At 48.0% G+C, this 94,792-nt stretch carries 83 protein-coding genes and 1 rRNA gene; 51 read left to right on the top strand and 33 right to left on the bottom strand.

The annotated features are described in order from the left end of the window. Positions 1–63 precede the first annotated feature (63 nt). The 3 genes from rrf to RJ32_RS13530 all read left to right on the top strand — a co-directional run bounded on the left by rrf (position 64) and on the right by RJ32_RS13530 (position 1,624). Positions 64–179, top strand: a 5S ribosomal RNA gene (gene rrf / locus RJ32_RS13540). A 312-nt stretch (positions 180–491) separates the two neighbouring features. Beyond that, positions 492–1,043: a cytochrome b gene (locus RJ32_RS13535; protein ID WP_034822931.1), complete on the top strand. Its 552-nt coding sequence runs from the start codon at positions 492–494 to the stop codon at positions 1,041–1,043. Next, complete coding sequence (locus RJ32_RS13530; RefSeq protein WP_034822929.1) at positions 1,043–1,624, top strand: YceI family protein; 582 nt, start codon at positions 1,043–1,045, stop codon at positions 1,622–1,624. Before RJ32_RS13535 ends, RJ32_RS13530 begins: the two co-directional genes overlap by 1 nt. A gap of 24 nt (positions 1,625–1,648) precedes the next feature. On the opposite strand, the gene RJ32_RS13525 is transcribed toward RJ32_RS13530, so the two are convergent. Genes RJ32_RS13525 through hemC form a run of 4 tightly spaced genes read right to left on the bottom strand, consistent with a single transcriptional unit; the run spans position 1,649 to position 5,606 of the window. Beyond that, entirely contained in the window at positions 1,649–2,812 is a 1,164-nt protein-coding gene (locus RJ32_RS13525) for a heme biosynthesis HemY N-terminal domain-containing protein (RefSeq protein ID WP_011235785.1), read from the bottom strand. After that, positions 2,809–3,936, bottom strand: coding sequence for a uroporphyrinogen-III C-methyltransferase (locus tag RJ32_RS13520; RefSeq protein WP_034822926.1), 1,128 nt, complete (start codon positions 3,934–3,936; stop codon positions 2,809–2,811). The genes RJ32_RS13525 and RJ32_RS13520 overlap by 4 nt, the downstream gene beginning before the upstream one ends. Next, complete coding sequence (locus RJ32_RS13515; RefSeq protein WP_034822924.1) at positions 3,929–4,690, bottom strand: uroporphyrinogen-III synthase; 762 nt, start codon at positions 4,688–4,690, stop codon at positions 3,929–3,931. Before RJ32_RS13515 ends, RJ32_RS13520 begins: the two co-directional genes overlap by 8 nt. After that, positions 4,665–5,606: a hydroxymethylbilane synthase gene (gene hemC, locus RJ32_RS13510; protein ID WP_034822923.1), complete on the bottom strand. Its 942-nt coding sequence runs from the start codon at positions 5,604–5,606 to the stop codon at positions 4,665–4,667. The genes RJ32_RS13515 and hemC overlap by 26 nt, the downstream gene beginning before the upstream one ends. 92 nt (positions 5,607–5,698) lie before the next feature. On the opposite strand from hemC, the gene RJ32_RS15540 reads away from it, so the two are divergent. The 8 genes from RJ32_RS15540 to RJ32_RS13475 all read left to right on the top strand — a co-directional run bounded on the left by RJ32_RS15540 (position 5,699) and on the right by RJ32_RS13475 (position 13,018). Then, positions 5,699–5,845 (top strand): lipoprotein, encoded by a 147-nt coding sequence (locus RJ32_RS15540; protein WP_011235781.1) that lies wholly within the window; start codon positions 5,699–5,701, stop codon positions 5,843–5,845. Then, positions 5,842–7,104, top strand: a complete 1,263-nt coding sequence (gene lysA / locus RJ32_RS13505) for a diaminopimelate decarboxylase (RefSeq protein WP_034822921.1) — start codon at positions 5,842–5,844, stop codon at positions 7,102–7,104. Before RJ32_RS15540 ends, lysA begins: the two co-directional genes overlap by 4 nt. A 2-nt stretch (positions 7,105–7,106) precedes the next feature. Further along, positions 7,107–7,934, top strand: coding sequence for a diaminopimelate epimerase (gene dapF / locus RJ32_RS13500; protein WP_034822918.1), 828 nt, complete (start codon positions 7,107–7,109; stop codon positions 7,932–7,934). After that, the gene (locus RJ32_RS13495) at positions 7,931–8,626 is read left to right on the top strand and encodes a DUF484 family protein (RefSeq protein WP_011235778.1); all 696 of its coding nucleotides are present in this window, start codon (positions 7,931–7,933) and stop codon (positions 8,624–8,626) included. The genes dapF and RJ32_RS13495 overlap by 4 nt, the downstream gene beginning before the upstream one ends. After that, a complete protein-coding gene (locus tag RJ32_RS13490; protein WP_011235777.1) occupies positions 8,613–9,515 on the top strand; it encodes a tyrosine recombinase XerC in 903 nt (300 codons plus the stop codon). Before RJ32_RS13495 ends, RJ32_RS13490 begins: the two co-directional genes overlap by 14 nt. A 25-nt stretch (positions 9,516–9,540) precedes the next feature. Beyond that, positions 9,541–10,251, top strand: coding sequence for an HAD-IA family hydrolase (locus RJ32_RS13485; RefSeq protein ID WP_034822916.1), 711 nt, complete (start codon positions 9,541–9,543; stop codon positions 10,249–10,251). Positions 10,252–10,348: 97 nt separating this feature from the next. Continuing rightward, complete coding sequence (gene uvrD / locus RJ32_RS13480) at positions 10,349–12,520, top strand: DNA helicase II (protein WP_034822914.1); 2,172 nt, start codon at positions 10,349–10,351, stop codon at positions 12,518–12,520. A gap of 75 nt (positions 12,521–12,595) precedes the next feature. Then, a complete protein-coding gene (locus RJ32_RS13475) occupies positions 12,596–13,018 on the top strand; it encodes an OsmC family protein (RefSeq protein ID WP_011235774.1) in 423 nt (140 codons plus the stop codon). Here RJ32_RS13475 and rarD read toward each other — a convergent pair. Beyond that, positions 12,995–13,930, bottom strand: coding sequence for an EamA family transporter RarD (gene rarD, locus RJ32_RS13470; RefSeq protein ID WP_034822912.1), 936 nt, complete (start codon positions 13,928–13,930; stop codon positions 12,995–12,997). The genes RJ32_RS13475 and rarD overlap by 24 nt on opposite strands. A 26-nt stretch (positions 13,931–13,956) precedes the next feature. Further along, the gene (locus RJ32_RS13465; protein ID WP_011235772.1) at positions 13,957–14,421 is read right to left on the bottom strand and encodes a thioesterase family protein; all 465 of its coding nucleotides are present in this window, start codon (positions 14,419–14,421) and stop codon (positions 13,957–13,959) included. A 60-nt stretch (positions 14,422–14,481) separates the two neighbouring features. On the opposite strand from RJ32_RS13465, the gene recQ reads away from it, so the two are divergent. The 3 genes from recQ to RJ32_RS13450 are packed head-to-tail and all read left to right on the top strand — an operon-like array spanning position 14,482 to position 19,381. Then, positions 14,482–16,326 (top strand): DNA helicase RecQ, encoded by a 1,845-nt coding sequence (gene recQ / locus RJ32_RS13460; protein WP_034822911.1) that lies wholly within the window; start codon positions 14,482–14,484, stop codon positions 16,324–16,326. Between the two features lie 9 nt (positions 16,327–16,335). After that, positions 16,336–16,596: a DUF3630 family protein gene (locus tag RJ32_RS13455; RefSeq protein WP_034822910.1), complete on the top strand. Its 261-nt coding sequence runs from the start codon at positions 16,336–16,338 to the stop codon at positions 16,594–16,596. Beyond that, positions 16,589–19,381 (top strand): EAL domain-containing protein, encoded by a 2,793-nt coding sequence (locus RJ32_RS13450; RefSeq protein WP_034822909.1) that lies wholly within the window; start codon positions 16,589–16,591, stop codon positions 19,379–19,381. Before RJ32_RS13455 ends, RJ32_RS13450 begins: the two co-directional genes overlap by 8 nt. A gap of 27 nt (positions 19,382–19,408) precedes the next feature. On the opposite strand, the gene RJ32_RS13445 is transcribed toward RJ32_RS13450, so the two are convergent. Beyond that, positions 19,409–19,882, bottom strand: a complete 474-nt coding sequence (locus RJ32_RS13445; protein ID WP_011235768.1) for an Hsp20 family protein — start codon at positions 19,880–19,882, stop codon at positions 19,409–19,411. Positions 19,883–20,106: 224 nt separating this feature from the next. On the opposite strand from RJ32_RS13445, the gene RJ32_RS13440 reads away from it, so the two are divergent. Next, positions 20,107–21,111 (top strand): hypothetical protein, encoded by a 1,005-nt coding sequence (locus tag RJ32_RS13440; protein ID WP_034822908.1) that lies wholly within the window; start codon positions 20,107–20,109, stop codon positions 21,109–21,111. 11 nt (positions 21,112–21,122) lie between these two features. Next, positions 21,123–21,947, top strand: coding sequence for a mechanosensitive ion channel family protein (locus RJ32_RS13435; RefSeq protein WP_034822907.1), 825 nt, complete (start codon positions 21,123–21,125; stop codon positions 21,945–21,947). On the opposite strand, the gene RJ32_RS13430 is transcribed toward RJ32_RS13435, so the two are convergent. Continuing rightward, the gene (locus RJ32_RS13430) at positions 21,944–23,776 is read right to left on the bottom strand and encodes an ABC transporter ATP-binding protein (RefSeq protein WP_034822906.1); all 1,833 of its coding nucleotides are present in this window, start codon (positions 23,774–23,776) and stop codon (positions 21,944–21,946) included. The two genes, RJ32_RS13435 and RJ32_RS13430, sit on opposite strands and share 4 nt — an antisense overlap. Before the next feature lie 115 nt (positions 23,777–23,891). On the opposite strand from RJ32_RS13430, the gene RJ32_RS13425 reads away from it, so the two are divergent. Then, a complete protein-coding gene (locus RJ32_RS13425) occupies positions 23,892–24,311 on the top strand; it encodes a DUF6746 family protein (protein WP_034822904.1) in 420 nt (139 codons plus the stop codon). Between the two features lie 4 nt (positions 24,312–24,315). On the opposite strand, the gene RJ32_RS13420 is transcribed toward RJ32_RS13425, so the two are convergent. After that, entirely contained in the window at positions 24,316–25,422 is a 1,107-nt protein-coding gene (locus tag RJ32_RS13420) for a low specificity L-threonine aldolase (protein WP_034822902.1), read from the bottom strand. A 7-nt stretch (positions 25,423–25,429) separates the two neighbouring features. Further along, entirely contained in the window at positions 25,430–25,681 is a 252-nt protein-coding gene (locus tag RJ32_RS13415; RefSeq protein ID WP_011235762.1) for a hypothetical protein, read from the bottom strand. Between the two features lie 94 nt (positions 25,682–25,775). Here RJ32_RS13415 and RJ32_RS13410 point away from each other — a divergent pair, with 94 nt between their 5' ends. Continuing rightward, complete coding sequence (locus tag RJ32_RS13410; RefSeq protein WP_034822900.1) at positions 25,776–27,647, top strand: DUF885 family protein; 1,872 nt, start codon at positions 25,776–25,778, stop codon at positions 27,645–27,647. A gap of 15 nt (positions 27,648–27,662) precedes the next feature. After that, positions 27,663–28,529 (top strand): lipopolysaccharide assembly protein LapB, encoded by an 867-nt coding sequence (locus tag RJ32_RS13405; protein ID WP_034822898.1) that lies wholly within the window; start codon positions 27,663–27,665, stop codon positions 28,527–28,529. Here the strand turns inward: RJ32_RS13405 and RJ32_RS13400 are convergent. Together RJ32_RS13400 and RJ32_RS13395 are read right to left on the bottom strand one after the other, a co-directional pair. Then, positions 28,526–29,635 (bottom strand): sensor domain-containing diguanylate cyclase, encoded by a 1,110-nt coding sequence (locus RJ32_RS13400; protein ID WP_034822895.1) that lies wholly within the window; start codon positions 29,633–29,635, stop codon positions 28,526–28,528. The two genes, RJ32_RS13405 and RJ32_RS13400, sit on opposite strands and share 4 nt — an antisense overlap. An 86-nt stretch (positions 29,636–29,721) precedes the next feature. Next, complete coding sequence (locus tag RJ32_RS13395; RefSeq protein ID WP_011235758.1) at positions 29,722–30,336, bottom strand: LysE family translocator; 615 nt, start codon at positions 30,334–30,336, stop codon at positions 29,722–29,724. 98 nt (positions 30,337–30,434) lie between these two features. On the opposite strand from RJ32_RS13395, the gene recC reads away from it, so the two are divergent. From recC to yafN, 6 genes are all read left to right on the top strand, one after another. Further along, entirely contained in the window at positions 30,435–33,902 is a 3,468-nt protein-coding gene (gene recC, locus RJ32_RS13390) for an exodeoxyribonuclease V subunit gamma (RefSeq protein WP_034822893.1), read from the top strand. Further along, entirely contained in the window at positions 33,899–37,612 is a 3,714-nt protein-coding gene (recB, locus tag RJ32_RS13385; protein ID WP_034822891.1) for an exodeoxyribonuclease V subunit beta, read from the top strand. The genes recC and recB overlap by 4 nt, the downstream gene beginning before the upstream one ends. Next, on the top strand, positions 37,609–39,528 hold the full coding sequence (gene recD, locus RJ32_RS13380) for an exodeoxyribonuclease V subunit alpha (RefSeq protein ID WP_034822889.1): 1,920 nt from the start codon (positions 37,609–37,611) through the stop codon (positions 39,526–39,528). The genes recB and recD overlap by 4 nt, the downstream gene beginning before the upstream one ends. Next, on the top strand, positions 39,521–42,679 hold the full coding sequence (locus tag RJ32_RS13375; RefSeq protein ID WP_034822888.1) for a DUF3427 domain-containing protein: 3,159 nt from the start codon (positions 39,521–39,523) through the stop codon (positions 42,677–42,679). Before recD ends, RJ32_RS13375 begins: the two co-directional genes overlap by 8 nt. A gap of 192 nt (positions 42,680–42,871) precedes the next feature. Beyond that, entirely contained in the window at positions 42,872–43,933 is a 1,062-nt protein-coding gene (locus tag RJ32_RS13370) for an alpha/beta hydrolase (protein ID WP_235598962.1), read from the top strand. Positions 43,934–44,026: 93 nt separating this feature from the next. After that, positions 44,027–44,320, top strand: a complete 294-nt coding sequence (gene yafN / locus RJ32_RS13365; protein WP_034822886.1) for a type I toxin-antitoxin system antitoxin YafN — start codon at positions 44,027–44,029, stop codon at positions 44,318–44,320. Here the strand turns inward: yafN and RJ32_RS13360 are convergent. Continuing rightward, a complete protein-coding gene (locus tag RJ32_RS13360; protein WP_034822884.1) occupies positions 44,309–44,968 on the bottom strand; it encodes a hypothetical protein in 660 nt (219 codons plus the stop codon). The two genes, yafN and RJ32_RS13360, sit on opposite strands and share 12 nt — an antisense overlap. Positions 44,969–45,148: 180 nt before the next feature. Here RJ32_RS13360 and RJ32_RS13355 point away from each other — a divergent pair, with 180 nt between their 5' ends. From RJ32_RS13355 to RJ32_RS13345, 3 genes are read left to right on the top strand one after another with little or no spacing between them, the layout of a single operon-like run. Continuing rightward, on the top strand, positions 45,149–46,429 hold the full coding sequence (locus RJ32_RS13355) for an anti-phage deoxyguanosine triphosphatase (RefSeq protein WP_034822882.1): 1,281 nt from the start codon (positions 45,149–45,151) through the stop codon (positions 46,427–46,429). Positions 46,430–46,431: 2 nt separating this feature from the next. After that, on the top strand, positions 46,432–47,139 hold the full coding sequence (locus RJ32_RS13350) for a ZIP family metal transporter (RefSeq protein ID WP_034822880.1): 708 nt from the start codon (positions 46,432–46,434) through the stop codon (positions 47,137–47,139). A gap of 54 nt (positions 47,140–47,193) precedes the next feature. Beyond that, complete coding sequence (locus RJ32_RS13345; protein ID WP_034822878.1) at positions 47,194–47,466, top strand: type II toxin-antitoxin system Phd/YefM family antitoxin; 273 nt, start codon at positions 47,194–47,196, stop codon at positions 47,464–47,466. Between the two features lie 99 nt (positions 47,467–47,565). On the opposite strand, the gene RJ32_RS13340 is transcribed toward RJ32_RS13345, so the two are convergent. Together RJ32_RS13340 and vapB are read right to left on the bottom strand one after the other, a co-directional pair. Next, positions 47,566–48,015, bottom strand: coding sequence for a type II toxin-antitoxin system VapC family toxin (locus RJ32_RS13340; RefSeq protein WP_034822876.1), 450 nt, complete (start codon positions 48,013–48,015; stop codon positions 47,566–47,568). Then, positions 48,012–48,242 (bottom strand): type II toxin-antitoxin system VapB family antitoxin, encoded by a 231-nt coding sequence (vapB, locus tag RJ32_RS13335; protein ID WP_034822874.1) that lies wholly within the window; start codon positions 48,240–48,242, stop codon positions 48,012–48,014. The genes RJ32_RS13340 and vapB overlap by 4 nt, the downstream gene beginning before the upstream one ends. A 126-nt stretch (positions 48,243–48,368) precedes the next feature. Between vapB and RJ32_RS13330 the strand changes: the two genes are divergently transcribed. Continuing rightward, on the top strand, positions 48,369–49,025 hold the full coding sequence (locus RJ32_RS13330) for an epoxyqueuosine reductase QueH (RefSeq protein ID WP_034822872.1): 657 nt from the start codon (positions 48,369–48,371) through the stop codon (positions 49,023–49,025). 77 nt (positions 49,026–49,102) lie between these two features. Here RJ32_RS13330 and RJ32_RS13325 read toward each other — a convergent pair whose 3' ends face one another. The 3 genes from RJ32_RS13325 to RJ32_RS13315 form a co-directional block, all read right to left on the bottom strand. Beyond that, positions 49,103–51,256 carry a TonB-dependent siderophore receptor gene (locus RJ32_RS13325; RefSeq protein WP_034822870.1) on the bottom strand — a complete coding sequence of 718 codons (2,154 nt, stop codon included), beginning with the start codon at positions 51,254–51,256 and terminating at the stop codon, positions 49,103–49,105. A gap of 72 nt (positions 51,257–51,328) precedes the next feature. Further along, the gene (locus RJ32_RS13320) at positions 51,329–51,799 is read right to left on the bottom strand and encodes a hypothetical protein (RefSeq protein WP_011235737.1); all 471 of its coding nucleotides are present in this window, start codon (positions 51,797–51,799) and stop codon (positions 51,329–51,331) included. Next, positions 51,799–52,944 carry a PepSY domain-containing protein gene (locus RJ32_RS13315; RefSeq protein ID WP_034822868.1) on the bottom strand — a complete coding sequence of 382 codons (1,146 nt, stop codon included), beginning with the start codon at positions 52,942–52,944 and terminating at the stop codon, positions 51,799–51,801. Before RJ32_RS13315 ends, RJ32_RS13320 begins: the two co-directional genes overlap by 1 nt. Before the next feature lie 110 nt (positions 52,945–53,054). Between RJ32_RS13315 and RJ32_RS13310 the strand changes: the two genes are divergently transcribed. From RJ32_RS13310 to RJ32_RS13295, 4 genes are all read left to right on the top strand, one after another. Then, positions 53,055–55,202, top strand: a complete 2,148-nt coding sequence (locus RJ32_RS13310; RefSeq protein ID WP_034822866.1) for a TonB-dependent siderophore receptor — start codon at positions 53,055–53,057, stop codon at positions 55,200–55,202. A 180-nt stretch (positions 55,203–55,382) separates the two neighbouring features. Continuing rightward, a complete protein-coding gene (locus tag RJ32_RS13305) occupies positions 55,383–57,548 on the top strand; it encodes a S46 family peptidase (protein WP_034822864.1) in 2,166 nt (721 codons plus the stop codon). Positions 57,549–57,682: 134 nt separating this feature from the next. Further along, the gene (locus RJ32_RS13300) at positions 57,683–58,519 is read left to right on the top strand and encodes a putative RNA methyltransferase (RefSeq protein ID WP_034822862.1); all 837 of its coding nucleotides are present in this window, start codon (positions 57,683–57,685) and stop codon (positions 58,517–58,519) included. A 3-nt stretch (positions 58,520–58,522) separates the two neighbouring features. Continuing rightward, a complete protein-coding gene (locus tag RJ32_RS13295; protein WP_034822860.1) occupies positions 58,523–59,656 on the top strand; it encodes a GNAT family N-acetyltransferase in 1,134 nt (377 codons plus the stop codon). On the opposite strand, the gene RJ32_RS13290 is transcribed toward RJ32_RS13295, so the two are convergent. Beyond that, the gene (locus tag RJ32_RS13290; protein ID WP_034822858.1) at positions 59,653–61,428 is read right to left on the bottom strand and encodes an SLC13 family permease; all 1,776 of its coding nucleotides are present in this window, start codon (positions 61,426–61,428) and stop codon (positions 59,653–59,655) included. The two genes, RJ32_RS13295 and RJ32_RS13290, sit on opposite strands and share 4 nt — an antisense overlap. A gap of 187 nt (positions 61,429–61,615) precedes the next feature. On the opposite strand from RJ32_RS13290, the gene RJ32_RS13285 reads away from it, so the two are divergent. Next, positions 61,616–62,617, top strand: a complete 1,002-nt coding sequence (locus RJ32_RS13285) for a lyase (protein ID WP_034822937.1) — start codon at positions 61,616–61,618, stop codon at positions 62,615–62,617. A gap of 5 nt (positions 62,618–62,622) precedes the next feature. Here RJ32_RS13285 and RJ32_RS13280 read toward each other — a convergent pair whose 3' ends face one another. After that, on the bottom strand, positions 62,623–63,453 hold the full coding sequence (locus RJ32_RS13280; RefSeq protein WP_034822856.1) for a DUF4198 domain-containing protein: 831 nt from the start codon (positions 63,451–63,453) through the stop codon (positions 62,623–62,625). Between the two features lie 2 nt (positions 63,454–63,455). Next, on the bottom strand, positions 63,456–64,523 hold the full coding sequence (locus RJ32_RS13275; protein WP_034822854.1) for a PepSY-associated TM helix domain-containing protein: 1,068 nt from the start codon (positions 64,521–64,523) through the stop codon (positions 63,456–63,458). Positions 64,524–64,666: 143 nt separating this feature from the next. Between RJ32_RS13275 and RJ32_RS13270 the strand changes: the two genes are divergently transcribed. From RJ32_RS13270 to RJ32_RS13250, 5 genes are all read left to right on the top strand, one after another. Continuing rightward, on the top strand, positions 64,667–65,449 hold the full coding sequence (locus tag RJ32_RS13270; protein ID WP_011235725.1) for a ferredoxin--NADP reductase: 783 nt from the start codon (positions 64,667–64,669) through the stop codon (positions 65,447–65,449). A 59-nt stretch (positions 65,450–65,508) separates the two neighbouring features. Then, positions 65,509–66,348: a patatin family protein gene (locus tag RJ32_RS13265; protein ID WP_034822852.1), complete on the top strand. Its 840-nt coding sequence runs from the start codon at positions 65,509–65,511 to the stop codon at positions 66,346–66,348. Then, on the top strand, positions 66,305–66,895 hold the full coding sequence (locus RJ32_RS13260) for a uracil-DNA glycosylase family protein (protein ID WP_034822851.1): 591 nt from the start codon (positions 66,305–66,307) through the stop codon (positions 66,893–66,895). Before RJ32_RS13265 ends, RJ32_RS13260 begins: the two co-directional genes overlap by 44 nt. 65 nt (positions 66,896–66,960) lie before the next feature. Then, positions 66,961–67,677 carry a PepSY domain-containing protein gene (locus tag RJ32_RS13255; protein WP_034822850.1) on the top strand — a complete coding sequence of 239 codons (717 nt, stop codon included), beginning with the start codon at positions 66,961–66,963 and terminating at the stop codon, positions 67,675–67,677. Further along, the gene (locus RJ32_RS13250; RefSeq protein ID WP_034822849.1) at positions 67,674–68,351 is read left to right on the top strand and encodes a PepSY domain-containing protein; all 678 of its coding nucleotides are present in this window, start codon (positions 67,674–67,676) and stop codon (positions 68,349–68,351) included. The genes RJ32_RS13255 and RJ32_RS13250 overlap by 4 nt, the downstream gene beginning before the upstream one ends. A gap of 9 nt (positions 68,352–68,360) precedes the next feature. Here the strand turns inward: RJ32_RS13250 and RJ32_RS13245 are convergent, their stop codons facing one another. Further along, positions 68,361–68,822 (bottom strand): isoprenylcysteine carboxylmethyltransferase family protein, encoded by a 462-nt coding sequence (locus RJ32_RS13245; RefSeq protein WP_034822848.1) that lies wholly within the window; start codon positions 68,820–68,822, stop codon positions 68,361–68,363. A 36-nt stretch (positions 68,823–68,858) separates the two neighbouring features. Between RJ32_RS13245 and RJ32_RS13240 the strand changes: the two genes are divergently transcribed. The 4 genes from RJ32_RS13240 (at position 68,859) to RJ32_RS13225 (ending at position 72,092) form a co-directional block, all read left to right on the top strand. Beyond that, a complete protein-coding gene (locus RJ32_RS13240) occupies positions 68,859–69,398 on the top strand; it encodes a DUF1415 domain-containing protein (protein ID WP_034822847.1) in 540 nt (179 codons plus the stop codon). Between the two features lie 90 nt (positions 69,399–69,488). Further along, on the top strand, positions 69,489–70,877 hold the full coding sequence (locus tag RJ32_RS13235) for a diguanylate cyclase (protein WP_034822846.1): 1,389 nt from the start codon (positions 69,489–69,491) through the stop codon (positions 70,875–70,877). Between the two features lie 215 nt (positions 70,878–71,092). Beyond that, a complete protein-coding gene (locus RJ32_RS13230) occupies positions 71,093–71,302 on the top strand; it encodes a cold-shock protein (RefSeq protein ID WP_011235717.1) in 210 nt (69 codons plus the stop codon). A 130-nt stretch (positions 71,303–71,432) separates the two neighbouring features. After that, positions 71,433–72,092: an SDR family oxidoreductase gene (locus tag RJ32_RS13225; protein WP_227016385.1), complete on the top strand. Its 660-nt coding sequence runs from the start codon at positions 71,433–71,435 to the stop codon at positions 72,090–72,092. On the opposite strand, the gene RJ32_RS13220 is transcribed toward RJ32_RS13225, so the two are convergent. Continuing rightward, positions 72,066–72,923, bottom strand: coding sequence for a LysR family transcriptional regulator (locus tag RJ32_RS13220; RefSeq protein WP_034822844.1), 858 nt, complete (start codon positions 72,921–72,923; stop codon positions 72,066–72,068). The two genes, RJ32_RS13225 and RJ32_RS13220, sit on opposite strands and share 27 nt — an antisense overlap. 113 nt (positions 72,924–73,036) lie before the next feature. On the opposite strand from RJ32_RS13220, the gene RJ32_RS13215 reads away from it, so the two are divergent. Then, positions 73,037–75,046, top strand: a complete 2,010-nt coding sequence (locus tag RJ32_RS13215; protein ID WP_034822843.1) for a ligand-gated channel protein — start codon at positions 73,037–73,039, stop codon at positions 75,044–75,046. A 4-nt stretch (positions 75,047–75,050) separates the two neighbouring features. Here RJ32_RS13215 and RJ32_RS13210 read toward each other — a convergent pair whose 3' ends face one another. Both RJ32_RS13210 and RJ32_RS13205 read right to left on the bottom strand, forming a co-directional pair. Continuing rightward, positions 75,051–76,082, bottom strand: a complete 1,032-nt coding sequence (locus RJ32_RS13210; RefSeq protein WP_011235713.1) for a phospholipase A — start codon at positions 76,080–76,082, stop codon at positions 75,051–75,053. A 117-nt stretch (positions 76,083–76,199) separates the two neighbouring features. Further along, the gene (locus RJ32_RS13205) at positions 76,200–78,812 is read right to left on the bottom strand and encodes a TonB-dependent siderophore receptor (RefSeq protein ID WP_034822842.1); all 2,613 of its coding nucleotides are present in this window, start codon (positions 78,810–78,812) and stop codon (positions 76,200–76,202) included. Between the two features lie 195 nt (positions 78,813–79,007). On the opposite strand from RJ32_RS13205, the gene RJ32_RS13200 reads away from it, so the two are divergent. Next, on the top strand, positions 79,008–80,369 hold the full coding sequence (locus tag RJ32_RS13200; protein ID WP_011235711.1) for a diguanylate cyclase: 1,362 nt from the start codon (positions 79,008–79,010) through the stop codon (positions 80,367–80,369). 20 nt (positions 80,370–80,389) lie between these two features. Here the strand turns inward: RJ32_RS13200 and RJ32_RS15365 are convergent, their stop codons facing one another. From RJ32_RS15365 to RJ32_RS13190, 3 genes are read right to left on the bottom strand one after another with little or no spacing between them, the layout of a single operon-like run. After that, a complete protein-coding gene (locus RJ32_RS15365) occupies positions 80,390–80,575 on the bottom strand; it encodes a YrhK family protein (RefSeq protein WP_081423233.1) in 186 nt (61 codons plus the stop codon). An 11-nt stretch (positions 80,576–80,586) separates the two neighbouring features. Next, complete coding sequence (locus RJ32_RS13195; protein WP_016341409.1) at positions 80,587–81,039, bottom strand: carboxymuconolactone decarboxylase family protein; 453 nt, start codon at positions 81,037–81,039, stop codon at positions 80,587–80,589. A 47-nt stretch (positions 81,040–81,086) separates the two neighbouring features. Then, complete coding sequence (locus RJ32_RS13190) at positions 81,087–81,899, bottom strand: AraC family transcriptional regulator (RefSeq protein ID WP_034822841.1); 813 nt, start codon at positions 81,897–81,899, stop codon at positions 81,087–81,089. 224 nt (positions 81,900–82,123) lie between these two features. Here RJ32_RS13190 and RJ32_RS13185 point away from each other — a divergent pair, with 224 nt between their 5' ends. Both RJ32_RS13185 and RJ32_RS13180 read left to right on the top strand, forming a co-directional pair. Next, entirely contained in the window at positions 82,124–83,155 is a 1,032-nt protein-coding gene (locus tag RJ32_RS13185) for an AraC family transcriptional regulator (RefSeq protein ID WP_034822840.1), read from the top strand. Between the two features lie 84 nt (positions 83,156–83,239). After that, on the top strand, positions 83,240–84,748 hold the full coding sequence (locus RJ32_RS13180) for an amidohydrolase family protein (RefSeq protein WP_034822839.1): 1,509 nt from the start codon (positions 83,240–83,242) through the stop codon (positions 84,746–84,748). Between the two features lie 168 nt (positions 84,749–84,916). Here RJ32_RS13180 and RJ32_RS13175 read toward each other — a convergent pair whose 3' ends face one another. Further along, complete coding sequence (locus RJ32_RS13175) at positions 84,917–85,696, bottom strand: LytTR family DNA-binding domain-containing protein (protein WP_133566280.1); 780 nt, start codon at positions 85,694–85,696, stop codon at positions 84,917–84,919. Between the two features lie 232 nt (positions 85,697–85,928). On the opposite strand from RJ32_RS13175, the gene RJ32_RS13170 reads away from it, so the two are divergent. From RJ32_RS13170 to RJ32_RS13155, 4 genes are all read left to right on the top strand, one after another. Then, positions 85,929–87,152, top strand: coding sequence for an acyltransferase (locus tag RJ32_RS13170; protein ID WP_034822838.1), 1,224 nt, complete (start codon positions 85,929–85,931; stop codon positions 87,150–87,152). 183 nt (positions 87,153–87,335) lie between these two features. Continuing rightward, positions 87,336–89,720 carry a carboxypeptidase regulatory-like domain-containing protein gene (locus RJ32_RS13165; RefSeq protein ID WP_034822836.1) on the top strand — a complete coding sequence of 795 codons (2,385 nt, stop codon included), beginning with the start codon at positions 87,336–87,338 and terminating at the stop codon, positions 89,718–89,720. A 64-nt stretch (positions 89,721–89,784) separates the two neighbouring features. Continuing rightward, on the top strand, positions 89,785–90,462 hold the full coding sequence (locus RJ32_RS13160) for a response regulator transcription factor (RefSeq protein ID WP_034822933.1): 678 nt from the start codon (positions 89,785–89,787) through the stop codon (positions 90,460–90,462). Beyond that, positions 90,462–91,691 carry a HAMP domain-containing sensor histidine kinase gene (locus RJ32_RS13155; protein WP_034822834.1) on the top strand — a complete coding sequence of 410 codons (1,230 nt, stop codon included), beginning with the start codon at positions 90,462–90,464 and terminating at the stop codon, positions 91,689–91,691. The genes RJ32_RS13160 and RJ32_RS13155 overlap by 1 nt, the downstream gene beginning before the upstream one ends. Positions 91,692–91,755: 64 nt before the next feature. Here the strand turns inward: RJ32_RS13155 and RJ32_RS13150 are convergent, their stop codons facing one another. The 4 genes from RJ32_RS13150 to RJ32_RS13135 form a co-directional block, all read right to left on the bottom strand. Further along, a complete protein-coding gene (locus RJ32_RS13150; protein ID WP_034822832.1) occupies positions 91,756–92,271 on the bottom strand; it encodes a hypothetical protein in 516 nt (171 codons plus the stop codon). A 104-nt stretch (positions 92,272–92,375) separates the two neighbouring features. Continuing rightward, positions 92,376–92,819 (bottom strand): hypothetical protein, encoded by a 444-nt coding sequence (locus tag RJ32_RS13145; RefSeq protein WP_034822831.1) that lies wholly within the window; start codon positions 92,817–92,819, stop codon positions 92,376–92,378. 78 nt (positions 92,820–92,897) lie between these two features. After that, positions 92,898–93,467 (bottom strand): hypothetical protein, encoded by a 570-nt coding sequence (locus RJ32_RS13140; protein WP_034822829.1) that lies wholly within the window; start codon positions 93,465–93,467, stop codon positions 92,898–92,900. A gap of 539 nt (positions 93,468–94,006) precedes the next feature. After that, the coding region (locus RJ32_RS13135) for an NAD(P) transhydrogenase subunit alpha (RefSeq protein ID WP_034822827.1) at positions 94,007–94,792 on the bottom strand (786 nt) is incomplete at its 5' end.

Here is a 94,792-nt window from a genome sequence, read left to right as displayed (position 1 = left end):
AAAACAAATAGAGTGGCGTACTTTAAAGACGCAGTCAGTTTTACCATGTTGTGACAGTTTATGTCTGGCGGCCATAGCGGTGTGGCACCACCTGAATCCATTCCGAACTCAGAAGTGAAACACACCAGCGCCGATGGTAGTGTGGGGTCTCCCCATGCGAGAGTAGGTCACCGCCAGACTATTAATAAAACAGCCCTTCGCTTATGCGAGGGGCTTTTTTTATGCCTGTTCGGTAGCCTGACGTTCACGTCAGGTGAGATACCTAGCGTCTCCTTACCTGAGTCTTCCTGCTCAGTTTATAGCGGCAGTGACGGGTGTCGGCCAGGACCCGCTCTCATAATATCCCCCGGGCTTAATCCCCAACAACCTCACCTGATGCAAGAGCATCAGGCTACTACATTCTATTAATTAGATGTTAATCTACTAATAATACGTATTTTCATTCTATAAATATGAACTAATATAAAACTTAGACAAATCAGGAAAACTTTATGTGGAAAAACACATCAGATAAATACGGTTTGACAGCAGTATTAATTCACTGGCTGTCGGCCTTAATAATATTTGGTTTATTTGCTTTAGGCTGGTGGATGCTAACTCTGACCTACTACGACGAGTGGTATCGCCTGGGTCCCTGGTGGCATAAATCGTTTGGCATTACCTTACTTATCGTAACGGTTTTACGAGTGCTCTGGACTTTAATCAATACTAAGCCTAAACCTTTAGGTAGCAAGTTTGAACGGTTAGGAGCGAAAGCGGGTCATTTTTTACTTTATTTGCTGCTATTCACAGTAATGATCAGCGGCTTTTTGATTTCAACAGCAGACGGCAGTTCTATCAGCGTATTTGATTGGTTTTCGGTACCAGCAGTAATAACCGACTTACCAAAGCAGGAAGATATTGCTGGTGACGTACATTGGTACTCAGCGTTGTCTTTAGTGATCCTGGCTGGTGGTCATGGGCTGGCGGCGCTAAAGCATCACTTTATTAATAAAGACAGTACACTTATTCGAATGTTTGGAAAAACTAAGAGGAAATCATAATGAAAAAGACATTAATTGCAGCCGCGATAGCGGGCAGTACTTTATTTACATCGGCAGCAATGGCCGAAGACTATAAAATTGATACTGAAGGCCAGCACGCCTTTATTCAATTTAAAATTAGTCACTTAGGCTACAGCTGGTTATATGGCCGTTTCAACGATTTTGAGGGCTCTTTCAGCTATGACGATGACGCTCCTGAAAATTCCTCCGTTAACGTGACAATTGATACCTCCAGCGTTGATACTAACCACGCTGAGCGTGATAAACACTTACGTGGCGACGACTTCTTAAGTGTATCTGATCACCCTACTGCGACGTTTGAAAGCACGAAATACGTGCCGGATGACGACGATGAAGGCGAAGGTAGACTGCATGGCAACTTTACTCTTAATGGCGTGACGAAAGAAATCGCTATCGAAGTTGAGCATATTGGCGCTGGCGAAGATCCATGGGGCGGATTCCGTCGTGGCTTTGAAGGTGAAGTAGACTTAACCTTAGCCGACTACGGAATCGACTATAATCTGGGGCCAGCGGCTAAAGAAGTTCAGTTGACACTGTCTATTGAAGGCGTACGTCAATAACCGACAGCATCAACTGCAGTAGAGTTAGTGAGCTAACGCTTCTTTGTAAGCGTTAGCCGCTAGCTGACTATCACCAAGAGCGTGGTAGGCGTTGCCCAATAAACGATAAACGTGACTGCTCGGTTCAATTTCTGCTAACTTTTTCAAAGCACGTTGGGCTAACGAAAAGTCCTGATTATCCATAGCAATTTGTGCAAGAGCATAAAGGTAATCTCTATTTTCCGGATCTTGCTTCAATTGAGCTTGAACAAATTCCAGCAACTTCTCCGATTTTGCATTAAATAAATGCAAAGAGTTAACGGCAGCTGGTTGCAACTCCCCTCTTTTTAATCCTTTTAAAACCACTCTGGCAGAGACTTCGTAATCACCTAAATGTTTTAACGCGGCGGCATAACTCAACCTGATGGTTGCGTCGCTGCGTTGTTTACTGGGAAGGCTGCGCCATTCGTTGTACAGCATCTCGTTACTTTTGCGACCCTCAGCAACAAAGCGTTCAAAATAGACTTGATATTCAAGACGGTCAAATTCGGCTGGAGCAAGGTCGGTTACACGGCGCAACTCAGGTAATAGCTCTTTCAGTTGCTGCCAGTTTCCCGACGCTTTAAAGACCCGATAAGCTAACTTAAGTACATTGGCAGAGTGTGGCTTAGCTTCTAATAAGCTTCGCATCTCTTTATCCGCTTCTGTCGGGTCTTTTTTTACTGACTGTTCAATAGAAACAAGCTGAAGCAGTGTATCTGCATTATCATAAAATGCCCCTGCTTCATCGTGCCAGTAAGTTGCCTTTCCGGCGTCTTTATTGAGGCAGGCGGCAATTGCAGTTAACGCGGCAATGTTGTTATCAGGAGATTTTTTGTAAGCCTTAGACAGGCTCTCAGTTGCTTTTTCGGGATTGTCATCGAGCAGCTCGCGTATGCCCTGCTGAAAAATGTTCTGAGCTTTACGTTCGCTTCGATTTGCCAACCACTTCCGACCCTGGCGGGTTTTGCTAAGCAGCCGGCGCAGTAACGACACCACAACACTGAGTACGGCAATTGCCACAATAGTAACGACAAACAGGCCGACTACGGTTGTCTCAATCGCTACTCCGGCAAACTGAACTAAAACATAGCCCGCGTTACCCGACGCGAGTGGTCCAATAATGGCCCCCAATATAATGATGACAACCAGAGCTATGATCCATTTCATGAGGCATCTCCCTGCTCAATAGCCTGAGCGATGAAGTCCAGCGATTCAAGCTGCTCTATACTCTGCTGTTCAAAGTCTTCCTGGCCTAGTGACTGAATACGCGAAATAATATCCTGTGAAGCTGCACCATCGCCTTTTACCTGCGCAATTAGCTTAGATAATTGGTCCAGGTAGCTCTGCCACAATTCATCATTATTCTTTACAGCCGCCTGTTGAGCCAGAGTAAAGAGTAGTTGAATGCGTTCGTTTATTGCTGTGCGCTGGGTCGCACTCAGCAGAGGTTTAGGATCGCTGTCTACGGGTTGAATGCGGATAAAGTTATCAAGGAAGGACTGCCAGTTAGCACTCAGGTTCGTTTGCCAGTCATTAACATCACCACTGACATTCTGGGTGTCAGAACTTAAGCGCTGTTGATTACTGTTTACTTCGTCGGGCAGGTCTGACACGCGTTGTTGCAGACCCACGAGTTGCATTGCCAGGTCAGTATTGTCTGCTTTAACTGCGGCATTCACTCGCTCAATATCGCCCGCTAGCTTCTCGCGGGTACGAATTGCGTTACGACTGTCGATACCCGCCAACTGTTGGTCGGCTAATTTCAAAAGTTGCAGCGCCGCTTTGTAGTCGTCCTGGCTCCACATCATTCGTGCAGCCGCCGATAAGGTTTGTTTTATTTCCAGTAGACGCCAGTAAGCCGCTTTTTCGGCAGGCGTTTTGCGCATGTCGTCACGAAGATCTTCGAGGCTCTGACGCAAACTCGTCAGTTCCCGCTGCAGTTGTTGGTCGGTGTTACTCAACCTATCCAGTTCGCGGGACTGCACGGTGTTCTGTAGTTGTTGTTCCAGATTTCCAACGGAACGTTCCAGTTGTTTAAAGCGCGTTTCAATCGGATCTTCCTGCGGTTGCTCACTAACCTGTTCAGAGTCTGTCTTAAATAAACCAGGGAAACGCGTATAGCCCCAGTATGCGGCGGCGACAATAGCGATTAAAACAATAAGCCAGACTAAGCGTTTGAAGAAACGCCCGCTACTTTTCTCGGCGGTTATGGTTTCTTCTTCTGTGCTCTTCTCGCTACTTTGTTCATTATTCTGAACTTCTTCGTTCTCAATTTTATTCTCTTCAGTCATGAGTTTTTCCATCCGCTATTAGCGCATTCATTAATATGGCGTCCGCTGCACTGCCTGTCACTTTGATATTGTCTGATTGTCCGAAAGGAATCAAACCTTTCAGGCGATGACTTGGAACTATCCACTGACAGCTATCCAGCCAGCTTTGGGCAGAGTTTGGCATAGACGACAAAAAGTATCCCAGTTGTTCAGCGCTGGTAACAACAATAGTACCAACTGAGCTTATCCACTGCTGAATCAGTTCAGGGTCGTTCAATGTGAGTTGTTTTCGGCGATACACTTCCCAGTAATCGACAGAAGCTCCGCGAGCTCGTATGGCATCCGCCAATAATTCACGACCGCCTTCTCCGCGAATGATCAACCAGTTCTGTTGCTGCAGTTTTTGTAATTCAGACAACTCCAGCAACCCTTCCGACTGATGTATGAAGGCCGGACAGCTCACGGCAGTGTTTAAATGTTTGCACGCAAAAGAAGCGGTTCCCGGACCGACTGCATAATATTTAGAAGGAACCCCGCTAAAACCAGCCCGGGAGGCATAATGAGCTGCATTTTTACTGACAATAACAATGCCGTCCCAATGCTTTTGTTTAAGCTGGGTCAGCTGATTTTTATTCACAGGTAAAGGCTCTATCTCAATAAAACTGTGAACAAAACATTCTCTGCCAGTTTCGCGCAGCTGTTGGGTAAAGTCGTCCGGACTATTACCCGGACGCAGCAGTAAAACCGCTTTATGAGAGACTGGATTCACTGTCATAGACTGCGCTCAGAATTTCAGCTGCACCTTGTTTAAGTAACCGCTCAGCAAGCTCTGAACCTAACTCTTCAGCTTTAGACGCCGGGCCGCGCACTTCATCACGAAGCACTTTTCCGCCATCAGGCTCACCAACCAGGCCGCGTAAATAGACCTCATCACCTTCCAGCTCAGCATAAGCACCAATAGGCACCTGACAGCCGCCATCCAGCCCGCGGTTCATAGCTCGCTCAGCTAACACCCGGGTTCGGGTTTCCTGACATTGCAGCGGTGCAAGTAAGGCTTTCATTTCGTCGTCATCGCTGCGGCATTCAATACCCAGTGCGCCTTGTCCATTAGCCGGTAATGACTGCTCCACCGGAATAAAGGAGGTAATGCGGTCTCCCAGCTCCAGTCGAATGAGACCCGATGCCGCCAGGATAATGGCATCAAATTCACCTTCATCCAGTTTGCGTAAACGTGTTTGAACGTTGCCGCGTAAATCTTTTATGACTAAATGTGGAAACTGCTCTTTTACCTGGCAGCGGCGACGTAAACTACAGGTTCCGACTACTGCGCCTTCCGGCAGCTCATTAAGGTTTTTGTAGTTGTTGGATACAAAAGCATCGCGCGGATCTTCGCGTTCGCAAATGGTATGAAGCTCCAGCCCCGGCGGGAACTCAACCGGTAAGTCTTTCATGCTGTGTACGGCAATATCAGCACGACCTTCCAGCATCGCCACTTCCAGTTCTTTCACGAACAAGCCTTTACCGCCAATTTTTGCCAGCGGAGTATCCAGAATGACATCGCCCTTGGTAGACATAGGAACCAGCTCTACCGACAGGCCCGGATGCAGCTCTTCAAGGCGTTGTTGAATGTGTTCAGCCTGCCATAAAGCCAGCTTGCTTTTGCGTGTTGCAATTCTAACGCGTTGGGTCATTCGTTTTCCTTTACGACGATTAATGACTTTTTAGGTATCTGGTGCGATGATAGGCATCATAGAAACCCAAACGGAATACCTATAGTTTAGCGATGTTTAGTCGAATTGTAATCAAGACGCTGGTGCTATCAGCCATTTTAATGACTTTAGTCGGTTGTGGTCAGAAAGGACCACTAACGCCTGAGCCTATGCCAGAGCAAAATACACCTGCAGAGCCGCCGGCGGAAGACACCAAATGAGCGAATTAATTGACTATAAAAATGGCCAGTTTCATATTGAAAACTGCGACGTCGAGAGTCTTATTGAACGTTTTAGTTCGCCTTTGTATGTTTATTCCAAAGGTCAGATTCTAAAAAACTGGCGTGAGTTTCAGCAATACTGGCCTGCGCCTCATAAGCTGTGTTATGCAGTAAAAGCCAATAGCAACTTAGCTATTCTGCAGTTACTGGCTGAGCATGGCGCTGGCTTCGATATTGTCTCCGGTGGCGAGCTTCAGCGTGTATTAATGGCCGGCGGCAAGGCCGAAGATGTGGTCTTTTCCGGTGTGGCTAAATCCAAAGACGAAATTATTATGGCGCTGGAAGCGGACATCGGCTGCTTTAATGTAGAGTCTGAGGCGGAGCTTGAGCGCATTCAGGACATTGCTGCCACCATGGACAAACAGGCGTCGGTTTCCATACGGGTAAATCCTGACGTCGATGCCAAAACGCATCCGTACATTGCCACAGGCATGAAAGCCAACAAGTTTGGCATTAGCATGTCACTGGCCAAGCCGGTTTTTCTGAAGGCGCATAGCCTACCTAATATTAATTTAATTGGTGCGGACTGCCATATCGGCTCACAAATAATGACAGCTGAGCCTTTCCTCGATGCCGCGCAGCGCATGTTTAACCTGGTTTCGGAACTGGAAAAAGACGGTATCCAGCTGACACACCTGGATTTAGGTGGCGGTTTTGGTGTGGCGTATCAGCCGGAAGAGCCATTGGATAAGTCCTTTTATTTAAAGGAACTGGTTAAGTTAGCCGAGAATTACCCGCAAATTACTTTGGTACTGGAACCCGGTCGTGCTATTACCGCAGACGCGGGTGTTTTGCTGACCACAGTGGAATACATTAAACCCTCAGAAGATAAGAACTTTGTGTTGGTTGACGCCGGCATGAACGATTTAATACGTCCGTCTTTGTACCAGGCCTGGCACGACATTTTACCCGCGCACGAAAATAAGCGCGGCGGCGACCAGTTGAATGATATTGTCGGCCCGGTGTGTGAAACCGGCGACTTTTTCGGACACGCACGGCATTTAAATGTGCAACAGGGCGACGTACTGGCCATTAAACATGCCGGTGCCTATGGTTTTACTATGGCGTCTAACTATAACAGTCGTGGCCGCCCGCCCGAGGTTTTGGTCTCAGGTGATAATGCTACACTGATCCGCGAACGTGAAAGCTTTAACGATCTCGTCCGGGGCGAGCACTTGTTACACCAGGAAGGCCAATAAAAATGTTATTACATTTTTCAAAAATGCACGGGCTCGGCAACGACTTTATGGTGGTGGATAACGTCACTCAGAATTTATATGTGAACCCAGACCAAATACGTCGCTGGGCAGACCGGCACACGGGCATTGGCTTTGATCAGATGCTGTTAGTTGAGCCGCCCTATGACCCTGATTTGGATTTTCACTACCGCATTTTTAATGCCGATGGCAGCGAAGTTGCTCAATGTGGTAATGGTGCCCGCTGCTTTGCGAAGTTTGTAAAAGCTAAAAACTTAAGCAATAAGAATCGCCTTAAAGTCAGTACCAAGGCCGGAAAAATGGTTCTGCACTTAGAGAAAGACGGTCAGGTGACGGTGGATATGGGCGAACCCTTATTCGAACCGGCGGCGGTGCCTTTTAAAGCGCAAAAAGCAGAACAGACCTATGTTTTAAGAGTAAAAGAAGAAACGGTTCTTTGTGGTGTTCTGGGGTTAGGCAATCCACATTGTGTTATTGCCGTGGATAACGTCGACACGGCGCCCGTGGAAACTCTGGGAGCGGCTCTGGCAGCGCATGAGCGTTTTCCGGAAAGCGTGAATGTAGGTTTTATGCAGAAAGTATCGGCTGACGAAATTAAACTGCGCGTGTTTGAGCGTGGCGTAGGTGAAACCATGGCCTGTGGTAGTGGTGCCTGTGCGGCAGCTGTAGCCGGCATTCAGCAAGGCTTATTAAATGAGCGAGTAAAAGTCAGCTTGCCCGGCGGGGACTTAATTATCCGTTGGCAGCAGGGGCAGCCTGTAAAAATGACCGGCCCCGCAGAATTAGTTTACGATGGACAAATGGTGTTATGAGTAGCGAATCGAAAATGATTGCAAATGAACGTTTAGACGACAGCCTTATAAGAGAATACTTACAAGAGAACCCTGATTTTTTCACGAGAAACGATGACTTACTGGCTCAGTTACAGTTTCAACACAGTGAAAAAGGCGCCGTCTCGTTAATTGAACGGCAGCAGCAAAAGCTGCGTTTGCGCGTACAGCAGCTGGAAGAAGAAATTACCGAGCTGATGATAAACGCGCGCCGCAATGAAGCTATTTTCTCGGCTTACAGCAACTTATACGTCAGTCTGTTGCGCTGTCAGAGCCTGAGTCAGGTTCTGGATGAACTGCAAAACACCTTTGAGAATGAGCTGGAAATGCCGGCCTTGTCCTTGAAGTTTTTCGACAGCCCGGTGGATTTAGGCGAGCAATACAGCTTTGCTTCCGACACTCACAAAAAGCTACTAAGCAAACGTTTCAATGAAAGTTCTATTTATCTTGGTCGCTTAACGGAGCAAGAGCATAAGCTGTTGTTTCAGGACGAAGAGATTGCTTCAGTGGCGTTACTACTTCTGGGTGACAATGGCGAACTGGGGATGCTGGCAGTTGGTAATACTAACGCCAGTCACTTCGAGCCGGCCATGGACAAGTTACTGATCAATCAGCTACAGGCCTTGCTCAGCGCATTGTTACCGGGGCTACTGCAAAACCATGAAGCTGCATGACTGGCAGCAAAAATGGATGCAACAACTGCAGGGAGAGCGGGGCTTAGCGGAGCTAACGCTAAAGAATTACCAGCGCCTTATCGCCGCTGATCTGACTGCTCTTGAACTGCAAAAAATAACGGAACCTAAAGCGCTGCGTGTCCCTGTTATTGAACGGCTTTTAGTCGGTTGGCGGCGCAATGGGCTGGGTGAACGCAGTATCGCTTTAAAACTATCGGCATGGCGCACTTTCTGTCAGTTCATGGTGGAATCTAACGCTATGGATGACAACCCGGCCATGTCAGTATCGGCACCTAAAATTCCCAAACGCTTACCCAAAAACCTCGATGTGGATAGTATTTCTCATTTACTGGATTTACCCACAGATGATGATTTAGCCATTCGCGATGCCGCCATGATGGAGCTGCTCTATGCCAGTGGTATTCGTCTGGCGGAGCTGGTGAGTCTTGATCTAGACCACATTGACCACCGTATGATGCAATTACGGGTGACCGGTAAAGGCAGCAAAACACGCATTGTGCCCTTTGGCCGTTGTGCTGAAAAAGCCTTAAAAAAATGGTTGTCAGTGCGTCAGGCCTGGTTAAATCAAAAGCCTGAGCTGGCGCTCTTTGTGAGCAAACGGCTACAGCGTATTAGCCCCCGTACTGTGCAGCAGCGGCTGAATTACTGGGGCAAACAACAAGGTGTGGTGGGTGACTTGCACCCGCATAAGTTACGGCATTCGTTTGCCTCTCATATGCTGGAATCCAGTGGTGATTTGCGCGCTGTGCAGGAAATGCTTGGACACGCTAACTTATCCACAACTCAGGTGTATACTCATCTGGACTTTAAACGTTTAGCCAGTGTTTATGACAGCGCCCACCCGCGCGCCCGGAAAAAATCGACTTAACTTTATCAAATAAGAGTAACGCGTTATGCAGTTCCACCGCCGCTGGCATTTACCCAAAGTTATCAGTTTTGATTTAGACGACACGCTTTATGACAACGTGCCGGTTATGCAGCGTACGGAAGAAGTCGCTCACAGCTATATTGCGGAACAATACCCGCAAACTGCTGAGTGGGACATGCACCACTGGCGCCGCTTCCGTGATGAAGTCAGCCGTACCGACGAAACTCTTGCCAGCGATATGACCAAACTGCGCCTGAAGACCCTGGAGCTGGGGTTAGAGAAGTTCGGTGTTGATGATTCGGCAAGGGCCGCGAATACCATTATGGATGTGTTTCTGTCCGAGCGCAGTAACTTTGAAGTGCCACAAGACAGTATAAAATTATTGGAGGCTCTGTCGCAGCGTTACAAATTAATTGCGCTGAGTAATGGCAATGTTAATGCGGATAAAATTGGTCTGGCTAAGTACTTCGAGCTGGTGATTCAGCCCGGAGACGGCATTCGCGGCAAACCCCTGCCCGATATGTTCGCCGCCGCTGAACGAAAGTTACCTGAGTTGCAACCGCATGAGTTCTTACATGTGGGAGATCATCCATATTCCGATATTCTTGGCGCGCAGCGTCATGGTTGGCAGTCGGCCTGGCTAACCTCGGGGCTGGGAACCACTGCGCACTTATCGGTGTTGCCAACCGTTACTTTGCATAACCTGAATCAGCTACAACGGCTTTTATTGGATTAAAGCCGGCGAACAACTACTGGTTGCTTATACAGTGATGCACTATTACACTGACGGCATAACGTAATACAGTTCTCAATAATGATTTAGGTGACCGCTAATGAGTACACACCCGCTTCTGGCAGATTTAAACGAACGACAGCAGCAGGCCGTATCTGCAACCGACGGTCACATGCTGGTTCTGGCCGGAGCCGGTAGTGGTAAAACCCGTGTTCTGGTGCACCGCATTGCCTGGCTTATTCAGGAGCGGCAGTATTCGCCCTTTAGTATTCTGGCTGTTACCTTTACCAATAAAGCGGCAGCCGAAATGCGCGGACGGGTTGAGCAACTGGTAGGCAGCTCGGTACGTGGTATGTGGATTGGTACCTTCCATGGTCTGGCGCATCGCTTATTGCGTGCGCATTATATGGACGTTGGTCTGCCGCAAAACTTTCAGATAATTGACAGCGACGATCAGCAACGGCTCATTAAGCGTTTAATTAAAAGCTTAAACCTGGATGACAAACGCTGGCCGGCAAAGCAGGCGCAGTGGTACATCAATGGTAAAAAAGACGAAGGTCTGCGCCCGCAGCACATTGAAACCTACGACCCTACGGAGCAAACCTTAAAAGAAATCTACACTTTGTATCAGGAAAGCTGTGACCGAGCCGGCCTGGTGGATTTTGCCGAATTGCTGCTGCGCGCGCACGAGTTACTGCGGAATAACCGCATTGTCCGCGAGCATTATCAAAACCGCTTCCGCCATATTCTGGTCGACGAGTTTCAGGACACCAACTCCATTCAGTACGCCTGGATCCGTTTATTAGCGGGCAGTCAGAACAGCGTGACCATTGTTGGTGACGATGACCAGTCCATTTATGGCTGGCGCGGTGCTAAAGTCGAGAATATTCACCAGTTTTTATCGGATTTTGAAGGTTCTGAAACCATTCGGCTGGAGCAAAACTATCGCTCTACAAGCACCATTTTGCGCGCCGCAAACTCGGTTATCTCGAATAACTCGGGGCGTCTGGGTAAAGATTTGTGGACCGACGGTAACGACGGCGAGCCAATCAGCCTGTATGCGGGCTTCAATGAAATGGACGAAGCCCGTTATATTGTGGCGCGAATTGAAGAATGGCGCGATCAAGGCGGTTCACTGCAAGATTCTGCTATTTTGTACCGAAGTAACGCACAATCACGCATTTTAGAGGAAGCTTTATTGCATGCACGCGTGCCGTATCGTATTTATGGCGGCTTGCGTTTCTTCGACCGCCAGGAAATAAAAGACGCACTAGCGTACTTGCGAATTCTCGGCAACCGCGACGATGACGCCGCTATCGAGCGGGTGATCAATACGCCGACGCGGGGCATTGGTAACCGTACTATGGATATGATCCGCCAGGCTGCCCGAGAACGTGAAGAGTCTTTATGGCAGGCGGCAAAATATATGGTCAATGAAAAGCAGTTGGCCGGGCGTGCGCGTAACGCGGTGGGTTCGTTTCTGGATTTTATCGAGAACTTAGACGACGAAACCGAAGAGTTTTCATTAGGCCGCCTGAGTGACGAAGTCATTAAGAAAAGCGGTCTGATGGCCATGTACGAGGCCGAAAAAGGCGAAAAAGCGGAAACCCGGGTCGAAAACTTAAAAGAGCTGGTGACTGCCTGTGAAAACTTCACTCTGGATGATGCCGAAGAAGACATGACACCGCTGAATGCGTTTCTGGCACACGCCTCGCTTGAAGCTGGCGAAGAGCAGGCCGATGAATATCAGGATGCCGTACAGCTCATGACACTGCACAGTGCTAAAGGTCTGGAATTTCCTTTAGTGTTTATGACCGGTGTGGAAGAAGGCCTGTTCCCGTCTCAGCAGTCCATGGATGAGCCCGGAAGGCTGGAAGAAGAGCGCCGCCTTTGCTACGTCGGTATGACTCGCGCAATGGAAAAGTTAGTGCTTACTTATGCAGAGCAGCGCCGTATTTACGGTCAGGAGTTGTTTCATAAAGTTAGTCGCTTTATCAGTGAAATACCGGCGGATACTTTGCATGAAGTGCGGCTGCAAACCCGGGTAGAAAAGCCCGCCAGTTATGGCCGATTCAATAACGCAGCCAGCCACGAAAGCTTTGAGCAAACGGGGTATTCATTAGGCCAGCGGGTACGTCACCCTAAGTTTGGCGAGGGTACGGTGCTGAATTATGAAGGTACCGGTCCGCAATCCAGAATTCAGATTAACTTCGACAATGTCGGCAGCAAGTGGCTGGTTGTTGCTTATGCACGACTGGATCCGGTTTTCTAAAGTGTAAAGAGGTGATCAAAAACCGCATTCTTCGACTACCTTTAAGGTACATACATACAATGTCGGAGGCATTTTATGAAACGCTCTGCAAATGCACAGTGGAAAGGTAGTATAAAAGAAGGTTCAGGCGTTGTTTCAACGCAAAGCGGTGTTTTAGACAGTACCCAATACTCATTTAAGAGCCGCTTTGAAGAAGGCAAAGGCACCAACCCGGAAGAACTTCTGGGTGCGGCGCACGCAGGCTGTTATGCCATGGCGTTTTCGTTAATGCTGGGTGAATCTGGCTATGAGCCGGACAGTATTGATGCTAAAGCCGAAGTGTCGTTAGAAGAAGATGGTGACGGCTTCAGTATCGCTAAAATTCATCTGAAGGTGAAAGCCAGTATTCCGGATATTGACGAAGACAAATTCCAGAAACTGGCTGAAAAAGCGAAAGAAGGCTGTCCTGTCAGCAAAGTGCTGAAGGCTGAAATCTCAATGGATGCCAGCCTCAGCTGAAGCTAACTTCTTCTTCGCTTTACGATCACGCTGGCGCTGTATAATAGAATCGAAACTGTACAGTGCCAGCGCACTCCAGATAATAATGAAAGTGACCAGCTTACTTTCTTCTAAAGGCTCACCGTAAACCACTACCGCCAAAGCAAACATTAATGTTGGAGCTATATACTGGAAAAAACCCAGTGTCGCATAACGCAGGCGCTGTGCTGCTGAGGTAAAACACAGTAGTGGAATGGTTGTGACCAGCCCGGCGGCAACGAGCAACAGGTTTAACGTCCACGGGTTAGCGGTTAAATCACTACTGGCTGATTCGGCAAACACAAACAGATAAATAAGCATTACCGGGAATAGAATCGCAGTTTCAAGCCAAAGTCCGCTAATAGAATCGACCGGCAGACGTTTGCGAATGGCGCCGTAAATGGCAAAACTAGAGGCTAAAGCCAGAGCCACCCAGGGTACCGAGCCAAAGGTAACAATTTGGATGGTAACGCCCACCACGGCCATACCAATGGCAACTAACTGCAAGCGGCGCATACGTTCGGCAAAAAACACCATTCCGATAGCCACATTCAATAATGGGTTAATGTAGTAGCCGAGGCTGGCATCTAACATGTGGTTACTGTTGACGGCCCAAATAAATAAAAACCAGTTACCACCCAGCAGGCAGGTTGCCAGGGTTAAGCGTAGTACTAATTTGCGGCTTTTCAGAATAGGGCGAATGCGGTCCAGTCGCTTCATGGCAACTATTAGTACAAACACCATCAAAAATGCCCAGATAATTCTATGGGAGAGTATTTCTAGCGCAGGTACTTGTTTCACCAGCTTGAAGTAAACCGGTGCTATGCCCCAAAAAGTATAGGCTGCAAGTGCGAAAAAAACGCCTTGCCGCGCCCGAACAGCGTCATCGGACATGTCGATAGAATCCTTTTTTATCAGCGTTAGCCGACCAGATAAGTCCCGGTTCCGAACGCTATGTGCGTGCCTTCTTCGTTGTGCAACTCCATCCGTGCCACCGCTACTTTATTACCTGAGCGGATAATGGTTGCGCTGGCTATGAACTCGGTACCGCGTCCCGGACGAAGATAATCAACCCGAAGGTCAATAGTACCACAACGGCTCAGACGCTCCATTAAATAAGCTTCAGTAGGAGACTCCAGTCTGTCGACCATGCCGGCAATAGCGACCAGTCCTCCGGCGGTGTCCAGGGCTGTTGCGGTAACCCCGCCGTGCAGCATACGCTGTGGCACATTACCCATAAGTTGTTCCTGCCATTTAAATCGAATTTCACCACGCGCAGGGTTAAACTCCGTAATTTCCAGGCCAAGCAGTGCCTGGAACGGAACCTGAGTGTTCATAAACTCGGAAACTTTTGTCAGTATTGTTTGTGTATTCATTTTCGGCATGGTGATTAGCGGACAGGACGCTTACAATAAGAGCATGTTACTCGGGAAGTCAATATAACCATGCACAGCAGTACCGCCGAAAAAGCACAATTTGATCCGCTTAAACAGCAGCTTGAATCTATCTTTGGCTATCATCAGTTTCGTGATGGCCAGCAGGATATTATGCAGGCCGCTATGCAGGGGCGTGACTCTCTGGTGCTGATGCCAACCGGCGGCGGTAAGTCGCTGTGCTACCAGTTGCCGGCTATTTGTGGTGACGGCCTTACCCTGGTTATTTCGCCGTTACTGTCGTTAATGCAGGATCAGGTCGAGGCACTTAAAGCTCTGGATATTTCAGCGGCGACGCTGCATTCCGGGGTGTCATCGCAAGAATCTATGGCAACCATGCAAGGGCTTCAGAGCGGTGACATTAAGCTGCTTTATGTAAGTCCAGAGCGGGTTTTACAACCAACCTTTATTGAACGCCTGCAAACCTTAAAGCTGAATTTTATTGCGGTGGATGAAGCCCACTGTATCAGCCAATGGGGACATGACTTCCGGCCTGAATACGGCAAACTTGGAGTACTGCGTAATTACCTGCCCAATGTGCCTTTTATGGCATTAACGGCAACCGCAGACTCTGCCACCCAGCACGATATTATTGAACGGCTGTGTCTGCGCGAACCCTTGGTGCACCGCAGCTCGTTCGACCGGCCCAATATTCGTTACGTAGTGCAGGAAAAGTACAAGCCACTGAAGCAGGTTCGTGACTACGTTAAAAAGCAAAAAGGCGCCGCCGGTATTATTTATTGCGGCAGTCGCAAAAAAACTGAAGAGCTGTCGGAAAGTCTGCAGCAAGCCGGGGTGCGTGCTGCACCCTACCACGCCGGTATTGAGCACCAGATAAAGGAAAGTACCCTGCGCCAGTTTCTGCGTGACGACATAGACGTTGTTGTTGCGACGGTGGCCTTTGGTATGGGTATTAATAAGCCCAACATTCGTTTTGTTATTCATTTTGATATTCCCCGTAGTGTTGAGTCTTACTATCAGGAAACCGGGCGTGCCGGGCGCGATGGCCTTCCAGCAGAGGCCGTCATGCTTTATGACCCACGTGACGCGCAGTGGATACGACGCATGATAGAAGATCAGGAGAATGAGCAGCGGCGCTTGGTCGAGGCGCAAAAGTTTTCAGCTATGCAGGCTATGGCAGAAGCGCAGACCTGCCGGCGGCTGGTGGTGTTGAATTATTTTAATGAATACTCGGATAAAGAGTGTGGAAACTGCGATTTGTGTCTGGACCCGCCCCAGCGCTACGATGGTCTGGAAGATGCCCAAAAGGCACTGAGCTGTGTGTACCGAGTCGGTCAGCAGTTTGGTATTAACCATGTAGTTGAGGTTTTGCGTGGTTCAAAAGCCCAGCGTGTTCTCGAGCTGGGACACGACCAGTTGAGCACGTACGGCTTAGGCAAATCGGAAACCCAGGAGCACTGGTTTTCGGTATTACGACAGCTCATTCACCGGGGGCTTATTCTGCAGGACATTCGGCGTTTTGCGGCGTTGCAACTGACTGACGCCGCACGTCCTGTTTTAAAAGGCGAAGTGCCGCTGGAACTGGCTAAGCCGCGAATAGAATTAACCGCAACCAAAACCCGAATTACTGATCGGGGTGACTATAATAAAATTTTGTTCCGGCGTTTACGCAAGTTACGTAAAGACATTGCTGACCGTGATCAGGTGCCGCCTTTTGTGGTGTTCAGTGATGCGGCACTGGTGGAAATGTGCGTACACTACCCCACAACAGCCAAAGATATGTTAGACATCAATGGTGTTGGAGAAGTTAAACTGGCACGTTATGGCAATGAGTTTATGCAGGCTGTGGAAGCGTTCTTGTCCGGTGCCAGCGAGCGAGAATTATTTAATGGGTAAAGAATAATAATGGAAGACAACATCATTACGCTAAAAAGTACACCGCCGGAAGCTGACCATGAGCTTTGGGTAAACGAACTTTGTGAGCGCATTGGTGCTACGGTCCGTGAAAAAGAATGGGCAGCAGACCAGTTTTGCTGGCGTTTGAGTATTAACCAGCGGCACTGGCTGCTGTTCTACTCGGAAATTTGTGATGCCGTCTGGTTACAGGCTCTGGAAGAACCTGAAGCGACAGTAAAAGCACGCCTGGTGGAGCATGGTTATGTTTAACTACTTGTTTGCTGCACTACTGTTAGCGTTAACTCTGATACCACCGGCTTTTGCTCAGGATCCTCTAACCGTTTCCCCGCAAAGCTCGCGCTTAATGTTGAATGAACACTTCAATTACCGGGTGGTCAATGCCAACCTGCAAGTTGAGAGCATTGCTATTAATGAACCGCAGCGCTGGTTAAGCCCTGAGGAGTTACAGGATCATAACTACGCAGGTGAACGACCCAATGTCTGGGGCGTGGTTCCTTTGTTTAATCGAAGTAACGCGCCGCTTACTCTTCACCTGCATTTCGCCGACCCTTACCTGGAACAAGTTGGGGTTTATTTACTGGATAAAAATGGGCAAATAGAAAGCAGTAACATCAGTCGGTTTTCCACCCCGCTATTACAGCGAAATTATTTATCTCATGAGCAAATTCTGCCGGTAACCTTACCCGCTAACAAAATTGTCTGGTTGGCTGTGTCGGTGCAGCAATGGCCGGAACAAATGCCGTCTATAGGTCTGTGGCAGCCAGGCGACCTACAACTGCGCCTGCAGCAGCAACAAACAGCTTTGGGGGTTAACGCCGGTATTCTAATTCTGTTGGCTTTAGCTGCGGCAGTTTCAGCGCGGTTGTTCGGTAGCCGCCTGTTAATTTCCTTTGGCGGTCTGACATTAACCTTTACCCTCGCACTTTTATCACACAGTGGTATCTGGATTACTTACTTCACACCATACTCGCCGGACATTGCTGCGGAGCTGAAGGTGTATATCAGCCAGCTCCTGATCCTGGCTCTTAGTTGGTTTATATGGGAATGGTCGCGTTTTCGCTTCAAGTTCTCCCGTTTCAACCGTATTGGTTATGCAGTAATGATGGTGGCAATTGCGTTGACCATTTTGTTGCCGTGGCTGTCGGAGCCCTGGCGGTTGGCTTCTGTATCCTGGCAAATTAATGCGTTATTGCTCTGGGGCGGAGTGGTTATTGGCCGTAGCCTGCAGAAGCAACCTGTGGCGGGTCATAAATGGCAAACGGTATTGATGGTTCTGACCATTATATCCGCCTGGCTGCTGGTTTCACCGCGCTATAACCCAATATGGGAAGGGCTTTCCGGGTTATTGTTGTACAGCGGCCTGACGTTAGTCACAACTATGTTTTTGCTGGCGCTTGAGCGTTACCGATTTAGTCGCCTGGTACAGCGTATTAGTAATTTAAAACGTAACCGCAAAATTTTAAGGCGGCGTTTATGGCGTATTTTAAAACGAACCGGAGAAGGTTGGTTCAGAGTTAACCCCGACGGCAGTATTAAACAGGTTAACCGGCAAATGATAAAAATTCTGGCCGCTCATTCCCTGAAACAAATTCAGATGCACTGGCCAAAAGGTTTTAGCATTGAAGGGCAGCGCCAACTGGTTTCTATTGAGCGGCTTGATGGTCGTAAAGTGTGGCTCGATATTGAATTGTTTCCTGACAATACGGGGCGTATGGCCGATGTCACTAAACGTATGGAAGCAGAAGTTCATCTTAACTTTTTGGCACATCACGACGCCGTAACGGGCTTATTAAATGTGCGCGAGTTTCGGCGCCTGCTGCAATCCCGTCTGGATAGAAAAAAGACAACCAGCGTTACCATTATTCGTCTTAATGGTTTGCAGGTTATTGCGGATCAAGCCGGCGCTGATGGTCGTGATCAGGCCATACTACAGCTGACATTATCCTTACAGCAAAAAGCACCTGAAAGCGCGCGTGTCGCACGCATAAGTGAAACAGAAATTGCGTTGCTGACGAACGAGGATGAACAAGCGGCTTTTGCTCAGGCACATCGTTTACTGCAAGTCTGCAGAGAGTTTCGTTTTAGTAGTGAAAAACGTATTTTTCAGCTGACAGGTCACGCCGGTATTGCCTACAGTCTTGGCGAAAGCCTGGCCGCCAGCACCGTCATGCGCCAGGCTCGTGAAGCCGTGCAACTGGCAATGCAGCAGGGTGACTACAGAGTACACACGCATAGCGAAGCCGATCAGATACGTTTAATTGGGCAAGCTGAGGAAGAGTGGGAAGCGCGTCTGAAGAAAGCACTGCGGGAAGAAAACTGGCAGTTGTTTGCGCAGCCACTGGTCAGTGCCGCAAAAAGCGAAGATAAGCATTGCTTCGAGTTGTTATTGCGACTGCCGGGTAACGAGAGTGACGAGGCTATTGCTCCGCAGCAGTTTTTACGAGCCGCTCTTAATGCAGGCGTTATGGGTAAAGCTGACCGCTGGCTGGTCAGGGAAGTTATTGAGCATTTTAATGAACAACCCTTTGAAGCTAATCGCACCTGGCGCTGTCATATTAATTTGTCCGCGCAAAGCCTCGAAGATGTCGACTTTATTCGCTTTATAGAGCAAATCCTGAAGCATTCTATATTACAGCCGGAGCAGTTGGTCTTTGAGGTGGCAGAACCTGATGCCAATGAGTATTTTGATGAAACTTACCGTCTGTTCAGAGAGCTTAAGGACTTAGGTATTGGTACTGCTTTAGATCAGTTTGGTACCGGCTTTAATTCGTTCCGGCTTATGCGGCAATTACCGTTAACGCAAATTAAGGTTAACAGGTTTTGGGTGCAGGACATGCTGGTAGATGCGGTTGATGCGGAGCTGGTCGCCAGCTGTGTGCGCATTGCTAAGGTTCTCGATATTGAGGTATGTGCAGTAGGTGTGGAAAGTGATGAAGCACGTATTAAGCTCACTCAGCTGGGCGTAGACTATATCCAGGGGTTCGTCTGTGGGCACCCAGTAGAGTGGCAACGTCAGGAAAAACAGGGCGGCTAATTGCCGCCCCTCATCCAGTGCTTAAGTTTAAGCAGCACTTTCCTTACTTTTGGAACGATCTTGCAGCAGGTCTTTAGTTGAACTGCTAATGTCGATACGTTTCGGTTTCTTGGCTTCAGGAATATTCTTCACCAGGCCGACCGTTAACAGACCGTTCTTTAAGGCTGCGCCGGTGACTTCAATGTGCTCAGCCAGGCTGAACTTACGTTCGAAGGCACGGTTTGCAATGCCGCGGTGCAGATATTCGCGTTTTTCGTTTTCTTCGGCTTTTTTGCCGGTCACACGAAGTACGCCGTTCTCTACTTCAATTTCCAGATCATCCTCTTCAAAACCTGCAACCGCCAGTGTAACGGCGTACTGGTTTTCTGCTACCAGTTCAATGTTGTAGGGAGGATATCCGGTTGCACCAGTATCTGAGCGTAGTGCCGAATCCAGCAAAGATGCCATGCGGTCAAAACCTACACTGCTACGATATAGAGGGCTTAAGTCGATAGTTGCCATAGTCATTCTCCTTTGAAGCAATAACTTTAAAATGTTTAATTAAGTGACACACCATGTGTCGGTTAAGGCGGCTCTCTCAGAGACACCTGCCTTAACTTCTATATGTGTACTGCTCAATTTGGTTTCAAGAGTCGGGTTGCAAAATTTTCATTGGACTCTGCTTCAAGGCACTCTATTATCGGGGCTAAGCAATACTTTATTTATTTGTGAAAAGGATTCTCAGGATGGCCGAAGAGCCAGAAAAAACATGGCAATGGGTTACTGTTGATGAATATAAAAAGCCAGCCGTTCCTACCGTCATTAAGGTAAAAAAATGGTGGCAAAAAATAATTCGCTGGGTAACACCTGACCCGGAACAAGAAGTTGAAGAGGATCAGCCTGAGGCGCTTGAGCTCAGTTTTGATGACGCAGCAGATGCTTTGGAGCAGTGTTTTTCTGAGTGGTTGGAAGACGACGAAGATAACAGCTTACGCTGGATTATAGCGCCGCCTCATTCAGGTGTTACTGAAGCAGTTCAAAAATGGGTGAAAAAACACGAAATAACTGAGTTGTGTTTACCCGACAGAATGTCGCTTTGCGATCCTGATGAGGATTCTTTGCCGGAATTTCCGACCGAAACTGATAAAACCGGACCCTGGGTGATGCCGCAATTGGCTCATGGTTTTCTCCGCCAAACCAATGGTTTGCGCTGGGTGCGGGAATTCTTCTCTCAGGTACTGTCCGGTGAAGCGGGTAAAGGCGTTATTGTCTGTGACAGCTGGGCCTGGGCTTTTCTGGAAAAAGTCTGGCCGGTGCCGGTAAATCAGTTATGGACATTGCAGGGGCTGGATCAAAACGCCCTTGAGCAACTGGGGCTGGCTCGCGGAGATGGCCGTTTACGGGCTTTAGCCGCTCTCAGCCGCGGAAATGCCGGTATAGCAGCGGCATACTCCGATCGTTACCAGCGCAGCAGCGAGGACGCTTTTGAAACCCCGGTTTTACCCTCCGATATTATCGATGCAACGGCCTTTGTTTGCTATGCACTGCTGCTTCATCGGGGATTAAGCAAAACGGATTTGGTTAAAGTTTTGCCTATTATTTCCAAAAGCCAGATTGAAATTCAGTTACAAATTTTGCGTCAACGCAGCTTAATTGAGCTGGAACAAGACTGTTGGTATGTTACCGCTCGCGGTTACCCCGTAGTCCGGGATTTGCTGACTGCCCGTGGTTTCTGGCTAGATAGGTTTTAAGGGAGAGAGTTATGGAAACAGGTTCATTAAACGACGTGGTCGGACTCTTCAAGTCGCTGGATGGCTTTGCCCTTTTCGAAATCGCGGTCATTATTACCGTTGCGTTGGCGGTGGTTTGGGTTATCCAGAGGATACTACCTTGGATTGCTTCAAATCTGCATGGCAAAAGGCGGTTGTACGTTTTGGCATTAGTGCCAATGATCCGCATACTGGTTCTGGTTATTGCCCTGGTGATGATCATTCCGCGTATTATTGAGCCAACAATGCAAAACATGGTGGCGACCCTGGGCGCCGCCGGTTTGGCGATAGGCTTTGCGTTAAAAGATTATGTAAGTAGCTTAATTGCCGGGGTGGTTGCCGTTCATGAGATGCCTTACCGTCCCGGCGACTGGATAGAGGTAGACGGAACCTATGGTGAAGTGACACACATTGGTATGCGAACCGTTGAATTAGTGACCAGCGACGACACGGTCATCTGGGTACCGCACTTAAAGCTTTGGGATAACCTCATCCATAATGCCAATAACGGTGGTCCCAGCTTAATGTGCATTGCTGAGTTTTATACTCAGCCGGAAGCCGACGCCTATCAAATTCGCGACGCGCTGGAAGAAGTAGCGTTGACCAGCCCTTATCTGCAACTGGGTAAGCCAATAGCGGTTACTGCAGCAGAACAACCCTGGGGCACAAAGTATCGCTTAAAAGCCTACCCGATAGACCCCCGACAGCAGTTTCAGTTTATTACTGACATGACAGCCCGGGGCAAAAAACGGCTAATGGAACTGGGCGTACGCTTCGCCAAGGTTGAGTCGGACGAAGCGTACGAGCTCACTCATTAAGCTTCTTCTGCTAAAAAGCCACCGGACTGGTGGCGCCACAATTTGGCGTAGAGTCCATCCTGAGCAAGCAGCTGTTCGTGGCTGCCCTGCTCAATAATTTCCCCCTGATCCATTACTACCAGCTTGTCCATAGCTGCAATAGTGGATAAGCGGTGGGCAATAGCAATAACCGTTTTACCCTGCATGAGTTTATACAGGTTTTCCTGAATGGCGTTTTCTACTTCCGAATCCAGCGCTGAGGTTGCTTCGTCCAGAATCAGAATGGGCGCATCTTTTAACATGACACGGGCAATAGCAATTCGCTGGCGCTGACCACCTGAGAGTTTCACGCCGCGCTCGCCGACATGGGCATCCAGACCCGTACGACCTTTGCTGTCGCTTAAGTCCGCAATAAACTCCTCGCAATGCGCCTGTCGTATTGCCTTCATTAAGTCCTCTTCACTGGCATCGGGGCGCCCGTACAAAATATTGTCGCGTACTGAGCGATGCAGCAAAGAGGTGTCCTGAGTCACCATGCCAATGTTCGCGCGCAAACTGTCCTGCTGCACTTTATGAATGGGCTTATCATCAATACGAACTTCACCGCCCTCAACGTCGTAGAAACGTAACAACAAATTCACCAGCGTGGACTTACCTGCACCTGAGCGTCCGACAATACCGACTTTTTCGCCCGGTTTAATGTGCAGATTAAAGTCATCCATAACGCCATGACCTTTGCCATAATGGAAGCGAACATGGTCAAAATTAATGTCGCCGGAAGTCACATTCAAAGCGGGCGCATTGGGTTCATCGACAATGCGCTGTGGTACCGCAATTGAGCCAATACCGTCCTGAACGGTACCAATGCTTTCAAACAGAGTCGACATTTGCCACATGACCATTTGCGACATACCAAACAAGCGCAGAACCAGACCAATAACGACAGCAACAGCGCCTAAAGTCACAGCATTATCCATCCACAGCACAATGGCGGTGGCGGCAGAGCCGAACAACAGTGCGCAGTTTATAAAGTAGAGAAAGCCGTAAAGCTGGGTAACCAGGCGCATTTGCTTATGCACTGTCCCCAAAAAGGTGTCCATACCCTCGTGCGCAAACTCAGCCTCGCGCAGCGAGTGTGAAAACAACTTAACGGTTTGAATGTTGGTATAGGAGTCGACAATGCGTCCGGTCATATTAGAGCGGGCGTCGGCCTGTTCAGCTGATATTTTACCCAGTTTAGGCACAAAGAAGCGTAACAACAGAGCGTACAGAATAAGCCAGCAAGCCAGCGGCAGCATCATTCGCCAGTCGGCACTACCAATAATGACAAACATCCCCAGGAAGTAGACCGCGACGTAGTTCACAACCTCAATAAAGGTCATGATGCACTGCCGCAGCGCGAGCGAGGTTTGCATTAATTTGGTGGCAACCCGGCCAGCAAACTCGTCCTGATAGTAACTCATGGACTGTTTCATCAGGTAGCGGTGCCCCAGCCAGCGAATGCGCATGGGGAAGTTACCCAGCAACGTCTGGTGGGTTAGCATAGAATGAAACCAGACCAGTAAGGGAAGACCGATTAAAACCATCGCGCTCATTCCAAGCAATGGCCAGAACTGATCGTTTAATAAGGTTTCTTTGTCCTGTGCTGACAGCCAGTCAACAATTTGCCCTAAAAAGCCAAATAACCAGACTTCGGCAATGGCAATAGCGGCCATAAGCAGCGCGGTTACCGCAATAAAAGGGGTCGCCCCTTTGGTGAAATGCCAGCAGAATGCAAAAAATCCGGTAGGAGCCTGAGTGGGTTCCTCCGTAGGAAAAGGGTTTAATCGGCGCTCAAACCAGGAAAACATTGCTTCACTCCTTGAGATACATCAAGCTAAAGGATATCAGGTTCACCGCCGTTCATCTTGTAAAAAACGGACACACGAACAATAATGATAACTATTAACAAAAAATGAGGTTTTTATGAAACTTTTGTCCATGATGGCCGCAGGCGCGGCACTGCTTTTTAACGTAGCGGCCATGGCCGACGACGATGAGCAGCGATACGAACATTTTAAACCAGAGCCAGCCGAGAATCTGGAACAGGCTATTATGAACCTGAACGAGTATAACGCGAAACTACAGGAAATTGTGAAGGGTGATTTAACCTCTCAGGACATGGCTAAAGTTCATGAACTGACGTACACACTGGAAGTGGCGCTGGCGCGTTTAAGCAAAGAGCTGGACATTGCAGCGAACTCACTGGAAGAAGTTCATCTGGGCTCTGAGCAAATGAATAAACAGCGTGTTAAAGGCTTTGGTAAAAGCTACTTAGACACGCTGAACCATGTGTTGGGCGAGCACCGCAAACACCATAAGGGCGACCGAAAAAAGCAGCATTAATAACTTAGAGTGTTTCCAAAAACGCCTTAAAGTGTCGTAGCCAAAAGCTTTGTGGCTGCGACATGGCGTTTCTGCCAATTGAAACTTCGCAAATAGCTTCGTCGTTTATTTCAGCTCTTGGCAGTGGTAATAATACGACCCCGGTATTGCTGGCATAATCCGTTATTTTTTCACTGAGTTCATTGGCTTTTAAAGCAAAATGAAGATGAAACATGGCTACTTGCGGTGTTTCTGGATTAACTCGTACGCCATCTAGCGTGCTCAGCGCCTCTCCTAGTGCGCGGGCGTAATTTACGGCTTCCGGCATAATTGGCAGGTTTTCCTTCAGGCCGTGGCGGGCAGACAGTACTTGCGGATATTGCGTAATAATATTACCCCCAGCGCGGCGAGCCCAGATTTTCGCTTGCTCAATAAAGCCCTCTGAGCCCGCAAGTATCGCTCCTGAAATACCGCCTAAGTCTTTATAAAAACTGACATAAACCGAGTCAAATAACTCACAGACTTCAGGCAGTGAGCAACCATACGCTGCTGGCACTTGCCATAAGCGCGCACCGTCCAGATGCATAGCAATATTGTGTTGTCGCGCCCACTCTGACTGCATGACTAAGTCATCCCAATTCGGCAGTTGCCCGCCAATTTCGCGCATGGGCAGTTCCAGTAGTACGCTCGCTAAATCATCCGTTTGCACCGACTTAAGGTCGTTAAGTGTTATGGGGTTATCGGCAAAACCTGTGGTAGTGCCGTTGAGCTTCCATAAAGCTTCAAACCCCATGTGTTCGTGCAGCATTAAATGCGAGGTTGGGTGCAATGCCACGCCGTTGCGCTGGCGCTCATCGGCATGCACGCGCAAAGCCAAAGGCTGTGCCAGAGTACCGGTTGGCAGAAACAGCGCTGCGGGTTTGCCTAATAACTCTGCCACTTCTTCTTCAAAGTCATTAATAAGCGCGCCGCTGCCATAAACGTCTCTTTTCTCATTCGGTTGCAGTTGTTCCGCAAGCAGCCTCAGTTCATCGGCCATTGAGTTCTGCGGTTGCCGAAAAAGCGACGCGCTGGCTTGTTCAGCGGCGTGTTGGTAAGCCTGTTTGGTTTTTTCACTAATTGAGACTGACATGCTGCACCTATTTTGAATGGACTTTACCGCCAATAATTTTGTAAGCAGGGGTGCCGCGTATCATGGTTTCGCGCGCAAACTCCTGCCCACATCCCGGGCAGTGACATGGTGTGGTCGTGTGGTCTTCAACAATCCGCTCAATAAAGCATTTTACCAAAGCGCCTTTGCCACCTTTTCTGTATTTGAATATGGGCGTTTTGCACTGCAGACAAGAAATCTGCACGGTGCGTACCGGCCCTTTCTTGTTCGGTTTCGCCATAAACTCTTCGGTTATAATTTAAGCATTTCCATTAGTGTAACAAGCACGCTATAGTTTTTCTTCCTGTATCAAAAGAAGAATAAAGGACACTGCTATGCGTTATTCCATTGTCGCCCTGGCTGTTTTGGGCTTATTAACGGCTTGTGGGCAACCGCAAGAGAACAATTCTGGCCAAAATTCTCAAACGGCAGCTGAGCAACCTAAACAGACTGAGCAAAGCTCGCAATCTGAAACCGAACGTCTGAATCAGTGGTTTGAGGAAAAGTACGAAGAACAACTTCAGCAAAGCCCTATTCAAATGACTTTCCTGGGTCGCAAAGATCGCTACGGCGACATTGACGATATGACCGTAGCCGCAGAGAAAAAGCAGTTAGAGTGGTTAGAAGGAACCGTTGAAGAGCTGAAAGCTAACTTTGACTACGACAAGCTAAACCTGGAAGCTCAGACGTCTTACGACGTTTGGGTTTACCAATATGAACAAGCCAAGCGTAATGCCGAATTCCGCGGCATGGACTACGTATTTGACCAAATGCGTGGCGCGCACACCTTCCTGCCGCAGTTTTTAATCAACTTCCACCGGGTTGATACTGCCGAAGACATGGAAGCTTATATTTCCCGTCTGGAAGGCGGTGCAACCGCTATTGAACAATTATTGCAGCGCGCCGAACAGCAAGTAGAGAATGGAGTTCGCGCGCCGCGTTTTGCGTATGAGCAAATCATTAAAGAAGCCAAAGGGCTAACCTCCGGTGCGCCGTTTGACGAGGAAGGCGACTCAAGCTTGCTTGAAGATGCTAAGAACAAGCTTAGCTCGCTTCAGGAAAGTGATGCGATCTCCGCTGAACAGACCGATAAATACGAAAAAGAAGTGCGAAAAGTGCTACTAGAGCGTTTCCAGCCAAGTTACGAAGCGCTTATTAGCTTCCTTGAAAGTGATATTGAAAACACCGACGAAGTTGCAACCGGTGTGCGTCGCTTGGAAAACGGCGAAGCTTATTATAATGCTCTGCTGAAGAACTACACGACCACTGACTTAACAGCCGATGAAATTCATCAAATAGGCCTTGATGAAGTCGAGCGTCTGACCAATGACATGATAGCCATTAAAGAGAAAGTCGACTTTGACGGTGATTTGCAGGACTTCTTTGATTATATCCGTACTGATGAGCGCTTCTTCTATCCGAATAACGGCGAAGGCGCAGAGATGTATCTGGAAGATTCGCGTGAATATCTGGCTTACATTAATGAGAAGCTGCCGGAATATTTCGGTATTTTGCCGCAAGCCGATTTGGTAGTAAAACGCGTTGAACCCTTCCGCGAACAAGACGGCGCCGCCCAGCACTATTACCCCGGTTCGCCTGATGGTGATCGTCCGGGTATTTACTATGCGCATTTGTCCGATATGAGCTCGATGCCGAAAAATGAGATGGAAGCTATTGCTTATCATGAAGGTAATCCGGGTCACCACATGCAAATTTCCATTGCGCAGGAACTGGAGTCCGTACCGGAGTTTCGTACTCAGGCTGGCTTTACGGTTTATAGCGAAGGCTGGGGTTTATATTCAGAGCAGTTAGCCAAGGAAATGGGTGCCTATGAAGACCCTTACTCTGACTTTGGCCGCTTAACCACGGAAATTTGGCGTGCGGTACGTCTGGTTGTGGATACTGGCATGCATGCCAAAGGTTGGACTGAAGAGGAAGCGGTTAAGTACTTCCAGGAGCATACCCCTATTGCCGAAGGCGCGGTGCGCTCAGAGGTTCGTCGTTACCTGGTTATGCCGGGTCAGGCAACAGCTTATAAAATTGGCATGATCCGCATTTTGGAACTGCGTGAAGAAGCCAGAGATGCTCTGGGTGACAAGTTCGATATTCGCGGCTTCCATGACACCGTTCTGGGTGGTGGTGCACTACCGCTGCATATTCTGGAGCGCCGTGTTGATCAATGGGTTAAAGAGCAGAAAAAAGCCTAACTAAGGAGAGTTATTGTGAAATGGCTAGTATTGGTGCTGACTGCTGCTTTATTTCTCCCCGGCGCTTATGCCGGGGAGTCAACTAAGCAAATTATTCAAAATCATTTGTCCGAACAGCGGCTGGATGACGCCGAAGATACCGTGGAAGACTGGGTCAAAAATGAACCTGAAAATGCTGAAGCCTGGCATATACGGGGCATTGTTATGGCCCAGCAGGCACAGGACTCTTTTTTCAGTGCGCTCAGTTATGCTGGCAAGTCTGTCGACTCTTTTGAAAAAGCCGTAGAGCTTGAGCCTGGTTCGCTGGAATATCGCACTGCGTTACTGCAGTTTTATATGATGGCACCTTCAATAGCCGGTGGTGATGACGAAAAAGCATTGGCGCAAATTGAGGCCATTAAGGAAATAGATGCGGTGGAAGGCGCATTTGCCCGAGTTAAATACCTGCAACATCATGAAAAAGAAGAGCAGGCGCGGACATTAGTGAATGAAATTTTAGCTGAGCATCCGAATAATGCCGACGTTCTGGTTTATCTTGGCTTTCAGGAACAAAAAGACGGGAATTATGAAAAGGCGTTCTCGCTTTTTGAACAGGCAGCTGAGGGTGAATCGAGAAAAGGCGAAGCTCCGGTAATGGCTTTATACCAATTTGGTAAAACCTCTGTTTTGGCGGAAGAACACCTGGATAAAGGCATTGTAGCACTGCAACAGTATTTGGATGCTGAGTTACCGGACAGCGCGCCAAAAGCTCATTGGGCAAACTTTCGTTTAGCTCAATTGCTTGCCCTGAAAGGCAATGACGAGGAGTCTCAGCAGTTAATTGCCAGCCTGAAAAAGGTTGATGATAAAGAGCTTCAGAAGCAACTGTCCAGCTGGAACTAAGTGTCTAAGTAAGCCCGGTTGCGACCATCAGACTTAGCGCGATACAGCGCTGAGTCTGCTTTAGATATCATGCGGGTAATTAATTTTTCTGTATCCTCGTCAGCTCTTGGGCTATGGATATAGCCCCCAATGCTTACCGTCAGGTAAGGGGCGACGTCTGAACGCTCGTGCTCAAGATCTAAGCTCCTAACTGCCTCGAGTAATTGATTCATACTTTCTTTTGTTTTTTCTTTATTGGTCGCTGAAATAACCGCAATGAATTCTTCGCCACCATAGCGTGCGATAAAATCCGTACTGCGTTGTAACTGATCAAACATAGCATCAGCAACAGATTTCAGAGCCTGATCACCCTGTAAATGTCCGTAATAGTCGTTGTAGGGTTTAAAGTGGTCGATATCGATAATAAGCAGAGCTAGCGGAGTCTTGTGCCGTGATGCTCGCTGAATCTCATTATTTATGCGCTCGTCGAAAGCGCGGCGGTTAGCTATACCGGTTAAACCGTCCTGAGCAACTTGCGCCTGCAGCATACGGTTAGCTTTTTCCAGTGCTCGCTGAGTATGGATTAGCTCAGAGTAAGTTCGTTGGCGCTCGAGGGTATTCGCAATCATATCGGCAACAAGGCGTAAACGACGAATTTCTTCCGGCGTCCATTGCCGTTCTTGTCGCACCATGTCGCAACCGACAAAACCCAGCAGGTGCTGGTTTGCGACCAGCCCAACGCAAATAACTGATTTAATTTGCTCGCGCTCAAACTCGGCTCTTTCGGCTGTAGCCTCTGGAGGTAATAAATCAATATTATCTACAATGCATTTATGATGGGTTTTTATCTGCTCAAAAAACCAGGGAAGTTCTTCTAACGCAACCGATTGAAGATCGGTGATATGTGCTTGATAACCGTCTCTCACCCACTCATGGGTATTGGTCATATTTTGGATATTGTCGTCGAACTCAAATACGTAACAACGATCAGTGTCAGTGTAATTGCCGATAGCAGCAATTACCTCCTCTATACATTCGTAAGTTTCAGCCGGCTCGCTGTTAATAAGGCGGGTCGACAGTTCAGAGATAAGCTGATCAAAAGATATTTGCGCAGTTTTTGGATCCATAGCTCACCCCTGTGCTGTTTTAACCTTTAGGTAACCATTAACGAGTTTAGTCTAGTTTGTTATTTTTATGTTAACTCAATAAAGGTTTAAGCAAAATAAAATTGTAATATATCCTCTACGACAGGAAGCACAGAAAAGACCAGTAGTAAGGCCATGGAAATATTAAAAATTCTTTGCGCGGTGTGGTTAGTCAGCAATTGACGCAGTCCGGCGCCTGCAATGAGCCAAATTCCCACACAAGGAAAAGCTACAGCCAAAAAGGCGGCTGTTATCTCTATTACCTCGGACCAAAGTGTGCCAGCTACGGTGGTAAATGCTGCAACCGCGCCGGTCGCCATAACCCAAGCTTTACCGTTAACCCATTGAAACAGCACCGCCTGCCAGAAAGTCAGGGGATTGCGGTCGCCTTTCTCAATGGTTTTCGGCGTTTGTGAGCCAATAACCCAGGCCAGCCAGAGCAAATAAAGCGTGCCGGCAATCTTTATCAGTTGGTGCAGCAGTGGAAACTGTTCCAATATGGAACCGAAACCCATACCAACCACCAGTACCATAGCCGGAAAGCCAAAGCAGATGCCCAGGAAGTGCGGCAGGCTGGCTTTAACTCCGTAGTTTACCCCAGACGACATGATCATAATGTTATTAGGACCCGGTGTTATGGTGGTTGAGAAAGCGAAGAAAAATACGGCGATAAAGATTTCCATGAACTTGCCTTATTGCAACAGAATTGTTTAATGCTGGTTTCGTTTAAAAGATACGATACCATGGCTTTGTATGAAACCACATTTAGGGAGAGCAGCGAGTGAGTGAATTGACCCCCGGCTTTATTGTCGCGCATGGACATCGGCTGGAAGACCTAACCGATGTGGCGGTTACATTCACCCAAAACTACCCGCTGGCGCCGCTGGAGCAGGAAACTGTGCTGGTGCAAAGCAACGGTATTGCCCAGTGGCTTAAAATTAATTTAGCCCAGGCCAGCGGCATTGCTGCCATGATAGACGTCACCCTGCCGGCGCGGTTTCAGTGGCAGGCATACAGAGCCGTGCTCGGTGACAATATTCCCAAAACTTCTCCCTTTGATAAAGACCGCCTAACCTGGCGATTAATGCGTCTTTTGCCTGAGCTTATCGAGCACAACCCACACTTTGCACCGCTTAAACACTATACCTCCGACGACAACGACGGTCGCAAGCTGTATCAGTTAAGCGGGCGATTGGCTGACTTGTTTGATCAGTACGCGGTGTACCGTGCCGACTGGCTGGAGAACTGGGTGCGTGGTCAGGATGTGCTGGAGCAGGAACAACCAGTTGAAGCCGAACAGTTGTGGCAGCCGGAATTGTGGCGCGCAGTTAGTAACGACATTGGCATAGATGACTACTGGAATAACCGGGCCGAACTGCATCAGCGTTTTATTGATACGGCGCAGGCGCTGACTGAGCGTCCGGCGGGTTTGCCGCCCCGGGTGGTGGTGTTTGGTATTTCCTCGCTGCCGCAGCAAATGCTGCAGGTGCTGGATGCCATAAAAGGCTACACGCAAATTCTGTTGTGTGTGCATAACCCGTCGCAATACCACTGGGCCGACATTGTCGATGGCAAAGAAGCCTTGCGGCAGGCAGTCAAAGCCTCTTCGCGCTTAAAACACAAACCGGAACTGCCCGACGACCCCAATGACGACGAACTGCACCAGCTGGCGCATCCGTTGCTGGCGTCGTGGGGTAAGCAGGGCCGAGACTACATTCGCCTGCTGGACTTATACGACGAAACCCTGGCCAAACAGGAAGCGTTTAACACCATTAAACTGGAGTTGTTTGAGCCGCATAACACGGACCATTTATTAGCCCAGTTGCAGGACGACATTCTAAACCTGCGCCCAGTTCAGGAAACCCGCGAGCTTTGGCCTGCGCCGAGTGCCTCCGATAAATCACTTCAGTTTCATGTTTGCCACAGCCCGCAGCGGGAACTGGAAGTGTTGCATGACCAATTACTGGATGCCTTTGCGAAAGACCCCGAGTTAAAACCGCGCGATGTTATGGTGATGCTGCCTGATGTGAACACCTACGCGCCTTATATTGACGCCGTATTTGGCAGATACCACAACCGTTTTGGTGAACGCGACTCGCGTGCCATTCCTTACACCATTGCTGACCAAGGCGAGCGTCATCAGCGGCCGTTAATGATAGCGCTGGAGCTATTGTTGCAAGTTGACCAGCTGCGTTTTACTCAGACTGACTTATTCAATTTGCTGTCGGTTCCGGCGGTGCAACAACGTTTTGGCATGAGTGACGACGACCTGCCGCAGTTAAAGCGCTGGGTAAAAGAAGCCGGCGCACGTTGGGGGCTGAATGCTGAGCAGCGCAGACAGTTTTATATGCCTGAAGCAGAAGAAACCAACAGTTGGTGGTTTGGCTTAAAACGCATGATAGCCGGTTACGCCATGGGTGATTTGGCAGAAGCCGGTTTAGGAAATGATTCGCCCTGGGCCAATGTAGAGCCTTATACCGAAGTGGCCGGGCTAAGCGCCGCGCTGGTGGGCTGTTTGGCGGACGTGGTTCGCACCCTGGAACAATGGTGGCAGCACGCGCAGGGTGAACACACCTTACCGGAGTGGGTCACTCAGGGCGAGTGGTTGCTGGAACAGTTTTTCGAGGCCGAAGAAGACAGTGATCGCTTACTGTTAGCTAAGCTGGGTGATGAGCTGTATCAGCTGCGGGATATTTGCATAGAAGCGGATAACGAATCACAACTGCGCCTGCCCATATTCAAAGACGCCTGGTTAGAGCGCGTGGACCAGCAGAACCTAAACCAACGCTTTTTGGCGGGCGCGGTAAATTTTGCCACCTTAATGCCTATGCGGGCCATTCCGTTTAAGTACGTGTGTGTGCTGGGTATGAATGAAAGTGATTACCCACGTTCGGTGCCTCGCGTGGATTTTGATTTAATGACCGACCGGTATCGGCCGGGCGATCGCTCGCGGCGTGACGATGACCGCTATTTATTCCTGGAGGCTATGCTCTCAGCCCGCGACTGTTTTTACTTGAGCTGGGTAGGCTACAGCGCCAAAGACAACAGCGAGCGCACACCGTCGGTGCTGGTGGCGCAATTGCGTGATCACCTGCAACAGGGTTGGGAAGTGGACATTAACAGCCTGACCGTTGAGCACAAATTACAGCCGTTTAACCCCCATTACTTTAGCCAGGAAGACCCGGAATACTTTACCTATGCCAGTGAATGGGCGCAGGCGCATCAGGGCACGGTGGCTTCTACCAGCCGCGCGGCTTCGGAAACCGCCGCAGACGACGAGCTGGAACGCACCCTGAGCATCAACGACATTAAACGCTTTATTGAAGAACCGGCGCGGCTGTACTTTAACTGGCGGCTGGATACTTACTTTAGCCGCAACAGTGAAGACCTGGACGACAGCGAAGCCTTTGTGATGGATAGCCTGCAAAGCTGGTCACTGACTACGCGTTTGGTGGATGCGGGAAAAAAAGCATTGCTGAATGGCGCAGGCATTGAAGCCTCGCTACTAAAAGAGCTAAACCGGATTAAACGCGAAGGGGCTTTAGGTATTGGCGCAATAGCTGAGCAAAATGGGTTTCAGTTGCTGGAGCAGTCGCAGGAGATACTGGAAACCTATCAGCAGAGCATTGCCGGTTATTCGGGTGTGAATGAATTTCCTGTCGAGGTGTTTTTTGAGCACAGTGGGCTGACTATTGATGACACAGTAACCGGGCTGCACAGTAATGAAAACGGCGAGCGTTTGTGGGTGGTTACCTCGGCCAGCAACATTGCCGCTAAAAACGGTAAAGGCATAAATAGCGGCGGCTGGAAGCATGCCAGTGCCTATTACCTTGGTGTGTTGCTGTTGAATTTACAAAAACCGACACGGCTTTTAATTGTATCCAAAGGTGGCTGCCAGCTGCAGGCGGCACCGGTGCCCGCTGAGCTTGCGGTGCAACAACTGGAGCAAATACTGGAACTGGTAGCACTGTCAGCGCAGCAGCCGCAGCCTATGCATCTGGACGTAGCCATGACCTGGCTAAGCGCAATGGGCAAGAACGGCCAGGACGAAACGCTGGCGCACGAAGCCGCCCGACAAAAATACGAAGAAGAAGGCTTTCAAGACCCGGCGCTGGTCACCAAAAGCGATTATTGCGGGCGCGTTGCCGAGAGTTACGAAGCCATTCAGGCATCACCACACTTCCGCCGTTTTATGGACGAACTTTATGATCCCATGCGCTTAACCCTGGTGCCGGAGGATAAATCATGAGTCACTTGCCGTCACATACCTCAGGGCATACGCTAGAGAACCCGCTCGATTTTCCGCTGAACAGCAGCCGCTTAATTGAGGCCAGCGCCGGTACCGGTAAAACGTACACCATTGCCGCGCTTTATGTGCGTTTGGTTATTGGTCATGGCTCAAATAATGGTACGAAAGAAACTGCGTTTGAACGCGAACTGGTGCCGAAAAACATTCTGGTCATGACCTTTACCAAAGCTGCCACCGAAGAGTTGAGTGACCGTATTCGCGCACGCTTAGCCGAAGCCGCATCTTACTTCCGTGACCCGGAAACCGTAGAAGGTGACCCTTTCTTAGCCAGTTTGCGGGAAGACTGCGCGGCGCAAGGGCAAAACCTGATGCACTTGGCGCGTTTGCTGGATTTAGCCTCACAGTCCATGGATGAAGCCGCGGTGAAAACCATTCACGGCTGGTGTCAGTCCATGCTGAAAGAGCACGCCTTTGCCAGCGGTAGCCTGTTCAGTCAGGACGTTGAAACTGACAACGAAGAGCTGCGCCTGCAGGCCGCCGAAGACTACTTTCGCCGTTTTATTTACCCGGCTGACGCTGAACTCAGCGCCCGGCTGTTGGAGGACTTTAAGTCACCGGAAACCTTGTTGGGGCTCACTTACAGCTTAAGCAAAAGCGGGCAGGCACCGGTCAATGGTGACTTGCACAGCCTGCTGAAAGAGGCGGAAAGCGCGCATCAGCAACGAATGGCTGCTATAAAGCAGGAAGTTGCGCCTATTGTGCAGGAACTGGTTGATAAAACCTCGCAAGCCAAGGGCGCGGCAACCAAACTCAAACAATTTCAGAAATTTGCGGACTGGTGTGGCGACCCTGACCTAGTTGAGCCCGAAGCCACCGCGGCTAACTGGAAGAATATAAGCACTGACGAGCTACAGAAGTTTGCCGATGCCAAACTCGGTGGCATGCCCAATAGCTGGGCGGTTTTAGGTGAACTGCAGGAGCGTATCAAACGCAGCAAAGTACAGCAGCAGGAAGAATTGGCCAAAGTAAAACAACACGCGGCCTTCTGGGTCAGTAGTCGCTTTGCCGAGTTGCAAAACCAGCGCGCCGAAATGGGCCACGACGACATGCTGACGCGTTTACGTGACGCGTTGAAAGGCCCCAGTGGTGAAGCCTTAGCTGCCGCTATTCGTAAGCAGTATCCGGTGGCTATGGTGGACGAGTTTCAGGACACCGACCCGGTTCAATACGAGATTTTTAACCGTATTTATAATTTGGCGGAGCCGCACCCAGGCACCGGCATTTTTCTTATTGGTGACCCGAAGCAGGCCATTTACAGCTTCCGTAACGCCGATATTTACACCTATTTAAAAGCCCGGCGCGATACCGAAGGCCGGCATTATAATCTGGCCCGAAACTTCCGTTCGTCGCAGGCCATGGTAGACGGCGTTAATGCCCTGTTTGAGCGCGCCGAAGAGCTGCCGAGCGGCGCGTTCCTGTTTAAAACCGAAGCAGAAAACCAGCTGCCCTTTAACCCAGTGGGTGCAAATGGGCTGAAGCGCACTTTCAAGCATTGCCTGTTATCCAGCAATTTAAGAACTGCACCGGCGCTCTTGTGGTCAGTATCCGGCGAAGAAAAACGCAATAAAAATGACTTTTTCCGAGCTGCCGCGAACCATCACGCTAACTTGATTGCCTCCCTGCTTAATGACCCGCAGGCAGGATATTACAACGGTGATGATAAGCTGGAGCAGCGCGTAAAAACCAGTGACATTGCGGTGCTGGTAAACAACTTTAACGAAGCCAATGCTATTAAAAAGGCGTTGAGCGATCGCGGGCTGAAAAGCGTTTATTTGTCGGACCGGGAATCGGTATTTGCGCAGCGCGTAACCAAAGACCTGCTGGCGCTGGTGAGTGCCTGCGCCGAACCGCGCGACCCGTCGCTGATACGCAGCGCCCTGGCGACACAGTTGCTTGCCCTGCCGCTGAGTGAGCTGGAACATATTCATAGCCACGAGCGCGAGTGGGAACAGCGAGTAGAACAGTTTTTAAGTTATCACGACCAGTGGCAGCGACAGGGCGTATTAGCCATGTTGCACAGCCTGCTGCAAGACCACCAGGTGCCCGCAAAGCTACTGGAAGACCGTATTCACGGCGAACGCCAACTGTCCGACGTGCTGCACATTGCCGAGCTGCTGCAACAGCAAAGCCTGGTGCTGGACGGTATTCCCGCGCTGGTGAACCATTTTGCCGAGCAGGTAAACGAACGTCATGGCTTTGGCAGCAACAGCCGCACTCAGAGTGACGAGCAGCAGCTGCGCTTAGAAAGCGACGACGAACTGATAAAAATCATCACCATTCATAAGTCAAAAGGCCTGCAGTACCCGCTGGTGTTTATGCCCTTTGTGGCGTACACCCAGGCGGAAGCCTATCGGATAAAGCCACCGGCGGTGTATCACGATGAAAACGGTGAGCTACAGGTATTGTGGTCAAAAGACGACGACAACAAACAGCGTTTGAGTAATGAGATCCTCGCCGAAGACTTACGTAAAATGTACGTGGCCGTTACCCGCGCGCAATACGCCACTTTTATTGCGCTGGAAGCGGTGAAAGAGCATCGCAACAACCCGCTCTTTTACTTGCTGAACGGCGGCGAGTCATTAACCAATGAGCTGTACAACGAAGTTAGCGAGCGCTGGCAACGGGTGCCGCATACGCAGTTAACGCGACTGGAAGACGATGAGCCTTTAGTCCGTGCGCTGGAACAAGAGCAAACAACGCCTAAACTCACACCGCGCAGCATGCCCGCAGACCGTAAGCTGGAGCGCTGGTGGGTAGCCAGTTACAGCGCGCTTAAGTACGAAGGTGCCGTGACAAAAAGTGTGCAGGCACCGCAGTCGCCCGATGAAATGAACCTGTTGGACGAGCGCGATGATGACGACGTAGAAGTCGCCAGTGCCGCCGAGCCAAGCTCGGACAGTATTCATCATTTACCCAAAGGCGCGGGGCCGGGTACGTTTTTGCATAACTTGCTGGAAGAGTCCGCCAATATCGGCTTTGCGAAAATCGCGAGTGACGCTGCCGAGCGTACCGGGCTGGTAGAGGGCTTTTGTGTCAGCCCGTATTGGCAGGAACACCAAAACAGCCTGGAGCATTGGCTGGATGCCTATTTGCACAACCAATTCCCCATTAATGACAGTGGTGACCGCATTAGCTTAAGCGCTCTGGAACAATACAAAGCCGAGCCGGAATTTTGGTTTGGTGCCAGCGAGGTTAACGCACAAAGGCTGGATGCTCTGGTTCGTGAACACATTCTGCCGGGGCACGAACGACCAGCGCTGGAGCCCAATGTGCTGAACGGCATGCTAAAAGGCTTTATCGATTTGGTGTTTGAGCACAAAGGCAAATACTACGTCGCGGATTATAAGTCCAACTGGCTGGGCGAAGACGACCACGCCTACACCGAACAAGCCATGCGCGAGAAAATACTGCACAGCCGTTACGACCTGCAATACGTCATTTACACCCTGGCACTGCATCGCCTGTTAAAGGCGCGGTTAGGCAGTGACTACGACTATGACACTCACGTAGGTGGTGCTGTGTATCTGTTTTTACGCGGGCACCGGGCGGAAACCGGCGGGGCATTTTGTGACAGGCCGCCACGGGAGTTAATAGAGCAGCTGGACGCACTTTTTGAGGGTAAGAACCTTTCAGATAAGGAGCCGGTATGACAGAAGTAACCTCGAACACCTTATTTGATGCCCTCCGTGAGTGGCGAGATGCCGGCTGGATACGCTCAATAGACCTGGCCTTTGTGGAGTTTTTGCAGCAAGCTGGAGAAACGCGCAGTGAGGTATTACTGGCCGCCCTGTGCGCCTCGCACGAAGCCGGCCGCGGGCATACCAGCACTGATGTCAAAGCGCTGCAGAATGAACCCGAAAGAGTACTGAATTTACCACCCGAGAACCGCTATTCACCAAACTGCGATACTCCCAGCGAGTTGTTCCGTCAGTTTGGTGCCGATGTGGAAACCGCATTAACCCAAAGCCACTGCGTAGACACCAACGGCAAAGGTAATCAGCCGCTGGTGTTAAGTGGCGGCAAACTGTATTTGCGTCGCTACTGGCAGTACGAAGCCTTTATAGAGAATGATTTACAGGCGCGCATGAGCGACCGGCCAGTTACCAACGACGACTTGCTGAAAAGCACGCTGGCAAAGCTGTTTGCTCAAGCAGGTGGTGAAAAGACGGATGAGATTAACTGGCAGCGTGTAGCCTGCGGGAATACCGTGCGCAATCGCTTTAGCGTAATAACCGGCGGGCCCGGGACCGGTAAAACCTATACCGTAGTGCGCTTGTTAACGGCTTTGCAGCATCAAACCTTATTCCTCGGCCTACCGCCGCTGCGCGTATCGCTGGCCGCGCCTACCGGTAAGGCCGCCGCGCGACTCACTGAGTCCATAGAAAGCGAGCTGGCTAAGCTGCGGGGTGATGCAAAACTCGCCACCCTGAAAGACGCCTTAGATTCCATAAAACCTGAAGGTAAAACCCTGCACCGCTTACTGGGTGTAAAACCGAATTCGCGCGCCTTTAAACACAATGCCGACAACCCACTGCGCACCGACGTTGTGATAGTCGACGAAGCCTCAATGATAGACATTGAAATGATGACCGCGCTGCTAAAAGCCACACCCAAAAACGCGCGGCTGGTGCTTATTGGTGACAAAGACCAGCTAGCTTCCGTAGAAGCAGGCGCCGTGTTGGGCAACCTGTGTGAAGGCGCGGACCAAGGCCACTACCACACAGAAACCGCCCAGTGGTTGCAGCAAGTAGCCGACACACCAGCCTTCCCAAGCGACTTAATTGACGACAGCGGCGAGCAACGCCTGCAGCACGTCGTGAAATTCCGCAAAAGCTATCGCTTCAAAGGCCCTATTGCCGACCTGGCCAACGCCATTAACCGACAAGACAACGTCGCAACAAAACAGGAACTGGAAAAAGCCAAAAACGCCGCCGAAGACTACCCTGTCAGCCTGTATGAAGTCAGCAGCTTAGACGACCCAGCATTCGAAGCTCTTGTCAGGGGTAGCCTGACGTTACACGTCAGGAACAATGCCGACGCAGCAACTGATGCCAACAACATTAACGATATCGCCGTGGAAGCTCTACAAAACCTAAGCAACTTCCAAATCCTGACCGCCCTGCGCGAAGGTCCCTGGGGCGTAAAAGCCGTCAACCAAAAAGTCGGCGACATACTCGGCGTAAACGCCAACACTTGGTACGAAGGCCGCCCCGTTATGGTCACCAAAAACGACTACGGACTGAAGCTGAACAACGGCGACATCGGTCTAACCTTTAAAGACCCCGAACACGGGCACCTGCGCGTCGCCTTTCCCGACCAGAATCAGTCTGAAAATAAAGGCGTGCGATGGGTACTGCCCAGCCGTCTCACCCACATAGAAACCGTGTACGCCATGACCGTACATAAATCTCAGGGCTCCGAATTCAAACACACCGTCATGGTTCTGCCCGACCACGACAGCCCCGTGCTGAGTAAAGAACTCTTGTATACGGGGATTACGCGGGCTAAGGAGCGGTTGAGTTTGGTGGGTAGTAAACTATTTAGCCAGGGAGGCAAGCGTGTCTAATTTACACCGTGGCATTTATGACTTGTTGCAAACTTCTACTGTTAAGGATGGGTTATCTGAACAGGACGGTCATCTTGTTTCTGATTTAGAAAGTCTAAGCCTTGAAGTTAGCCATAATCGTTTAGTGGAGTCATTGTCAGAACAACTTTCGCGTGTGCTAGCGGCAGTGGGAGAAGGTGAAAAACTAACTAATAACGAAAAACTGAGTCAACAAGTTGAGCTTTTAAACGGGCTACTTCAACACGCTCGCAGTGCGCTTAAAGATGAGACTGCTGCTGAAATTATTGACGAGTTTATCTCTCCTCCTCAAGTGTTGCGATCGCTTTACCGAAAAGGTGAGCAGCCAGAACTGCCTCAAATTGGGCTAGCACAGCCGTGGCTATTTACCGCGGGAAAAGACTCACCAGCTTTGCTTAATGAACTCATTGCAGAGCTATCCAGTTGCAACCATGTAGATATTCTAGTTAGTTTCATTACAGTCTCTGGTGTCCGAAAAATTCATGATGTTTTAAAGCAAATTACAGCGACTGACGCGACCGGAAAAAGTAAAACGTCGATTCGTGTACTTACCACGACATATATTGGCGCTACAGAGAAAAACGCGTTGGATATGCTCGCTAAGCTTCCTAACTGCGAGGTTCGTATCTCTTTAGATGGACGGCGGACTAGGCTTCATGCAAAGGCCTGGATATTTGAACGTAAGACAGGTTTTGGTAGCGCTTATGTGGGCAGCGCCAATTTATCTGGAGCGGCCTTAATGGGCGGATTAGAGTGGACTGTGAAGTTCACAGAACGAGGGCAAGAGAATCTCTATTCGAGAGCAAAGGCACACTTTGAGACCTTATGGGAAGATGGAGAATTTCAACCTTATGATCCGAATGATCGCGAGCATGTTGACGCACTAGAGCAAGCCTTAATTCGAGAGTCTGGTGGCAAGTATTCACTTGAGCATGTCACCACAACGTTTTTTGATATTACCCCAAAACCGTTTCAATCGGATATTCTTGAGCAACTAGATAATGAAAGGGCACACGGGCGCTATAAAAATTTGTTGGTTGCTGCCACAGGGACAGGGAAAACAGTCATGGCGGCGTTTGATTACCGCCGAATTTGTGAACAGGAGAAAGGAAGACCTCGATTATTATTTGTTGCGCATAGAGAAGAAATTCTTAGTCAGTCATTAATGACTTATCGGCAAATACTAAAGGACTCGAACTTTGGCGACCTATTAACAGGGCGACATAGACCTCAACAGTATGACCACTTATTTGCCACCATTCAGAGTCTACGTTCGCAAGGGATCTTAGAGCGTTTCCCGGAGAACCATTGGCAAGTTGTGGTCGTTGATGAATGTCACCATATTGCGGCGCAAAGTTTTGATGACGTTGTGTCTCGTATGCAGCCGAAATACCTACTTGGTTTAACAGCGACGCCCGAACGTGCGGATAACAAAAACGTACTAGCGTATTTTGATTCTCGTCCAGATGGCTCCCCATCAGTACAAATGCGGCTTTGGAATGCGTTAGACCAGCAGTTGTTGGCTCCATTTGAATATTATGCCTGTGACGATGGACAAGACTATCGTGATGTTAACTGGGCCAATGGGGATGGACGTACAGATCTTCATAATATTCTCTCTGAAAATTACGTGCGCGCGCGCAATGTTATTCGAGCATGGTCCGAAGTTGTTAATACGGTAAGTGACTCAAGAGCGTTAGCATTTTGCGTTGATGTCGAACACGCAAGATTCATGACGCAACAGTTTAACAAGGCAGGGATTTCTGCTGCACTGATTTATGGTGAAAGCTCTAGAGACGAGCGATTGTCGTTACCTAAAAAGCTGGCTAACAAGGAAATCAATGTCCTTGTGACGATCGACCTTTATAACGAAGGCGTCGATTTGCCTTTTGTCGATACGCTTTTATTATTAAGACCTACTCAAAGTGTCACTTTATTTCAGCAGCAAATAGGGCGCGGATTGCGTTTACATCCCGAAAAAGATAGTTGCCTAGTTCTAGACTTTGTCGGTCAACACCGAGCAGGATTTCGTTTCGACGTGTTATATGGAGCTATCACAGGTTTAACGCGAAACGAAGTATTTGAAGGTGTTAAAAATGGTTTTGGAAAATTACCTAGCGGTTGTTATTTACAGTTACAAAAACAGGCACGCGAATCTGTTTTAGGAAGTTTGCGCGAAGCTATAAATCAAAGATGGAACCAGCTTCGAAACGAACTCAATCACTTTGCTCGAATAAAAGGCCGTAGCCAAGTTGGACTGTCAGAGTTTTTAACGGAACAACAGTTAGAGCTCACTGATATTTATCGAGGAAATGGCAACAATACGGGATGGACAAACTTACAGCGGGCAGCCCAACTGCTGCAAGGCGAAGCCAATGATGTGGAAACCTATTTTAGTCGTCGCTTTATTAGCTTATTGCATATTGATGATCCAGAGTATTTGCAGTTTATTCAGAGAATATCAGAATCCAGTCGCCCGGTTAGTCTGAGCCAACGAGAAAAGCTATACGCGCAGATGTTGGCCTATCAAATAGATGGGCAAAATAGGCAAGTCGGGAGCGGCAAAGCATTTATTCAGCGACTGCATGATGAATCGGAAGCATGCGGTGAATTAAATCAGCTATCGCGATATCTTGATGCGAAAACAAACTATGTATTTCACGACTTACCAGGGCTAGAAGATACAGCGTTAAAACTTCATGCGTCCTATCAAATACGCGAAATACTCACTGCAGTTGGTTTTCTAAGTGAAGATCATCGTGCCCCATTCCAAGCAGGAGTATTGCGTTTGCAAGATAGGAAAGTGGAGCTGCTATTTGTTACCTTGGACAAAGCAGACGCGTTACATGAAGGTGTTGCCTACAATGATTATGCAATAAGTCGCGATAAATTCCATTGGCAGTCGCAAAATACCGCTTCTTCGAATACTCCAACGGGTCGTCGCTATATTGAGAGTGATACTAATGGTTGGCAGTTCCAATTATTTGTAAGAGAGAATAAGCAAAAAGCTTACAAAGCTTGTGGGCCTGTGACGTTTATTGACAGTCACGGAGAGCGACCAATGAATATAACTTGGGAGTTGAAAAACAAACTTCCAACTCGGCTTTATCAAGCATTTAGTGTGTTGCGGTAGGGATAGCCTACCGTATCGCTTAGATCTAGCAGCTCTCCAATTGCCCCCACCCCAGAATAGTTCTAATATACCCCCACTACCCAGTAACCTACTGATCTCATGCCTTTTTCCTTTAAAAGCCTAACCCGTTCATTTGCTTGTCTGCTCGTTCTATTCACCACTGCCAGCGTGTATGCGTCCGAAATCTTCACTATGGAATCTAAGCTCCTTGATGAAGGGATAACGGCGCGGGTCGCGTTGCCGGAAAGTTATGAGCATTCAGACAGTTTTCAGTATCCGGTGCTGCTGGTTATGGACGGTTCAACGCAGTTTGAGCACATAGCGGGTAATGTGAATTTTTTAAGTACGTTTTCTATTGTGCCGGAAATGATTGTTGTCGGGGTCAGTGCAAGGAACCGCTTAAAGCGTTTTACTCACACGAAAATGGAGGCCTACGCTGACCGCTCTGGCGGTGCTGAGCAGTACACCCAGTTTTTGCAAGATGAGCTGATGCCGGCGTTGCAGAAAAAGTACAGAGTGTCGCCTTATACAGTGGTTACCGGGCATTCGCTGTCAGGGCTCTACACCAGTTATCTGGCGACTCACCATTCAGATTTTATCAACGCGGCAATATCGGTTAGCCCAAGCCTTTGGTGGGATGACTTTGCGCTTATAAAAGACATAAAAGCGGTAGAGCAAGAGGAAGAAAAGCCGGCGGTACGTTGGTTTGTCAGTATGGCGAATGAGCCTAATGAAATGGCCGAGGCCTATGAACGTTTATTGAAGGTGCTTAAAGCGAAGTCGGAATCGGCTTTTAACTGGGAGTCAAAGCAGTTTCCCAACGAAACCCATGACAGCACGCCACTAATCGGCAATGTCGAGGGGCTTAAATCCGTTTTTCGTGGGTTTAACGCGGTGCCAAACATCGAAATTAAGTCGCTGGAGCAGTTGCAGGCGTTCTATGCTGATTACGAAAAGACGGTAGGTTACGACTTTCCTATGTCGGTTCAGCAATACAACGTGTATGGCTTAAAGGCCGCTTATGAAAGCCAAGTTGACTGGGGACAGGCTATTCTGGAGAAAGGTGTTGAGGTATTCGACCAGTCCGAAGTTTTATGGGACAGCCTGGCTACGGTTTATTCAATGAATGACAACAACGAGAGTGCGTTAAAGGCTTCGAATAAAGCCGTGCAATTCGCACGCGAGCATCAGTCAAAGTACATCAGTGAAATTGAAGCGCAGAATAGTGATTTGAAAAAACAGACAGAAAATTAAATTGTACATATTTATGTATATTATTTTGTTTGTAATTGCGTATGTTTTATGGCTATAATTTAGTCAATAGATGTAAAAGTGGTGAGGTAGAGTATGAACACACAAACTATATTGGCTGAAAAAACGGTATCTGCCAGTGACGTGCGCAAACACCCCTGCCAGTATTTTGAAGCTGAGCCTGTGGCGGTACTTTCCCACAATAAAACCGCTGGTTACATGGTAGGTGCTGAGTTATTTGAAGCTATGGTACGCCAGTTGGAAGCCTGTAACCCTAAAGTAGAGTCCCTTTTTAGGCCGACGACAGCGCGGCTAAAGGCTATTAGTGCCGAAGCAGAGAAGCTTTTAGCTGAAGCGAAAAAGTCTGATCTGGATGACTCAAAAAAGTAAATTAACCTGGCGCAACACATCTAAAATACCCTGGTCTTTCGCTTTTTCTTTTGCTGATACGTCAAAATAGTCGTTGGCTTTTACTCTATCTTCCCAAAACTTCACAAAATCCATAGGCTCATCCGGGTCTATCTGCTGAGACTCTGGCGTAAAGGTTTTGTGTAGGCTGGTTTTGGAGATTTGAAAACTCATCGCGCTACGCTGTTCACGAGTAATAACGCCGGCTTCAAACAACTGGCTGGCCAGTTCGCTCATGTCGTTAGGCGAAATCTTACGGGCATTAAAGTTTTCAGTTATCGCTATGGGAATATTGGACTGGCTGCTGTTATTGCCTTCTTCGGCCTGGCGACGCATAGCATCTTCGAATAGCTGATCGCGCGCTTCCATCAGGCTGTTAAGTTCGTCTTTTTCTTCTTTAGTCAGGCTGGATTTACTCTCAAGCTCTTCTATTTTTTGCTCAATTTCTTCTAGATGCCCGGTATCAACACCCATACGATTCAGCAATATGCTGCGGTAGGCATTGTCTATCAGCGACTCACGGTCTTGTTCCGGTGCTATGTTTCCGCTGCCAGGTTCCTCATTTTTATTACTTTGGGTCGTTGTTGTCGTCGGATAACTCGCGTTATTACTCACAGGGTTCATGTTCATGGCTTTTCCTTATCCAAAACTGGCATTGCCGTGTGGCAATGTTTTGCCTTTTTAGTGCGTTATTCGCGTTTATGGATAGAAACAGCAAGAGGTGTGCCATTTATGAACAGGTTTCTCTGGGCAAACCCGCAAAAATTTGTTTTGCTGTGGTTATAGGAAACCAAAAACGAATGGACTGATATGCACCAACGCCGCTCAGGAAAAACCACGACCTTTAATGCCGCTACGCCGGACAGCGATGCTCAGCGTGACAGGGCGCGTATTATTCATTCGTCGGCGTTTCGCCGCTTGCAGGCAAAAACTCAGGTGTTGGGTGTGGGCGAGAGTGACTTTTACCGCACGCGCTTAACGCATTCTATGGAAGTGGCTCAGATTGGTTCGGGAATTTGTGAGAAATTAAAGCAAAAGTATGCAGAGAACGACTCTATTTCGACGCATATCCCGTCTTACTTTCAAATTGAAGCCATTTGCCTGGCGCATGATATTGGTCACCCTCCGTTCGGGCATGGTGGAGAAGTGGCACTGAACTACCACATGCATGGTAATGGTGGTTTTGAAGGCAACGGGCAAACGCTGCGCATTATTTCAAAGCTGGGTGAGTATTCTGACCACGACGGTTTGGATTTAACGCGGCGCACTTTACTCGGCGTGCTTAAGTATCCGGTGTTGCATAGCGAAGTTAGTACTCGCTCACTTTCTGCCGAAGACCACCTAAGTGCTTTTAAACCACCCAAATCTATTCATGACGACGAACAGGATGTGCTGGACTGGATACTGGAACCGCTGACTCCCAACGACAAAGCGACCTTTCGCTCCACTAAAATGAAAGAGGGTAAAACCAAAGCACAGTACAAAGCTTTTGATACCTCCATTATGGAGCTGGCCGACGACATATCGTACGGCGTGCACGATTTGGAAGACTCGCTGGCACTGAACCTGGTAACTGAGAAGCAGTGGCGGGAAGATGTACTCGCTGTGTTGCATAAAGACAGCGTTATTATGCAGGAAGAGCGGTTTTATACCGAGGCGCTTTTTTCAGGCCAAAGCCGTGCGCGTAAGCACGCAATTAGTAAGCTTGTCGGGCATTTTGTGGATGCCATTGAAGTGAAAGAGCAGAACCGGTTTGAATCGCTCTGGTTAGATCTGCAGGCAAGCCTTCCTGAGAACATTGAACATACTCTGCAAGTGTTGAAGGACTTTGTGTTTAAGCATGTTATTCGGAGCTCTTCGGTGCAGGTTCTGGAGTACAAAGGCCAGATGATGATCTTGAAGCTGTTTCAGGTACTGAGCGAAAACCCAGAGCAACTGCTGCCTGGCTCTACTTTGCAAAAATATAAAAACGCAGAAAACCCCAAGCGTGTTATTTGTGACTATATTTCCGGAATGACAGACAACTACGCGACCAAGCTTTACAGTAAATTGTTTAGCCCGGACACCGGCTCTGTATTTGATAAGGTTTAGTTATGAATGTTTACATGATGCTGTTACTGGCCTGGGGGGCGGGGCTTTCCGCCTTTTTAGGTGGTGTATTTGCCCGTTACGAAGGCACGCCCAAAACTACCGGAAAGCGTGAGTTTATTCACGGCATTACCGCCTTTGGCGGTGGCATTTTAGTGTCCGCAGTCGCCTTTGCTCTGGTTCCTGAGGGAATGAAAGAATTGAATGCCTGGTCTCTCACTTTGTTGTTTGCCAGCGGTGGTATAGTCTTTTGCTGCATTGATGCGTGGTTGGCTAAACAGGGTGGAAATGCCTCTCAATTTCTTGCCATGCTAATGGACTTTGTTCCCGAAGCTTTATCGTTAGGTGCCGTTTTTGCCATCAGTCCAAATACAGGGCTGTTATTAGCCGTTTTCATTGGCGCGCAAAATTTTCCCGAGGGCTTTAATGCCTACCGTGAACTGAAGGCGGCGGGGCTCACCAAAAAAATGGCACTGGGCGGGCTATTTGTAGCCTCATTCTTTGGCCCGCTTGCAGCAATTTCGGGCTATTTATGGTTGAGCGACACCCCGGCAATTACGGCTATGATCATGAGTTTCGCCGCTGGCGGTATCCTTTACTTAGTATTTCAGGATATTGCCCCACAAGCGAGAATGCGACGTCACTGGACGCCCTCACTCGGAGCTGTATTGGGCTTTATTATTGGCATGCTGAGTAAGCAGTTGCTGGGTTAGTCGCTTGGTTTCCATCTATAATTTTAAAAGTAACCTAGTCTAGGGGCTCAGACAATGTATCAAACTAAACAGTCACGCATCACAACGGTTTCAGCATTTAAGAAAGAACTTTCCTCAATGAATGTTGAGGAGCCTGTTGTTGTTACCCAAAATGGGGAGCCACTCTATGTGGTGCGGGATCCAGCCCAGTATGAAATGCAGCAAGAACAAATGGCTTTTATGAAGCTAATGTCATTCGCGGAAAAAGATTTAAAAGCTGGACGTACCTTATCTTCAAATCAGCTCCGTTCTAATCTTGAGAAAGTGCTGACGAATGACGGCAATTAGCATTGAATATACCGAAACATTTGAACGTCAAGTTAGTGCATATAGCTAATACTGGGCGAGGTATATTGGTCAATCGCAGGCAAGGGTCTGACATTTCTTTTAACGATAGGCTGGAGTTGGCTCATTGATTGATGATTGCGGTGGTTGTTGCAGCCAGGTTTCGGTAATAAGCCCGGGAACTCGCTCAAATTCTCCGGTGTTATTGGTAACAACCGTGAGTCCATAGCATCTGGCATGGCCAGCTATCATCTGATCATAGGGGCCAATTGGTGTGCCTTGCTGTTTCAGTTTGTGACGAATAAGTGCTGTGTGATAAGCCGCGTCAGTATCGTAATTTAGTATTTTTAAACGAGCCAAAAAGCTGTCGAGTTTGTCGGCATTAGTTGTACGTTGCTGCGAGTTTTCGACACCATATTGAAGCTCCATTACTGTAACTGAACTGATGCAGAGCTCGCGCGAATGCTCATCAAAAATAGGGGCTAAGTATGCTGGTCTATTCTTCATAATATAGATGCAGATATTCGTATCGAGCATATAGCGCAAGTTCATAGCGGGTCGCGCTCCTGCTCCTCAGGCTGCTCGCGTTCAACCATAAAGTCTTCACTGGCAGGCTCTCCGCTAAACCAGGATGCCCAACTGGTTTTAGCCGGGGTAATAATTCGGCTTTCACCAACCACTAAAACTTCCACCTCTTTAACGTCTTCGGAAAAGGCAACGTCTTTGGGTAATCGGACAGCTTGAGTTTTGTTACTTTTAAATAAGCTTGTTTTAGTCATTGGTCTTCCTGTATATCCAAAATGGATATACCTATTTTAGTCTAAATTTTAATCTTGTCAAAACCGTGATCACCCCCGCCTGTTTGAGTTATAATTCGCACAAATTTCAGCCGCGAAGAGAGAGTTATGGCTAGAAACAAGAAAGAATCCATTGTTTTGGAGACCCCGACGGGGTCTGATCATGTGCTGCTGCATTCGTGCTGCGCGCCATGTTCAGGCGAGGTTATGGAGCGCATGGCGGAAGCTGGCATTAAATTTACCATTTTCTTCTATAACCCGAATATTCATCCGGAAAAAGAGTATTTGCTGCGTAAAGAAGAGAACATCCGCTTTGCTGAGAAGCTGGGTGTGGACTTTATTGACTGCGATTACGACTCTAAAAACTGGTTCGAACGGGTTAAAGGCCTGGAGTGGGAGCCGGAGCGCGGTGAACGTTGCACCGAATGTTTTGATATGCGCTTTGAGCGTACAGCGCTGTATGCCCACGAAAACGGTTTTGACACCATTACCAGTTGCTTAGGTATTTCACGCTGGAAAAACATGGACCAGATTAACGACTGTGGTCAGCGTGCGGTAGCACCATACCCTGGCCTGCACTACTGGACCTTTAACTGGCGTAAGCAAGGCGGCGCGGCGCGTATGGTGGAAATTGCTAAGCGTGAACGTTTTTACCAACAGGAATATTGCGGCTGCGTTTACTCATTAAGAGACATGAACCGCTGGCGCCTGAAAAATGGTCGTGATCGCATAGAGATAGGCGTTCAGTACTATACCAACGAATAAATCACACCTAAAAAAAGCCCCGGACGCTGGGAAGAGAGACGCCCGGGGCTACACGTGAAAGCTACACTCAGTAAGCTTTAAAAGTTATAACGGAAGTTCGCCATAATCGTGCGTTGCTGTCCGTAGAAACAGTCACCGTAATTGTCCCCTGAGTCGAACTCTCCTCGGTTCAAACATGAAGTGAGTACTGTTCTGTCAGTCAGGTTGTCAATATCCAGACTCAAACTGTAGTTGTCCCAGTCATACCCGATCATGGCGTCAAATACGGTATAGCTGGGTGTTTCTAAGTGCAGCTGATTACTATTGTAAGTTACATAACCGTCGGAAGTATTACCGACATAACGTGCACCGGCACCAATCTTAAAGCCGTTCCAATTATCTGGGCGGTACGTGGCCCAGATAGATGCCTGATGGTCCGGTGTTGCGGATAAAGGCTTACCGACTTCAGTTAGCTCGTTGCTTTCGCTTATAGCTGCATCGGTGTACGCGTAACTGGCGTAAACGTCCAGAGAATCCCAGGCCAGCTGAGCTTCTAATTCTACACCTTCTATCTCGACCTCACCCACTTGAACCTGACGGTCAGGGAATGGGGCATCGCCATCATTAGAGGGGGTAGTTCTGTTTTCTTCTGTAATTTTATAAACGGAAGCGGTCAGTAAGTGTTCTGTACCTTCCGGCTGGTATTTAACACCAGCTTCCCACTGCTTTCCTTCTAACGGTACATATGGATTGTCATAAGCATCTCGGCCAATGAGTGGAGAGAATGATTCGCTGTAACTAACGTATGGTGAGACACCGCCATCCATTAAGTACATAAAACCCAGTCGACCAGTAGTGGCATACTGGTCTGTTGCTACTCCACCCTCAGGGTTATTGGTCGCTCTATCACGACGCAAGGCGGCCGAAACTAACCATTTTTCTGCGATGCGCATGTTGTCTTGTACGTAAAACCCTAACTGATGAGTTGTTAAGGAAGCGGCATCGGTTATGTCTTCTTCCGTCGGCAAGCCTGTTGCCTGACCATAAACCGGATTGTACAAATCGAGTTCGTTAAGCACTGTCGCACTAGCAGAGTCGGAATCTGTGTATGCGTCTTGAAAATCTATGCCGAATACAAGGTCATGTTCGACAGGACCCGTTATTACCGAGCCATGCAGTTGCAGGTCACTTGTCCAGCTTCTTGAGTCAGAGCGATATAAAGTAGCTACACGACTTACTGTGCGATTATCTTCCGCAAATACCGGCGGCCAACCGTACATTGTGTTGTAGTCTGCATGGCTGTCGCTGTACCGGCTGGCCAGGCGCAGACTCCAGTCCAGATTAATGTCGTGTTCAACAATCGCTGTTAGCGCGTCTTGTTCCGTATCGTATTTATCAAAGCCGGGTTCTGACACAAAAGTTGAGCTGTCAATTTGGTCAAATTCGTTTGGTAACAAGGTGCCCTGCCAGGGGAAAAATTGCGTGCTAGAGCCTGACTCATTGCGCTGAATGTTGCCAATTAAGGTAATTTTCGTATCTTCAGAGGCATGCCAGCTCAATGACGGATTTAGCACCAGGCTGTTATCCGGAACGTAATCGGTTTGCGTATCGCTGTCGCGGTATAAGCCTACAAAGCGGCCGGTTAACGAAGCATCATCGTTCAATGCACCAGTAATATCGCCGGCAACTTGCTTACGTGAGTAGTTACCCAATTGAGCCCAGAACTGGCCTTCAGTTTCTGCCTTCGGACGCTTACTTACCAGGTTGATGATACCGCCGGTAGAGCCTTGTCCGTATAGAACTGAGCTAGGTCCTTTTAAAACTTCAATTTGACCGAGAGAATAAGGGTTAACGCGAACGTTGTTGTAGTTACCAAACAGAGATTTAAGGCCATCAAGGTACTGAACTGGAGCAACGCCACGAATCTGAGCCCAGTCGCCACGAGTGTCAACGCCGTATGGACCGTTGTACAAGCCTGCAACGTAGCCGATAGCATCCTGCACGGTAACAGCACCTAAGTCCTGAATACGGGCTTCGGTAAGAACCGAAACCGATAAAGGCGTTTCAATAATTGGCGTGTCAGATTTGGAGCCAGTGGCACTAACGTAAGAGATAAGTCCGCGAGAGCTGACATTGATGGTTTCCATCATCTCTTCTTGCGTTTTTTCTTGTTTTTCTTCTTGTGCGTAGCTGCTGGTGGAAGCTAAAGCGGCCAGGATGCTAGCCGCCAATACAGTCTTTTGAATGTTCATGATTCCCCTCGAATCTTAGATTTGGTCTAAATCGAGATGGATCCTAAATGAAAACGATTCGCGTTTAAAGTGTTATTTCACCCAAGTTTCTGGAAGTTCCCAATGAGCTTGATGAACGTCACCATTCCAGGTTTGCAAAGTGACCCAAACGCGCTGTTGTGAATTGAGTTTTTGTGGCGCTATAGCATGTACGTGCTGCAATAACTCACTGCCGTGCAAAATGCCGACATCATCTTGTTGCAGTTCTTCAATAGCTATTGGCTCCTCGCCAATGTTCACGTAACCCTGACGAATATCTCTGACTTTTCCTTCGTTAACGTACGCTGAAAAGTCTTTTACCCAGTCTTCATGATGTGCGTAAGGCGCGTCATTATTGGCTGGTTGCAAGGCCACTTTAAATGGGCCTGCGGCCTTTTCATCCCAGACAGGAGGGAATTCAGGTGGCTGCAACTGCTCATATAAAAAGTAAAAGGGCAGAATAAGAATTAAGCCACTGAGCTTAAATTTATTTCGGTTCCAGAAGGTATTTTTACGGCGTGCCATTAGTTAGCTCCTTCATTCTGTAACGACTCTTGCAGCGGTGTGCGTTTGGCTTTTGCCGCTTTCACTGTGCGAGAACCCCAAATCAAAAATCCGGTAATGGACATGGCCGACAAAATAAGTCCAAAAATAAACCAGATAGCTTTAGTCCAGATACCGCCAATAGTGCCGTAGTGCAGCGGATCAACAATATGCTGAATGGTTTGCACGGTATTCATATTGTCGGGCGAAACGGCTCGCGCTATCTCACCATTCCACGGGTTAATATCCAGCCGGTAAGAGTATTGGTCGTAGAAAATGAAGTCGCCACCGCCCATAATTTTGAACATGTCACGGTTATGCTCAGGCATCATAATGAAGCTGGGACGGATATCAGGGAAGCGCTGCTCCGCTATAAGCAAAGCGTCTTCAAAAGACACCGGAGCCTGTGCTTTTTCTCCCATAGGAATGTCAGATACTTCAACCAGCGGAGCGTGTTCTTCAATATCAATGTCTGCGTGCCAGAGCACTTGCTGAGTAAAGTACCAGAGGCCAGTTAAACTCATAACAATGAGGAACCAGATGGACCACGCGCCGCCGTGCTTGTGTAAGTCGGTTAAGAGGGTTTTTTTGCCTTGCTTGGCACGAATTTTAGGTTGCGAGTAAGCACGCCAGAACCTTTTATAAATGACCAGGCCGGTAACCAGAGCGCCAATCATGACAAAGGACATGCCCGAAACCAGGTAATAACCCACGCTGTAGCCGTCCTGCCAGGGGAATAGCAGCCAGCTGTGCAATGAACGCATGAAGTTAATAAAGGTAATGCCCTGATTAACTTCCTGAATTTCGCCGGTGTACTGGTTTACATAGGCAATGCCAACCGGAATGTTCTCGGTTGAGAACACAACGGCATTAATAATGTAGGGCTCGAACGTCATAACGGTCGTAACATTCGCCGTTGGGAACTGGCTTTTAACGTTAGCGACTAACTCGGAGACTGGCTGAGCGGCAAGACCTTCTGGATTGACAGCGCGCGCATTTTCGTTAAACAGCCAGGTTAACTCGTGACTGAATACGGCGATGGTGCCGGTAATGCAGATAAAGCAAAACAAGATCCATATTGGCAGCGAGCACCACCCATGTAATTTAAACCATTGCCTTTGCGTCATTCCAACTCCCCCGAGAAATTTTCCGAAATGATATTGTAAATACGAACAATTATCAAATACAATGTACCGATAACAATTCTCATTTACATAGTGTGGTCGGGAGACAATTCATGAAGGCATTTGCCAGCAATTTAATAGCAACAGCGGTAGCATCCGTGCTGTTTAGCTCCGCTGCTGTGGCAGCACAAAACGAAGGTTCTGCTGAAGAAAACAAAGAAAAGGCAGGAACGCAGGAAAAGATTTTTGAACACATTAAAGTTACAGGCAGTTCATTAGATCAGGCAACAACAGCTACTGGGTTACCGTTAACACTGCGTCAGACACCGCAGTCTATCTCAATAATTGACCGCACCTTTATTGACAGCTTCTCGCTTGATACAGTTGCCGATGTTATGCAGTTCGCGCCGGGTATTCAGGCGCAACAGGCGGAAACGGACCGATTTTTCTTCCGTGCCCGTGGCCGCGATGTAACCAACTTCCAGTTTGACGGTGTACCTATTGCGTACAACAGCTTCTTTAGCGAGGCACTGGCAGACTCCGTTATTTTTGAACGCGTTGAAATTGTGCGTGGCGCGACAGGTTTGTTAACTGGTGCAGGCGAACCTTCTGCTGCTATTAACCTTATTCGTAAGCGCCCTAAAGCGGAAGATGGTGGTTACGCCAGCCTGGGAATTGGCTCGTGGAGTAACTACCGAGTAGAAGCTGATCACTCTCAAACCTTGTCGGAGGATGGAAACGTAAAAGGGCGTGTCGCGCTAGCTTATGAAGAGGGTGACAGTTACGTTAACTTATCCGAAAAAGAAAACGCTCAAATTTACGCTGTTGTGACTGCTGACTTAACGACTCAAACGCGTTTAACCATGGGCGCTGATTACAGTGAACGTAACCCCAAAGGAAGTATGTGGGGCGCACTGCCTCTGTTTTATGACGACGGTACACAAGCTGACGATTTGCCGGTTAGTACAACAACAGCGTCACCTTGGAATAGATGGGATAGAGAAAGTACCAGTGTATTCGTTCAGTTAGAGCATGCTTTTGATAACGGCTGGGATATTCAACTGGATGTTGAGCGTCGTGAAGATGATATGGACGGATATCTGTTGTATTTCTCCGGTTTTCCAAACAAAGACACCGGACAAGGCTTAGGAACATCGCCGAATCATTATGTTGCTGAACGTGAGCAAACTTCATATCGCTTTTTGGCGTCAGGTCCTTTCGAGCTATTTGGTCGTGAGCACCAATTAACCGCCGGTGCTTTGAGCTCTGAACAAAATGTTGATTCTGTTTCTTATAGCAGTGCTGATGCCATAGACGTTCCTAGTTTGTTTGACTGGGGGAATGGGGTCGATCCCATTAACTTTAGCGACACTCCCGCTTATGGAACGTATGAATCATATAAGCAAAAAGGAATATACGCTGCGGCACAATTGAGTTTAACGGATGACTTAACTGCCATTTTAGGTAATAGAATCACAACCTATGACACTTTTGTACAGTCACCCTGGTCGCCAAGCGATTATAAAAACTCAGGCGTTAACACCCCTTATTTCGGGCTGGTTTATGATGTCACAGACGTCATTTCAACTTATGCCAGCTACACGGAGATTTTTAAACCTCAAAGCGCGCGAAATGCAGAAAATGAACTCATCGGTCCGGTGGAAGGTTCAAACGCAGAATTGGGCGTTAAAGGCGACTTCTTTAATGAAGCTTTAACAGCCAGTGTTGCCGTCTTTAAAGTGAAAGAAGATAACCTAGCGATTAATGACCCCGATAACCCGGATTTCCTACCAGGCACGACTATCCAGCCGTCTATCGGAGTTGATGGTGCCGAAAGTGAAGGTTATGAGTTTGAGTTAAATGGTAAGCCAACCGATTCACTGAATATTTTCTTCAGTTATACGCACAACGAGTCGGAAGATCGTGATGGTTCAGACTATGCGCCTTATTTACCCGAAGACATGGTGAAAGCCAGCGTACTTTATACTGCCACAGATGAATTGAAAGTCGGTGTGAACGCCAACTGGCAGAGCAAAATATCGTCTAACCCGAATATAGGCCCAAATGGCGAAACCTTTATTCAGGACGGCTACACCGTTGTGAATGCCATGGCTAACTATAAGTTAAGCCAAAACTGGGATCTGAGCTTTAACGTCAACAACCTGTTTGATAAAAAGTACTATTCCAGCATCGACTTTTATAATCAGGGCTTTTTCGGTGCTCCGCGCAATGTGGAACTGAGTGTTAAATACGCTTGGTAAAAACAGCAAGCTTTACTTGTAAGAGGCTGTGCTTTTGCACGGCCTTTTTTGTGCCTAAATTTTGACACTGTTATTTTGTAACATTACTTGTCTGATTATTGACAAGTTTCGGCAAGACTATAACTATAGCTTTTATCAGAGTTTATTGTTCCCTCCCTAACAATTAACAGAAGAGATACTATGAAAAAGTTATTGATTGCTTTGTCTGTAGTCAGCTGTTTTGCGGCAGCCGACGAAGGTATGTGGATGCCCAAACAGTTACCGGAAATTGCCGATAAGCTGAAGGCGGCAGGTCTGACTATTGACCCTAATGATATTTCTAAATTAACCGAGTTCCCCGCTGCTGCCATTGTCAGCCTGGGTGGTTGCTCGGCCTCGTTTGTGTCACCAGACGGGTTAGTAGCAACTAACCATCATTGTGCTTACAACAGCATTGCTCATAACTCGACGCCAGACAACGATTTGCTCGCTAATGGCTTTTTAGCCAAAGACTTAAGTGCAGAAGTACCGGCGGCACCGGGCAGCCGCATTTTTGTGACTAAAGCGGTCGATGAAGTCACTAATAAGGTGATTGATGCCAAGGTAACCGAGTTAACGGGCAAAGCGCGTCTGGACGCGATAGAAGATAACCAGAAAGCTTTGGTAGCAGAGTGTGAAGAGGACGAAGGGCATCGTTGCACGGTAGCTGCATACTACGGCAGCCTCGAGTATTACCTTATTAAGCAACTGGAAATTAAGGACGTTCGCTTAGTCCATGCACCGGCAAGCGGCGTGGGGAAATTTGGTGGCGACACCGATAACTGGATGTGGCCACGTCATACTGGCGACTACAGCTTTTTACGCGCTTATGTCAGCCCGGAAGGTGAGTCAGCGGATTACAGTGAGGACAACGTACCTTATAAACCGGATTACCACTTAACGATAGCCAGTGAAGGCCTGGAAGAAGGTGACTTTGTTATGGCCCTGGGTTATCCGGGCCGCACGAACCGCCACCGCCTGCCGTCTGAAGTAAAAGAAACCTTTGAATGGAGCTATCCTAAAACAGTTGAACAGTTTCAGGATTCACTGGACATTATTGCCCGGGAAACAGCCGACGATAAAGATGCGGAGCTCAAGTACGCCAGCCGTGTTGCTGGCCTGAACAATTACCTGAAAAACCGTCAGGGTATGCTGGACAGCTTTGCGAACAGCGACTTGCTGGAACGTAAGCAACAGGAACATAAAGAGCTGACTGAGTGGGTAAACAGCGACCGTACGAAAAAAGCGTTGTATGCCGATGGGCTTAATACCATTGATACGTTGCTACAGCAGCGCCATAAGAAAAGTCGTGCTGATTACCAGCTAAATAATGCAACGCCGCGTTTGCTTTCTGTTGCCCGCGCTGTTCACCGTTTGGCTCAGGAAGGCACCAAGCCTGATGCAGAGCGTAAAGCCGGTTATCAGGAGCGTGATGTTCCGCGCTTTGAGTCGTATTTAGCGGGTATGGATCGCAATTTTGACGCTAAGGTTGAGAAGGCATTAGATCTGCACAATCTGAGCAGCTACATGGCACAGCCTAAGTCAGAGCGCGATGCCGCTTTCGATAAAGCTATGGGTCTGCGTGATGGCATGAGCAAGGACGAGTTAAGCGCGTTAATTGATGGTTGGTATGAAAGCACTAGCTTACTTGACCGAGATAACCGTATGGCGTTGTTGGAATTTGACCCGGAACAGTTTGAGCAAAGCGAAGACCCGTTCGTCAAAGCCGCTGTCGCACTTTATCCTTCCGATTTAGAAGATGAGAAAAAGAGCGAAGAGCTTTCCGGTAAAATTCAGCAAGCCTACGCTGACTACATGCGCGCAAAAATTGCCTTTATGCAAAGTAAAGGAGAGGCGGTGTACCCTGATGCGAACAGCACGCTGAGAATTACTTACGGTAACGTTGCAGGCCGCGACCATGGTACCGAAGACGGTAATGCCTGGGCACCTTTTACTACCTTGCGTGGTGTAACAGAAAAAGCCACTGGTGAAGGGGAGTTTAATGCGCCGGAAGAACAACTGAAGGCGATTGAAGCGGGTGACTTCGGTCCTTATGAGAAAGTGGATTTAAATTCTGTACCTGTGAACTACCTTGCCACTTTGGATATTACCGGTGGTAATTCAGGTTCTGCGGTTTTAAACCATAAAGGCGAGTTTGTCGGCCTGGCTTTTGACGGCACGCTGGATTCCATTATTTCCGATTGGGATTTCAACCTGGAGAACACCCGTTCTATTCAGGTGGATACTCGCTACATGCTGTGGCAGATGGAATACGTTGACCATGCGGATAATCTGCTGAAAGAGCTGGGTGTTAGTACAAGCCAGTAGTTATTATTTAACGTATTAGCTATAGCAAAACCACCATCGTTAATTTTTAGCGGTGGTGGTTTTTTTGTTGTGCTGGCAGAAGGCGAGCAGGAAGAATAAGATGGTCGCAAAATAGCGTTGTAAAAGTAGATGGTATGCCAATAACAAAAATATCTGCCTTACGTTGCCCGATAGAGCACTCACCTTTGCAGTTGGTGGGTGGCAGCTGGCGTTGTGAAAATGGTCATAGCTATGATGTGGCTAAACAGGGCTACGTGAATTTGTTGCCGGTGCAGAATAAGCGCTCGAAAGACCCGGGCGACAGCAAAGCTATGGTGCAGGCACGGCGGGAGTTTCTGGATCAGGGGTACTACCAACCCCTGGCTCAGGTTCTGGCCGATACAGTGTTCGCACAGGGCGAGCAGGCGGTGCTCGATGCCGGTTGCGGCGAAGGCTACTACCTACGTTACCTGGTTGAGCAGGCGGAACAAAACAGTACTGATTTAAGCATGGCCGCTCTGGATATTTCAAAATGGGCAGTGCAGGCTGCGGCAAAACGCGATAAACGCATGAGCTGGATGGTTGCCTCCAATAACTCTATTCCACTGGACGATAACAGTGTCGATACCATTTTGTGCGTATTTGGCTTCCCTGTTGAAGCCGAATTTAAGCGGATTCTAAAGCCCGGCGGACGGCTGATTATGGTAGACCCGGCTGGTGATCACCTAAAAGAGCTAAAAGCCATTATTTATTCTGAGATAAAAAGTAAAAATGAGACCTTACCGATAACCGCCTCCGAATTTGAACTGATTTCCGAACAACGAGAGACTTTTCCGGTATCACTGACATCGAATGAAGCCATAAAAGATTTACTGACTATGACTCCGCACCTATACCGCAGCAGCGCCGAAGGCCGTGAACGCGCCGAAGCTATGAGCTTTTTACAGCTCACCGCTGATGTCTGGGTGCGGGTTTTTACTTTGAGCGCCTAACGCATGCGAGCAGTTATTCACGCAACAATCACCACTGTAGCTAAAAACGACTGGGATCGCCTATTCGGGAACCATTATCCTTTTACGCGCTATGATTTTCTGCTGGCGCTTGAGCAGGGTGGCAGTCTTGGGCTGCAGCGCGGCTGGTTGCCGCAATATGCTGTTGTTTATGATGATAATGACACCATGGTTGCGGCTATGCCGTGGTTTAAGAAAACGCATTCCTATGGTGAGTATCTGTTCGACTGGGCCTTCGCCGAAGCCTTTGAGCGCTATGGTTTTCAATATTACCCCAAGCTGATTAACGCCATACCTTTTACCCCATGTCAGGGACCGCGTTTGGCTATTAGCGAGGGTGTTAACCGCGGCGAAATGTTGTCCATTATTGAGTCGGAGTTGTTAAAGCAACATGACGTCAGTAACTTGCAGAGTTTGTACGTTGAACCTGACTTGAGCCATGCTTTCGCCGACGAAGGTTGGTGGCAGCGTTTTGATATCCAGTTTCTCTGGCAGAACCGGGACTACGGCAGCTTTGATGATTTTTTAGCGGCTCTGGTGTCGCGTAAGCGTAAGACGATTCGCAAAGAGCGGCAGAAAGTATCAGAACAAAATGTGCAAATGGGAACCCTGCAGGGTAATGAGTTAACTGCGGGGTTTTGGCAGCAATTTACTCTGTTCTACCAGCGTACTTATTTAAAACGTTCGGGGCATGGCGGCTATTTAACCCCTGCTACCTTCAAGCTCTGGGCTGAACATTTAGCCGATTATATTGTGGTATTCGCTGCCTACAAAGACGACAACCTGCTGGCTGCTTCTTTGTGTTTTAAAGGAGAAGATACACTTTACGGACGCTACTGGGGCTGCCGGGAAGAGCTTGAATTTCTGCACTTTGAAGCCTGTTATTATCAGGGAATTGAGTTTTGCATAAACCACGGGCTACAGTATTTTGACGCGGGCGCTCAGGGTGAGCACAAATTGCATCGTGGTTTTGAGCCTGTTCTGCGCGAAGGCTTTTACCGTTTTATGGAGGCGCCTCTTAGCGACGCCATTGAGCAGTATTGTCAGGATGAACGCAGTGCGTTACGCGAACACCTGAAAACACTGCAAACCTATCTGCCTTATAAAATCAGCGATTAATACAACGGCCATACCAGCAGTATCATGACCAGCGCAACCGCCGAAACCAGCAGGGACAACGGTAGTCCAAGCCGCCAGTAGTCGCTAAAATTGTAACCCCCCGGGCCCATAACCAATATATTCGACTGGTGGCCTATCGGGGTTAAGAAAGGCACAGCGGCACCAATAGCAACCGCCATTAAAAACGGATCCATACTGGCGCCGAAGCTGCTGGCCATACTGATGCCAATAGGCGCCATCAATACGGCCGCGGCGGCGTTGTTAACTATGTTCGACAGCAGCATCGTAACTATTAGCAGTAAGCCCACGGCAACAAAATCGGGTGACCCCTGACTCACATAAAGCACCGCGTTGGCAATGGTATCGGCAGCACCGCTGCGCTCCAGCGCAGACCCCAGTGGAATTGTCGCTCCCAGCAAGACAATAATAGGCCAGTCTATGGCGTCATAGAGTTCCCGAAGAGGCAGAATATTGGTAATAACCATAAGGCCGGCCGCAAGAGAGAACGCAACCGGCACTGAGATAAAGCCGAGTGCTGCTGCCAGAATCGCTGCCGAGAATATCCCCAGTGGCTGAATCAGTTGTTTTGGTGAGCCCAGTCGCAAGCTACGTTGAGCTAGAGGGAAGCAGCCAAAGCGCTGAAATACGTCATTAAGCACTTCAGCGTCGCCCTGCAGTAATAAAACATCACCCGGCTTAAAGCGAATATTCGCCAGTTTTGTTCCCAGCTTTTGGCCCTCGCGGGCAACGCCCAGTACATTAATACCGTAGCGGCTGCGTAATTTTATGTCGCCAGCCGAGCGGCCGATAAGGCGTGAATCGTGCCCGACAATCCCTTCAATAACGGTAATGTCGTCGGACTTTAAAAAGCGCTCGTCAATTTCTTCCTCGGCGTTAAGCTCAAGCCCTGTTCCGTCAATAACTTGCTGAATGGTCTCCGCGTTGGCTTCAACTATTAATACATCCTCAGGTTTCAATCGCAAGTATCGGGCCGGTGCAGACCAGCGCTTTTCGCCACGTTGTAGTGCAACAATTACAAAGTCCTCTTCGCTACGGTTTTCCAGCTCATAGAGAGTTTCACCAACAAAGTTAGAGCCTTCAGGTACATAGAGTTCGGTCAGGTAGCTACTGACATCGTAAAGTGACTGCGATTTGGATTTCCCAGCTTTTTCTGGCACCAACCAGTGACTTAGCAGCCACATAAAGAGTAAGCCCGCGATGGCGATGCTGAGACCAACCGGAGTAAATTCAAAAATACCGAAAGACTCACCCATAGCCTCGCGACGAATATCGGCAATAATAATGTTCGGCGGCGTACCCACCATAGTAATAGTGCCCCCCAGTAAGGAGCCAAAGGCCATAGGCATTAACACTTTGGAGGGGTTATTGCCACTGCTGCGGGCGAGTTGAAGGGCGACTGGTATCATTATCGCCATGGTGCCTGTATTGCTGATAAAAGCTGAGCAGATCGTAGTGACTGAGGTCAGGGCTATCATCTGTAACCAGCGTTTATCGCCTATGTTTTTCATAGCCGATGCCAGTGCATCGACAACGCCGGAGCGCCAAAGTGCCTGGCTAATAATCAATACCGCCGCAACAGTAATGACAGCAGCGTTACCAAAACCACTGAACACCTCGGCAGTTGGAACCAGACCAAGAATAGCCGCGGACAATAGCGCCATCATGGCAACCAGGTCGTAACGCCATTTATCTATGACGAAAAGCACCAACATGGCGACTAAGATTACTCCAATAAGCCATTGATCCAGCATGTAACAGGTACCGTTTAGTGTTTAAAGGTTGAAGATTGCACAGTGTTGGGTTTGAAGCAATAGCGTCTATACTGATAAATCAGTTAGTTGCCTGACATCCCATTGTAGTAGTCTGACGTTTACGTCAGGAGCGATATCTCACCTGACATGAATGTCAGGCTACGAAATTATTTACGGAGGCCATAAAATGAAATACTTAAGCTTAACAAGTGCGGTAATTATTGGTCTGGCGGGAATAAGCAGTGCGCCGGCTAACAGCGATGACCACAAAGACAGTGGACTGGCTAAAGCGGAAATTCAGGAGTGGCAGGTTCCCTGGGAGGACTCCCGGCCTCGTGACCCCTGGGTGCACAATAATACGGTCTGGTTCGTGGGTCAGGGAAGTGATTACGCGGCAACATTTAACCCCGAAACCGAAGAGTTTAAACGCTACGATCTACCCGATGGAGCGGGTCCGCATACTGTTATTGTCGATGATCGTGGCGCTTGGTACACCGGCAATCTTATGAACCATATTGGCTTAATTGATCCGGTTTCAGGCGACATTAAAAAGTTTGAATTACCCGGAGATGGAATGCGCGACAGCCACACCATGGACTTCACTAGCGATGGCAATATTTGGTTTACGGTGCAGGGCGGTAACCAAATAGGCTTTCTGGAAACAGATGACGGTGAAATAGAACTTTGGGATGTGCCCACGGATTCGGCCCGGCCTTACGGTTTAATTGTTGAAAACGACAAACCCTGGGCAACGCTCTTTGGTACCAATAAGTTGGCGACTGTTGAAAGCGGAAAGCTGCGGGAAATTGAGCTTGAACGGAAAGACAATAGGCCACGCAGGCTTGGTATGACTGACGACGGTACCATCTGGTACGTCGATTATAATAAAGGTTACGTGGGTAGCTACGACCCGGCTAGCGGTGAGAATAAAGACTGGCGGGCACCAGCTGAAGAAAATTCACGGCCTTATGGTATGGCGGTGGATAAACGTAATGACGTCTGGTTTGTAGAGACCGGTGTGCAGCCAAACCGGCTGGTGGGCTTCGATACCGAAACCCACGAGTTTTCAGAGCCAATTGAGCTGGAGAGTAGCGGCGGTACTGTTCGTCATATGTTCTATGATGAAGCGACCGATTCTATTTGGTTCGGTACCGACGCCAACACCCTGGGAGTGGTCCGTCTTCAGTAGCCAGGTTACATAGGCAGAACTTCTAATACGGCAACGTAAGAGCCCTGGCGTTTGGTAGCCGGGGCTTCGCCGTTGTCGTCAGCGTATTCTGCTTCTAACCAGTACATGCCTGGTTCATCCAGAGTGAAGGTGACTTCGCCTTTCTCATTGGTTGTTAACTTGGTTGGTTGTGCCTGGTCACGATAACGCTCACCGCCTTTTACCAAGAAAATTTCAGTTCTCGCTGCTGCGGCACCATCAATATTGAACTTAAAGGTAATGTTTTCACCAGTGTATAAATCGTTCGGGTGGGTCACTGGTTCAAGTTCCAGACCTTTACCTGTTGGACCCAGAGTGTCATAAGTTGGTGCACCAGAGGTAACAAAGGTTTCAACACGACGTGAGCGCTCACTAACTTCTAACTCTTTAGCGTCCTGAGGCACTTCTTTGTAGAAGTCTTCATTGGTTTTTTGCGCACCACGTGGTGGCCAGTATTGGCTTTCACCTTCGTCATCTATCCAGCGCGCAGATAACCCTGAACTGGCTGAATAAATGGTGTAAGTGCCTTCTTTTTCCAGTTCAATATCAAATACCGAGCGGTATTTGCCTTTATGACCATTCTCCAGAGTCACATCGGAGCCATCTGGTGCCATGGCTTTTACGTAATCCAGGCTAAGCGGGTAGTGATCTGGATAAAAAATGCCATTGGCGATAGCGGCATCAAAAGTCACCCATTCGGAATCGCCGGAAACAACGGTGGCGCTGGGTTTAATCCAGACGCGGTGAGCTTCACTGCTGGTGCTGGCAAATAAGGTCAGCACAGCCAGGCTGGTAGTAAGTACAGAAGATAATTTCATGATTAAGGCTCCAGTTTTAATGACACTCGGCCAAGCTCGTGCTCGCCGGTCTCTGAGATGGATATTGGGCTTTCGATAGGTAAAGACAATGGCAGGCGCAGCATTTCGCGACCGCCGACTTCGCGCGCGGCTTCTACATACAAGTAGTACTGGCCGGGCTCAAGTTCCGGTAATTTGGTTAATAACGGCGTTAAATCCACCTTGTGAGTGCCGGGGCGTCGGGTTGCGCCCGATACACCGTCTATAGGCATGTCAGCCATGCGGCCGCTTCGACGCCACCACTGGCGTATGTCTTTAAGCCATTTTTCGCCTTCGCTATCTTTTAGGTTAACGTCGTACCAGACTGCAATGTCAGCAACCCGTTGGTTGCGTTCATTGGCCAGCCATATCGCCAGGTAAGGTGCGTGATATTCGGCGACTGACAGGCGGGGAATTTCGACATTGAGCTCGTTTTCAGCAGCATGTGCTGACCCCATAACGGCGAACAAAGGAATGATGAAACCGGCCAGAACCAGCGGCCAGGTGGACTTGCGCCCTTTACTGTATTTTTTCAAAAGTAATAACCCCGTAATTGTGAATAAAATGCTGGCAATGGCAAATACGTCAATGAAAAGGCTCCAGAGAAAGCCCGTGTTGCGGGCTTTGTGGAGGTCATTGAAATAGGCAATCCAGCCGCGATCGGTGGTTTCAGAGTAAAAAGCACCACTGGTTAAATCGACGCTGAACCAGCTGTCCCCGCCAGGGCGGGGCATGGCGACGTACAATTCGTAGTCACTCCATTCGATTTCGGCATTTGAACTGATGCTGTTTTGCGTCTTATCTTCGTACCAGCGGTGGAAAAAAGTTGGTAGAGCGTCATTCCCTGAAGCATTCGCCAACCGGTCCAATTCCGTTTGTGGGAGAGAGCTTTCATGGCTTTCGACGCTGGGTGCGGATTCTATCCAGCCAGCATGGTTTAGCGCTATACCGGTGACTGAAAACAACAACATGCCAATGAGGCAAACGGCAGAGCTTATCCAATGCCAGTCTTTTAAAGACCACCCTCTGCGGCCACCCGAGCGTCGAGCCATTCACTTTTCTTCCTTTACAAACAACAGTGCATGTATCTTATATAAAAACCGTTCTCATTTTCAATAGTTAATGATAAAAATTCTCATTTAGATTTAGTTTTTTTATGTTATTATGCGCACAAAATCGCCAATGAGGAATTGTTATGAGAAGTATCATTGCGGAAAAAGTGACTCAGGTACGCCACTGGAACGACACCCTGTTTAGCTTTAGAACCACACGCCAACCAAGCTTTACCTTCGAAAACGGTCAGTTTGTAATGATGGGACTGCAACTGGAAGACAAGCCTCTGCTCAGAGCTTACAGCATTGCCAGTGCAAACCATGAAGAAGAGCTTGAGTTCTTCAGTATTAAAGTGCCGGACGGCGCTTTAACGTCGCGCCTGCAACATATCAAGGTGGGTGACGAAGTGGTGTTGTCGACACGCCCTACAGGCACGTTAGTACCCGGGCACTTACTGCCAGGCAAAAACTTGTACTTGCTCAGTACCGGCACCGGTTTAGCGCCTTTTATGAGCGTTATTAAAGACCCCGACATATACGAACAGTACGATAAAGTCGTGTTGGTTCACGGTGTGCGCTGGGTGTCTGAGTTGGCGTATCAAAAAGAAATCTCTGAGATTCTGCCAAATAACGAATACTTTGGTGACTGGGTGCGGGAAAAGCTCATTTATTACCCGACAGTGACCCGCGAGCCATTCCGTGATGAAGCGCATCAGCAACGTATTACCGATTTGCTGGAGTCTGGCACCTTAACCAAAACCATTGGTATGCCAGATCTGAACCCTGAACACGATCGCTTTATGTTGTGCGGTAATGACGCTATGCTTCAAGATCTGATGGTTATTCTCAATGAACGGGGCTTTAGTAAAGCAACATCGCGTAAGCAAGGCAGCTACGTGATTGAGCAGGCCTTTATTGAGAAGTAGAGAGTATTGAAAAATAAAGAGTATTGAGAAGTAGAGAGTATTGAAAAATAAGCAGGTGTATGACCCAGGAGCAAAGTAAAAAAGCACTAGTGGTAGAAGGTGGCGCCATGCGCGGTATCTTCGCCGCTGGTGTGCTGGACGGCTTTCTTGAAACCGGACAAACCAACTTTGATTTTGCAATTGGGGTGTCGGCAGGTTCAACCAACCTGATTGGTTTTCTTGCCGGCGACCACGGACGTAACCGTAAAATTCTCTTGCAGCATGCGCTACAGCCCGAGTTTTTGAACTGGCGACGCTTTTTAAAAGGCGGACATTTTTGCGATGTGAGCTGGCTTTGGCACGCTTCGTTTGAACAAGTACCACTGAATACCCGTCATTACCTGGAGCAGAACCGGCCTTTATACGTTGTAACGACTAATGTCGATACAGGGTTTCCGGTGTATACCCGGGTGACAGCCGATAACTTACACGAACTATTTCCTGCTTCTTGCGCTATTCCGCTGGCTTATCGTGAGTTTCCCGCCGTTGGTGGAGCGCCTATGACGGATGGCGGACTGGGTGACTCTATTCCGGTGATTAAAGCCTATGAAATGGGTGCGCTGGATATAACGGTTATTTTGTCCCGGCCGCGAGGTTTCCGAAAGAAGATAAGACCCCTGCCTAAGTTTACTAAGCGTTTTTTTAAACACCATCCTGCCTTATTTGACGCAGTAGCCCGCCGCTCGGCAGTTTACAATGACGCTATTAACTTTATTGATAACCCTCCTGCGGACTGTAAAATGACCGTTCTGGCTCCGCCGGAGGATTTTCCGGTAGGACGTTTCACTCAGGATAAAAAGCTGCTGGAGCAAGGTTATGAAATGGGAAGAGCCGCCGCATTGGCAACAAATTCTGCGTGATGTCCGTGCCTGTGCCTTATGTGAACCAGAGCTGCCGCTTGGTGCCCGCCCCGTTGTTCAGTTGCACCCTAAAGCCAGAATTCTAGTTGCCGGACAAGCCCCCGGAAAGCGCGTTCATGCCTCCGGTAAGCCTTTCGATGACCCCAGTGGCGACAGGCTTCGTCAGTGGATGGGCATTGATAAAGACACTTTTTACAATGCCGAAGAACTGGCTATTATTCCTATGGGCTTTTGTTATCCGGGCACTGGTAAGTCCGGTGACTTGCCGCCCCGCCCCGAATGCGCGCCCACCTGGCGCGAGCAAATACTGCAACAGCTACCCAATTTAGAATTAACACTGGCTATTGGTCAATACGCGCAACAGTGGCATTTGCAGGAACCTAAGCGAAGCCTGACCGAACGTGTCAGAGACTGGCGAAGTTACTGGCCGCAGTTATTACCATTACCTCATCCGAGCCCCCGCAACAATATCTGGATGAAGCGTAACCCATGGTTTGAAACTGAGGTTATTCCGGAATTAAGACAAAGAGTGAAAGAACTGCTTTGACTTTTACAGGGCAAGTCGATAATTTTAGGGGCTTAACTTAAACGCGGCGGGCACGGATAACCCTGATGAAATTACGACAATGGCGCATCTGGCACCGCTGGTTATCTCTTCTTTTTGGCCTGCAGTTAGTGGTATGGAGCATTAGTGGCGCCTATATGGTGTTCTTTGATTTAAGCTTCATTCACGGCGACCATCTGGTGAAAAAGCTTGAACAACCTATAGCTGATAACGCGTTAACTTCGCCGGTAAGCTGGGTATTAGAGCAACATCCGCAAGCCACCTCGGTGCGTCTTATGCGCCAGTGGGTAAAGGGCTCTTTGCAGACGGTTTATCGCGTTGAAAGCCAAACCGGTACGCAATTACTGAACGCCGAATCTTTGGAGCCGGTCACACTTGATCGCATGGATATTGGCTATATTGCGCGTCAACACTACACCGGTAACGAAGAGACAAAAGCCCAGGTTAGCTATATCGAAGATCGGCCGCCGGGTGAACTTAACCCCGCTTTGTTACCCGTATGGCGAGTAGACTTTAATGATTTGGCCGGTGCTACCTTGTACTTCTCGGCGACAACCGGGGAGCTGGTAACCAAACGACATAACTTCTGGCGACTGTTCGACTTTTTCTGGATGCTTCACATAATGGATTACCAAGACCGAGTGGATATTGAAACCTGGTGGTTAAAGGCGTTTAGCATAGCGAATATACTTTTTGTGATAACAGGCATGGCTCTGCTTTACTTCCATTTCCGGCCGCGTAGAAAAAGCAGGCGAGCTGCATGAGGTATGTGCGTAAACTGCATCGCTGGCTGAGTCTGGTTATTTTTATACAAGTGCTTATCTGGCTGGTCAGTGGCTTGTACTTCGGCTGGGTGGGCCACCAGAGTCTGGCCGCTCATGACTACTTTCAAAGCGCTCCTAAAGCGCCTGTCGGGTCTGTTTTTTACCCTGAAAACGCCCTAATTGAGCGCTTCGATAACATTAAAAGTGTGGAAATACGCTCAATTTCGGAAACGGCTCAGTACCTGGTTCTGACAGTTGATGGCTCCAGACATTATGTGAATGCCCAGACCGGCGAGCGCTGGCAAACATCCGCGCCGCTGGCCGCAAAACTGGCACGACAAAGCTATAACGGACCAGGCTCGGTCAAAGAAGTACAGGCTGTAACGGGCAGTGACGAAATTATTGACTGGAACAAGCCCGGTTACAGAGTCACTTTTACCGATGACATTCACACACGAGTGTATGTTGATGCTGCCTCGGGTGAAGTGGTCGATCACCGCAATAACAATTGGTGGCTAAGTGACTGGATGTTTCGTTTACACTTTATGGATTACAGTGGCGAGCGCGACTTTAACAGCTTACTGAACATTATTGCTGCTACCATCGCGCTATGGTTTAGTTTGTCAGGCTTAATTTTACTCGGTCGCAGCTTAAAACACCGGCAGTTATTCTAAAGCTGCCAGTTACCACCAGCGCCCGGTTCTACGACAATAGCTTTTGTAAGTTTCACCAAAAGTTTCGGTTAACATACGTTCTTCCGGCAGAATTTGAAAGCGGTGCATATAGGCGACATACAACGCCAGCCCCCAGAAAGAAAAGACACTTTCCAGAAAAACGCCCCAGGCCATAAGCAAAAAGAAAAAGCCTAAATACATGGGGTTACGCGTTCGTTGGTATATTCCGGTAGTGACAAGTTTGGTGCTTTTGTTCGGAGCGCGGGGGTCTACCGTAGTTTGTGCTCTGCGAAACCCAATAACGCCTAACAAGGGCAGCAAGACTCCTAATACCAATAGAAAAATAGCTGCGGCGCGCTGGCCGACATAAAATTGGTTAAAGACCTGCGTATAGTGAGCCGTTAACCACATTAAACCGGCGACTATGGCAACAACCAGCAAAGGTGGTATTTTGAGTTCAAGTGATTTCATGGCAAAGTGGCGCCCCTTTTAGCGAAGACAAGAAATATGACGACCGATACCCACCAGATTATTGAGCAAACCCGGCACTGGGTGCAACAGCTGATTGTAAAGTACAACATCTGCCCTTTTGCACGCCGCGAAGTTGAGCGCAAGAGTATTCGCTATAGTGTAGCCGAAAATCGCAAGCCACAAGCTGTTTTACAGCAGCTGCTGGATGAAGCTAAACACCTGGATACCACACCTGAAACCGAAACCACGCTGCTTATTCTGCCGTCGGGGTTTGAAGGGTTTTACGAATTTCTGAATTTGGTTGATGTTGCCGATGCTTTGCTTGTTGAGGAAGGTTACGAGGGTGTGTATCAGCTGGCGCACTTTCACCCCGACTACTGCTTTGAGGGCGAACCTCAGGACGACCCGGCAAATTACACCAACCGTGCCCCCTATCCAACCTTACATTTACTGCGTGAGGCCAGTATTGAAGAGGCTCTGAGAGATTATGACGACCCTGAATCGATTCCTGAGCGCAATATCGAATTTGCCCGACGTAAAGGCGCTGGATTTTTCAAAGCAATCTTGCCAGTCTAGAATGTGAGTTGTTGCTACACTATTAGTTAGTAGTAATATCACATTAATTAGTATTGCTTGCTCTGTCGAACCATAAAGTGATGAGGCGTCATGACAAAACATCATATTACTCATAGAATTATTGAACAGCTACCCACTATGGTGGCTTATGTCGACAGAGACCGGCTTTTTCGCTATGTAAATACGTCGTATGCGGCGTTCTTTGACCTGACCCCGCAGGAAATGCTGGGCAAGCCGTTAACCGATGTACTTAGCGAAGAGTCTCATCAACGCATAAAGCCCAATCATGACCATATTTTTGCCACCGGCGAGAAAATGGAGTTTTCCGATTCTGTCACTTTTCGTAATGGGCATAAATGCTTCTTAGATATTCGTTATCTTCCTGAATTTGATGAGCAAGACAAGGTTACTGGTATCTACGTGCTTGTCGAAGATGTCAGTGACTATTACGCATCGGTTGATGTTATGCGCACGATTCATGAAGTTATTCATAAGCGTGGGCGGCGCATTGACCCGGCTTCTATTGATGAACTATTAAAAGTGGGCGTTGACTATTTAGGTGTTGATATCGGAACTGCCAGCTCCATTCAAAACGGCACATATACCATTGAGTGGGTGCAAACAGCGAAGCTGGATTTTTCCGCCGGAGTGCAACTACCGCTGGCAACCACCTATTGTTCGGTTGTGCTTAAGGCTAACCATCTTATTTATACCAATGACGCATCACGAGATTCACGGTTTAAAGAGCACGCGAGTTATCAAACTTATGGTTTGGAGACTTATATAGGTACGCCACTTATTATTAATGACCAGGTGTGGGGAGTTCTGGGTTTTGCTCGTAAAAACAAAAGGGCTGAGCCTTTTACTGAACTTGAAATTGAAATGGTGCGAATGATGGGCACCGCGCTGGAAACGGTTATTGCGGAACAGAAAATTCGTTCCGATTTAATCCGTCAGCGCGACGATATGGCACTAATTGCTTATACCGATGCACTAACCGGGTTAAAAAATCGCTCAGCTGGCATGGAAATACTTGAACAGAGCCTGGTTCGTCAACATGGCGGGCAGGGGTTTGTCGTTTCGGTTATCGACTTTGACCACTTTAAAACCATTAATGATACCTATGGCCACGATATTGGTGACAAAGTATTAATTGCAGGCTCTGAAGCTATGTCAGCGGCGGTTCGTAGCAGTGACAGTGTGGTTAGAGTGGGTGGCGAAGAGTTTATGGTGGTACTTGCTTATGCCGACCATGAAAGTGCCGTACAGGTATTGGAAAGGGTGCGAGCGACCGTTGAGGAAACGGTAGTTACCCTGGATTCAGGCGAAATCATTAATCCGACGGTAAGTGTCGGTGCGTCAGAAAGCCACCCCGATGACGATGTTTCCAGTATCTACAGAAGAGCGGATCAGGCGCTGTATAAGGCTAAGCGAGAAGGTCGTAACCGTGTTGTCTGGGCCAGTGAAAGCGATTTTTAAACTTATTATGAAAATAACTTGGTAAATGGTTTGACTCGCAGTGTAATAAGCGTAGACTGCGAGGGGTCGGATAGATAGAAAGACAGTTAGTTAAAAAACTCCACTTCGTTGACCTATTATTATTAATACCATCGTCCTGTAGTTCTAAGTTCTTATTATTACCCGCACCATCGGTCTAAATGACCACATACTTAAAAGTTACAGGAAGATATATTATGTCAGAGAAAATTACTGGTTCAGTAAAATGGTTTAACGAAGCAAAAGGCTTCGGTTTCATCGAACGTGAAAACGGCGCAGACGTTTTCGCACATTTCAGCGCTATTTCTAGCGACGGTTTCAAAACCTTAACTGAAGGCCAGCGCGTTGAGTTCGCAGTAACTCAAGGCCCTAAAGGTCCTCAGGCTGAAAACATCGTAGCGCTTTAATTACGCGCCTCGAAGTCTAAAAGGGCAACCCTCGGGTTGCCTTTTTTTGTGCCTGTAAATCGGTGTAAATGAGCGATCTAAACTAAGCTTTTGTTACGTAAACTCAGACACGAAACACTCATGGAGGTCGATGATGAAAGTAGCAGTGATAGGCGCAAATGGAAAAATTGGTCAGCATTTAGTTGAACAGATGCAACACGCAAAAAAACATGAAGTGATTGCAGTAGTGCGTAAGGAAGAGCAGCAAAAAGCCTGGGAAGGCCGCGGAGTAACGGCCAAATTGGGTGATTTAGAAGGCCCCGTCGCAAAATTGGAAGAGCTGCTTCAGGGCGTTGATGCCGTGGTATTTACGGCAGGTTCTGGTGGAAGCTCTGGTGACGACAAAACCTTATTAGTCGACCTGGACGGTGCAGTGAAAACCATGGAAGCAGCGGAATCTGTGGGCGTAAAACGTTTTGTTATGGTCAGTGCCTGGCAGTCGAACAACCGTGAAAACTGGGCTGAAGCTCTGCTTCCTTACTATGCCGCCAAGCATTATGCAGACCGCGAGTTAATGCGCACCAAACTTAACTGGACCATTGTGCGTCCGGGAGCATTAACCGACGAAGAAGCCACCGGTAAAGTGGTTGTTGGTGAATCGTTGGCACCGGGTTCGATCCCGCGTGAGGATGTTGCCAGTGTGCTGCGCCGCTGCCTGGATGAAAGCGGCACTGAAATGAGAGCCTTTGATCTAATGGCTGGCGAAAGCGAAGTTGATCATTCGTTACAGTCGATGAAAGAAATGGCTTAGCACCTCAATAGTCCGTTCAGTTTTCGCCGGTATGTTGTCTTTAATAGGCAGCACGGCGTGTACGCTGTACGGACTGCCTTCCCATTCTGGTAACAAACGCAGTAAGCGCCCACTCTCAATGTAATGTTTAATTTCTGGCTCCGGAAGTAGCGCATAACCAACACCATCTAGCGTCAACTGGACTACCGTCTGCATGTTGTTCAGCAGCACCTTAGGCTTGGGGAAATCCTTGTTGGGTAAGCTGGGTATGTGCCCAATAAAACAACCTTCGGGTAAATCTTTAAAGCTTTTTATCGAGTTTTTAGCCGCAGGATGCTCAGCAGCAATACAAGGGATCAGGTGCCAGTCAGCCAAATGCCTGGCGTATAAGGTTGAATCGGCTAGCGGACCAATGCGAATTGCCAAATCTGCCCCCGAGGTAATGAGGTCAATAGGCTCATCGGTCATATGCAGTTGAAAGCTCACGTTAGTAAACTCTTGCTGCAGCTGTTTTAAAGGTTCGCTTAGCAAACCTCCGCCAAAACCCACGGGCGCAATTATTTTTATTTGCCCTTGCGGCTGATTCGTTAGCTGGTCCCAACGTTCCTGGTTTTTCGCTGCAATAGCCAGCATATCGAGGCACGATTGATAAAAAACCTGACCGGCTTCGGTAAGTGAAAGGGAACGGGTATTACGGTGAAAAAGCGAAATTCCGTTGTCGTTTTCCAGTCGCTGCAGCTGTTGGCTAATAGCGGACACTGTCATATGCAGTTCATTTGCAGCAGCACTCATGCTGTTGAGTTCTACCGTACGGGTAAAAGCTTTTAATGATCGAATCATTTTCGGATTCATGTGTTAAGTCCTGCTAAAGAAGCTTTCAATATTTTTGTAATTGCTGATTCCATAGTACCAGTTAAAATCGCTAATGAAAATAATTCGCATTTATAATTCATTAGGGGATGAACATGAATTGCAGTATCAGCGGCTTAAAATTGAGCATTTTAGCATTAACTGTAGCATCAGCAGTAGGCGTTGCTCAGGCTCAGGAACAGGAAAAGCCTAAAAGAAAACATCATAAACATAAAGATATGGAAGTCATGGTGGTAACGGCATCAGGTGTTGCACAGCAGTTGAAAGAAGCGCCCGCTTCAATCTCTGTTATTGACAGAAAAGACCTTTCTCAGCGTTTTTATAAAGACTTAACCGATGCCATGACTGACGCCCCGGGCGTTATTGTGACCGGCGGCGGTGACCGGCAGGACATCAGCCTGCGTGGTATGGGTGCCGACTACACATTGATTTTGGTCGACGGCCAGCGCCAGAGCTCGCGCGAAACCCGCCCAAACAGTGACGGGCCCGGCGTTGAAGGTGCCTGGACACCTCCACTGGCGGCAATTGATCGCATAGAGGTTATTCGGGGGCCAATGTCGTCTCTTTACGGTTCGGATGCGATAGGCGGCGTTATCAATATCATTACCCGTAAAACACCGGAAGAATGGCGCTCGGAAATTCGCGTTGATGGCACTTTGCAGGAACGTTCGGAGTCAGGCAATAGCTACCAGACTAACTTGTTCACCTCCGGCTCGTTAATTAAAGACACTTTGGGCATTCAGTTGTCGGCCGGTTATACGCGTCGTCTGGAAGATGAAATTGTTTCTGGCTACCGGGATAAAACCGCAGAAGATGCGGACTTAAAACTGGCTTACACACCAAACCGCGACCATGAAATTTTGTTTGAAGTGGGTACCGCTAAGCAAAGCATCGACGCTTCTGTCGGCAAAACCATTGAACCGTTGGCGCCGGGCGAGGAATGCGGTCGTCGTGGCTGCCCGGAGTCATCAACCACTGAATATGATAATACCAGCGTGTCCATTGCCCATAATGGTCAGTGGGGTCTGGTGGGCGCCCGCAGTTATTTAAAGCGCGATGAATATGAAAACAAAGCGCGTCTTATGACCATTAAAAACACCGATTTTCAGAGTCACTGGAACGTACCACTGCTTGAAGAGAGCTCTATGAATCTTGGCGTGGCGTACCAAAAGGAAGAGCTGGAAGATTTAACCAGTAACCAGATAAGTGATCGTAACCGCATTGAAGGCTCGCAATGGTCGGCCTTTGCAGAAACCGCCTGGCCAATATTCAATGACTTTAACCTGACGACTGGTGTTCGTTACGACGATGACGACATTTTTGGTGGACACTGGAGCCCGCGAGTGTACGGTGTTTATACTCTAAGCGATGCCACAACCATTAAAGGTGGTGTTTCTACCGGGTTCCGTGCGCCAAGCCTGCGTGAAACAACCGCTGACTGGGGACAGGTCAGCCGCGGCGGTAATGTTTATGGTAATCCGGATTTAGAAGCTGAAACTTCGACCAACTACGAGTTAGGGTTATACACGGACTGGGGACGTCGTAGCTCAACCTCAATTACCGTGTTCTACAATGAGTTTGACGACAAAATCACCCGGGTAGACTGCCCTGAAAGCATTTGCGATGCAGGGCCTAATCAATTTGGCTCTATGCCAACCACCCGAATTAACATTGATGAAGCCGTTACTCGCGGTATTGAAATGACTTTAAGTACGCATTTCAGCCGGGAGTGGTCACTGAAAGGTAACTATACCTACACCGACTCTGAGCAAAAATCGGGTGAATATAAAGGTGAGCCATTAAACCAGCTACCTAAGCACTTAGTACAAACCTCACTGAACTGGAAGCCAGGTAAGCGCTGGAACAGTTGGTTGCGTGTGCATTATCGTGGTGAAGAGAGCCAGCCGACAACAGGGCCTTCACAGGGCTCTCTGGTCGCGCCGTCTTATACACTGGCGGATTTTGGTGTGAACTACTTTGTTACGCGTGACTTAAAGCTGGCTGCGGGTGTTTACAACTTATTCGACAAGGAAATTGGTGTAGAAGAGTACGGCTATGTTGAAGACGGCCGACGCTTATGGTTGTCAGCCGCCTATAGTTTCTAAACCCTTATAGAATGTTGTTTAAGGCTATACCGATACCAAAGCGAGTCTGCTTGTGATTGTAGTCAATCAGGCTCTCTCCGTAACCGGTGAAAATTGAGGTATAGCCAATAAACTTCCCGCCAATAGGGAATGTCCAGTTAAGCTCTGCCGACCCTCTGCCGGTATCCACGGCATGGCGGAGCCTGAGAATGTACTCGAAGTCACCATCGTTATAGGCGGTGGTGAATTCATAGTCACCCACGTAATCGGTAATATCCGGGTTGTCGTCACCACTCGATTGCATGGGGTCTGTTTTGGCGTCTTCCTGAAAACGTAACCAGGGTTTCAGCGAGAAAACGAAGCGGCCTTTTTCTACCACAAATTGCATGTAACCGCGGTTCCAGCTGCGTGACAATGGCTGGCTACGCCCATTAGACAAATGCTCTAAACCGAAAACTAACGCGGTATTGGTACCAAAAGGGTGCCAGCCGGTTGAAGTGGCATAAAAAACCTCGGGCATGTAGTTGGTTTCGCGGAATGGTTTAGAAATATTACTGGAATACACCTGCCACCAGGACTGCACGGTTAAGCCAAAAAACAACTGGTCGTCTTCAAACAGCAAACTTTCTTTGTTAAAAGGCACTTTGAAACTTAATTGGAACTTTGCTTCATAGTCTTCCAGGTTCTGCTCGTAACCTTCAACATCGGCATATTGCAGGCGGTTAATGTTGTTCGTGGTAATAACGGGTAATAAATAGTTACGACGGTGCGGTGTTAATACATAAGGGTCAAACTGGGTAACTTGTTCGCTTTTCATGCGGCTGGTTAAAGCACCGGGGTCTTCAACCGCATCGACTTCCACTATATCTTCGTCATTCTCAGCTGACCGCAGTTGTTCTTCGCAGGTAGAGCGAATATCTGCAATGGTGGCGTCAGCCTTAGTGTTGTTCATTTCATCCAGCAGACATTGCTGCATATCAGACAGTTCTTGCGCCTGGACATTAACCGCCGCTAGTGCGGTAACTCCCGATGCAATTATCCAGATCCATTTTTTCATAAGCGCAAGCTTCCTTTATTAAGACTCCTTGTACTATAGCGTAAGAGGGGGTGTTTAGATCACACGTTTACAAAATAGGGTCAGAAGAAATTTTTCTGACCCCGCTGATATTTTCTACTAAAAATTATGAACAATGGATAGGTTAGCTGTACGACCGCGCAGATTGTATTGGGTCATATCGTATCCGTAGGCACCACCAGCCGGGTCAAACGGCGGCTGCTCGTCGAACAGGTTGCTGATATTCAGGGTCAGTTGAGTGTCACCAAAACCCTGATAAACCAGCTGCGAGTCAACCTGCCAGTAGCTGTCGACCTTTTCATCTAAACCCGGGTTGCTGCTTTGTGTGGCCACCTGTTGCTCATAGCTGCCGGTGTAGTTAAGGCTGACGCCCCATTGCCAGTCACTAATAAGCCAGCGCAGTTGGTTGTTGCCTTTCCACTTAGGCAGTGCGCCCAGAATATTACCGCCAGCACCGTCAGTAGGTTCCTGACCGGCAACTAATGCCTGCTCGTATTCCAAAAGCCGTGACCAGGTGCTTTGAAGCTGAAGCGTCGAGTTGCTTAACTGCACTTGGTAATTCGCATCAATATCGAAGCCGCGGGTAGAGCGTGTGCCCTGATTGCGGTATTGGTTGCTGATAATTTGCAGTCGTCCGGCATCGTCACGCTGTATGCGGTCAGCGTACAGGTCTTCATTATTGACAATAAACTGCGCGTTGTCGGGGGCAATAATGTCGTCCTGTTCAATTTCGAATACATCCACAGCTATGCTGGCACCTGCTTGCGGCGACCAGATAATACCCCCATTGAGGTTGGTTGAGCGTTCGGCATCAAGCTCAGAGTTACCTGTACGCACTTGCGTGAAACCACGACTCGCGCCCGGATTAATAGGGTCGTTAGGGTCTATAACCGAGCCATAACTGATGGTGTTGCTTTCTGCAATTTCCGGAAGCGATGGTGCACGGAAGCCGCGAGACCAGGAACCGCGCAGCAACCAGTCGTCGCCTAATACATAGTGGAACGCCACTTTAGGTGACCAGGCTGAGCCAAAATCATCATAATGGTCATAGCGGCCGGCAAGGTTCACATTCAGGTTTTCGACAACAGGGACGTCCAGCTCAACAAAGCCTGCGGCAACTTGTCGTTTCCCTTTAACCAGGTTGATAGCCGGACGCAGTTCGGTGCCCGACAAAACCTCCGGTGAGGTTCCCGCATCCATTTCTTCTTCTCGCCAGTCGACACCAAAAGCAACGCTTAGCGGCCCGTTATCCAGCTCTTTTAAAATGGTGCTGGCATTAGCGTTGATACTGTTTAGCTCGTAAAAGCCCGGACGACGCGTATCAATGCGTAACGCTTCAATGGTTGCCGGGTCATTGTTGCCGTTAAAGAAGTCATATTCGCCACTGGCCAGCACATCTTCAAAAGTGTAGCGGTTAATAAAGTTATCAACGTACTCGCGCTGGCGGCTTTGTGAGTTCAGCACATTGACCGACCAGTCCCAGTCTAAGCCACGGTAATTTACACCAGCCAGAAAGCGGTGAAAGTCTTGTTTATTGGCTTTTACGCGCTCGCCTACATCAAAAAAGGTGTATTCAAAAGGTAAGGCCTCTGAACCCGGGTTGTCCGGGTGCCCGATCGGTAATTCCACCGGAATATCGACTAAACTGCCGGTTTCCTGATTGTAAGCCCGTAGTCCTGCACCAACGCTTAACGGCGCACCAAATACGTGGCTTGAACGATTATTGCTGTAAAGAAAGTCACTGTACGCCTGTATGTCCTCGGTAAGCTGCAAAGTGCCCTGCAGTGAGAACTGATGTCGCTCAACTTCTGGCTGAAGCGTGTTGTATGGCTGAGCGTTAAAGGCACACACCTGGCCGTCTGCGCCAGGGGTGAAATCGCTTCGGTCTCTTTTTTCAGAATGGCCCGGGCAGTTCTCAAAAGCCTGAGGGTTCTGCGGATCACTTAAATAGTTACCGCCCTGCGACGACCAACCAGCCAGGCGCCCGCCGGGCTTGTCGCGAAAGTCTCCGGAACGGGTAAAGTCGCGGTCATTGGCGTTTAACCGCTCGCGGGTCAGATAGTCGTAGCTGAACGTCAGGTTATAGCCGTCGTCTGCTATGTCGCCAAACCCGCTGATAACGCCCGCACTGTATTGCGTTAATGAACCTTCGCTGGCACCGCCGACACCCGCCCGAAATTGCGTGCTTTGTACATTGTTGCGCAAAATAATGTTGATAACCCCGGCAATAGCGTCCGAGCCATATACTGCGGAAGCGCCGTCTTTCAGTACCTCTATGCGCTCCACCGCGCCTAAAGGTAACGCGTTTAAGTCAACGAAGGTATCCTGAGTCCCCAACGCAAAACCGTAGTTAGACACCCGCTGACCATTCACCAGAATAAGCGTGTTTTTGGGGCTTAAGCCGCGTAAGCCAACCGAAGCCGAACCCGCCGAAAAGCTGCTGGTGTATTGCTCGTCGTAACTGTTACCGGTATTCACCGTTAAGTCACGCAGCAAGTCTGTGAGCGTAATTTCACCACTGGCCGATATGTCGCTGGCATCAATAATTTGCAACGGCGTGGCGTCTTCATTCTGGGCCCGTTTAATGTAGGAACCCGTAACACTAATGCGTTCCAGCTCGGAGCTAGCATCATTGGCTAACAGAGCTGGGGATGCCGATGCAGCGATAAGCCCAGCGGCAATAGTTGATAACGTAAAGAACTTTGATTTCATTAAATACCTCACAAAATTAATTAATAAGCCGTTTAGACGTCTAAACGGCTATTTAGCATAAGCGAGATGAGTGGTGGAGGTAAAGGGGAAATTGCAATTTGGGAGGAACTTTCTCTAGTAGTAACTAGGTGTACACAGTCAAAACACCTGTGTATGCTAAAATTAGAATGACTCAGCAGAAATTCGAGCCAAATCATGAAAGTAGATCGCTCCTTTAAGAAGTTATCAAACGTGCTGCCCTACCTGCTTGCCTTTGTGGATAATGAGCGTCGTTACAAATTCGTCAACACTGCCTATGAGGGCTTTTTCGGTGTAAAACTCAAAAACATTAAAGGTAAGAGTATTGCCGAGGTTGTTGGGGAAGAGTCTTATGGAAAAATTTCGGAGCTTCATGATCGAGTACTGAAAGGCGAGGAAATAGGCTTTACTGATAAAGTGAACCTGAGAGACGGGCGCACTATTCTACTGGATATCAAGTATGTTCCTAACTTTGAAGGCTTGAGTAAAAAAGTTAATGGATTTTTCGCGGTTATAAACGATGTGACCGAATATGCGAGTGCAGCCGAAGTGCTGCGAGCGGTTCACGATGTAGTAAATTGCCAGTCACAGGTATTATCAACCGAACGTATCAATAACTTGCTTAAACTGGGTTGTCATTATTTAAATGTTCAAACAGGGCTTGTAAGCCATGTTGAGAATGATACTTACACGGTTAAATATTCGTACTCGGAAACAGCAGATATCCCTGCTGAAACAACTTTTCCGTTAGGCGATACTTATTGCTCGGTGACGTTGACGGCTAATGAGGTCATTACAACTACGCATGCTTCTGAAAGCGACGAATATTCAGGCCACCCCTGCTATGAAAAATTTCAACTGCAAACCTACCTGGGGCTGCCTATAAGAGTTAATGGGATAACCTGGGGAACGTTAAACTTCACTAGTCCTGAGACACGGCTTACACCGTTTACCGAGCTCGATATTGAGTTAATGAGTTTAATTTGCTCTGCTATTGAGACTATTATTATTAACTCGTCTAAGACTAAGAGGTTAGAGAAACTTGCTTATACCGATTTTTTAACCGGACTGTCGAATCGGTTGTTTATTACTGAGAGATTTGAAGAGCTGGAGCCCAACGATAATAAGTTCGCAAATGTTACTTGCTTTGCCATCATCGATGTTGATCATTTTAAAAAAGTAAATGATAACTACGGTCATGACGCAGGTGATGAGGTTTTGCAGCAAACGGCTCGTAAAATAGCTGGACTTGTACGTATTAGTGATTGCGTATCGCGGGTTGGCGGAGAAGAATTTGCCCTGCTTTTGACTGATCTTCCCCGAGAGAAAGCCGAAAGAGTTTTGGAAAAAGTGCGCACAGCGATTGAGGGCAACGCTATTACTATTGATAAAAATCAGTCTATTAAGGTCACGGTCTCGATTGGTGCGACAGAGTTAAAGGCTGAAGATGAATTTAACAGCGCCTACAAAAAGGCCGATTTAGCTCTTTATAAAAGTAAAAGAGATGGAAGAAATAGAGTGTCTTGGTCCAGTAATTGACTCGCTGGTCTATTCGCCCACTAATCATTTAGTGAGCGAATAATATCGATAAACATCAACGCTGATCCTGTCATGAAGAGCCACACACCGACCGTTGCATAGCTTGCGAAAGTGGGTAGAAATAGCATGCTCCCAAAGAAGAACGACAAGCTAGCCAATATCCCTAATGTGTTTTTTTGAAGGCGCTGTAAGAAAGTTGCTTTCATACTACGGCCCATTATTTTATGTCGGGTTGGAAACGGAAGCTCACTGCAATACGATTCCAGCTATTTATCTGTACTATGACCGTAGTCAATTCAATTAACCCACTTTCTCCAAAAGCATCCAGTGCCGACTGAAAGACAGCATCTGTGATTTCTACATGGTTGATTAGCGTTAGTGCTTCCGTCCAGGCCAAAGCAGCCCGTTCTTCTGCGGTAAAACACGATAATTCTTTCCAGGCCGGAAGCACATCTAGCCTTGACTGGAGTTCACCATCAGCTCGGGCTTCATCGGTATGCATTTTCTGACAAAAGCCACAGTGGTTTAGTTGTGATGCGCGCAGTCTGACGAGATGCAGAAGTTGCGGAGACAGATTTACTGATTCCGGTACATCGCCTAACGCGGTTAAATGAGTCACCAGGCGCGGGCATTGTTTATAAAGTGAAGATTGTGAAATTCGGTGTTGCATAATGTCCTCCAAAGATTAACTCCGGATACTTTAGGAACATTCGCTAGCTATCGATTGGAGATTTGCGACATTTTTCTTTGGCGGTATTGCAGTGGCGTTTCCAAGGTTTGCTCACGGAAAGCATTTGTAAAGTGCGCTTGATCGAAGTAGCCACAGGCAAGAGCAATGTCGCTGAGACTGTCTGGTGTCAAAATCAAATATTGTCGGGCGGCTCGAATTTGAGCAAAGCCGTGTAGCTGATTTGGTGTAAAACCTAAGTATTTGCGCAATTGCCTTTCCAGTGTGCGTCGACTAAATCCATTCTGTAATGCCAGTTGCTGAGGCGGTATTAAATAGGTGGACGCATGAGCCAATAAAGTCGACCACTTACGATTCGGTTCTTGAGCACGATAACTCAGCGTCAGTAACCAGTTTTGTACCGCCTGTACTTGTTGGTCTGCCGATAGAGTGGGCAGCATGTCCATTAATGGCTGTAAACTGAGTTGTTGAGAAAAGGCTGTGTCGAGCAACTCTATTTCGATGTTCTGCGAATCATCGATGTCCAGCCTCAGCAGTGCTTTCGCGCCTCCCGGGCGGAATCGTACGCTAATGTACCTTATTGATGTATCCCAACGGTGAGTAACGACTCGAGTATGGTGAAAATAACGAGCATTGATCCGAGTATTACGTATTTCAAAAGTTAAACTGGACCCCGCATCGGGATAGAGTTTTTCTTCAACATGGCGCGAACTGTTTTTTAAGTCATTATTAACCCACAAGCACTGAACCCAGCTGGAGAGGCCTGGAAACGGCGGAATCATTTCTAACCCAATATTAGAAAAGCTGGCAGCAGGTATAATGTCAAATTTGTTGTGTGACATGCAGGCAACCTTCGAAGTGTATGTGAATAAATAATAACCGATTGGAACAAATAGCCCAAGTAGACAGCGACTGCTGGCAATTACCGAATAGCTTTATATAGTCTTAACGGTGAGCTGATTTTGGAAGACAAAGCCGGGTTAGATTAATTTTCAGATTTTATCTCAAGGCTGGTTATAATTTAACTAAAGATACTGATTCTCAGGACAGCCCAAGGCACAGGCTTATGTTATTGATTGACGCATTCATCCGGTTTTCCGCACTGGGCTTGTTGTTGCTTATGACGGTGCTGGTAATTAAAGATCTGCCCCGTTCCAGACGCTGTACTTTAATGGTGGCTACAAACCTCTGCCTGGCAAGCTTTCTGCTTGGTTCTATGCCCGCTGAATTTGCGCTTCCTATGGTGTGGCAAGTTCCCTTTCGGTTACTGGATACTTTGCTTTTGCCGGTTACCTGGGTATTTGTGTTAACCCTTTTTCATCGAGATTTCAGGCCAGGAAAACTCCATTGGCTTGCTTTAATTGCAGTAAGCGCCTCTATGCTGGCTGAACGGGCTGTTTGGCTGGGTTGGTTGAATGAGCTGCCTGCGTGGTGGCCCATTGTTGTCATTACGCTGTCACTTTTTCTGGTGGCACATATGGTGTTCGTTACGCTAATAGGCCGGAATGATGACTTAATTGAAGCCCGGCGTACCTATCGACTTTATTTTTTGTTTATTATTTCAGCGTCTGTTTTGGTCGCGGTTTTGGTGGGCTCTGTTTGGTTGCAAAGCGCCCAGTCTACAATTAACGCGCTGAGCGTCTGGCTTCCCATTTTTTCCATGAGCCTATGGGTATTAAAGGGCGACACGTCGGCGCTGACTTTTTATCGGAACGCGTCTCAGAAAAAGCAATTGTCAGCAGTGGATAAAAGAATACTGGCCGAACTCGACAAGCTAATGACACAAGACAAGATGTATTTAGAAGAAGCTCTGACCATTGCTGATTTGGCCAAAAAGCTGGGGGTAGCAGAGCATAAATTGAGAACCTTGATAAACACCCAAACGGGCTTCACTAACTTCAGCCATTACATTAACTCTTTCAGGCTTAAAGGCGTGATGGACTGCTTCTCAGAACGGGAGAACGACCACCTGCCCATTTTAACCATTGCACTGAATAACGGGTTTAACTCTTTACCGCCTTTTAATCGTGCCTTCAAAAAAGAAACCGGAGTGACGCCGTCTCAATTTCGCAAAAACCTTCAGAATTTTCAAAATTGACGCGATATTTTTCATAATCGATCAGCTTTTATTGGGTTGCCTTTCTATTCTGAATGCACTTATCAGAACCAAAGGTAATTAGTTATGAAAGCTTTAAACTTAAAGAAACTCGGTTTGTGGTTAATTGTTTTATTGCTTGCTCTCAGCGCGACCAGTTTCGGTGTTATGTACTACCAGGTGAATAAAGCCTGGGGAGAATATGTTCCTGTTGTAGACCCTGCGCTTTATGCAAAAACTCAGGACGCTTACGCCATTACCAACGCAAACGTGTTGTCAGATAATGGACAGTACATGCTGCCTAATCAGACGGTATTGATTCAAGAAGGCAAAATAACAAAAGTGGGGAGCGACCTCTCATTACCTGAGGATGCGCAAGTCATTGATGGCACGGGTAAGTTTATAATTCCCGGCCTTATTGATGCGCATGTGCACTTATGGCAAAGCCCGAATGACTTGTTGTTGTATCTGGCTAATGGCGTCACCCATGTACGTGAGCTCAATGGTAGTGAAGAGCACCTGCAATGGCGTGCTGAAATTGCATCAGGACGGCCGGGGCCGGACTTATTTGTGGCAACCCGACGTCATAATAGCTCAAGTGGTATTGCTGGCTTGTTCGACCGTTGGGCTGCAAAAATAAACTCGGTAGCCGATATCGACGATATACCTGAGCGGGTAAACGAGATTAAAGACGCAGGCTACGATGCCATAAAAATTTACACGCTTTTAAGCAATGACCACTTCTTTGCTTTTAACGAAGAGGCGGTTAATAGCGATATACAAATTTTAGGGCATATTCCATATAACCTGCCACTTTCAGAGCTTTGGCCGTCGAACCTGAAAGAAATAGCCCATGTTGAAGAGTTTGTTAAAGCCCTGGACCGTGAGTTTGGTGGCTATGGCCGCGATAATACTGAGGCCTTTCTGGAGTTTGTAGAAAAGCGTAGTACCGACATAGCAAGCCGTCTGGCAGAGAATAATATGGCGGTGGTTTCTACTCTGGCGCTTGTCGAGAGCTTTCCTGTACAGAAAATAAGCGTAGAAAGTGCACTGAGTCATGTTCACGTAGAGCATGTAAACCGCGGAATTGCGGAGGCTCTACACCCAAGTATTAAAGTCATGGGGTGGCTGCCCGAAGTAAACATTTATCGTTTACCGGAAGACTATCCTGAAGAGCGTGTTCCCGGTAATCAGCGTTATTGGAAAGCTTACGCAAAAGCCAACCAGATACTTTTGCAGGCTATGCGCGATAATCGGGTCAAGGTTCTGGCGGGTACTGATGCAAATGTGCCTGTAATGGTTCCCGGGTTTTCCATGCACGACGAGCTTGCTGCGCTGGTTCGTACCGGCTATAAACCAGCTGAGGCATTGAGAAGCGCGACGGCTGAAACCGCACAGTGGATGGGGCTAAAAACGGGCGTCGTTGCTGCAGGTTACCAGGCAGACCTTGTGGTACTGAATAGTAATCCGCTGGTGGATATCGACAATACCAGAGCAATTTCGGGCGTTATGTCTAACGGACGTTGGTATTCATCTGAGGACACGCAAGCTATGTTAAAAGCGGTTAGGGATGCAAACGCAGGAGTTCTTGATTAGGCCTTGAGTTAGTTACGGTTGCGAATATCCGGGAATAGGTTGATTAAATCGTTATATTGGCTATCTCAAGATCTACGGCGTCACTGGCAGTATTTGCACGAAAAAACGGGGGGTCGTCTTTAGGATTTTGAATGTTCAGATAACGAAGAACTCCATTCCCATTTCAACTCACGCAGTGGAAAGCGAAGTCACAAACGTGTCAAACTCCTTTTTAAAACGTCTGGATAATTTAAGCACGGTGCCGTCTCTCATTTTGATGTCTGCATCACCAGAGGGGAGTTTCTCAATATGTTCTATCCAATGGGTGTTGATGACTTGTGAACGATGAGTTCGAACAAAACCATAGAATTTTGCTTGCTCAGCGAAGTCTGTCATTGTAATTCGCATCGGGTAAATGGCTTCGTCAATACGGAGATTGATGTAGTTTCCTGCAGATTCAGCCCACTGCACCTCTCTCGTCTTTATCAAAAACTCTTTTCCCATTTTCTTTACTAGTAGGACTTCAGGTAGGGCGTTGTGACTTTCCGCGGGAGGCACTGAAGATTGAAAAATTGGCTTGGTATCACCTAACCACTGATAAAGTGCGTAACGATAGACTTCAATTACAACGACAAAGAATGTGAAGCTCCAAACGTCTTTTCGTATTTCATAAAATAGCTCAAATACAAAAGTATTTGTATTTGTTGCGAAATCATATTCTGATGCGGTGAAGCCGTAAGCAAACTCTCTTACAAGAACCATCGTGCAGACATGTAATAGACTGAAAACGATTGCTGCACCTGTATATCTGAAAAAAGATTTCAATGGGTACTTCCATTGCCAGCTGAAGTGCTCAGTAAACAATGCAATAAGTGGGAATAACAATAGCGTCGAGTAAGCACTTGATAGTTCCCAGACGAAAGGCTCCCAGGTCAAAAATGCGCTCTCGTTTCCCCGCATATCTTGCATTAATACTGTCGTCGCGTTTATCAGCCCATTTATTGAGAAAATTGCGAACAACAAAATTAGCTCAACCAGCCTTTTATGAGTCTGAAACCATTGCTTATTTATTCTCACGACAATTCGTTAGCCCCTATTTTCAACCGCTCATCACTTTTAACTGTCATAACAAGGTGTTAGCGACGACAAGATGATGCGTTTCAAGTAAAAGATCCGTGTATATCTAACACGGAAATCACACATGAATACAACTAAAAATTTCGTAGAAGGTCGAATACCTGCAATTGATACGCTACGAGTGGTAGCTATAGCTGTATTGGTTATGTTTCACCACGCAATGATCTACGTACCTGACTGGGGATTTCACTATAAGGTCGAAACGGAATGGGTCTTTTTACAAAACTTAATGGTAGTGACGTCTCCCTGGCGCATGGGACTATTGTGGTTGATATCTGGGATTGCGTTAAGCTTCATGATTACCAAAATATCGATCCCATATGCATTGTTGAAGCGGACGTCACAATTGCTTTTCCCGCTTTTAATTGGTGTACTTTTGATTGTTCCCCCCCAGCTTTATATTGAAATGTCACAAGCGAGCGAAATGCCGCTGAGTTATTCAGAGTTCACTTATGCGTTGTTTTTTCAACAGGGTGAAACGTTCAGGAATTTCACAGCAGGGATCTGGCCGAGCATTGATGTAAATCACCTTTGGTTTCTCCGATCATTGTGGCAATACAGTCTACTGGCAATATTAATTTCACCTTTGTTAGCGACTACTATTGGTAAACGAATTTTAGCCGCTATAGCGAAGAAAATATGGTTAATTCTACTAGCGATATTCGTCTTAGCATTGTTTATTCAAGAAGCCTTTTCAGGTGACTTGGTAAGAGAATCTTACGGATTGGTCTGGTTCTTTGTTGGGTTTTCACTTGGTCGATATATAAACTTTTGGAACCAGATATCTGAACATGTAAAAGTGCTGATATCGTTGGCCGTTCTTAGCTTAATTGCGGTGCAGATAGGCTTCTTATTTGTATGGAAATCCGAAAACCCGAACGAATTCATCAAAGTCATTGCTGAGTTCGGGTACATTCTTAACCGGGCGGTTGTGCCGATCGCGATTGTCGCAACAGTTTACAAATGGTTTAACCATGCTAAACCTCAAATTACACGACTAAACACTCTGGTGTTCCCACTTTATATTATTCACCAAAGTGTCAGTATCGTTGTGGCATTTCTTCTGTCCAGCTATGCGCCGGAGATACCACTATTTCAACATTTTTTATTAAGCACTTTGTTTGTATTGATGCTCTGCTTTTCAATATTGATCGCGATTGAGCGCTCTAATGTGTTACGCCCGGCCTTCGGAATGCCAGTATCTCTGCGAAGTCAGCGTTTAGAGCAGTGCGTGCAGGCTTTCACTTTTTGTTGCAGTGTTCCAATTGGCTTAGAGATTTTGTTTTAAATTTAAGGAAGAGAACTGCGAATTTCCAACGGATAACGACCGACCAAATCGGCAGTATTGGCTCCTGTCAGTCAATATCTTTGATGTAGCTTTCACATGACAGCGACTTTTTAGTCACATTAGCTTTGTTAACCTCGCAGCAATCCATCAAAAAATGACAGTGGGTTTTTAGAGGGTAACAATATGAATAGACAATTCAAACAGGTATCGTGGTTAGCTCTGTGGACACTTCTGATTAGCTTTCCATTTTTTGCCTACGCAGCAGAGGCGCCCGGTGCGCTGACCGTTATAGTCAAAGATCAGAATACTGACCGACCAGTCCCGAACGCGCAGGTCACGATTACGGAACGGGAAACCTCTTCCTCGCAAACTTTCGAAACCGACGAAAAAGGTCGTATTGTCGCTGAACAGCTCGACCCGGGCCTTTACTCGGTGAATACAGCCAAAAGCGGCTTTACTGCAGTGTATGAACCAAGCATACGCGTCATTACACGCAAAAATATCAAGCTTGAATTAGAGCTTAAAGAAGTGGAAATTGAGAGGGTTGTTGTCCTGGGACAGCAAACCGATGCATTCGCATCAGCGTCCAGCACTTATCTTGACAGAGAAGCGTTGCGAAGCGCTGTGGGCGGTGGAGCCGATCCGCTGCTCTCGTTGGACGGGTTGCCTGGCTTAGCATCCGCAAGTGAATTCGCAAGCTTTAGTGTTCGCGGCCGTGGGCCAAGAGACAATCTGCTATTCGTTGATGACTTTCCCTTTGATAAAGCGGTGCACTTTGATGCGACACTGGGTGAAGAGGAAGACGTCGGCGGTGGTGGCCGTTTCTCGATATTCGCACCGAACGTTATCAGCGGAGCAGAGTTCTCACCCGGTGGGTGGGGCGCGGCGTATGGTGGCCGGGCGGCGTCGCTACTCAAACTGGAAGTCGCCGATGGCAACCCAAGCCCCTCTGCAAGTTTCCGCTACGACCTTGCCGGCTATGAAGTGGGTTACGATGGTCCTGTCGGTATCACAGAAGACGCGACATTACTCGTTTCTGCCAGACGACTGGACTTCGGCGATTTGTTTGAAACTATCGATGAACTCGACATTGGTGAGCCTGTTTTAAGAGACGTCATCGTAAAGTCGGTCATACCAATTAATCAGAAAAATACATTGGAAATTTTACTGATTGATACACACGAGGATTATACTCGTGGCGTAACTCATGTTTTCGCATCACCCAATTTCGAAGATGCTGCGCTTCAAGATTCCGAACAAGACAGCGATATGTATGGATTTACTTTGCGGTCATTAATCGGTGATACCGGTGTCTTGACCAACAAGGTTTACTACCGCAAAAGCGACAAAACCAGTTCTGAGGGTGAGGCATTCCCTGATCAAGTGCCTTCGGGGTCGCCCGCGTCCAGTTTTCCGGTTCGGGAAGACATAATTACTATCGGGGAAGACGAAACCGAGATTGGCTGGCGAAGTGACTTCGAAATGCTGAATCAATGGGGCGTTTTCAGTGCTGGTATTCGAGTCACGCAACTGGATTTGGATTACGACACCGTCTTAGATGGAGATTGGAACCGATTTGTCTACGACGACGATGATTTTAGGCCAGACCCCGATCAACGTTATATTGTATTGACGCCGGAAAACATTAACTCTTCACTCAGTCAGAAAGAAACGAGCTTAGCAAGTTACGTGGAGCAAGTTTTTGAGTACGGTGATTGGGATTTTCGCACGGGCATGCGGCTTGAGCGGGACGGCTTTGCCGACGAAACTTTAGTGTCGCCCAGGTTCAGTGTTAACTGGCGACCCGGTAACACGGTTCGATACTTTGCCAGTGCTGGGCTATTTCATCAGTCGCCACGGTTTTTAGACCTTGCTGCTAACGAGTCTAACGATCTTGAGAACGAAGAAATCACACACAGCAGTGTCGGTTTTGAGTACTTCCCGAGCCAACGTTGGTCAATTTTGACCGAAGCCTATTATCAAAATCTCGATAATCTGGTGGTAGACCTTGATCGAGCAAACGGGACTTTTGCAAACATTGGTGACGGTACATCCTACGGTGTGGATATTGTCGCCAATGGTATGATTAGTGAAGGCCTGTACGCTACCGCAACCTATTCTTATAACGATGCCGAAGTCGACCGGAAAGACGGTCGCGGTGACGTAGCCGCCGAGTTTAACCGAGAGCATGTTGCGACCCTCGGCCTGACCTGGGAAATAAATGACCGCTGGAAGGTCGCCGGGCGTTACAAATATCTTTCTGGCAGGCCAGACAACGAATTTATTATTCACTCAGACGTATTGGGGCCAGGACAACCTTTGCGCTATTCGAAAGAGATTACTGAGCGCAATGTCGGTCGCAAAAGCGGTTCCGGTATTTTGAATATTCGCGTTGACTATCGGCGCGCAGTTGGCCCTGTAGATGTAACCGCCTTTCTCGATGTCATCAACGTAACGTCTGCATCATCGGGCGACGACACCGAGTTTGACTACCGTCGGGGTGTTGAAGTGAAAGACGAAAGTGAGGCCGAGCCTCTGATTGGTTTGCGATTCGATTATGCTTGGTAAAGAGGTTTGTTAAAGAGCCTGATAAGGAGAACAGTAGATGACAAACGTGCTTGGTGCGGCGCCGATTAGAGTGTTGATTGTCGAAGATAACCGCGACATTTGTGGAAACATTGCCGCTTACCTGGAAAAGCATCGTTATATACTGGACTTTGCCTACGACGGTATCAGCGCTATGCACCTGGCGTTGACCAGCCCGTTTGACATTATTGTTCTGGACCTCATGCTTCCAGGGATGGATGGCCTAAGTTTTTGCAAAAAGCTGCGCGCTGATGGCAAGCTAGAAACACCAGTGCTTATGCTAACGGCGAGAGACACGCTTGACGATAAAATTAAGGGTTTCGAGGCGGGAGCTGATGACTATTTGGTTAAGCCATTCGCATTACAGGAGCTGCATGCGCGGCTGCAAGCGCTTTACAAACGCAGTCACGGAAAAACCGATAACCTGTTAACGGTTGGAGAGCTCACTCTGAATCGATCCACGCTGCAAGTTCATCGCTCGGGGCGACGAATTGATCTCAACCCTACTGGCATGAAACTCCTTCAGCGATTGATGGAAGAAGCCCCGTCGGTTGTGACTCGCGATGCTCTAGAGACGTTGTTGTGGGCTGACGAACCCCCTGATGGTGATGCGCTTCGCTCGCATATGTACAAACTGCGACAGGCTATTGATAGGTCATTTGATACTCCGCTAATTCATACCGTGCACCGCATTGGCTACCGAATTGCAGAGGACATTGAGTAATGTATCGACACAGTTTGCGCACGCGTGTCGCCGTTGCATTTGCGATTTGTGTTGCTGTGCTCAGCGTGGTCTGGGGTTTTGCGTTCTTCGCCGCGATTAAGTTGAGCGAGGACCGTGTGATGACGCGTCAACTGCAGCATGCTATTGAGAGTTATCCCTCTATGCCGATAAACCTTCGTGGTTACGACCAGGCGAGTAACTTGCCGGAACCACTCCGGGAGTGGGCGCAGACAAACCCCGGTGAGGGCGTGTACGAATTCGAGAAAGAAGAGCTGCATGTCGCGGTGCTCTCTACCGACAATGAACAGCGACACGCCTTTGTGGTTTTCGATGTCGCCGGAATAGAGGCTGCGTCGTCAGAGGATTGGTGGTGGCTGCTCGTTATTACCGGTGTCGTGGGTACGCTCGGTACTCTTGGTTTCGGGTTGGGAATTCTTGTAATGCGTAGAGCTGTCGCCCCGGTTGCACAGCTCGCCAAAGTAGTCGCGGACATCAATCCAGAGCAACTATCGGCAGAAGATCATAAACGTATAGAGTCCACTCGGTTTGGCGATGATGAGGTAGGCCTGCTCGCCAGGACTATTGAGAAGACTCTTGAGCGTATCAGTGCCTTTGTTGAGAGGGAGCGATACTTTACCAGTTCAGCCAGCCACGAGTTGCGGACACCTATAACGGTGATAACCGGTGCGCTTGAGCTACTTGAGCAAAGCGATCTGTCAGCGACTGATGTGAAGACGTTAAATAGAGTGAGGCGCGCCACGCTAGACATGAAAACCACGATTGAAATGTTTCTGTGTCTCTCTCGCGAAACCGACGACGGATTGTATAATGAGATGTTTTTAGTGATGCCGCTGGTGAGCCTGGCGGTAGAGCAACAGCGCTACCTGTTGAGCGGCAAGTTCGTTGATGTTGAAATTGCCGAGCACGCAAACCCCATAGTCTACGGACATCCACAAGCTTTCGCTATCGCCGTCAATAATCTGGTGCGAAATGCATTCGAGCACACACTCGACGGCCAAGGGCCCATCACGGTTCGTATTAAACAGAACGAGCTCTTAGTCACTAATCAGGTGAGCAGTGACGCTGATGAGCGGCACACGCCGACTGAGGCGTCGTCTCACGGGTATGGTCTGGGTTTAGGTATTGTACAGCGGCTGTGTGAGCGCAACGGCTGGTCGTTTTCGCTGCTCTCTGATGAGAAGCGTGTCATCGCCCGTCTCTCGTGGTAAAGGGGGAGAACTACTCTGATGGTTTAATCGCTGGCGGCCACCGGTCGCGAACTGCCGCTACTGGTTATGTTTGATTTGCCGTAAACTCTGAAACCGGAAAAAATACCGAATTTAGAAACGAGGAGTAAGCCCATATTAGCGTGCCGAGTATAGTTACCAATAGATAAAACCAAACGTTTCTGTACCTCTCAATGAACTGACTGCGACGCTCGTTTAGCTTTGCAGCCTTTTCAGAATCGGGTGTATACTCGCCCCAAAAACTTCCGAAGTCCCTTACAATTTCGGGTGTACCTTCGAGATAAACTTTCATTTTGTCAGTATCAAGTGACGAAAAGTATGCTTCTGAAAATATTGCAAGAAGGCCGAGGATCGTTATGAGTCCGCCTCCAGCGGATAGCCAGCCGAAATCCTTCGAGTAAAGCGAAATAGCCAAGTGCATGAGTAGAAGCAATGCAACAAAGATTACCTTCTTCCACAATGGGCTATTTTCGACCCGCTTAAGAAACCCATTAAGGCGATCAGCTGAAGCAGCAACCACTTGAGCAATTTTTAACAGTTTCTCATCCGGTTCTTCAGTCATATTGGGTACTACGCCTATGGTTTAAAACATAACGCCGCTCAGTACGGGTGGCTAGGAAATGGGTCGAAGCCGCAATAGAGTGGGAGTCGCCGTGACTGGTTTGGTTATAATTCACTGTAGTCAAGTCTAACTCTCAACAGCTCGCTCACTCTCTGCAAATCCGTAAGTATCTGAACTGGGCCTTCGAGTTTTCCTTGATGCTGTGATGTTTCTCTGACCATTTCATATGAGATACCGTTTAGGAGGCGACAACCTTCGATTATAGAATCCTGGTTTGGCAAACCTAGCGCTTTAGCGAAAGCTGAGTAGAACGGAATAGACTGGCTCTTCGATAAAATCGTTGAGATCAACACCTTTAGTTCACTCTGGAGTTCAAGTGAAGCGTTGGCATTTGTGATTTTGGCTCTGTACCGCAGGCAAAATGCGGATAAATTACCTAGGCTTTCTTTGAAGGAAACTATTGGCTCCAGCACCAGCTTCAGAATAAATTGGCCCACGACGAAAACCGCCACACCAGCCAGTATTGTGAAGAAAACCGAGTCTTTCAACGAACTCTCCTTAAGTTATAACCTCGCGCTCCGGGGCTTGCCGAAGCGTAGCGTAAGCAAGTCCCTAGCAGCGCTTTGTCATGCTTTGATTTCATCTATCTTGTTCTTGGCCTTCACAATGAGAGCTTTTACTTTTTCAAGGTCGTCAATGTTGAAGTAAGCAGCCACAGCACCTATATTTCCGCTGGTTACGGCAGCCATAATTTGCTCACCAGAGCTAAAGGTGGATATTTTCAAATCACCTCTAGTTGAATAATCTGCTTGAAAATCATCAAGTTTAGTCACAGATGCTTTAACTTTTGATATGTATTCGATTCCTTTAACTAGAGAATCGATCTCGTCATAGTCGATGAAAGATGTGTGATCTTTGTCATATTGTCCGTTTTCTTTGAAAGCTTCGATTGTAATCCCGTACTGCTTTGTTCCATCAGTAACGTTAGTGAATTCCTTAGCTTCGATATTTACTGACGTATTGTAAAGCCCTTGTGTATTACCAATTTTGTGAAATCCTCGAATTAAGACAATCCCTGTTTTCGCACTAAATTGCTCAATCTTAGTCTTTGCTTGAGGTACAGTATCTTGAAGGTTCTCCGCCGCAAGAGACATCGGTAAAACTGCGATTAGCAGAGCGAAAGATATCTTTTTCATTTATTCTCTCCATAAAATGATGGGGTTATTAAAGGCATAACATTTATATACTGTGGATGCGCACTTTGTAACTCGTTCAATTGATAGTTGCCACTTCTTAAGTTACTGAGCAAACGAAAATTCCTACTTTGAAATGACCTGAATAAGCAAAAGCAATTTGAGCATGTTCAGCCACCCTCTAACGGCCTCATGATATCCAACTTTAAATTTTTGTTATGTAATTGACAGTAAACGACTTAAATACACAGCACAATAACAAAATGCACAATATTGCGGAGATAAACTTAGCCTTGAAAAATGGATTATCAAAACAGCCCCATGTTGACGCCTAAAAATGGACTGTACTGTTGATTTCTTGTGTCCCTCTCAAGAACTGAATCTGACTAGGTATGCCTGCATCGAAAGTTAGGGCGGGCAACGTAAGTAGTTTAAAAATTTCATTGCATTTACGGGATTCATTTCGGCTAAGCGAACACTAAAGTGGCTCAACGACATCGCACGTGGTGTAGAGGAAGCCCAAATAAATGGGCTTGGAGCCACTAAATTGGCAGGTGTGGGTAAGCCTGCTGGCGGTTTTGATAAGCCAGAATATCTGGTTTTTGAATGACGCCTTTATCAATATTGATGGCTCGACGTATGGTTTCATTTTGCTGCCATCCATCCGGTCCTGCGGCTATGGCCGGTAAATGGAAAACCAATGCGGCGGAAATTGAGCGTGAGGCACTTTCCCAAAAATAGCTGGGTGTATGGTCAACGGCGTAGTAATCCACTTTTTCAACTTGAAACATGGGATTCTTAAAGGTGGTTGGTTTAGCAAAATAAAAACCCATACCTTCGTCACAACTGACATCAATAATCAAACAGCCCGGTTTGAGACAAGCTTTCTCTTGTTCAGTGACAAAGTCGATAGGGTTGTTGGTGTCTTGATAGATGCCATTGATAATGAGCCCCGATTCGCTGATCAAATCACACAGTGGCCTTTCTGTACCGTCATGTTCAACCACCATCATTCTTGCTTGATCGGCAGCGCCTGCTCTTAACCAAACATAATGACAATCGAGGACTTCTTCACGGACCTCATGATCAGGTCGCTGAATGCAGATAGTAATATCGCGAAAGCCATGGGCTTTGAGTGCATAAATAGCCCCACGACTGACAGCACCAAAACTGAAGATAAGCGCTTTACGCTGATTACCATAATGGCCGTCTATGCCCTTAAGCTGGAGCGCATGGATAACCCCGCAATATCCCGCCATTTCATTATTTTTATAGAATGTATGGCGGCCAACCTGGCCTTGAGGACCCCAGACATACATATCTTCAAA

Source organism: Idiomarina sp. 28-8, assembly GCF_000320945.2.
GTDB classification, from domain to species: Bacteria; Pseudomonadota; Gammaproteobacteria; order Enterobacterales; family Alteromonadaceae; genus Idiomarina; species Idiomarina loihiensis.
This window is presented reverse-complemented; position numbering and strand designations above follow the sequence as displayed.

Excerpts from the sequence above, each read along its gene's own strand:
- RJ32_RS13535 (WP_034822931.1), top strand. The coding sequence starts at position 492 with ATGTGGAAAAACACATCAGATAAATACGGTTTGACAGCAGTATTAATT.
- RJ32_RS13530 (WP_034822929.1), top strand. The coding sequence starts at position 1,043 with ATGAAAAAGACATTAATTGCAGCCGCGATAGCGGGCAGTACTTTATTT.
- RJ32_RS13525 (WP_011235785.1), bottom strand. The coding sequence starts at position 2,812 with ATGAAATGGATCATAGCTCTGGTTGTCATCATTATATTGGGGGCCATT.
- RJ32_RS13520 (WP_034822926.1), bottom strand. The coding sequence starts at position 3,936 with ATGACTGAAGAGAATAAAATTGAGAACGAAGAAGTTCAGAATAATGAA.
- RJ32_RS13515 (WP_034822924.1), bottom strand. The coding sequence starts at position 4,690 with ATGACAGTGAATCCAGTCTCTCATAAAGCGGTTTTACTGCTGCGTCCG.
- hemC (WP_034822923.1), bottom strand. The coding sequence starts at position 5,606 with ATGACCCAACGCGTTAGAATTGCAACACGCAAAAGCAAGCTGGCTTTA.
- RJ32_RS15540 (WP_011235781.1), top strand. The coding sequence starts at position 5,699 with ATGTTTAGTCGAATTGTAATCAAGACGCTGGTGCTATCAGCCATTTTA.
- lysA (WP_034822921.1), top strand. The coding sequence starts at position 5,842 with ATGAGCGAATTAATTGACTATAAAAATGGCCAGTTTCATATTGAAAAC.
- dapF (WP_034822918.1), top strand. The coding sequence starts at position 7,107 with ATGTTATTACATTTTTCAAAAATGCACGGGCTCGGCAACGACTTTATG.
- RJ32_RS13495 (WP_011235778.1), top strand. The coding sequence starts at position 7,931 with ATGAGTAGCGAATCGAAAATGATTGCAAATGAACGTTTAGACGACAGC.
- RJ32_RS13490 (WP_011235777.1), top strand. The coding sequence starts at position 8,613 with ATGAAGCTGCATGACTGGCAGCAAAAATGGATGCAACAACTGCAGGGA.
- RJ32_RS13485 (WP_034822916.1), top strand. The coding sequence starts at position 9,541 with ATGCAGTTCCACCGCCGCTGGCATTTACCCAAAGTTATCAGTTTTGAT.
- uvrD (WP_034822914.1), top strand. The coding sequence starts at position 10,349 with ATGAGTACACACCCGCTTCTGGCAGATTTAAACGAACGACAGCAGCAG.
- RJ32_RS13475 (WP_011235774.1), top strand. The coding sequence starts at position 12,596 with ATGAAACGCTCTGCAAATGCACAGTGGAAAGGTAGTATAAAAGAAGGT.
- rarD (WP_034822912.1), bottom strand. The coding sequence starts at position 13,930 with ATGTCCGATGACGCTGTTCGGGCGCGGCAAGGCGTTTTTTTCGCACTT.
- RJ32_RS13465 (WP_011235772.1), bottom strand. The coding sequence starts at position 14,421 with ATGCCGAAAATGAATACACAAACAATACTGACAAAAGTTTCCGAGTTT.
- recQ (WP_034822911.1), top strand. The coding sequence starts at position 14,482 with ATGCACAGCAGTACCGCCGAAAAAGCACAATTTGATCCGCTTAAACAG.
- RJ32_RS13455 (WP_034822910.1), top strand. The coding sequence starts at position 16,336 with ATGGAAGACAACATCATTACGCTAAAAAGTACACCGCCGGAAGCTGAC.
- RJ32_RS13450 (WP_034822909.1), top strand. The coding sequence starts at position 16,589 with ATGTTTAACTACTTGTTTGCTGCACTACTGTTAGCGTTAACTCTGATA.
- RJ32_RS13445 (WP_011235768.1), bottom strand. The coding sequence starts at position 19,882 with ATGGCAACTATCGACTTAAGCCCTCTATATCGTAGCAGTGTAGGTTTT.
- RJ32_RS13440 (WP_034822908.1), top strand. The coding sequence starts at position 20,107 with ATGGCCGAAGAGCCAGAAAAAACATGGCAATGGGTTACTGTTGATGAA.
- RJ32_RS13435 (WP_034822907.1), top strand. The coding sequence starts at position 21,123 with ATGGAAACAGGTTCATTAAACGACGTGGTCGGACTCTTCAAGTCGCTG.
- RJ32_RS13430 (WP_034822906.1), bottom strand. The coding sequence starts at position 23,776 with ATGTTTTCCTGGTTTGAGCGCCGATTAAACCCTTTTCCTACGGAGGAA.
- RJ32_RS13425 (WP_034822904.1), top strand. The coding sequence starts at position 23,892 with ATGAAACTTTTGTCCATGATGGCCGCAGGCGCGGCACTGCTTTTTAAC.
- RJ32_RS13420 (WP_034822902.1), bottom strand. The coding sequence starts at position 25,422 with ATGTCAGTCTCAATTAGTGAAAAAACCAAACAGGCTTACCAACACGCC.
- RJ32_RS13415 (WP_011235762.1), bottom strand. The coding sequence starts at position 25,681 with ATGGCGAAACCGAACAAGAAAGGGCCGGTACGCACCGTGCAGATTTCT.
- RJ32_RS13410 (WP_034822900.1), top strand. The coding sequence starts at position 25,776 with ATGCGTTATTCCATTGTCGCCCTGGCTGTTTTGGGCTTATTAACGGCT.
- RJ32_RS13400 (WP_034822895.1), bottom strand. The coding sequence starts at position 29,635 with ATGGATCCAAAAACTGCGCAAATATCTTTTGATCAGCTTATCTCTGAA.
- RJ32_RS13395 (WP_011235758.1), bottom strand. The coding sequence starts at position 30,336 with ATGGAAATCTTTATCGCCGTATTTTTCTTCGCTTTCTCAACCACCATA.
- recB (WP_034822891.1), top strand. The coding sequence starts at position 33,899 with ATGAGTCACTTGCCGTCACATACCTCAGGGCATACGCTAGAGAACCCG.
- recD (WP_034822889.1), top strand. The coding sequence starts at position 37,609 with ATGACAGAAGTAACCTCGAACACCTTATTTGATGCCCTCCGTGAGTGG.
- RJ32_RS13370 (WP_235598962.1), top strand. The coding sequence starts at position 42,872 with ATGGAATCTAAGCTCCTTGATGAAGGGATAACGGCGCGGGTCGCGTTG.
- yafN (WP_034822886.1), top strand. The coding sequence starts at position 44,027 with ATGAACACACAAACTATATTGGCTGAAAAAACGGTATCTGCCAGTGAC.
- RJ32_RS13360 (WP_034822884.1), bottom strand. The coding sequence starts at position 44,968 with ATGAACATGAACCCTGTGAGTAATAACGCGAGTTATCCGACGACAACA.
- RJ32_RS13355 (WP_034822882.1), top strand. The coding sequence starts at position 45,149 with ATGCACCAACGCCGCTCAGGAAAAACCACGACCTTTAATGCCGCTACG.
- RJ32_RS13350 (WP_034822880.1), top strand. The coding sequence starts at position 46,432 with ATGAATGTTTACATGATGCTGTTACTGGCCTGGGGGGCGGGGCTTTCC.
- RJ32_RS13345 (WP_034822878.1), top strand. The coding sequence starts at position 47,194 with ATGTATCAAACTAAACAGTCACGCATCACAACGGTTTCAGCATTTAAG.
- RJ32_RS13340 (WP_034822876.1), bottom strand. The coding sequence starts at position 48,015 with ATGAACTTGCGCTATATGCTCGATACGAATATCTGCATCTATATTATG.
- vapB (WP_034822874.1), bottom strand. The coding sequence starts at position 48,242 with ATGACTAAAACAAGCTTATTTAAAAGTAACAAAACTCAAGCTGTCCGA.
- RJ32_RS13330 (WP_034822872.1), top strand. The coding sequence starts at position 48,369 with ATGGCTAGAAACAAGAAAGAATCCATTGTTTTGGAGACCCCGACGGGG.
- RJ32_RS13325 (WP_034822870.1), bottom strand. The coding sequence starts at position 51,256 with ATGAACATTCAAAAGACTGTATTGGCGGCTAGCATCCTGGCCGCTTTA.
- RJ32_RS13320 (WP_011235737.1), bottom strand. The coding sequence starts at position 51,799 with ATGGCACGCCGTAAAAATACCTTCTGGAACCGAAATAAATTTAAGCTC.
- RJ32_RS13315 (WP_034822868.1), bottom strand. The coding sequence starts at position 52,944 with ATGACGCAAAGGCAATGGTTTAAATTACATGGGTGGTGCTCGCTGCCA.
- RJ32_RS13310 (WP_034822866.1), top strand. The coding sequence starts at position 53,055 with ATGAAGGCATTTGCCAGCAATTTAATAGCAACAGCGGTAGCATCCGTG.
- RJ32_RS13305 (WP_034822864.1), top strand. The coding sequence starts at position 55,383 with ATGAAAAAGTTATTGATTGCTTTGTCTGTAGTCAGCTGTTTTGCGGCA.
- RJ32_RS13300 (WP_034822862.1), top strand. The coding sequence starts at position 57,683 with ATGCCAATAACAAAAATATCTGCCTTACGTTGCCCGATAGAGCACTCA.
- RJ32_RS13295 (WP_034822860.1), top strand. The coding sequence starts at position 58,523 with ATGCGAGCAGTTATTCACGCAACAATCACCACTGTAGCTAAAAACGAC.
- RJ32_RS13290 (WP_034822858.1), bottom strand. The coding sequence starts at position 61,428 with ATGCTGGATCAATGGCTTATTGGAGTAATCTTAGTCGCCATGTTGGTG.
- RJ32_RS13285 (WP_034822937.1), top strand. The coding sequence starts at position 61,616 with ATGAAATACTTAAGCTTAACAAGTGCGGTAATTATTGGTCTGGCGGGA.
- RJ32_RS13280 (WP_034822856.1), bottom strand. The coding sequence starts at position 63,453 with ATGAAATTATCTTCTGTACTTACTACCAGCCTGGCTGTGCTGACCTTA.
- RJ32_RS13275 (WP_034822854.1), bottom strand. The coding sequence starts at position 64,523 with ATGGCTCGACGCTCGGGTGGCCGCAGAGGGTGGTCTTTAAAAGACTGG.
- RJ32_RS13270 (WP_011235725.1), top strand. The coding sequence starts at position 64,667 with ATGAGAAGTATCATTGCGGAAAAAGTGACTCAGGTACGCCACTGGAAC.
- RJ32_RS13265 (WP_034822852.1), top strand. The coding sequence starts at position 65,509 with ATGACCCAGGAGCAAAGTAAAAAAGCACTAGTGGTAGAAGGTGGCGCC.
- RJ32_RS13260 (WP_034822851.1), top strand. The coding sequence starts at position 66,305 with ATGAAATGGGAAGAGCCGCCGCATTGGCAACAAATTCTGCGTGATGTC.
- RJ32_RS13255 (WP_034822850.1), top strand. The coding sequence starts at position 66,961 with ATGAAATTACGACAATGGCGCATCTGGCACCGCTGGTTATCTCTTCTT.
- RJ32_RS13250 (WP_034822849.1), top strand. The coding sequence starts at position 67,674 with ATGAGGTATGTGCGTAAACTGCATCGCTGGCTGAGTCTGGTTATTTTT.
- RJ32_RS13245 (WP_034822848.1), bottom strand. The coding sequence starts at position 68,822 with ATGAAATCACTTGAACTCAAAATACCACCTTTGCTGGTTGTTGCCATA.
- RJ32_RS13240 (WP_034822847.1), top strand. The coding sequence starts at position 68,859 with ATGACGACCGATACCCACCAGATTATTGAGCAAACCCGGCACTGGGTG.
- RJ32_RS13235 (WP_034822846.1), top strand. The coding sequence starts at position 69,489 with ATGACAAAACATCATATTACTCATAGAATTATTGAACAGCTACCCACT.
- RJ32_RS13230 (WP_011235717.1), top strand. The coding sequence starts at position 71,093 with ATGTCAGAGAAAATTACTGGTTCAGTAAAATGGTTTAACGAAGCAAAA.
- RJ32_RS13225 (WP_227016385.1), top strand. The coding sequence starts at position 71,433 with ATGATGAAAGTAGCAGTGATAGGCGCAAATGGAAAAATTGGTCAGCAT.
- RJ32_RS13220 (WP_034822844.1), bottom strand. The coding sequence starts at position 72,923 with ATGAATCCGAAAATGATTCGATCATTAAAAGCTTTTACCCGTACGGTA.
- RJ32_RS13215 (WP_034822843.1), top strand. The coding sequence starts at position 73,037 with ATGAATTGCAGTATCAGCGGCTTAAAATTGAGCATTTTAGCATTAACT.
- RJ32_RS13210 (WP_011235713.1), bottom strand. The coding sequence starts at position 76,082 with ATGAAAAAATGGATCTGGATAATTGCATCGGGAGTTACCGCACTAGCG.
- RJ32_RS13205 (WP_034822842.1), bottom strand. The coding sequence starts at position 78,812 with ATGAAATCAAAGTTCTTTACGTTATCAACTATTGCCGCTGGGCTTATC.
- RJ32_RS13200 (WP_011235711.1), top strand. The coding sequence starts at position 79,008 with ATGAAAGTAGATCGCTCCTTTAAGAAGTTATCAAACGTGCTGCCCTAC.
- RJ32_RS15365 (WP_081423233.1), bottom strand. The coding sequence starts at position 80,575 with ATGAAAGCAACTTTCTTACAGCGCCTTCAAAAAAACACATTAGGGATA.
- RJ32_RS13195 (WP_016341409.1), bottom strand. The coding sequence starts at position 81,039 with ATGCAACACCGAATTTCACAATCTTCACTTTATAAACAATGCCCGCGC.
- RJ32_RS13190 (WP_034822841.1), bottom strand. The coding sequence starts at position 81,899 with ATGTCACACAACAAATTTGACATTATACCTGCTGCCAGCTTTTCTAAT.
- RJ32_RS13185 (WP_034822840.1), top strand. The coding sequence starts at position 82,124 with ATGTTATTGATTGACGCATTCATCCGGTTTTCCGCACTGGGCTTGTTG.
- RJ32_RS13180 (WP_034822839.1), top strand. The coding sequence starts at position 83,240 with ATGAAAGCTTTAAACTTAAAGAAACTCGGTTTGTGGTTAATTGTTTTA.
- RJ32_RS13175 (WP_133566280.1), bottom strand. The coding sequence starts at position 85,696 with ATGCAAGATATGCGGGGAAACGAGAGCGCATTTTTGACCTGGGAGCCT.
- RJ32_RS13170 (WP_034822838.1), top strand. The coding sequence starts at position 85,929 with ATGAATACAACTAAAAATTTCGTAGAAGGTCGAATACCTGCAATTGAT.
- RJ32_RS13165 (WP_034822836.1), top strand. The coding sequence starts at position 87,336 with ATGAATAGACAATTCAAACAGGTATCGTGGTTAGCTCTGTGGACACTT.
- RJ32_RS13155 (WP_034822834.1), top strand. The coding sequence starts at position 90,462 with ATGTATCGACACAGTTTGCGCACGCGTGTCGCCGTTGCATTTGCGATT.
- RJ32_RS13150 (WP_034822832.1), bottom strand. The coding sequence starts at position 92,271 with ATGACTGAAGAACCGGATGAGAAACTGTTAAAAATTGCTCAAGTGGTT.
- RJ32_RS13140 (WP_034822829.1), bottom strand. The coding sequence starts at position 93,467 with ATGAAAAAGATATCTTTCGCTCTGCTAATCGCAGTTTTACCGATGTCT.